We start from the raw sequence: 115,343 nt of genomic DNA, 5'->3' as shown, positions 1-115,343 counted from the left end.
GGGGCTTGAAATTCCTGAGCTTGAAGACCTTTTTCACGTCGTAGCCGCTTCGTTTCACGAAATAAAGGGCCGGGACGAGAAGGAGGAGGACCTGCGACGCCACAAGGCCCGCCTGCATGTGCTTCTGCTGAAGGTTGTTCCCGATAAAGAAATACACTGCCAGCGCTCCCAGGAAGAAAAGGATCACCTCGCCTGCCGTAGGCCTGGTCCTGTCTATTTTCTGGAAGATTATATCGCTGAGGCCTCCGAAGGCAATATCCTCCTTCTGGAAAAGGCGGCTCATGAAAATAATGACAAGGACAGCGTACAGGGAATTGGAGAGGAAGGTGAGGGCAAATTCAAGCATGGTATAGGTTCCCAGGAAGATTGCCTTCACCATGAGGGCTGTGTTCGCAATGGGGATAAGGCTCATCCACGTATCATACTTGAGTCCGGGAATCGAGGGGAGCCCCGCGGGAAGAAGGCCCACGAAAAGGATGGGAAGGACGTAGATATTGGCCTCAAGCTGGTTTTTGGCCATGATGCCCACCATGAGGAAAAGGGCGCTCATGAGCACCACGAGGGGCACGGCAAGCACCAGGGAGAGCATGATGGCCGGAAAGGAGATAGTGAGCTCCTTGGCTTTCTGCGTGAAATTGTAAACAAAATAGATCGTGAGCCCCACGGAGAGAAAGTTCACCGCCGTGGTGAAGAGCGTCGTGGTGAGCACTACGAGGAGCTTGGAGGTGATGATCTCCAGCCTCGAAAGCGGAGAAAGGATGAGGGTCTGCATGGTTTTCCGCTCTTTCTCGCCTGCCGTGAGATCGACGGCCACCTGGATGGTGCCCAGCATGATAAAGGTGATGAGGATAAGAGGGAGGACCTCCCCGAGGTGGGCTCCGGCTATCTTGTTTTTTGTCGCCACGTTATCGAACTTGAGGCGGATAGGCTCCATGAAGTCCGTGGAGAGGTTCTTCGCTTCGAGCCTGCGATAGATAAGCTCTTTCTTATAGTCCAGCAGGACCTCCTCCATGCGGAGCCTGGAGAGCTTTGACTCCTCGTCGGTGGAGTCAAAGTAGAGATCCATCGCGATGTTCTTCACTTTCTCATCGATAAGGTCACCCCTCAAGCAGATGCTCAGGATGGACTTGTATTTTGAGGGGATGGCGCTCACCTTGGCATCATCGGTGAACTCAAGGATAAGCCCCTCCTTTTCCTCAAGCAGCGGGATGAGCTCCGGCGCAAGCTCCCTGCCTTTGACGGCCACCCTGGTTTTCTGGCTCTCCAGCTTTTTCATCTGCGAGACGCCGAACTCGGCCATGAAAATAAGGGTTGATGGATAGACAATAAGAGGAAAGAAGATAAGGAGGATTATGAGCCCCCAGTTTCTCAGGATCTCCTTAATCTCCTTGGCGTAGAGGGTTTTTACCCGCCGCATGTTCATGACGTGCCGTCCTTCACGAGGCTCAGGAAACACTCGGTGAGGCTGCCGGCGCCATGGCGCTTCACCACCTCAGGGATAGTGCCTTCTTCGAGCTTCTTTCCCTGGTGGATGAGTATGATCCTGTCGCAGAGGTTCTCAACCTCCTCCATGTTGTGGGCCGAGTAAAGTATGGCTTTCCCCTCATTCCTTGCCTGTCTTACAAGCCAGAGGATGTCGCGGCTGGTGAGCACGTCGAGGGAGGTGGTGGGCTCATCGAGAATAAGAATGGGAGGGTCATGAATGAGGGTTCTCGCGATTGAGACCTTCTGTTTCTCACCTGCCGAGAGGTTTTTGCAGAGCCTCTTGAGGATATGGGTCATGCCCAGAGATTCGTAGAGCTTCTGGGACCTGGCTTTTATGGTCTCGTCGGAGAGATCAAAGAGTTTTCCGAAATAGGAGACCATCTCTTCCGAGGTGAGGCGCTCGTAAAGGTTCGTGTCATTTGAGATAAAGCCTATATGGGTTCTGATCTTCTGGGGATCCCTGACGGTGCTGAGCCCCATTACTTCTATTGTGCCTGATGTGGGTGTGAGAATTGCGGATATGAGGCGGAGCATGGTGGTTTTGCCCGCCCCGTTGGGTCCCAGGATGCCCACGATCTCCCCGGGAGAGCAGAAGAATGAGATATTGTCCAGCACGGTGATCTCCCCACGCCTGAAATCGTAGAACTTTTTAGTGACGCTCTCTACGGTGACGGCTTTTTCCAATTCTCCTCCCTTAATGCTTTGTCATACATATATACCATCAGGAGGGCTGAAATCCTTCCGCGCCATGCAGAGAGGCACGGCGCCTGAAGGAATATTAGGGCTTCTGTATAAGCCATGTCAGGGGCCATTTACAGGATCTCCCGTGGAGGATAAGAACAGGGGAGAGGGGAATCAGCACCTCATGCGGCTCTACCAGGAAAAGTAATTCAATCAGGGAGGAATGCAGTGAAATCGTCTCGGGAAGAGAGTGCTGACGGGCAGGATATCACCAGGCAGGTAATTGCCCAGACCACTTCCAAGGTATGCCGTTACCTGGACGAGGTGATTGAAGGATATAATCATTCCACTGAGCCGGAATCGCAGTCGGCTAAGGATCTCCTTCTGCGCATCAAGTCCGAAGTTGGTACAGTGCTCTCCCGGGAGCTCACCGAAGATCTGCAGGGACTGGCCTCCCACGACAGGGAAGATGACGAGGAGATAGAGCGTCTCAGGGACAAGCTGGAGGAGTTCAAGAAGCTTGTTGATGTGAGCCTTTATATCAACGAGACCCTTGATCACGTGACCGTCCTCTCCCGTATCATGGAGACGGTGAAGTCGGTGATGAACGCCGAGGCCTGCTCTCTTTTCCTCATCGACGAGGATAATCCCGGGCTGTTGCGCTTTACCGTGGCACTCGGTGATAAAGGTGAAGTCTTCAAGACGCTCAGGATAAAGGTAGGGGAGGGGATCGCCGGCACAGTCGCCAAAACAGGCGAGATCATCCAGGTTGATGATGCGCAGCATGATGAAAGGTTCGCCAGAAAGTTCGACAGGATGAGCGGCTTTGTCACCCGGGCAATTCTCTGTGTGCCCATAAGAGTCAAGGAGAAGGGGGAGCTCAGGATCTCCGGCGCCCTCGAGGTGATAAACAAGCGAGGGCAGGCCTCCTGCTTTGACAGCGATGACAAGGAGCTTCTGCTGGCCCTCTCAAGCCTCGCGGCGGTCTCGATAGAGAACGCCAGGGTTTATCACCACGCTATCACCGACAGGCTCACCAAGCTTTACAACTTTGGATATTTCCAGGACCAGCTTTTCAAGGAGGTGAGCAGGTCAGTCCGGTATGGCAACACCTTTTCCCTGATGATCATCGACCTCGATAATTTCAAGAAGTTCAACGACACTTACGGCCATCCCGCCGGCAATGAAGCCCTCAAGAAAATTGCAGCCCTTCTCTGGGCATCCGCAAGGGATTCCGATATCGTGTCCCGTTACGGCGGAGAGGAGTTTGCCATAATCCTCACTGAGACGAGGAAAGAGGAGGCTGCCCACCTTGCAGAGCGTATAAGGAGGGGGCTTGAGGAGTTGGAATTTGACGAGATAAGCGGCTCGACGGAAGTCCGCCTCACGATGAGCATAGGGATCTCGTCGTTTCCACAGGACGGGCGGACCGCGGAGATAATCACCAGCGGAGCCGATAATGCCCTCTACCGTGCAAAGAGCCTCGGAAGAAACAGGGTGATCCTCTGCGAGGAATAAAAAACCGGGGAGAAAAAAAATGGGGGATGATGGTATATGGTCCTTCTCCGGCCCTGATAAACTGCCAATACCCAGGTAGGGAGACTGGCCTCCCAGAGAAAAAAAATGGGGGATGATGTTATATGGTCCTAATGTGTCCTACAACATCATCCCCATCTCTAAATGTGGAGGAAAGAATGAAAGAAGGTATGAAATGGGGAGAAACCAATATGAACTGAAATTCCTTCAGATAAACTCTTGCTCTTGACACCTCTCTTTTTGCTGATACCTCATAGTTCCCGATCCGCCTTTTCCTATATTCCCAGGGCGATTATCTGTGCCGCCAGGTCTTCCGCCACGGCCAGCTCTCCCTGGTAGTTCGTCCGCGATGCCTTTGCCCAGTTTTCGTCGCTCCATACTTCCACCTTGTTGAAGACCCCCACGAGGACCACTTTCTTGTCGAGCCCGGCGTGGTCCCGCCAGGGCGGCGGTATGATGATGCGGCAGTGGCTGTCCGGTTCACAGAGCCTCACGCCCGATCCGAAGAACCTTACGAGGGATCGCGCGTAGGGATTCGAGATGGGGAGCTCTTCCATTTTGGCCACCAGTTTGGCCCATTCTCCGGGGGGGAAGAGTGATATGCACCTTTCAAGTCCCCTCACCATGTAGAAGCTCTCTCCCAGTCCTTCCCTCAGCTCTGCCGGTATTATCAACCTCCCTTTTGAGTCCAGCGAGTACTTGTGCTCACCAGTAAACTGTGTTTTCAGGTCAGGCATCTTCACTTTTTCCCACTTATTCCCACCTTTAACCACAATTTCTCCACATCTGGGGATAACTCCTTCTCCTTTTTTAAAAAAAATAAAAAATTTTTCGATAGTGGTGCGATTCCACATATAGTTGATGAAAAAAATTCATCTACTAGCCCTTGGGATATCGGACTTGCCCCGCCCATTGCATTGAATAAAAATCAACAAAAAGGGATGGAGGGGGAAAATAAGGGGCTAGAGGAACTCTCGGGCGTATCACGAAATTTCTCATGAGAACAGCCTTGCGTGGCATGATCGCAAGGGAAAGTCCAGGACCGTGATCGTCACAAGGAAGCGAAAGGGGCTCCCATGGGCGAAGATTACATTGAAGCATTGCTTGCGAGCAGGAAAAAGCCTGTTGAGCAGGTGCAGAAGCCGCCGGCAGTTCCCGAGGATCTGTCAAAGCTTGAGCAGCAGAAGAAGTTCCTGGAAGCCAGATTTGACTGCCTCATAAGGGTAATCAGCCTTTTTGGCCAGTCTGCCTCACTTGAGGATCTTCTCAGGATCCTGGTGAGCCAGGGGCAGATTCTTGTGCCCTTCGAGGCTCTGGAACTGATGAAGATGGATGAATCGGAAGAGCACCTCGTGGCCTACTCCGTCTGTTATGAGGGGATTATCCAGTGGGGTCTCCGCCTCAATTACAGGGGCACCGAGATGGAAGACATCGTGAAGGAGAGAAGGATATCCCGCATAGGCAATATCCACGAAGAGCCCGAGTTCCCCGTGAGCGATATCGTCCATATTTACAAGATTGTCTCTATTCTCCAGATACCTGTTGCTTCGCCCGGCAGGTTCTGGGGGTTTCTGAACCTCTATCACCGCAAGCCCAGCGTCTTCACCCAGGCCCACCTTGAAGTGACGCAGCTCTTCTGCGCCCTCCTTGCCTCCTTCTTTGAGAATGAGCTCCTCAACGAAAAGGTGAGCCTCTTCAAGCAGTCCGCCCAGGTGGTGAGCGAGCCCGATTATGCCATGTCCCTCTATTTAAAGAGCGAAGTGAGGGCTCTCCAGGAGAGGATCGTCGAAAAATGCCAGAGCATGGGTGAAAAGGGCATGGGGAAGCTCACCACCAAGCAGGAAGATGCCATAAAGGATGTTCGTGAGGCGGCGGAACTCGCCCAGAGGAGGATTGATCACCTCAACGAGTATGTGCTGCTCACGGGGGGACAGGTGTACCTCGAGCGGCGGAAGGTAGATCTCGCAAGGTCTCTGGCCGATGCCCAGGAGCGCATCAAGGCGAAAATCGACGACAAGAGCCTCCGCATCTTTGTGGAGATTGACAAGAAATTTCCCCAGGTGGTGGCCGATTACAAGAAGCTCCAGCGGATATTGGTGGCCCTTCTGGAGAATGCCGTCGAGGCAAGCAAGGCAGGGAGTCTGCTGAGAGTCAATGTATCCCGCGAGGGCGACATGGCTGCCATTTCCGTGTGTGATTACGGCGACGAGATCAATCCCCTGGATTTCGAGGCAATACTGGCTCCCTACGGAAAGATTGAGCATACGGCCTCGACAAAGCATGGCAAGATAATCCTGAATGTCCCGGTAACGAAAATCCTTGTAGAGCTCCATGGGGGGAAGATGTGGATCGAGTCCTCCAAAGAAGAGGGCACGGCCTTCTGTTTTACCCTTCCCCTGGCACCGGCATAGGAAGGGCCTCGCCGAATACCTGCTCATACCGCGCTTTAAGCTCCTGAAAAGTGAAATGATGCTCTGTCGTGCCGCATACTTCCACCACGTACGTGGCGACAAGGCTCGCAAGTTTTCCCATGGCCATGAAGTCAAGGCCACAGAGGATGCCCATGATGATGGCCGACCGGTAGGCGTCGCCTGCACCGGTGGGATCAGCCACTATCCGCGGCGTGACGGGAGGTATCGAATAGGTCTGTTCTTTCGTCTTGATGAAGGAGCCCTGGGATCCCTTGGTCACGATCAGGCCCCCTGTGATTTCCAGGAGCTCCTGCTCTGATTTTCCTGTCTTGTGAAGGATCATGTCCAGCTCGTAGTCGTTCTGGATGGTGAATCTGGACCCCCTGATGTTTTCCAGTATCTGTTCCGGCTCAAGACGCGGGATCTGGTGGCCAGGGTCAAAGATGAAGGGTATGGAGGCTTCCCTGCACTCTCTGCAGTATTTCACCATGGCCCCGGGATCGTTGGGAGAGATGATGGCTATCTCGACTTTTTCATTCTTGAGCTCATGAAATGAGAGCGTGTGGGCCGATGCCATCGCCCCCGCGTAGAAGCCCGTTATCTGGTTGCTGCTCCTGTCGGTGGTGATGAAGCAGGAGGCGGTGTACTCGCCGGGGATTACCTTGATGAGGGAGGTTTCAATGCCCTGTGCCTCCATCCACGTGCGGAACTCGCCGAAGTCCTCTCCCACTGTCCCCATGACATGAGGTCTTTTCCCCAGCAGCGCCAGGGAATAGGCGATATTAGCGGCGCAGCCTCCGCGGAGCTTTTTCATTGAGTCAACGAGAAAGCTCACGTTGAGCTTTTCTATCTTGTCGGGAAGGATGTGTTCCTTGAAAAAGCCCGGGAACTTCAGGATATTGTCGTAAGCCAGCGAGCCGGTGATAATGATCGCCATACCCACCTCCGCGATGGTGCATAATAGTAAAGCCTTCTCCATTCTCCACGAAAGGTCTTTTTCCTCCAACGGCAAAGAGCCTCTCCCCCTTTACCATCGAAGCGATATGGTGTATAATTTCTCTGTCTGAAAGGAGAAGATGAAATGCCGGAAGATGCAGTAAAAGTCATATTCGCAGACGGAAGAGAGCATGAAGTGACCAGGGGGATCACGGTGCTCGATGCGGCGAGGCTCTCGGGGCATTTCACTCCCTATCACCTTATGGGAGCCCTGGTGAACAATGAGCTTAAGTCTCTCTCGGAGCCCCTCCTGGAAGATTCCCGTGTGGAGCTTCTTGACGGCCGCCTCGAGGAGGGCCGCAAGATCTACCGAAGAAGCCTCAGCCTTGTCATGATCAGAGCCTTCAGGGAGCTCTTCCCCGACGGGAAGGTAGTGATAAGGCACTCCCTGAGCGGCGGCTATTTCTGCAAGCCGTCGATTGACAGGCCTTTTACTCCCAAGGATCTCAAGGCCCTCAAGGCGAGGATGGACGAGATCATTGCACGCGACGAGCCTTTCAAACCCCATGTCTTCACCAGGGAAGAGGCGGTGAAGTTTTTCGGAAGCGACGGCCAGGATGACAAGGCGCGGCTCTTTCCCTACATGGGGGATCCTTCCATAGAAGTCCATTCCTGTGGAGAGATAAGAGCCTGCATCTTCGGCAAGATGGTGCAGAGCACCGGCTACCTGAAGGTCTATGATCTTCTCTATTACCCGCCGGGCTTCATCCTGCGCTTTCCCCGCTCCAACAACCCCCTTCAGCTTTCGCCCTACACAGAGCAGAAGAAGCTCTTCAGAGTTTACTATGAGTACAAGCAGTGGGTGAACCTCCTGGGAGTCGGCGACGTGCCGGCTCTCAACACCGTCATAGAGTCGGGCGAGATAAACGACCTCATAAGGGTTGCCGAGGCTCTTCATGAGAAAAAGATCGCTGCCATTGCCGACATTATAGCAAAAAACAAGGAGCAGCTCAGGGTTGTTCTCATAGCGGGGCCATCGGCGTCGGGGAAGACCACCTTTGCCCAGAGGCTTGCCGTGCAGCTCAGGGTGAACGGGATCAAGCCTGTAGGTATCTCCGTCGATGATTATTTCCTTGACAGGGAAAAGACGCCCCGCGATGAAAAGGGCGACTACAATTTCGAGATTCTTGAGGCCCTCGATCTTGAGCTTTTCAACAATCACCTCACCACGCTTCTCATGGGCGGTGAAGTGGAGATACCCCACTTCGACTTCACTGTCGGCGCCCGCATGAAGTCGGGGAGAAAGCTCAGGATCAAGCCGGATCAGCCCCTCGTGATAGAGGGGATTCACTGTCTCAACGACAGGCTTACCGAGTCAATCGCCAGGGAGAACAAGTTCAAGATATACGTAAGCGCCCTTACGCAGCTCAACCTGGATGACCATAACAGGATCAACACCACCGATACGAGGATTCTCAGGAGAATAGTGCGTGACAAGCAGTTCAGGGGGCGCGACGCGCTGGGAACACTGAAAAGATGGGATTCCGTAAGGATGGGCGAGCGTGACCACATCTTTCCCTTCCAGGAAGAGGCTGACATCATGTTCAACTCCTCGCTGGTCTACGAGTTTTCCGTTCTCAAGACCTTTGTGGAGGAGCCCTTGAAGGCCATCGGCAGGACCGAGCCCGAGTATTCGGAAGCGCAGCGCCTCCTGTCGATACTGCAGTTCTTCCTGAAAGTGGGAACCGATGAGATTCCTCCCAACTCCATCATGCGCGAGTTCATCGGTGCCACCTACTTCATAAGCGCCGACGTGCCCCATTGAAGGAACCATGGTATTGCGTCGCTTTTGTTAATATTTAGTTAACAAATTATTTCCAAAATTTTAACAATTCCATGGTATAATATGTACGGTGCGATCTATATGACAAGTCCAGCTCCCCGGGCCCGTGATGAAGGGTTCCGCGGGGCAATAAGAGATGACAAGGACAAGGAGGAGCGATTATGAACGAGATTCAGCAGCCAGGATTCAATCCCAGCATATCGCAGCTCGAGCAGGCAGGTCCTGTCGGCGCGCCTCAGGCGGTCCAGGAGAGCCAGCGTCTTGGCATGTACATTGATAATGTCCTCGGCTCAGAAGGAGGCACGGTGCAGCAAGGCTTCCGCCTTGATGCCGTGATGTCAGGATGCCTCAACGGGTACCTCGGCCTTGGCGACAGGGCAATGGAAGCCCTTGAAAATCCTCTTGCGAGCGCAGAGATCCTCAATATGGGGAAAAATACGGCCGGTGCCCCCCAGGCCCTGAAGCCCATGGCAGGTATCCAGGAGGGCAGGGCCTTTGAGACCCTTACAAGCTATGAAGCCCCCGAAGTAAGCGAAGTGGCCCTGGGTCTTGTCCCGGGAGTGGGAGCCCAGGTGGCCTCCACGGGGAATCCAGCCTCAGTGAGCCAGATCCTGGAGAAGAGCCCGGGAGAGGAAGTGGCGATGAAGGACCAGGAGAAGGCGGCCAACGTGGGCTTTGAAACCCTCGGCAAGTGGGAGCTTGATTCAGGGAGCGAGATGGCATATCTGGAGAGCGGCGCACCCCAGGGCCTTGCCCTCGGAAACTCCGCGCCCGCGATGACGGCTCTGGCAACCCCTCCCGGTGAAGCTTTTGATGTGAGGCCCATGGTATCGAGGCCCGTGATTGAAGGAAACCGTGCTGAGTATAGCGGCGGATGGTCACAGATACATGAAACCCTTTCCCGCTTTGATGGTACTGGCAACAATGGCATGATCGGCATGACCGATTGGCTCAACGGGCAGGCAGCTCCTTCTCCCGCCATAGGGCTTGACGCACCGGCGCCTGCAGCGCCGACGGTGGGTATGATCCAGTCCCCGGGCTCCACGGAGCTTATGGGCCACCATGCCATCATGACCAGGGAGCTCTTCGGATTCCTGGATCTCTCCTCCTATTCGCAGTCCGTCGCCATGGGTGTGAACCCCACGACGGCGTCAACAGCCCTCAGCCCGGGCAAATACATATCGAATCTCGTTGACGGCTATTACACCTAAGAGGCCGCTTTTCCAAGGCATACCGAAAGGTGAGCACCATGCTCACCTTTTTTATTGCACCTGCCGCAGCCCTTCAGGGGTTTTGGGCGGCGATCCGGGAAGGGGAAAAAGGTCGCCCGGAGTATTTATACTCAGGAGCATATCTTGAAAACCTGTCTTGAAAGGCTGACCATATGAGAACAATTCTGACGCCCGCCTTGGCGAAACTCATCAATATCGGCAAAGAGGCCGCCCTTGGAAGCGAGAACAGCGAGGCCCTCCTCGCGGCCACGGGGGAGGCCGCTCAATTTCTCTCCACCTACCGGGCCCTTTACCGTCTCATGGCCACGACATTTTACAGGGACAAGGACACCAGGACCCTGCTTGACTACATAGAGACCAACTTTAATGAGCTCGAGAAGGATATCGCCGATCTTGATCGGGTGGTCCGGGAGAAAAGGACCTTTGAGCTGAACCCTGTCATGCACTATATCGAGGAGTCCTCGGGGCGTCTCATATCGGCCATCAGGGAGCTCAAGGACCTCGATGCGAGGGAGAAGGTCGAGTCACCCATGCCCGTCGTGAATGCCATTATCAAGGCCTCATTCAACGTGGCGAGCGGCAACGATGACACCAGGGTCCTCGGACAGTGGTTCCCAAGCCTCGTGGTCCTGGTAAGCTCCCTTGACGGCGAGGTGGCGAGGTTCAGCACCCTCCATCCCGGCGAGGAAGATCTCGCAAGAACAGCCAGGAAGCTTGTAGGCGACCTGAAGGAGGGAACGGGCGCCCTCTTCTTCTATCTCAAGGACAAAAAGCCCGTGTGCCTTGCCGACGGCCTCCGCCTCCTCAAGTATGCCTCGCGGAACCTCTACAGGATTCTGCGCGAGATGGACCGCATAGCGGCAAGCACCTCGCAGTATTCGAAGATCCCCGCTGTGGAGGAGTTCTGCCAGGCCTATGCTGCCTGGAAGGAAGGGAAAATGCCCTGGGAGCCTGTGGAAGGGAGCTTCAAGACCCTCACCTTCCTTAAGAGCCTCTATGATGAGACTCACGATGCCATCAAGGATTTTCCTCTCTTCTTCACTCTGGGGAATGCCTGGGCAGCGGCACAGATCTGCAGGATTCACTGTGGAGGTCTCCACGCCACCCTATCAAAAAGTATTGCATCGCAGCAGAAAGACATCCCGCCGGGCGAGGTGACCGCAGCCTTTGAAAGCTATTCTTCAGCGATTTCAAGGCTTGTCACCCTGATGGAAGAGGAGATAATGAAGGTGGCCTCGGCGCCCCACATCGAGGAGATGAAGGAGCTTGTGGGGAGGGCCCTGAAAGATGGCGTCGTGCTTGAATATTTTGCCCAGAGGCTCCAGTTCTTCGAGCAGTCCCACCTGGACATTCTCGGGGAGTTCAGCAAGGCCAAGGATACCCCCGGGAGCGCCCCCGAGGTGGGCGAGGTCTTTGGGCTTCTCACCGAGCAGGGAAGGGGCATCGAGAGGATGCTCAGGTTCCTTGACGACGGCGGGAGGGACCACCTCGTGGAAGGGCTTGCCATGATTGAAAAGACTCTGCCCCGTCTTCTTGAGATCCAGAGAGGCGTGAAATCGGAGATTTCTGAACGCCTTGGGAGCACCAGGCCCCAGAAGCTCTTCTGCCTCAAGTGCGGCACCGAGAACGCTCCTGGGACAAAGCGCTGCAGGAAGTGCTCGACGCCTCTGCCGCTCGTCGTGGCCGAATCATATTCCACCGATGATACCCTCGGCATGGAAGAGGGCTCGCCCTTCAATATCGCCCGCATCGAAGAGGCCGTCACGCAGTTTGAGAGCGGCTCCCTCTCTGCGGGCGAGCTCTCGGGGGAGATCAAGAGCTATATCAACAAGCTCGAAGGGATAAGAAGCGACTTCGAGTCGAGGTCTCACCAGGCCCTCGCCGCCTCGCCAAGCGCCGAGATAAGGGAATACACGGCATCGTTTCACAGCAACCTCAACCAGCTCAGGCAGTCCCTGGAGACCATGCTCCTCTTTACCCAGAGCCCCGATTTTCTCTACCAGGGCATGCAGGCCTTCCAGGCGGCGGCGGCAGAGCTCTCAGACATCCGCAGGGCCGTGAGGGCCCGCGTGTAGAGCCGGAGCACAGAGAAAAGGATTTTTTCTGCCGGGAGAGAATATATCCACGCTTTTTCCTCGGAATCAGGACTATGACAGGTGTCATACCCTCCCGCCTGTCTTTCAGCCTTATCTTATTATTCTGTCGGTGAGGTGTTGCATGAAAGACGGTAGCAAAATCAATGGCCTTTTTCTCTTCCTCTTTGTGATGATTGGCGTGCTTCTGGGAGGAGTTCTCGCTGAAATGCTCCGCTCAGTCATTCCCAGCATGGCGAAATCGGTAAGCCTCGGCCTCACGCCGCCGGCCACGCTCAATCTTTACATCATGGACATTACCTTCGGCTTTGACTTCAGGTTCAACCTGGGGAGCGCCCTTGGGGCAACCGCAGGATTCATCCTTGGCAGGAAGGTCCTCTGAAGAGCGCAGCGGCCGGCTCTTAGCGTATTGTTGAAGACATGATGAGCCCTTCCACCTCGGGAAGGAGGGCGCTGTCCTTGGCTTCCACCATGAAGACATAGGCCTTTTTGTTCTTCACGGCGATATACATATACCGCGATTTTCCCTCGCTGTCGGCGAATTGTATCTTGTATCCGTCAAGGCCGCCCACCCTGGCCTTTTCCTCGTTCTGCTTCTTGAGGCCTTTCTTCTCAGCCTCCTTGATGGAATAGGGCTTGATGGTGTCAACGTTGTTCACGGGCACCCCCTGGGGCTTGTATACCGTGAGGACCAGTCCCATATCGGGCCTCGAGAAGATCCACAGGAACTTGTCTGAGCCCTCGCCCTGGAGGGGAATCTCCTGCCACTGGGGGGTGATGGAGAGGGTGAGGTCACCGTCGGGGCTCTCGGCCTGTATTGCGGCCACTGAAGGCGGCGCCCCTGTAGCTGTCGGCAGCGGTGTCGCGCCTCCCCCCATTTCCGCCAGCTTCTGGGCGGCCATCTGGCTGTACTTGTGCGAGGAATCGATGGCCATGCAGCGCTGGAAGGCCTCGATGGCCTTGGCTTTATACTCGTCACCCTTGAGGGAACGGTAAATGAGCCCCAGGGCGTAAGAGGCGTCAACGCTCTTTGGATTGATGGAGAGGGCTGTCTCAAATTCCCTTATGGCATCAGCGTGCTTGTTCTGCCTCGCCAGGGTGAAGGCAAGAGAAGAGTGGAGGTCAGGCGAGAGGGGCTGGATCCTCAGTGCCCTGCTGTAGCAGGACTCGGCGTCAAAGAACCTCCCTGTGGTGAAGTAGATTTTTCCCATTGCCATGAGGCCTTTCACCGAGTAAGGGTTCTTTATGGTGGCGGCCTTGTAGTTCTTGAGAGCCTCTTCCTGCTGGCCCTCCTTCTCCGCCAGGTAGGCCAGGTTCAGGTAGGGCTCCACATAATTGGGTTTGTAACGCAAGGCCTGCCCGAACTCGGTTTTGGCCTCGGCGAGCTTTCCCATCTGGACGTAGAGGATGCCGAGCATGTTGTGGGCATAAGCGTTCTGGGGCATCACCTTTATCGCGGCGTTAAGATCGGCGATGGCTCCCGGCACGTTCTGAGCCATGAGCTTTTCAATCGCCTTCACGTAGAAGGCGGTGCTTGACTCGGGCTTGATCTGTGCCGCCTTTTTCCAGTACTGCAGAGCGTCCTGAAAGCGATCCTGGGCCTGGTATGCGACGCCGAGAAAGTAATAGAGCTCGCCTGCGGCGGGGAATCTTGCGATGGCGCCCTTCAGGAGCTCGACGGCCGTCGAGTACTGGCCATGGTCGATAAGATCCTGGCTCCACTGGCTTGCCCCGGCGAGGAGGTTCTGCTGTGCCTCCTTGTAGTCAGGCTTTATCTTGAGGGCAATCTCGTACTCCTGGAAAGCCTCCTTGAAGAATCCCTTTTCGGCGTACACATATCCAAGGTTGTTGTGGGCCATGGGGTTCTGGGGGTTGAGGGCGATGGCGCGCTGGAAGGCCTCTATGGCCTTGTCCCACATCTGTTTCTGGGCGAACTGGAGGCCCTGGTTGACGAGGGACTGAGCATCCTGGCCCAGCAGAGGCGCCATAAGCGCCATGGAGATAAGTATGACAAGGCCGGCGTGGTAAATGGCTTTTTTCACGGTGACCATCCTTTCCTGTGCAGAGAGATCCATTGCATCACAGTCTGCTTCATATCGCTGAATTGAATAATTAAATATTCGGGAGGAGATGCCTCTGTGCCTTCTCCCGTCCTCACCCTATGATACATGGATAATAAGAATAAATTCCCGAGAGAAGCAGAGGAAAGACTCTTTTCCCGCAGATATCAGGACTGCGCTGGAAACTGGGCTGGAAAGCCTCCTGGAGCTCTGATCAGTACTGGGGCCTCTGGTGCGTGAGGCTTCCGCTTCCGCCGCCTGATGTTCCGCCGCCTCCGCCGGAGGTGCCACCGCCGCCGCCGGAAGTGCCCCCGCCGCCGCTGTAGCCGCCACCTCCGCCGCCGGAAGTGCCCCCGCCTCCGCCGCTGTAGCCGCCGCCACCGCCTCCGCCGCTGTAGCCGCCTCCACCGCCGCCTCTGTAGCCGCCTCCGCCGCCAGTTCCTGGAAGAGGCTCATGCGCCGGGGCGCTTTTCGTGATGGTGAGAGTGACGATATTCCATGGGGGCTTTCCCTTTCCGTCACCGGGAATCTTGTATTCCGCCGTGATCTCGGCGCCCACCTTGGCCTTCTTGGGAAGCTCGGAGCGCTTCATCCTGAGTGTCAGGGGACCGTCAGAGGTTTTCACCTGGAGCTTCACCGTGTCTTCGCTTTTTTCCAGCTTCGCGAGCGTTCCCTTCACTTCCTTGATCTTCTCCACGATCTTCACCACCGTGGGCGATGGCGACGGAGTGGGGGAGGGCGTGGGCGAGGCTTTCGCCACCGGCCCGGTAAACTTCATTATGAGGGGGATGGAGAATATTACAAGGAAGAAGACGATGAACCCCACGATGACCCCTGCGATGATGAAAGCGGGGACCGAGGAGCGGTGCTCTTTCTCCTTCTTTTCACCGCCCTCCTTGCCTGACTTGAGCAGTGCTTCCGAGACAAAATGATAATCCCTCTCTCTCGTGGAGGGCGCCACGGGCTGAGGAGCCACTGCCGGCGGGGGAGCCTCCTTTGATTTGGTGAGGGAGACCTGGGACTGCTTTCTTTTCCAGTCCTCGACGACGCCCTGGTTCTCCAGGCGGAGCTGCGTTTTGGGAAGAGTTGAGGCAGACGACCGCCCCCCGTCGGCAGCCTGGGGGCGCCTCAGATTCTGGCTGATCATGTATTCCCTGATGGCCACCACGCTCTGGAACCTTTCGTCAGGCTTCAGCTCTATCATTTTCAGTATGAGGGCATCGACCTGCGCCGACACCAGGGGATTGTAGTGAGAAGGTGCATTGACGGTGCCGCCCTGGAGGATCCTGTCCACGGAGTCGGCGATGATGATCTTGGTGAGGAGGTAATAGAGGCTCACTCCAAGCGCATAGATGTCTGACCTCGGGTCGGTGCCGCCGCTCCCGTACTGCTCCGGCGGTGCAAAGCCTGCGGAGCCGCTCCCCTTGATGGCCGTCATGGTCCTGTCGCGGGGATCAAATATCTTGGCGATACCGAAGTCGATGATCTTGATCCTTCCCTCGCTGGTGAGCATGATGTTCGCAGGCTTGAGATCCCTTATGATGACGGGGTCCGGCCTGGTGTGGAGGTAGTCCAGGATATCGAGGATCTGGTCGCTCCACTCCAGCACCTGGCTCTCCATGATATACTGGGGGTTCTCCATCACCACCTGTTCCAGGGTTCTGCCGTCTACGAACTCCATCACGAGGTAATGGCGATCGTTCTCCTCGAAGGTGTCCAGGATCCTGGGGATCCCGGGGTGATCGAGCTTGGCCATGGTCTCGGCTTCGTTCTGGAACTGAGCCGCCACCCGCTCGCGGTCGTCGGCTTCAACGAAATGATCATACATCTCCTTGAGGGCGCACTCCTTGTTGAGCCTCAGGGCATGCACCTTGAAGACGTACCCCATTCCTCCCCTGCCGATCTGCGAGAGGATCTTATACCTTCCCTGGAGCGTCATCCCGGGCTTCAGAGACGTTTTCATATGCAAGGCCTCCAGTGCAGCGTACAGTATCTCCGGACATAGGCCCTGAGCAGCGGCCTATGCCTTTCAAGAGCATTGTCGCGTCGCGTGAAATAATATTCCCTGCTATAATTATAATATATATCCGGGAAATGTAAAGTATATTCCGCTCGTGAGGTTGCCGGGGCTGCGGTTCCTGCACTCAGGGGCGCTCTGCCGGTCATAATATTCTCCGGGAGAGAGGATCTTCATTGCATATCGACGCTCTATTTGATAAAATGGGAATATGAAAGCGGAAAAAGGAACAACCATGAGAAGCCGTTATTTCTGCGCCTGTGTGGCTTACATTCTTGCCGCATTGCTGTGTGCCTCTGTAACCATCTCTGAGGTGCAGGCCGTGGCGCCCAAAAAGTCGCAGGCATGGGCCGTCGTCGTGGGAATTGACAAGTATCTTAAGGAGGTCACTCCTCTCCAGTTCTCCGCAGCTGATGCAAGAGAATTCAAAAAGGCCCTTGTGGAGGCGGCAGGCTTCAATGAAGACCAGGTATTTCTGCTGACGAGCGACCAGACGGGAAACCGCTTCCCTGATAAAACCGGCATCATAAGGTGGGTCTCATACATCAAGAACAAGGCTCAGCCTGATGATATTTTCGTGTTTTTTTTCTCAGGCCATGGCATTGACATAGAGAAGGAGAGCTATCTGCTCACCGCAGAGGCCGATCCTTTCAGCAGGGAGACTCTTGAGACAAGCTCCCTCAAACTGGCCGATCTCAGGAAGATAATCGAGAATATGAGAGCCGGGAGAAAGCTTCTTTTCATAGACGCATGCCGCAACGATCCACGGGGAGGCAAGGGAGACAGTGATAACAGGCTCTCAAGCCTCATGGCGAAGAATATCACCATCGCCCCCCCGAAGGAGAAAGAATCCTCCTCTTCGCCGCGGTTCAGTGCAATCTACTTTTCCTGCAACGTGGGGGAGCGATCCTATGAGTGGTCAGAGAAGGCAATGGGCTTCTTTACCTATTTCCTTGTCAAGGGTGTCCGCGGTGAAGCCGTGAACAGGAAAGGCTTTGTGACGCTCGAGTCACTTCGGCGGTATATCACGAAAAACGTCCCGCCAGCAGTGGAAAGGGAGCGCGGCTGCTCTCAAAATCCCTGGGTGATAAGAGAAGAGGGTCCCGGTGAAGAAATATGGACATTGGCAAAGCCCGCCGCAGTGGTAAATATGCCATCATCACCTGCAAACCTTGTAAGCAACGGCGGTTTTGAGGATGGCCTCGCCCCTCCATGGGGAACGGGCCGTTACAGTGATCTGGGAAAGGCTTGGTGGAACAGCCTTACATGCACCTCGCGCGCCGAGATCGATAAAAGCTCCATGAAAAACGGTTCAGCATCCCTGCACATCATCAACCTGTCGCCGCGGGCGCCTCATGTGTTCGGCTCAACAGCTCAGAGGATTCCCATAGAAAAGGGAAAGACCTACGAGATCACCTTGTGGGCAAAGGGAGAAAATCTCAGGTCCCGCGGGGCAGTGAACATCGCCGTTGACGAGGGATGGGGGGTCAGGCCGGTCGTGCTGCCACAGGGCTCATCGCCCTGGACCCTGTACCGGGGCACCTTCTCCCTCGAGCAGGATTACGCCGATGTGAGGATTCTCTCGGAGGACTGCGGCGAGGCCTGGATAGATGACATCACTGTCACCAGGGTGGGGGAATAAGGGGAGAGCCCTGTGGTGTATCGAGAGGCCAGGGGAATTCTCCCGGCCTCATGGCACCTCAGTTTCATCTAAATAAACTCTCAACCGGTGAGCCTTAAAACCGCTTTTGAAAGGCTTTAAGAAAGTCTGGAGCCCTCATAATCTTAATGCCGTGAAACTCCGACAGGTGCAGAAGATGCTCATCGCCTGAAATGATATACTCCGTCTGGCCTTCACAGGCACACTCGAGGATCCTGTTGTCCGGAGGGTGGGCACTGATCGCGTCAAAGCTTTCTTTCGGCTCAACAATGACTGAAAGCTCTAGAACAAGTGAGAGGAACTCTCTTTGCTCTTCTTTCTGAAACTTCAGCTTTTTGTAATGGAGCACCCGCTCCAGTTCCTTCAGAAGCGGAAGAGAGATAACCAATTGAAAAACGCCCTTCCTGCACTGCATGAGGAGGGCTCTCTCCGCGCCGCTCCATCCCAGGGCGGAGATAAGCACGTTGGTGTCTATGACGATTCTCTTGCCCATTTTATGGCTTCTTCAATGTCCTTTTTCGATATCTTTTCCTTTTTGAAGCGCTCTTCTATGGTGCCTGCAAGGGCATTGAAGCGCTCTTCCCAGGAGAGGTCCACCTTTTCGAGCTCTATGATTTTGCCCCTCACCCGGAACAAGATGTAGTCGCCCGTGCCGGCATTGATTTTTTTCCTGATGCGGGCCGGCAGAGTGATCTGCCCCTTGCTTGTCATTCTCGCCATGCATTCGTCTTTCATGCTCTCAGCTCCTAAAGTAAGGAATTCTTACATTTATAGTATACCGTAAAAAGACGCTTTTCGCAATAGGCCGCGTACTCGACATTTTCAGAATCACCTTGTGGGCAAAGGGAGAAAATCTCAGCTCCCGCGGGGCAGTGAACATCGCCGTTGACGAGGGATGGGGGGTCAGGCCCGTGGTATTGCCGCAGGGCTCATCTCCCTGGACTCTTTACCGCGGCACCTTCTCGCTTCAGCAGGACTACGCCGATGTGAGGATTCTCTCGGAGGACTGCGGCGAGGCCTGGATAGATGACATCACTGTCACCAGGGTGGGGGAATAAGGGGAGAGCCCTGTGGTGTATCGAGAGGCCAGGGGAATTCTCCCGGCCGGCAGGATTTGTCTGCGGTGCGAATGCCAGTGTAGTGACAAATCCAAATGCCGGCTGAGGAGGAGAATGTCCCCTGGCCTCATGGCACCTCAGTTTCATCGGAATTTCAGGTGCTAAAGGATTCTCCTGCCGCGGGGGAAGATGACAGTGATGCGGTGGGGCGCAGTGCCCCTGATGATAAGATAGTTCTCGTGGAGACACCAGAGGTTCCAGTCCAGGACCTCCCCGGTGAGATCGCGGAATATGTGGCGGCAGTCTGACCGCGAGAGCACCTTGTCGGCGCCGTACGTGACCAGCGGGAGGCCGGGTCCTGCATTGAAGACCTGCCCGCCCTCCATGACGGCCTCGTAGCCGGGATACTCGCGGATCGCGCCAGTATTCACAATATCGCTATGTGCATCACTGGAGCTATGCCACTCTGAGTTCTGATTCCCCTATGAAAGGGAGAAATACGCATGGTATCGAAGATATTCTGGTAACTCTGAAAAAATAAGCGAACTCCAAGTCTATTATGATGCTGAAATGAATATATGCTTTGATGAAGAAAACGAAATATATGAAAATAATATAACTGAAAGTGATCCTGTCAGCGCACAAAGCGAAGAGACTGTGAAGGCAGAACAGTTAACATCGTGGAAGGAAGATTAAATCACCGCTCTTTATAAAGAACTCAAGGAGGTCTGCGGCATGTTCACCACCCCTGAAGAGCTTCTCGCCAGGATACGGCTTGGCGAGGACAGCTTCCTGGAGCTGAAGACTGTTCACTTCAGGGGGAAGAAAGTCTCTTCTCCCGCGAGGAATACCCTGGCAGATGAGCTTGCCGCTTTTGCCAACACCCATGATGGCGTGCTTTTGCTTGGAATTGACGACAGCTCCAGGGAAATTGTGGGAATTCCTCTTGATAAGCTTGATGCTGTCGAGAGTTATATCCGCGAGGTATGCAGTGACTCCATAAAGCCTCCTCTCATTGCTGCCATACTCAAGATGGAGCTCCCTGACCGGGAAGGCGCCATGAAACCCGTAGTAAAAGTCGAGGTCCCCAGGAGCCTTTTTGTGCACAAGAGCCCTGGAGGGTATTTCAACCGCGTGGGAAGCTCAAAACGGGAAATGTCCACGGAGCAGCTTGCCCGCCTGCTGCAGCAGCGGAGCCAGGCGAGGATCATCAGGTTTGACGAGGAGCCTGTCCCCGGCACAGGAATCCACGACATTGAAGAAAGCCTCTGGAAGCGCTTTCTGCCTCACACTATGCTCCATGAGCCTTTGGTGGCTCTGAGTAAAATGAGGATTCTCTGTATGGACAGCAGCGGCAAAGAGAGGGTGTCTGTAGGCGGGCTGCTCCTTTGCAGCGCCCACCCGGAAGCCTGTCTACCCCAGGCATACATTGAGGCCGTGAGGTACCGCGGTGTGAAGAGAGACAGCAACTTCCAGGTCAATGCCAGACAGATCGTGGGGCCGCTTGACCAGCAGATAGAGCAGGCTCTTCTTTTTACCCGCCTTTCCATGACCGTGGCGGCCCGCAAAGTACCCTACCGTGTTGAGTATCCTCAGTTCTCGATGCGCGCCCTCTTTGAAGCCGTGGTCAACGCCGTGGCGCACCGGGATTATTCCATTTATGCCTCCAAGATAAGGCTTTACATGTTCGATGACCGCCTTGAGCTTTACTCTCCGGGAGCCCTCGCCAATACCCTCACTGTCGAGAGCCTTTCACTGCGGCAGGCTACGCGGAATGAGCTGATCACCAGCCTCCTTTCACGGTGCCCTGTAAGAGATGATGATGCCTATTCCTTGAGAAGCATGCTCATGGACCGCCGCGGAGAGGGAGTGCCGATCATAATCGATGAGAGCGAAAAGCTCTCAGGCAGGGCTCCTGAATACCGGCTCATCGATGACGCCGAACTCCTTCTCACCATATATGCAGCCGGCCCCCCTGAAGAACCCTAAAAACCAGGGACAGTTCCCGGGCTATCTGCCGAAGGCGCTCAACCTTCTACCGAACCCTGGAATAGTCCTTGAGGCGCTGGAAGAGGCAGGCAAGGAGCACAAACATCACGAGGTACCCCAGCAGGATTGTCCAGTGCGTTGAGGGGATTATGTCAAAAATCCCCTCGGTGGAGCGCTTGAGCACCGGCGTCGTCATCAGGGGAAGCTTCTTCGCGTCGGTGATGTAGCCCAGGAGCTCGAAGCCCCAGCGGCTCAGAGTGAAGTATGACACTATCTCGGCGGCGCCCTTGAGGGGGATGATGGCGCCGGAGAACACGATCTGCGGGATGAGGAGGATGGGCACGATGCTCGCCGCCTTGTCCGGGTTGTTCACTATGGCCGAGATCATGAGGCCCATGGCCATGGCATCGATGGAAGTGAGGGCCATGGTGAGGAATATGTCCTTGTACATAGTGAATCCCAGGTCCGGCATCTTCACCTTCAGGCAGATAATTGCCATCAGGATTGATGTCTGGATGACGCAGAGAAAAGAGAGGACCGCCACCTTTGAAAGAATATAAGGGACAATCCCGATATTGATGAAGCGCTCCCGTCGGTATATGGCGATCTCCTTGGCGATCTCCCGCGCCGCGTTGCTCGTCCCGAACCAGATGCAGATGCATATGAGGAAGAAGAGGAGGCTTTTTACGTCATTGTAATTTCCCGTGGTCTTGTCGAAGATGTCCCTGCCGTAGACCAGCGAGAGGAGGAGCCCTATGAGGGGGGCCTGCAGGAGCAGGATGGCGAAGTTTCTCGTGTCGCGGACTATGATCTCCAGGTATCTCGCGGCGAGGATGCTGAACTGCCTGAAGGCGCTGCTTCTCTTCTTCTTGGTTTTCTTCTTCTGCTTTTCCCGGGCAGGGACAGCCGTCTCTTCGGCCATCTTCTGCTGGGGCTCTATCTCCTTGAGCCGGTCCTCGACGTAGGTCCTGTATTCCGCCGAGTTCTTGAACTGGCGGCCCCAGAGGTCGGCCCGCTTCTCCCTCTCGAGGCGGACGTAAATGTCGGTGAAGTCCTCGGCCTCGAAATACCCGATGGCTTCCCGCGGCGGCCCGAAATAGGCCAGGTGCCCCCCGCGGGCAAGGAAGACCACCTGGTCGCAGATATCCAGGTTCTTCGTGGCATGGGTGATGAGGACCGTCGTGTGGCCCTGGTTGGCCAGCACACGGAAGATATTCATCATGTCGGCCTCGAGGCCGGGGTCGAGACCCGAAGTGGGCTCGTCCAGGAAAAAGAGCCGCGGCCTCGTGAGAAGCTCCACGCCTATGCTCACCCTTTTGCGCTCGCCGCCGGAGAGCCTCGTGATGACCGTGTCGCGCCTGTGGGAGAGCTGGAGATCCTTCAGGATCTGCTCGATGCGGGATTCCCGCTCCTCCTTTTTCGTGTCCTCGGGCATCCTGAGGCACGCGGCGTAGTGGAGGGCGCGGAATACCGTGAGTTCCTTGTGGATAATGTCATCCTGGGGCACATACCCCAGCGATGACTGGAAGGCGTCAAAGAACTTGTAGAAATTTATCCCGTTCACGAAGACTGTCCCTGAATCGGCGGGGCTGAAGCCTCCCAGGGCGTTCATGAGGGTAGACTTGCCGGCGCCGCTCCCTCCCACGATGGCCACAAGCTCCCGCGGATAGATTGAGAGGCTTATGTCATTGAGGATCACCAGGTCCTTCGTGATGGTCCTCTTCAGGTTGACGGCGTCGATACGGGCCTCGCCCTCCCGGGAAGCCTGCCTGAGCATCTTGCCGTCGAAGAGGAACTCAAAATCTCCTATCTGGATGAGGTCGCCCCTGTTGAGCACCGAATCCTCGGTCATCATGCCGTTCACAAAGGTGCCGTTGGTGCTGTGCAGGTCCATGAGGTGATAGGTCTTGTTCCGGAACTCTATCTTGCTGTGAAATCTCGATATCGTCTCGTGGTTGAGCACGATGACGTTCGAGGGGTCCCTCCCGATGCTTACCGTCTCCTCCTTGAGCTCGTGCTCGGGGACAGTGGGCTGAGGCGCGGCGGCAAGCCTTGACTTGGTGGCTGTCGCGGGAGGATGGTCACGGAGCTTCATCTCCGTTACCCCCCGGGGACCCTTGGCCAGGGGATCGATGAACTCAAGCGTGACTTCTCCAAGAGTTACGATATCGCCGTTCTGAAGGGCCTGGTGTTGCTTCACGGGCGTGTCGTTGATGGTGATGATGGCGGGATCATAGAGCTTCCTGATCACCCGCGAGTCCGACGCCCATTCCACCACGGCGTGGCGGGGGAATATCTTCTTCCCGAAGGGGAGGATTACGTCGCATTCCTTGTCGGTGCCTATGACGAGGACCTTTCCCGGCGTGAGGGTGAAGGTCTGGGGCGACGCCCCTTTGCGCACCTTGAAGTGGGGGATCGTGAGGGGCTCTTCCCCGTCATCTCCGAATCCCCCGGCCTCATCTCCCGGGCCTGCGGGAGAGCGCAGGTCACTCTCGGGATCCTGGTAGGTCATGGTGACGGAGCCCAGGGCAATGATGTCACCGGGCGAGAGCTTCTGGAAGGTGACGGGCCGCTGGTTTATCGAGACGCCCGTGGCCGAGCGGAGGTCTATTATCTCGCACCCGCGGCTGTCGCAGACAATCTTGCAATGTACGGGCGCCACGCCCGGCGCGCTGAGCACCAGGTCGCTGGTTCTGTCGGAGCCTATGCTGAGAGAGCCCTCGGTGAGATTGTACTCGGCAAGCGGCCTCCCGGGGACGTTTATGAGGAGCTTACCCCAGAGCGTGTGGGCCAAGAGAGTGATCCTTCCTTAAAAGAATTCAATTTCACGTTCTATTTTTTTGCGACTTCTCCTCCTTATGCCACGGTCACGGCAAATGCAGGCAATAGATTTAATGGCTGCAGGTATCCGCAGCAGAGAGTGCCCCTGTTTGACGGCCTATGGAAGAACCCTTGCGATGCCTCAATCCACTCCCTCAGGGCCGGGAATATTTTTCATGCCGGAGGGGTATTTTTTCCCGGGAGGGAGGAGTGGCTGAGAAAGTGTCGAAAATATGGACTGAATTTTGGCAATTGGCTGAAGACAGGTATTTTTTGCGGTACAATCATCAATGGAGCGCGAAGAACGTGCCCGAGGAGGGACAGATGAGGAAAATAATAGTTGCATGCCTTCTCATAGGCTCTCTTCTTGCCGCCGGCACGGCGTGGGCCCAGGACCCGGCAAAAGACGCCTCGGCAACCACGCAGGGCGCGAAAGAATTCGCGACCTCCAGGGATGTCGTCACTGCAATGGCGGCAAAGGCATCCACGATAAAGGATTTCTGCGTGTCCCTCTTTTACAGGGGGATGATGAAGAACAAGCTCTGCTCTTACATCATTGATTACCGCTGCGTGCAGCCAAGCGACATCAGGACAAGGATAGTGGCCGGCAATTATGCAAGGACAACCCTTGTGTACAAGCCTTCTGACAAGCCCGATTCGATCCACTGCAAGAAGGGCATGTTCATCGTATGGAAAACCATTGAGTCGCTGGGTCTTCAGAACAGCCCCCTGGTGCAGTCGCTCCTGGATCAGGTGCTGAAGGAGATCCAGGAATACCCTGAAGGCACAATCAAGGGGACTGACAAGCTCACCCTCTCCATAGGGAAAAATGTCTCCGTCGTCTCGCAGAACGGGCTTGTCGCCATGGACTCGTCGGCGCCGGTCGTCACTGCCGATGCCCCGACAATCAGTGATGCCTCCCCTTCTCCGGAGGCATCATCAGGCGCTTCCCCTTCACCGGAAACATCACCGGCGGCATCACCTTCCGCGACACCTGAACCTTCGCCTTCAGCAGCGCCGGAACCTTCGCCGTCGCCTGCCGTGGCTCCCACTCCCGAGGCGTCACCGCAGGCCGTGAAGGATGACAAGGATGCCAGGAAGATTGAAAAGGAATGCATTATCATAGAATTCAAGAAGGATGGCGTGCAGGACCTCCTCGCAATCGACAAGGAAACACTCTGGGTCGTGTACAGGAAGAAGTTGGTCAACGGGAATATAGACCAGGAAGCAGTGGTATGGGACATACAGGAAAATACCAGCCCGAAAATCGACTTCTAAAGTAGTGATAGTGATCATCCGGAAATGTCTGACTATCGGTTGCGCGGTCCTGATAGCAGGGCTCGTCACAGGGACCTGCCTCTCAGGGAGCGGTCACTGCAAGCCACCCGGTCCCCCCGCCCCCCCAGCGGGGGGACCGCTTTATTCTTTCACTTTCTCCGAGTTCTCCCTCAGGAAATACACGCCCCTTCAGATCCAGGCCCTCATGGGATTCAAGCCTGCGCCCCTCCTCACCGGCGAGGAAAAGAAAAGGTTCCAGGCGGTATATGAGAGCCGCTCTCTCTCACTGAAAGAAATGGAGTCGGCGGTGGAAAAGGGGAAGCCCCGCCAGTATTATGACGCCATGAAGTCCATACTGATGCAGGCTCCTTCACTGGAAAGCGCTGTGAAAAAGGCGAAAAGCCGCCTCGGTGACGCAAGGGAGAAACTTGCCGAGGATTTTGAGCCCTTCGGAGAAAAGCCTGACAAATGGCCTGCCCCGGCAAAGGCCGAGGATGCCAAGCTGAAAAAGGGGAGAGAGCTCGTGGGGAAGTTCCTCAAGGTTGACGATTACCTCACACGCTATATCCAGGGCCGCGCAAGGGCCACTTACGAGATCTGTGTGATTGATCCTGATACTTTCACCCTCAACAGGCCTTTCCTGGAGACGGGCTTCAGAGCGGTCCGTGATTTCAACGGCAATTACCGGAAGCTCCTTGACGCCCTTGAAGAGGCTGACAGAAAAGCCCGCAAAGCCATAGAGGGGAGATGATCAGCCCGGCGGCGGGAGGGTCGAGTTCACGTGCTTCTCGCAGTTTGAATTGCAGGTGCCGCACTTTTTTGTGCCTGATTCGATGGCGCCTGTGCATTTGGGGCAGCGCCAGCGCCCCCCCATTGTCTCAAGCCATTTTTCCACACCAAAGCGCTTGAGCTCCCCGAGCTGGGTGAAGGGAATGCCCTGATAGGTCTCAGAGAGAGTGATATACTGGTCACAGGGGAATTCGGGGCACTCATGGCAGTAAGTGATGCCCTTTTTCTCCGCGCAGGGGCGTATGGTGCACCTCTTTCCCCAGGAGTCCCTGTCAAGCGAGCGGCACCCGCGGCACTGAATCTCCGTGACTGCCACGGGCTTCCCCATATGCGTTGAAAGGGCAGAGGCCAGCTTCCTCTGGTACTCTATCCCTTTCTTGTAGGAGATATGCACGGCGCATGATCCGCAGTAGAATCCGCATGTGCCCACAAGGTCGCGCCGGGTCTCGTCCATGGCGGTGCCCCCTTTCTCGCTATTCCGTAGCCAGGGCTCCCTTGTCTTTCACGGCGCTCCAAGTCCCGTCAGGGTTGTACTCCTTCATTGAGCCCGCCACGCGGCCTGTGTCCTTTCCCAGGTCTTTTTCGAAGACCCTGCCCCACTGGTTCACCACGAAGGTCATCACTCCCGAGGTGCCGTAGTCAGCGGGGTACGCCACGAGGGCAAATCCCGCCAGCATATGGCCGTTGATGACATAATTGAAGGCTCCGCCGAGCGCCTTGGGCCCCTGGGCCTTGAGGATCCTGAAATAATAACCGTAATAGGGATCGCCCTGCTTGCGCGCCGCCTGGTACTCCGATGAGGACACGATGAAGGGGCCGAAGGGGGAGAGCTCCTGGTTCTCTTTTGCCGGCCAGTAGAGGCCGTCTTTCCTGCCAGGGGAGCTCGCCACTTTCTGGGCATACTCGAGTATCCCCTTGCCCATGCGGTCCTTGCTGGCATAATGCCTCTGGGCATCGACATAGGCGCAGCAGACGGCAATGGCATTGAGCTCGTTCTTCCCAATGCGGCGGTTAACAATCTCCTCTCTTCCCGCTTTCGAGTCAAAGCTCCATCCCTCCTTGCCCTTGACGAGGGGGATGGGGAAAGGCCATTTGTTTTTCCCGATGACCATCGTCACTTTGGCTGCTCCAGCCTTTTCCAGGTGCATGTGCTCAGCTGCCGCAGCCTGGAATTTTTTGCGCCCCATCTCATCGGCCGCCCTGTCGGAAGTGACAAGCACCGCCTTCGCCGCGGGGCCCAGTATCTCGAAAAGGGCCTTCATGTCATTGACCTGGCAAGCGTCAATGAGGGCCTTTGCGGCCTCATCGGGCGAGGCGAATATTTTTGCGCCGTCCTGAGCCCGGAGAGGAGCGGTGCCCGCAAGAATAATAAGAAGCGCCGCTGCCGCGACAGTGAGAGCTTTTCCGTGAAATATCCTCATTATATTATTCATTATGGTATCTCCTTTCCTAGCGCCTTCTTCCGCCGCCAAAGCCTCCGCCGCCGCGGTTGAATGAGCCGCCGCCAAAGCCGCTCGACTGGAAGGAGGACCTGCTTGATGCTCCTCTTGCGCTCTCATAGCGCGCCGAGGACCCGCTGCTCATGCCTCCGAAGGCGCCGCCCGGGCTCTGCTGGAAGCCCTGCCTGAGCTGCGCATTGATATTGGAAGTCGAGAGCGACGACTGGTTGACCCTTGTGGTATTCAGGCTGTTCGCCGTGTTCCTGTCAAAATTGGCGGTGTTGCCGCCAGTATTTATATTATAAGTGTTCCCGGCGCGGACCGTGTTTCCTGTGCGGACCTCATTTCCTGCGTTATAAGCGTTCCCTGCCCTGTAGGCATTCCCGGTGCCGTAAGGTGTGGCCACGGGGCGCCAGGTGTTTGCGGCGGTGTAGCCGGGACGGGGGTAGAGATTGTTGTAATAATTGCCGCCAGGCCGGTAATTATAATGGTTTATATAGGCGGGATTGACGTTGATGGTGCCATTGGCCCAGTTCATGTTCCTGTAGTTCCACCAGTTCGCCACTGCCACGCCTGAGGCAAAGGCGGCCACCGGGTGTCCCGCATAAACCACCTGCGAGGGTTCATACTGGGGGACATAGTACACATCGGGTGTTGAAGGCTCGATCATTATCGTGTTCTGGTCCTGCACGACCTTCTGCTGATCGTTGGTCTGGAGGTTCCCTGCCTGCATCGCCTTGTTGCGGAAAGACTGCACTGCCGCTATGACGTCGTTCATCTGGTTGATGACGGCATTCCCCAGGCTCTGAGTCCAGCCTGGATCGCTATTCATTTTATTGAGCACGTCGGGAAAGGAGAGAAGGGCCTTCACGCTGGGGTCCCAGTCGTTGTCGGGCATCGAGGAGACCTTCCCGCCGCTTGCCTGCAGCAGCTGGACTGCCTGAGTCACCTCGGCGGGAACTGTTGCCGCCGTAAGGACATTGGTGAGCAGGTCGTCGGGGTAGAGGGCCACCGGCGCCACAATGTCTTCCAGCTGGCTTGAGGTAAGAATTGTGTCCTGGCCCTGCACCACCCCTGGGCCGCAGAAGCCTGTCAGCAGCAGAAAAAGGGCAATGACCGCGGGCTTGAAATGCCTGCCAGGGGAACGATATTGTTTTTTCAAAAGAGCCACCTCCTGTAACATATTTTTGGGAGTAAGGCGCCATCGGATGGAGCCGCCAATTTCACTGCTTCTTATTATAGATGAAAAACTTGAAAAAGTATAGAGGACTTTGGGCCCGGTATGATGATTCAAATGGCAGGAACGGTATGACAGGTGGGATTAAAACTGCCAATGGCACCTGAAAGGAAGGATGTTTCATGGCGCCGGCCACATCACCCCTGGCTTTCTGCATAACGGAGTGCTTTTCATGGCTTCGGAGAAAGTCCTGAAAGAAAAAGGAGGTAGCATGTCCCATGGAGAAAGACTCATTGGAAGTTCCTGAGGACAGGTAAGAAAACCTCACGCTTTCGGGAATCGGTGAGGCTTTTTCCCCCACAAGGCAGAGAAGCCATATTCAACAGTAAGTAAGGTAATTCATGGCACCGCGAGAAGGAGGTACGTTTATGCATTTGAAGACTACCACTGAGCCCCTGGAGGATATCAAGGCCGAAATGCTCCTTGTCACCATCTTCGAAGGGGAGAAGGAGTTGAAGGGCCGCCTGGCCTGGCTTGACAGGATTCTTGCGGGGCATATCACGAAGCTCCTCAAGACTAACGAGGTCCAGGGGAAATACAAGGAGTTTGCCCTTCTCCATACCACGGGAATAGGAGCAGACAGGATCCTGATCATCGGCATGGGAAAAAAAGAGGACTTCAGCATTGACAGGATCAGGTCCGTCGTGGCTATCGCAGCCCGCAACACCAGGAGGATCCACGCGAAGTCCCTTGCCGTTGACAGCTTCGCCCCTTGCGGGATAAGCGCCCATGAGAGCGCCAGGGCCATAGTTGAGGGAATTGTGCTGGGCCTTTACAAGTTCACCAAGTACATGGGTGAAGGGGCAAAGAAATACGAGGACACCATAGGAGAGGTGATTATCGCCGACCAGGACGAGGCAAACCTCCCCCTCCTTGAGGCAGGCTTCAAGGAAGGCGAGGCCCTCTCTAAGAATGCCAATTTCGTGAGGGACCTTGTCAATGAGCCGGCAAACACCCTCACGCCCGCATATTTTGCTGAGGTCTCAGAGAGGGTGGCAAAGGAAGCAGGCATAGCCGTCACCATTCTCGACGAGAAGGCCATACAGGATATGGGCATGGGAGCCTTCTGGGCCGTGGCAAAGGCAAGCGAGAACCCTCCGCGCCTTGTGGACCTCCGCTACGAGGGAAATCCCGGGGGAAAGTGGATCGGTCTCGTCGGCAAGGGCATCACCTTTGATAGCGGCGGTCTCAATATAAAGACAGGCGACAATATGAGCAGGATGCACTGCGATATGGCTGGAGCCGGCGCGGTACTGGGGGCCATTGCAACCGCCGCCGAGATGAAGCTGCCTGTCAACTGTCATGCCGTGATGCCCCTCTGCGAGAACATGCCGGGAAGCCGCGCCTATAAGGAAGGGGATATCCTGAAATCCCTGGAAGGTAAAACTATTGAGATCCTTAACACTGATGCCGAGGGCAGGCTTATCCTTGCAGATGCCCTTACTTACACCTACAAGAAGGGCGTGGAATACCTCGTGGACATCGCCACCCTTACAGGAGGAATCGTCATAGCGCTGGGCCATCACCTTTCAGGGATTATGGGCAATGACCAGGAGCTTGTCGATATTCTCTTCAAATCAGGGGAAACAACGGGGGAGCGCCTCTGGCAGCTTCCCCTCTATAAGGAGTTCGCCACGCAGCTTCGCAGCGACGTGGCCGACATAGAGAACAGCGGGGGAAGACCCGCGAGCTCCATTACCGCCGCAGCGTTCCTGAAGGCCTTCGTGGGGGACACGAAGTGGGCCCACATCGATATTGCCGGCACGGCCACCATCGACGCCGCCATCACCCTCTATGTGAGAAACCCCTATGTGCCCAAGGAGGGCGCCACCGCCGTAGGAGTAAGGCTTCTTTACCAGTTTCTCAAGGATGGGGCGGAGGTCCTCAAAAAGAAAGCTGAACAAGGCGATGAGCCTTCAAAGGAAAAGGGAGAATAAGAAAGGAGCTATCAATGAAAAGTCTGAAAATCTTTGCAGCAGTGGTCTTCTGTGCCCTCACCCTCGCGTCGGGCGCCTATGGGGAAGAAGTGACGATAATGAGGGACCAGTTAGGCGTGCCTCACATTTACGCCGACACTGACGCCGCCCTTTTCTTCGGCCAGGGGTATGCCATGGCGCAGGACAGGCTCTTCCAGATGGAGATGATCCGCCTTGTGGCGTCAGGGAAGCTTTCAAAGGTGATGGGGGAAAAGTGCCTTCCCCTTGACAAGCTCCAGAGAAGGGATCTTTACAGCGACACCGACATCCAGAAGATTTCTCTCAATCTCCCCGCGGAACAGAAGAAAATATTCCAGGCCTTTGCCTCGGGAGTGAACGCCTATATCAAGGAGGCCCTGGAGGCACCCGACAAGAAGCTCCCCCTTGAGTTCAGGAAATTCGGCCTGAAGCCCCTCGACTGGAAGGCTGAAGACGTGATAAAGATTATCATCACCGAATTCTCAATGTACTACGAGTGCGATCAGGAGCTCAAAAATGCCGCCCTTTACAAACATCTCATCGACAAGTTCGGCGACGTCGAAGGGAAAAACATCTTTGATGACGTCATCTGGAAGGATGATCCCGGCACCCCCGTGACGGCGCCGGGCTGGGCAGCCCCCAGGAAGGCTTCGGGAGGGGAGAGGATCTATTCACCCTCTGTAGGTGCCCTTGCCGCCCGTTACGAGAAGGAGATGAAAGCTGCGCAAGAGCTGAAGGCGGCCCTTGGCGTTCCCACGAGACCGGGAAGCTACGCCGTGGCCATCTCGGGCAGGAGAACCCAGACCGGCAATCCGATGCTCCTTGCAGGGCCCAAGATAGGCTTCGGGATACCGAGCTATTACTACGAGTGCGGTCTTCATGGAAAGGAGATTGACATCAGCGGCGTCTCCCACATAGGATTCCCGGGAATGCTGATCGGGCAGAACCGCGATATCTGCTGGACCATCACGAGCGGCCTTGATAACCAGATAGATTTCTTCAGGGAAAAGCTGAACCCCAAGAACATGAACCAATACTGGTACAAGGGCAAGTGGGTTGACATGACCAAGGAGACCTATCTCATCGAGGTGAAAGATGCGAAGGACGTGGCTTATGATGTCATGAAAACAGTCCACGGCCCTGTCGTCGGCTATGATGACAAGGATCCCCTCAACCCCGTGGCCTATGCCAGAGCAGTTTCCGTCAAGGCGGAAGATATCATTGATACATGGAATACCGGCCAGGCATTGAGAAAAGCCCGCAATTCCGACGAGTTTTTCAATGCCGTGAGGACCAGTGTGCTCGCGATAAACTATATAAGCATTGACAGGAAGGGCGATCTCTCTTTCATGCACTCGGGGAAATACCCCCTCCGTCCCGAAAATGTGGACCGCCGCCTTCCCGCTGACGGTACCGGAAACAGCGACTGGCAGGGCTTCATGGACCCGAGCATGCTCCCCCAGGCAAAGAATCCCTCTTCGGGATATTTCATGACGCGCAATTCGAAGCCGGCACCCCTCTGGGACAACGGCGAGAGAACCATGCTCTGGGGCGTGCAGAACAAGGCCAACGTCGTCGAGAGCCTTATGGCTTCACCGGACTACCGCGAGGTGAGCTTTCTCGATCTGAAGGAGCTGGACAAGGCCATCAGCATCACAAGCTTCACGGCCCTGGACTTCAAGCCGATCCTGCTTGCAGCGCTTGAATCCAACACGGAGCCCGGCATAAGGGAGGCTCTTACGCAGCTCCGCTACTGGAACAACCGCTTTGAAGACATTGACGGCGACGGATGCTATGATTCGCCGGGGCTCCTCATTTTCAAGACCTGGTGGGACACCCTGGTCAAGGACATCTTCCATGACGAGCTTGGCGACTATTACATCTTCGCCTCCAACGATTTCGGCGCCCCCCTTGTCTACCGCGTCCTCAAGGGAGGCTCGTCGCCCGGCATGACCCTCCATCACGATTATCTCAACGGCAAGGATGCCGCCACGGTGATGACGGAAAGCCTCAAGAAGGCCCTTGAAGAGATCAGGGGAAAATACGGGAAAGAGCCCTCCAAGTGGCTTTACAAGGTGGTCATGGAGGGTCTTGAGCCGAAATTGAGAGTGAAGGTCGATCTCCCGATGAGCCAGTGTGATGCCATACAGATGCCTGCCTCCTACAGGGGATCGGCAGTGATCCTTTTTGAGTCTTCAAAGAACTGGCAGAAGGCGGTGAGCATTGTTCCCCCGGGCAACAGCGGCTTCGTCTCCTGCGACGGCTGCGCCTGCGAGCACTGCAGGAACCAGCTCGAGATGTTCCTGAAGAGAAAATACAAGGATCTCTGGTTCTATCCTGAAGATGTGCAGCATCACACCGAGTCGGTGAAAGTGCTGGAGTTTAAATAGGGAGTGGGAGAAATAACTCTCAAGCCTGGATTGCTTTTGTGTGTGGCGGCGCTCCTCGTGGCCCTCCTGTCGGGGGCCGCCCGGGGCGCCGTTTCTTTTGACGAGTACGTCATAGACGGGGTATGGGTCAAGGCGGTCACTGTTGATCTAGGCGACAGCACTATCAAGGTAAGCCCCCAGGTGTGCTATGGGCTCCCTTTTTCTGAGGAGCCCTTTGACAGCATCATTTACCGCACCCGGCCCCTGGCGGCAGTAAACGGCACCTATTTCAACATGGAAACGAGCACCCCCGTGGGGGAGATTACCATTGATGGCGTGAAGCTCAATTCGTCAGCCACAGGCACGGTCCTCGCCGTCACCAGGAAGCGCCGCGCCTTCTTTTTTTCAGCGCGGAACCACCGTAAGATAAAGAGAAGCGATCTTGAATTCACCCTGGGAGGAGGGCCCAGGCTCCTGGTGAAGGGGAAAATACCCTCTTCCTTTGGCGGTGAGGGCTTCAGGGATAAGCATATATTCGGGAGTGCCGTGAGAACTGCCGTGGGACTCGACAATGCATCAGCGAGGCTCACCATGGCAGTATCCCTTACTTCTGTGACCCTGGGCAGATGGGCGGCGACGCTCAGATCCCTCGGGGTGAGCGACGCCATCAATCTTGACGGCGGGGGCTCGACGGCGCTTTTTTACCGCGGAGTGTTTCACGTCAAGCCCACGAGACCCCTTTCCAACATCCTTGTGGTCTATGACAGGCCTGGCGGCGGCGGGGGAAGCCACCGGGGAGATTAGATCGCAAAGGCACCCTTTCTCCTGAGATCTTTGAGACTCTCAACCATATCAGGCGAGAGAGGCCGGAGCTTGATACCTCCCTGGCCTGCAAAGACACAGAGCCTGCAGGTGAATTCGAGGGTGATGGTCTTTTCTATCACTTCCTTGAGAGTCTTCCCTGCCACGAGCGCTCCGTAGCTTCGGAGGAGCAGCACGTCGCTGTTGATGCTTTTCACGTTGATTGAGGAAATAAGCTCTTCGCTCCCGGGCAGGTTGTAGGGAATATCTATCACTGTGCCAAGGCTTGCCATTGTGAGAGGGGTCAGGGCTGTCTCAAGCGCGATGTCGGAGCAGGCAACAAGGGTGGTGAAGGGAGCCTGGCTCTGAAAAATCGCCTGGATCTGTCCCCTCGTGCGGTAGATTTCCCCGTGGATGGTGAGATCGGCCGGGGGAAGGCCCGGTCCCCTCCACCTCTTTTTAGTGCTGTCATAAACGCCGATTGAGTGCTCGGTGGGATCTTCATATGATGCGCCGCGGGGGGCCACCAGGAACTGGGAGCCCCTGGCCCTGGCAGTAAGAATGCCTGACTGGCCCCACACAAGCCCTTCCTGATAACAGAAGCGCAGGGCTTTAAGCATTTCCTCCCTGATTTTTGCCATATTACACCTCTTTTCTGGCTGCTGAGCCACGTTACCATGTGTTCTCTCTTTATGAAGCCTTTCCTCCCTGCAACACTCTTCGTCACCGCCATCACTCCATCACCAGTAACAGAGGCAATTATACAGAACACATGCAGGATTTCAAAGAGGCCATGGGCATTTCTCCCGTCCAAAAAAATTTGTCTTTGTCACGTAAACAAGATATGGACAAATCCAAATGTTGGTTGAAGAGGAGAAAAGCCTCTGGCCTTTATGGAGTTATTTTTTCCTTCTACGGAGGGAATTCACAAACATTAACATGAGATTTACCATTTTCAGATTTTTTTAAAGGCCTCTTCAGAATAATTTTACCCTCTGAGGTGATAGAGAAGTAGAAAAAGCGGGAGGCGATGAAAATGATAGAGAACAGAAATCCGATGGAAAGCTACACAGTGTATAAGAACGCTGTATACAATAAAGTGTCGGCAGAGAACCTTCCTCCGAACTACCACCTCAAGAAGGCCAGGAACTCAAGCGAGAGGACTTCCTTCACCAAGGCAGCCGAGAGAGCCACCGAGAGATACTTCGCCCCCGCCGACTTCTACCGCGGCGAGAGCAACGAGAGCAAGAAGACCAGCGAGTTCGACGGCATACTGAACCTCTTCAAAGAGCTCAACAACAAGCTCTTCAACAGGACCAGCGATTCACAGGTAAGCTACACCGAGAACAGGGTCGCCGTGAGACCCGAGCTCCAGAGCGCCGTAGCCCCCAGAGAGGCCCAGAGACAGAGCACCACGAACAGGGCGAGCGAGCTTCCCGCCCATCTCCAGAACACCTGGTGGAACGTCATCAATGCCGAGAAGAAAGCAGAGAAGATGAACCCCACCTCTATCGCAAAGAACCTCCAGGACTGGGTGCAGACCGAGTATGACCAGAGCGACGATTACGAAGGAATCTACAGCCGCCAGGAGCTCAGGGACAGGCTCGAGGTCCTTGACGACATCAACCAGGAAGTGCTGAAGGCAGGCCAGAAGTCAGCTCCCAAGAAGAGCAGGACCGAGTGGGATGAGAACGCGGGCGGCTGGGACCTTGCAAAGCCCCTCCCCCTCTCACCGAAGGCCGTGGGGACTTACGAAGCAATGGATGACGAGGAAGATTACAGGAACGTTTACAATTTCGCCACTTTCGAGCTCGTGGCATAAGAGGCGCCTGAAAAAAAACTGAAAAATAAATTATTACCAGAAATGCCCCCCAAAAGGACCCTTTTCGGGGAGGAAACTTTGTCGCAGCGGGCTTTTTAACCCCTCACAATTTGGTTACATTTTGTTTATTATTTTCAGCCTTTTTTAAGCCCCCTTTCATCTTATTTTCACCTGTCCTTTTTCTTTCAATAACCGGCAGGAGGCCACGAAGCATAGGAATAGGGCGTCCTGAAGAAGAATAGTAACCCTTCGAGTATATACTGACACCCAAAATAAACACCATCCAAAAATGGGGTTTATTTTGATAACAGAGCCATATACGCATGGTGTCAGTTATGCTGGTGAGTATAAGGAGGGAGATGACCATCCCCTTGGTTCCCAGGAAGCTGCTTGCCGTTCTTCTATACCTTCTCTGCGGTGTGGCCATAGTGCTCTCTTTCCGCTTCGCCCCCCTTCCGTCACCTCCCCGGCTGGTGTTCTGCACATTCCTCGTTTTCATCGCGAGCCTTGCCTCCCTGCGACTCCCCGGCGGGCGGTGGGAATACATTCCTGTCTATCCCCCCCTTCTTGTCTCGGTATTGATGCTGGGCCCCTTTGCGTGGATTCCCGCGGTGCTTCCCGTTCTTGCATTCCGCCTGACAGCCGGTATCCTTCGGAAGGCCGTGGTGCCCCGCGGCTATCCCCATCCCCTTCACCTGGCCCTGGTCTCACTGGTGTCGGGCTTTTTCTTCCGTGCCGCCGGGGGAATACTCTCTTTCGGCAGCATTGATCGGTTGGTCATATTCCCTCTCCTTGCATCGATTGTGCTGTTCTTTGCCCTCTCCTTATGGGAGCTTCCCTATTCCTCCCTCGCGCGGGGGAAAGGCACACTGGCATTCAGGCATTATGACAGGAGAGGGAGGCTTGTGGACCTCTCCCTGGCCCCCCTCGGCATCCTCGCCGTGGTGCTTGAGGCCCGCTGGGGCCCCCTTTATGTCCTTTTCATCGTCATCCCCCTTGTTCTTGTTTACTTCTTCCTGAAAAAGGCCTTCGCCGATGCCGAGAAAAAAGATGATCTCAATGTCTTTTACCGTTACACCACTCTTATCAGCTCGAGCCTTACGAGGGGCGACGTGCTGAAATCATTGGCCGATGAGATTACCGAGGTGGCTCAGCTGGATGGGGTCATTGTGCTGCTGCACAGGGAAGGCGCCGGTGATGCCTCTTTTCACGCAGGGAAGGGAGCTCTTGCTGATCTGCCCCTCTCTTCGGCGCTGGCGCAGTTTGCCAGGCGGGGAAATTCCCCTGTCATGGCGACAGAAGTAATCGCCCGCGGGGATCTTGTTCCCGATTTGGCGCACCATGTGAGCGAAGGGAAGGAGCTCACCCTCACGGCAGTTGGCGAGGGCGACAACCTCAGGGGGGCACTATTCGCCCTGAAGGATCACTTCAGCGACAAGGACCGCCAGTATCTTGGCATAGGGGCGTCGCAGGCCTCGTCTGCCATTATCAATGCTGAGCTTTATAAAGAGGCTGTCATCGCCAATGAAAGGCTGAAGGAAGCCCAGGCACGGCTCATCCAGTCAAGCAGGATTGCCGCCGTGGGCCAGCTTGCCGCCGGAGTTGCCCATGAGCTGAACAACCCCCTCGGCGCAGTCCTTACGAATATCCAGACCCTTGCTCCCTTCCTGGAGGGGAGGGATGATCTGAAGGAGAACCTCGGTGAGGCCGAGGGCGCTGTCCTTCAATGCAAGCTCATCATTGAAAAGCTCCTGCGCTACTCGAGGCAGGCCGACGCGCCTCCGGGGCCCGTTGACCTGAGGGCTGTCGTGAAGGACAGCCTTGAGCTCGTGGAGGATCATTTCTCCCTTTCAAATATAATCATAAGGGAGAACCTGGGCGAGACGCCTGCCGTGACGGCAAATCCCAACCATATCACGCAGATGGTGACCAATGTGCTTATGAACGCCTATGATGCCATCGTCGAGAAGGGCTCCGGCTCGGGCACCCTGGAGGTAAGGTGCGGTCTGGAGGAGAGCGGGGTCTTTTTCTCCGTGGGAGATGACGGCGCGGGGATGAGCGAAGAGGTGATGAAATCGGCTTTCCAGCCCTTTTTCACCACCAAGGGGATGGGAAAGGCTGCCGGCCTGGGCCTCTCGATATCTCAGGACATCGTAAGGAAATATGGAGGAACAATAGAGGCAGCTTCGAAATTACATGAAGGCTCCCTTTTTACCGTGAGGATTCCCGTCAGGCAGGAAGAGAGCAGGAGAAATGTGGAGGAGGATTGCACATGATGAAGATTCATTATTTCGGTCACGATGCCTTTCTTCTGGAGGAGAAAGGCCAGAGTGTTCTCATTGACCCCTTCCTGAGCGGCAACCCCAATGCAAAGGTGAAGCCGTCGGAGCTTTCGCCGAAGGTCATACTGGTGACCCATGGCCATGGCGACCACCTGGGCGATGCCATTGATATCTCCAAGCACTCTGGAGCTCCCATACTGGGCGTCTTTGAGCTTGCCAACTATTGCGCGGGCAAAGGCGCCAAAACCATAGGGGCCCACATGGGTGGCACCATAAAGTTTGATTTCGGGTGGGTGAAGCTGGTGCCTGCCTGGCACAGCAGCTCGTCTCCCGAGGGGAACTATCTGGGCAATCCCTGCGGCTTTGTGGTCCACATGGGCGACACGACGGTCTATCACACCGGTGATACCTGCCTTTTCGGCGATATGGCCCTTATTGCCGAGATGACACCCATTGATGTGCTCCTCTGCCCCATCGGCGACCATTTCACGATGGGGATAAGGGACGCCGCAAAGGCCGTGGAGCTGGTGAAGCCCTCGCTTGTGATTCCCATGCACTACAACACTTTCGAGCCCATAAGGCAGGACCCCAAGGTTTTCAGGGAAACGGTGGGAAAGCGCCATCCCGCGGCCCAGGTTCTGATCCTTGAGCCCGGAGCGGTCCACGAGATGGTGCAGGTGGCAAAGGTGAGCTGAAGAAGCTACCCGGACGACGGCTTTCCCGGAAGGATGCCGCCTATCACGACGGTGTGGCCGATGGAGGAGATTTCCTGTTCAATCTGGAGCGCGAGAGCCATTATAGCCTCCAGGTGTTCCTCATCGAGGGAGATGACCTCTATTCTCTCTGCGTCGGCCTTCTTGTCGAAGTATCTGAAGGAAAAATCGTACTTTCCGAAGGCTTTTCTCAGGTCAATCTCCTTTATCTGCAGAAAGTCAGCGGATATGACCTTGGCATTTCCCCAGGCTTCCTGCTTGACAAGGATGAGGCGCTTTTCCGTGAGGCCCAGCCCTTGAGTCTCCGATTTCTTGAGGGTGAATAGCACAGTCTCCTCCTCGTCGAGGGCCCCTGAAAGCACCTCCTGGAAGCGGCTTTTCGGGAGAGGGGCTGCCTCGGGCTTTTCAGGCTCGAGGCCTGAGAGCACGCGAGCCGTTTCCCGCGCAGGGAAGAGTGTGGCGATATCCTTCGCCGGGGTGGGCTGCCTTAAAGCGACGGCGGCAAGCTCGGCGCTCTCTTCGGGTTTGATGCGGGGCGGCAGGAACTGCACCTTGTTGGGATCCACCGAGGGGAACTGGGCTTCCTGCTTTATGGGCCTCTTGAAGAAAAAGGTGAGGCTCGGCCCCCCTTTTTCGCCTGCTGTGACCTGCTGGATGGAGCAGAGCTCCCAACCGAGCTTTCCCAGTTCCTGGAGGTTCTTCTCAAAGGATGACTTCTCGATCTCCTTCGCCTTGTAGACCCTTATCATATAGTCCCATTGGTATTCCAAAACAATTTCCTCCCGTTTCACCGGTCGCCCCTCAGTAATTTCTACGCCGGCTTTGACTTCCCTCCCATGAGGCTTTCCTGCGCTGCGGCGCTCTTCATGGGGCTTTCCTGATGTTCTGCGTGAGAAAATATTTTTCTATGCCCTTGGCGATGGCCTCGGCGATTCTCTGGCGACACGAGGGGTCGGCCAGGATGAGGGCCTCGTCGGCGTGGCTTATGTGGGCCGTCTCTATGAGGAGGGCCGGCATTGACGAGTGGCGCAGCACGTAAAAGTTGTTCTGTATGAGGCCCCGCTGGGGGATGCCGAGCTGTGACTCGAAGAGGGCCGTGGCTTCCGTCATCGCCGTTGCCAGGGGATAGTCGTCATCTTTGCACCAGTGGAGCGACGACCCTCTCATCTCGCTTGAAGTGGATGCGTTGCAGTGGATGCTGATGAAAATGGTGGCACCGTTAATTGCGGCCACGTCAGCGCGGGCCTGGAGCTCCACCCTGTCGGGCGAGTAGGCCCATGAGACATCCCTGTCACTGGTGCGGGTGAGGACTACCTTCCACCCGCTCTTCTGGAGTATCCTCATAAGGCGCATCGCAAGGTCCAGGTTCACTTCCTTTTCCAGGACGCCGTAGGCGCTGTTCACTGCGCCGGGATCGCCGCCGCCATGGCCGGGATCCAGCACGATGGTCCCCCAGTTTTCCGCGTCGCCGGTGACGCCGCGGCCCGCCGTGGCCCCGGGAGTCCCCTGGCGGAATTCTATGGCCATGCCGTGAGGATTTTTCTTCCTGTCCGTGACGAGGGAGAAGTCGCCTCGGTCCGCCAGGGTGAAGGAAAACCTCACGTCGCCGTAAAGCTTGGAGAAAGAATAGACCCTGCTCGCGGTGACAAAGCTGTTCGCAGGCGAAGGAACCTTTGTCTCTTTCGGGAGCTCCACGAGAGGCATGTCGATGACAAGAAGCTTCTGCGCCGGGTAATAGTTCCAGTCATACTGAAAGGGCCCCGTGGCTTCGATGAAGAAGCCCGGAGCACGCCCCGGAGGGTTGGGCTCAAGCTTCGTGACGCTCTCGAACTTGTAGCCTGGCGTGAGGGAGAAGGCGGGGAGCATTTCGGCCACCATGTCGCCGGAGATGCGGCGCTCGGTGAACCGTCCCTCCCACGAGGGCGGAAAAAAGAGCGTCACTTTCAATGCAAGGGGCTCGCCGGGCACGGCCTCAATGGAAATTTTACTGTCGGCCACCTGGAGCTCCCCGGTGCTGAGGGAGCAGTCGGCATAGGGAAAGTGGTAGGCAAGGCAGCCTTTCCTGGTATCGTCAACTTTGTACTTCAGCGGGATTGAGGTGTGCACGAGAAGCTCTCTTGTGCCCATGTCCTCTTTCCAGTAAATGTCGTCTATCACCGGCAGCAGGTGAAATGACGAAGGCTTTTCAGCGTCCCTCAGAGAGGTGTGCATAAGGGCCACCAGGTGGGCAAAGTTGACGTACGTCGCTCCATCCTGTTTGATATAACCCCCGGGGCGCTTCTCGGAGCGGCCTTTGTAATCTGACCAGGACGAATTCCTGTCAAAGTATACATTTCTTCCCGACGAGAAGATGAAGAGGGTGTCGCCGCTCGAGGACCACGTGAAAAAGGCTCCCATGGCGAGGAAAAGAGCCTTCACATCAGGATCGTCCAGGGAAAGGTAAAGGTCACTGAAGGTCTCCTCGTACTCTTTCCCTGTGCGGGCAGGCACTTTTTCGGCGGGAGCGGCCACGACCCTGTCCCCCTGCACCATGAAAAAGTTCCTGAGGAGGTGAGGCTTATCCATAAGAAAGAGCGTCGCTCTCTCGCCCTCCCGGCACCATGCCCCTTCGGCGCAGAGGAGCATGAGAAGGAAGAAAAGGAGTCCATACCGTATTACTCTTCTTTGCATTTCAGTCACCCATATCTGCCCCGCGCTCCCATGCGCGTGACGGTGTTACTAGTCTCTGATTTCTGAACGCGGTGGAAATATCCTCTTATGTGACCTTTCATCGGAGAACCCATGGAAACGCAGAACTCGATGCAGCAGCAGATTTTAAAGGGGAGCCTTACCAGGGTCATCATGCTGCTTGTCATCCCCATCCTGGGCTCTCATTTTCTCGAGACGGCATGGCATTTCCTGAATGGTTTCTGGGTGGGGCGCCTCGGCCCTGTCTCCTTTGCTGCAGTGAATGTGAGCTCATTCTTCATATGGATGTCCTATGCCTTCATGGGCATCATGAATACCGGCACCACGGCTCTTGTGGCCCAGTATGACGGTGCGGGCCAGAGTGACAGGGCAGGGAAGGTTGCGCACCAGGGGCTTATAGGCGCCAGCATCATTTCGCTTGCCTATTCTCTGGTGCTGATCTTTATGGGAAAGACGTTTTTTACCCTCATGGGCGCTGCCCCCGAGGTAGTGAGCGAGGCATACCGCTATACCTTCCTGGTGGCCCTTTTTGGAGTGCCCTTCGGCATAATGGAGTCGCTCTGCTCCATTCTGAGAGGCTATGGCGATACGAGGACGCCCCTTTCAGCCCTTACGTGGGGCTTTCTTATCACCTTTGTGCTCGATCCCTTTCTGATATTAGGGATCAAGCCTTTCCCTCATCTTGGCATTGCAGGGGGAGCCATTGCCGCCAATACGGGCTTCATGGTGACGCTCATTATTTTCTTTGTGCTTGTGCGGCGCCGCGTCCTGCGGTTCAGGTTCGAGGGGCGCTCTCTTGTTCCCGATCTCCACCTGCTGAAGAACATTGTCTCCGTGGGCCTTCCCCCCTCCATGACGTCCATCGTGTTCTCCGTCGTTTACATATTGCTCACCACGATTATCGCGAAGTTCGGCACCGAGGCCATGGCCGCCATCGGTATCGGCCACAGGATCGAGAGCTTCTCCTTCATGATCTGCCTCGGCTTCTCGCTCACGGCGGTGACGATGATAGGCCAGAACCTGGGCGCCGGCAACGTGAAGCGGGCCGAGAAGGCGTCCTGGATCATAGTGGGCATCATATCGGTAATCACCACAGCCATAGGGGTTCTTTTTTACGTTTTCTGCGATCCTCTTGCAGCACTTTTTATAAACGATATGGCCACGCAGCGGATTGCCGCAAGCTATCTCAGGATAGTGAGCCTCTGCCAGGTTTTCATGGGGATCGCCATCGTGATGGACGGCGCCTTTTCAGGATCAGGCAATACCATAGTTCCCATGCTCATCACCATCCCAGTGACGTTTCTCAGGATTCCCCTGGCCTGGTATCTTGCCTTTCCCATGGCTATGGGCGTTGACGGCGTCTGGTGGGCCATCACCATTCTCGTGGCCGTGAGAGCCCTTTTCTCTTCGGTGTGGTTTGTCCTGGGCAGGTGGAAAAAGTCACGTTTTATCCACGAGGGGGAAGGGCATTTGGGAGAGCGCGGGGAACTCTTAAAGGAGTACCGCTAAATCGGAATGAGGAAAGATATGAAAAAAACCTCATTATTCCTTGCAGGACTTGCAGCCTGTCTTCTCCTGCTCTCCCCTGCTGCCGCCTTGGCGAGGTATGATCAATCCCTTGTCCCCGAGAGGACCCTGCGGCTTGTTCCCTTCGAGGCCCTCAGTGCCTATGCCCGGCTCTACATGCCGGCAGCCTGGAAGCCCTGCGACGGGGGAGAAACATCCTGGACCTTCCAGGAAGATGCCCGCCAGGGAAGAGGGCCTGTCACGGTGCGCCTCTCGGCCGCGCAATCCTTCAGAACCTTCGATGATTTCCTCCTCTCTCTCCTTGCTTATGATGAAAAGGCAAGAGTGACAGGCCCCATAGGCTTCCCCGACAAGTTCGAGGATCACCGCGAGCGCTATTTCGTCCACTTTATAAGGGACACCGCCATGTGCTCCGCCATTTACGGCAGCGCCTGTGACATGAGAGGGGGGAGGAAGGTCAGCTTTGAGCTGGTGTTTCCCACCGATGACTTTGATTTTTACGACGCTCTCAGTTATACCATTCTCTCCAGGGTCAGCCCTGCAGGCGGGGAAGGGCCGGCGGAGCTCGTATCGTTCCGCCGGTGGGTGAAGGTGGCTTCGTGCCGGGCCATTGATGTCCCCCCTGAAAAGAACAGTCCCGAGGAGGCCGTGTCAGCCTACTATGGCCACCTTATCACCAACCGCTGGGAGAAGGCAAGACAATATCTCGATCCGGATGTGGATCGCTGGTCTTTCTGCGAGGTTCCTCAATACAAGGAGAGAATCTGGTGGACCGTAGCGTGGTATAAGCTTCTCTATCTCTCAGTTTACAGCGATGACGAAGTGGAATGCGCCGTGATGAAGGGGGTCCATCAGTACGGCGATGAGGGCGACGGCGTGGATTACCTGACGGTAAAAAGAATCAAGGGGAAATGGTATATAGCCACTTTTCCGTAGGAGAGCCTATGAGATGTGAGCGCAGGGAGATACCTATTCTCGCCCCGAGGGTAGGCGAAGAAGAGGCAAGGGCTGTCAGTGAGGTCATCATGTCGGGGCGCCTGGTCGAGGGGCCGAAGGTGCAGGCCTTTGAAGAGGCCTTTGCCGCCATGGCCGGCGTGCGCCACGCAGTGGTGTGCTTCAACGGCACCGTGGCTCTCCACCTTCTCTGGAAGGCCCTGGGCATAGGGCCCGGCGACGAGGTGATAGTGCCCTCGATGACCTTCATCTCGACGGCCGTGTCCCTTCTCTTTGTGGGCGCCACGCCTGTCTTTGCCGAGGTGGACCGCCATACCTTCAACCTGGATCCCGATGACGTGGCAAAGAGAATAACGGCCAGGACAAAAGCCATCATGCCGGTCCATTACGGGGGGCAGGTGGCGATGATGGATGAGCTCGGTGAAATAGCTGCTTCCCGAGGTATCATGCTCTGTGAGGACGCTGCAGAGGCTGCCGGGGCCTATTATAAAGGACGTCATGCCGGATCATTCGGCTCCGGGTCCATATTCAGCTTCACTCCTTCCAAGAACATGACCACCGGCGAGGGGGGAATGGTGACTACCGATGATCCCGCCCTCGCGGCGAAGGTGCGCCTGCTGAAAAACCATGGCCAGGACAGAGAATATCACCATGTAGAGATGGGTTACAATTACAGGATGACGGAGATGCAGGCTGCCATGGGGCTCGTGCAGCTTGAAAGGCTCAAGGGCACTCTTGAGATCAAGAGCAGGAACGCACGATTTTACGACAGGGCACTCTCGCAGATTGAGGGCGTGACGCCTCCCTTCGTGGCAGAGGAGAGAAACCATACCTATATGCTTTACACCCTCCTCGTTGACGAGGAGAAAGCAGGGATAAGCCGCGATGAGCTTGCAGGAAGGCTCCGTGAAAAGGGGATACAGGCAAAGATCTATTTCCCCCCCGCTCACTTGCAGCCTGTTTTCCGGGAGCTCGGCCACCGCGAAGGCGGGCTCCCCGTCACCGAGGGGCTTGCCGGACAGATACTGTCGCTCCCTGTGCACAGCCTTCTCACTGAAGAGGACCTGCAGTATGTCGTCGGCTCTTTCACTGCCATTGTAAGGGAGCACAGAGCTTCCCGAACGAAATGAGGTGCAAGGTGGGGCCCCTGAGATTTCATAGAAAAATTCTGCCGGCTCTGCTGTTTTTCGCCGTGCTGGCAGGTGCCCTCTCTTTCAGGGCCGGAGCAGAGTCACCAGGCGATCCGGCAGTAATGCTCCTCTACACGCCTTCGCAGTACAAAAAGCTCAAGGCCGGCGATGATCCACTCAAGAATTATTCCAGGGCTCTCACTAATGCTTCTCTCAGGCCTCTGGCGGCAAGCCCGGAGAGCCCGGTGTCTCCCGATGAGGTTCAGGGGCTCCTTATCCCCGGGGGAGGCGACGTGGACCCCAGCTTCTACCACGAGCCCTCTTCGGGCCGCCATACTGAAGCCGATCTTGACTTTGACCGCTATGAGCTCCAGGTTCTCGGTGAGGCGTGGAAAAGGGACATGCCGGTCCTGGCCATCTGCCGCGGCGAGCAGCTCCTGAACGTGTACTGCAGGGGCACCCTGGTCCAGGACCTTCCCAGGGAGCGGGGAGTAATCGGCGGAGTTGACCACAGGGATCCCAGGACAAAATGGGAGAAGCACCATACGGTAGCCATCAAGGAAGGCACCCTCCTCAGGCAGATACTGGGCTCTTCGGTGAAGATAGTGAATACGGCCCACCATCAGGCAGTGAAAAGCCTCGGAGAAGGCCTGAAGGTCAACGCGGAAGCACAGGATGGCGTCATTGAAGGGATTGAGTGCCCCGGCAGAACCTTTGTCCTTGGCGTGCAGTTTCATCCTGAGCGCCTTGTTGATGTGGACAGGCTCTTCCGCAGGATATTCGAGCGTTTTCATGACGAAGCGCAGAAATACGGGGAGATCAGGGCACGGGGGCACCGCCAATGAAAAACTACCGAGGCTCCCCTCTCCTCCAGGGAATGCTCCTGCTCCTGATTGTCATTTCCTGTGCCGCTTTCCTTTGCCCCGGATGCGTAAAGAAGCAGGGGGCGCCTCCTCTCGTGGGCATTGTGCTGAAGGACAATACGAATCCCAAGTTCACTGAGATGGAAAAGGGAGCCCGCAAGGGAGCCCAGGAAGAGAGGTGCGACATCCTTGTCCTGGCGCCTGAGAAGCGGGACCCCGAGAAGCAGGCCCTCCTCGTGAACGACCTGATAGACATGAAGGTGAATGCCCTCTGCATCGCGCCCGAGAATGCCGTGAACTGCATCGAGGCCATTGCAAAAGCGACGTCCAGGAAAATCCCTGTGGTGCTGCTTGACTCGGGAATCGACATCGACGAGGCAAAGAGGCTCAAGGCCGAGGTTTCAGGCATGATTCAGGGAGACGACTTCCATGGCGGCGAGATGGCCGGCCAGTATTTTGTTAAGAAGCTTGGCGGGAAAGGCATGGTTGCCGTCATGGAAGGTACGCCGAAAAGCATGACGGGGAAGAACAAAAGGGAAGGCTTCCTGAATGCTCTCAAAGGCTCGCCGGAGATCAGGGTGATCTACACCAGGCCCGGTTATTACAAGCGAAGCACCGGCTTTGAGGTTTCCCTCAACCTCTTCAGAGACTATCCGGAGCTGAAAGGGGTCTTCGCCTTTAACGATATGATGGCCATAGGGATTTCTGATTCAATTGTCGTGTCGGGAAGGGAAGGAAGCCTCATAATAGTGGGCTATGATGCCACCGAGGAGGGGAGGAGGGCAATCAAGGAAGGAAGAATCGACGCATCTGTCTTTGTGAACCCCTTTTATATGGGGAGGATAGCCGTAAAGCAGGCAATAATGGCTCACCGCGGAGAGAAGATACCGCCCCTCACTCTGATCAAGGCCGAGTTTATCCTCAAGGACAGCATGCTCCTCCCCTTTGAATAAGGGAAAAGGTTTCAGGGAGGCAGGCGGCTCCGGAGTGGCGGGAAAAGGAATTTGCATGCCTCTATGGAAGACTAATAGCCATATACCGATTTCCTGAGGCGTGAAGGAGAGTGATTCCAGTGATCGTAGGAAAATCGATACCGCGCAAGGATGCTGAGGACAAGGTGACAGGAAAAGCCCTGTACATCGATGACATCAAGTTCCCGGGAGAGCTTGCGGGGAAGGTGATCCGAAGCCCTCATCCCTGCGCAAGGATAAAGGCCATCGTGAAGGACCCCGCCTTTGACTGGAGTGATATAGTCACTTTCACGGCCGAGGAGATTCCCGGCGAGAATGTCTTCAACAATTTCAACATGGATGTGCCCTTTCTCCCCAGGAACGGCATGGTGAACTACGTGGGAGAGCCGGTCATGCTGCTGGCGGCGCCAGGGCGGAGCAGGCTTGAAGAGGCCTCTTCTCACCTCGCCATCGAATACGAGGTCATAGATCCGGTCCTCACCATTGAGGAGGGCCTCGATAAGAAAAATCTCATCTACGGTGAAGACAACATCCTGAAAAAGTACGAGGTGCTCAAGGGCGATATCCAGGCAGGCTTTGCCGCGGCAGAAAAGGTCCTGGAGGGCACCTACAGGACCTGGCACCAGGAGCATGGCTACATAGAGACGCAGGGCATTGTTGCCGTCCCTGACAGTGACAGGGGCGGCGTCACCATTCACGGGTCCCTCCAATGCCCCTATTATATCCGCCTCGAGGCACAGCGCCTTTTTACCTTTCCGCCCGAAAAGATCAGGGTAGTGCAGTGCACCACGGGCGGAGCCTTCGGCGGCAAGGAGCACTTCCCCTCGATTGTGGCGGGCCATGCGGCTCTCCTGGCCCTCAAGGCGGGGAAACCGGTGAAGATTATTTATGACAGGGTTGAAGATATCGAGAGCACTTCGAAGCGCCATCCTTCGCTTGTGAAAGTGAGAACAGGCACGGACCGCACGGGGAGACTGGTCGCCATGGATGTGGACATCACCTTTGACGGGGGAGCATACTCAATGGCGACGCCGGTAGTGCTTGCCCGCGCCACCATTGGTGGATGCGGCGCTTATAACTGCCCCAATATTCGCATCAGGTCCAGGGCAGTGGCGACAAACAAGGTTCCCACCTCGGCATTCAGGGGATTTGGCGCCCCCCAGTCATTCTACGCCATTGAGCTCCATATGACCAAGGTTGCCGAGGAGCTTGGGCAGGACCCCTATACCTTCAGGAAGGAAAACCTGCTGAAGGAAGGTGATTACACGGCCACGGGCCAGCTTCTGCGCTACAGCGTGGGCCTGGGGCGCTGCATGGAAGCGGTAAAGGATCGCTCAGGCTTTCAGGAGCTTTACAGGAAGTACCGTGATCAGCCGGCGGGGCAGAAGAAGCGCAGGGGAATAGGTATAGCAGCGGTGTTTCACGGTGCCGGCTTCACCGGCAAGGGCGAGGACAAGATAAAGGCGAAGGCGGGGATCACCATCGATCCGGGGGGCCAGGTGAAAATTCTCTGCAGCACCACCGAAATGGGCCAGGGAATGCGCACCATACTGCCGCAGATCGTTGCCGAGGTGCTCCAGGTGCCTGTTGCGTCCGTTGAGGTGGAGAGGACCGACACGGACCTTGTGCCTGACAGCGGGCCTACCGTCGCGTCGAGGACCACCATGATCATAGGAAAGGTGCTCAATGATACGGCAGCAATGCTTATTGAGGAGCTGAAGGCCTCCCTGGCAAAGGAAAAAGGCTATGACACGCTGGAGCTTGACTACCGGCAGGGTGAGTTTCACCACCGGCAGGTCTCCGTGGCCGATTTTTTCAAAGCGGCGGCCATTCACCAGAAGAGGGGAGAGAGCCTCACCTTTTACCGCCAGTACAGCCACCCTCCCTTCATCAAGTGGGATGAGGAGAAATTCCAGGGAGATGCGTACGCGGGGTACGGGTGGGCTGCCACGGTGGCCGAGGTGGAAGTGGACCTGGAGACCTGCGAGGTGGAGGTCGTGAAGATAATTGCTGCCCACGATATGGGCCGCGCCATTAATCCTCGCCTGGTCGAGGGGCAGATCGAGGGAGGCACGGTGCAGTCCCTGGGCTATGCTCTCATGGAAGAGATGAAATACCGGGAGGGGCGCATCCAGAACAGGAACCTCACTACGTACATAATCCCCACCTCAATGGATATTCCCGAATTGGAGACCATCATCGTGGAGGATGAATATCCTTACGGCCCCTTCGGCGCCAAGGGTATAGGGGAGATGCCCCACGTGGTCGTGGCCCCGGCCATTGCATCGGCAATAAGGCAAGCCGCCGGCGTTGATATTGACGAGATACCGGTGACGCCGGAAAAGCTCTTCACCGCCCTGTACGGAGGATCCGTATCATAGAAAAGCCTCGGGTGGGGAACTTCAACGGGAAGGAAGTGAAGCGATGGAGATAACATTCACCGTGAACGGCAGGGAGGTGAAGGTGCACTCTGAGCCTGAGCGCCGCCTTGTGGATATTCTCCGCTACGATCTTGCCCTTACGGGCACAAAGATAGGGTGCGGTGAGGGGGAATGCGGCGCCTGCACGGTTATAATGGATGGCCTTACTGTCAACTCATGCCTTATCGCCGCCTGCCAGTTGCAGGGAAGCGAGGTTGTCACGATAGAAGGCCTCGAGTCATCGGGGAAAATAGGCCCCGTCAAGGAGGCCTTCATCGAGGAAGGAGCCGTGCAGTGCGGTTTCTGCATACCGGGCATGGTGATATCGGCGTGGCATCTTCTCGATAAGAACCCTTCACCAACCCTCGATGAGATTCGTCTGGGCCTCTCGGGGAACCTCTGCCGCTGCACCGGCTACAAGAAGATTATTGAGGCGGTAAAAAAGGCGTCGCAGAAAAGAAAAGGTGGTGAGCTTGGAAAATGAGCGTTCTTGAAGCCTTCTCTCCAGGGAGCATTGAAGATGCTCTTGAGCTGCTGGCCCGCTATGGAAGCCAGTCCATCAGGATTCTTGCCGGCGGCACCGATCTCATGGTCTTTCTGAAGGAAAAGAAGCTTGCCCCCCGCTATCTGCTCAATATCTGCACCGTAAAGAGCCTTGCCGGAGTGAGGGAAGAGGGTGAAAGGCTTGTCATAGGACCCCTCCTCACCCATGGGGAGGCCCACTCCCACCCCCTTCTTTTAAAGCATGCTCCCTTACTTGCCGACTGCTCAAGCCGCGTGGGATCGCCTCAGATCCGCCACAAAGCAACCCTGGGCGGCAATGTCTGCACGGGAAGCCCTGCCGGTGACTCCCTTCCCGCCCTCGCAGTCCTTGGAGCCCGTTTCACCCTCAGCAGGAAGGGGGGCACCCGTGTCGTCGATTTCAAAGAATTTTTCACGGGCCCCCAGAGAACGGTCTGCGCTCCCGACGAGCTGCTGACGGAGATCAGCATTGAGAAGATGCCCGAAGGGCAGCCCTGGACCTTCCACAGGCTTGGCATGAGAAAGGCCCTTTCGGTGACGAAAGTATCTCTTGCAGCGCGGGCCGCCCTGAAGGAGGGCTTTCTCGAAGACGTGAGGATAGCCCTGGGAAGCGTGGCCCCCACCGTGGTGAGGGCGTCGGGGGCCGAGCAGTACCTCTCGGGGAAAGCGCCCTCCCTGCAGGTCAGGGAAGAGGCAGGCCGCCTGATACGGAAGGATTGCAGACCCATTGATGACGTGCGCTCAAGCGGCGTTTACCGGAACCACGTGGTGGGAATTCTTCTCATGCGCTTCCTTGAGGCGATGGATTCCGGCCGGTAAGGCTGGCTATCTCGAAGAGCCTTCTTGTCGGTGAATGGTGGGAGAGAAGGAGGGTGTACTTTTTCCTTGCACCGTAGGGGAGCACCATCAAGAGGTACTGCGTGCAGAGCGAATAGACTGAGCTGTCCCTGTGGAAACGCGAAAGAAGAAGGATGGCTTTTTCTATGTACTCGTTATGGTAGACCTTGGTCCCTGCCGGTGCTATGAGTATGAGCTCCTTGTCGATGAGCGAGAGGGGATCGAGGGTAAGGCTCTTCTCAGGGGCCTTCTCGATGAGGATCTGCAGAAGCTTTTTCATTGCTGTTTCCTCGTTGAAGGCAGTCTTTTCCGAGAGCACCGCGAGATCTTCAAGGGGGAGCGCCAGGGAGCCTCTCATCGCCTCGGGCGTGCTCCCTTTTCCCTGCTTCTCTGAGGCAAGCTGTTTGCGGTGGATACGGAGGAACTCCTGCTCGATGATGGAGATATCAGCTTTCCAGAGAGGCTCTCCAGGCTCCATGAGCTCGATGTGCTCGTCGTATAGCTTCTTGATTTTCGCTTCGATGCTCTTAATATACACAAGCCTGAGCCGGTAGATAACCCACATGGTGAAGAAGAGCGTCACTATGATGATAACATTGAACTGTCGTATCGAGAGCAGCACCAGGCTTGTGAAAATAATCATCACCAGGGCCGAGAATATCTTCACCAGCCTGTAGAACAGGATGTCGATGACGGCCTTGGCCCTGTATTTCTCCTCCTTGGTGCAGGGGATGTAGAGCATCTCCCTGGTGACCTGCGTGATGCCGTACTTGAGGCTCCCGTCCAGGATCTTGGTGATGGTGATGAAGCCTATGACGGGATATACCGTAAAGCCCGAGATGGTGATAAGGTTTATCACCGGCGCCAGGCCCAGGGTGCCGAATACTCCAAGCAGGCGGTAGAAGAAGGGAGCCAGTATCAGGAAGACCAGCGAGAACGTGTTAGCCCAGAAATAGATCGAGGCCATGTAGGCCGTCTTGCTCTCCTTGCCGATAATGGCGTTTTCCATGACTCTCCCGATCTGGTAGTTCACCAGGTTTGAGCACATGAGCATCATGCAGAGCAGGAGGGCAAAATAAAGAAGATAAGGAGAGCGCAGCACAAGGAGGAAGTTGCTGTAGAGCTCCGAGAAGGTCTTCTTTGAGGAGAGATCGAGAGAATCCTTGAGCTCCCTGTGACGGGAAGCCTCTGTCTCCTCGACAAGGCCGTCGATATGGAAGATAAAGAGGATTATCACCACGATAAAGAGGGCTGAGACAGGGAGGAGGTTTTCAGTTTCGGTGAATGATGCCGCCTTCCGGGTGATTAGGCTCCCCAGGGACCCGCCCAGCTGGGAGCCTATCCCCAGGAACCCGTACACGCGCCTTGCGCCGTCGGAGGTGTATATGTCGTTGGTGATGGACCAGAAGAGGGTGACGGTGGCCACGGAAAAAATATCGGACCAGACATAGAGAGTGTAGGCAGCCTGGCTCTTGAGGCCCGCCCTGAACATGAGCCATATGGTGATAAGGTTGGTGATGAAGAAGATCAGCAGTATGGCGGCAAAGTTTCTCCTCCTGAGCTTCCTTACCAGGTAGTCATAGAGGAAGAGAAAGACGAGCGTCACGAGGGGAATGATGATGAAGGCCAGAGGCATTGACTCGGCGCCCATGTACTGGATGAAGAGCGAGTCCTTCGAGGGCTTGATGAGGTAATAGGCGAAGATCACAAAAAAATACAGAAAAAAGACCAGGATGGTTTTCCTGAGCTCCGTTCTCTCTATTTTCAGCGCCCTGCAGAGAAAGTCTTTCACCGCGGACCCCCCTGTCTTCTATTCCCACAAGGGAAGTGTAGCGCTCTTTTGCCCTCTGTTCAATGGAGAGGACTTTAAATTAATGTAAACATTTGACTTACAGGCTGTTTTTCAGGCCGTCACGGAAAATTAACAAAAAACGAGATATGGCAATAACGGTGACACATTCTGGCAATCTCTCTGGGGTATACTCTAGGTGGAAGAAAGATTTGGCGCTGAATCCCGGGAAAGCTGCGCGTCAGTCACCAAGATGAAAGGAGAAAGCTGATGGAAAACGAGATCACCAATCTTTTCGTGAAGCCAATCACCGGCTTCGGAAACCTCAAGGCAATAGCGTCACTCAATTATCAAGGGGTGGTCCTCAGGGGAATCCGCCTGCTGGGAAACGACGGGAATCTGTGGATATCAATGCCTGCCCGCAAGAAGGGGGAGTCATGGGAGGATATCTATTTCTTCACCGACACGGAGCTTCGCAGGCGGGTGCTTGACATGATTACGGCCCGTTACACAGCCGACCTTGTCCCCGTGAGCCACTGAGATCGGGAAAGATGAAGGCGCTATCGTAGAAAAAGGTGCTCCCGGGCTTTCACCTGGAAGCCCGGGACTCCTCCCGCTCAAAGGAAAGCGTGGTGGAGAACTCTCTCGTGAAAGCGCACTTGACCTCGATGAGGCCGTCCTCGCGGTCAAGGGTCTCCGCCGTGCCTGTGATCTCCTTCAGGCGGAACCGGGATGGAAGGTGGAAGATCAGTGAGCATTCCCTGCGTCCCGGGGCTTTGATCTCCACCGTGAGCTCCCTTGTCCGTGGGCTGTAATGGTAGTGCGAGACTTCACAGCCGCCGGAGGTGAGGTGGAGGTCCGTGGCCACAAGCTGGGGGTGAGCAAGAGCCGTTTTTACCACGATGAGCTTTGTGCCATGGGGAGGCACTGAGCGGAAGCTCACCTTTCCCCTGAGCACTCCCAGGAACAGGTCATTCCAGATGTCATAGACCAGGTACTCTTTCTGGCGCATCCCCGTAAAGGCAAGATCAAAGGTGAGGTCCCTGGGAGCATCATCGTGGTTGACAAGGGCCACGACGTGCCAGGCTCCGAAGGGACGCTCGATGCGCAGGTCAAAAACCCCGAGGGGTCTCTGGGAAAAGAGGCGAGTCGGCCTGGCGCTCACGCCGAAGGGGGGGAGCACCTTTGAGAGGAGCAGCCTTCGGTCCGGTGAGAGGGCTTTGAGACTGTCGCTGAGAGATACTATACCGCCCGAGAGTGCCACAATGCTTACCTGTGTTTTCACCTCCTCTTCAGTGAGGCCTGTTTCGGTGTTGCGGACTATCAGGCAGTCAGGATCGTTAATCCACAGGTGCCTGTGGAACAGAGAGCGGGAAAAGGTGTTTTTGAGGGCCCTCGAAAGGGAAAACTCTCCGTACCATGAGGCTCCCACATCGCTGCTGATGCGCATGGCATCAACCAGGCCCATCGAGGGCCCCAGGGGGGCGCCGCAGCCTGTGATAAACCTCTCTCCCACGGCATCCCTTATCAGCTCCAGGCCTTTTCTCAGGCATTGGATGCCCGTCCAGTTTTTTCTGTGCCTTTTTCCTGCCATGGCTGCAATATACAGGAAGTCCACCTTGAAGAACTCGACGCCCCACTCTCCGCTCATCACCCTGAATAGGCGGTCAAGCCACTGCTGGGCTCCCGGGTGCGTGATATCAAGACCGTACATGGTGCCTGTTCTCCATTCAATAAGGGGGAGAGGGTTGTCCTTGTCATCTTTGATCAGCCATGCAGAGTGCTTTTTAAAGAGGGTGGAATTGCTCCCTACCATGAAGGGCGCCACCCAGATACCGGGAGAGAGGCCCTTCTCCCGTATTCTTTCCATCAGGAAGGGCATGCCACTGGGAAACTTTTCTCCGGCTTCAAGCCAGTCTCCCTCGCTTTTCTGGTAGCCGTCATCTATCTGGAAGTAGGTGAGGCCCTCCATTTCCCCGGCCTTTTCAATATTTTCCAGGATCAGTGCCTCGTCGATATGCTCATAAGCCTCATACCATGAGCACCATCCCGCAGGGGTGATCTCCCGGGGACGGCACTTCATCTCGAGGGCGGCGCATTCTGCCCAGAGCGCCAGGGCCTCAAGCCCCGAGGGGGCAATGGAGAGTATGAATTTTTCTCCCGTCATCTTCTTCCCCGGTGCCAGGGGAATGCCTTCCCAGAGGGTGAGGGCTTCAAAAGCTTCAAAGGAGCGCCGGTAGGTGACCCTTATCTTCGAGAGCGCGCTTCGGAACGAGGTGAATCCCGCCATAAGTCCGAAGCTCGGGGCGGACCGGCTTTCCAGCACCGCCATCCAGTGGCCCTCAATGTGCGGTTCCTTTGCAGGGAGGCTGATTACCTGCGTTCCATCCCATGACTGGTAGCCCTGCTGGTAGAATGCGGCATTTCCCATGAGGAGCTCGCCGTCGAGATCGTGCCTTATGGTGAGGGGGGAGAGGCTTTCGACAGGAATGGCATCATTTCCCATGTTGGTGAGGTGAACCTCCAGGACGAAAACCTTTTTCTGCTGGTGGAGCTGCACGGAAAGCTCCATGAGCACCTTTTCTTCAGGGAATTGGGCGGAAAAAAGGTAACCACCCCTGATTTTTGACGCCGTGACAGGCCTTCCTTTCATAAAGAGGCTGTTCACCGATGCCGTGGCCTGGCTGATTATTGTCCAGCCGGTGCTGGTGTCAAAGAGGTCAAAGGTCCCGTTCTCGCAATCAAAACGGAAGCTCTCACCAGTGGTCTCCATGGTGATGAACCGTTCAGGCTCTCTTGCCACTTTAAAGTTCCTGTTCTTTCCTCGCGATTATGAGGGTCCTGGCGGCGCCATCTTTAGAAGGCGCTCCCTTCCAGTCTCTCACTGTCTTTATCGGCACAAGGCCATGCCCCTCCATGAGCCTCAGCAGGTCTGAGAGGCCCTGGGGCTTTCCCTCCATGGTTTTGCCAGAGGGGGCCCCGATCCCTTTTCCAGGCATGCCTTTGACGGGGATATTCTTTGAAGTCGCTTCGCTCTCAATGAGAGTGGCTGCCATGAGCCCATGGCTTCGAAGGGAGGCGGCAAGCCCTGCCATGGCTTTCTGTTTTCCCTCGTCATCAAAAAGACTCACGAGGGTGCCCATGAGCAGGATAAGGTCAAAAGTCCCGCCGTATTCCATCTCCCTGATGTCTCCCTTCATGAACTTCACCTCTACGCCCCTTTTCCCGGCCTCTTCCCAGGCCGCCGAGAGAAATCCCTCGCAGAGGTCCACTCCCACCACCTCGTGCCCCTCAAGGGCAAGGAAAATGGCGTGAGCTCCGCATCCGCAGCCCGCGTCAAGTATTCTCAGGGGGGCCGTGACGCCGAGTTCCCTCATCAGGGCCCCGGCTTCCCTCGCGGCCTTGGCAGTCTTTTTCTCCATAGGGCGTTTCCTTTTCGGAGGAAATAGGTGAGGCTTCATGGAATTGTTATCAGGAACAATTCCGCAGAAAGAAACAAAGACCTTCGTGATAACCCGGCTGCTCTTGGATTCTCCAGAAACTGCGGAACTGTTGCGAAATACTTCATCTTGAAAGGAGCATGCCCATGGATGTTCAGGTTCGCAGCGCCGTCGTATCAGGCTCGTTTTACCCTTATGATGAGAAGTCCTGCGGTGAGATGATTGACACCATCATGAAGGACTTAAAAAGGATTCCCGGCCTGGGAAAAGTGGTGGCAGGAATCGTGCCCCATGCGGGGTGGATATTCTCCGGCCCCACGGCGGGGAAGGTCTTTGCCCAGATTGACAGGGACGTGCCGCACCGCACTTTTATTCTTCTGGGAGCAGTGCACCGCTGGGCGGGAGATGCCGCCTCGGTTTACTCGAAAGGCGCGTGGGAGACTCCTCTCGGCCCGCTTCACGTCAACGAGGAGCTTGCCTGCAGAATGATGGAGTCTCTTGGCGACCTCTTTACGGACAACAGGGGAGCCCATCAGGGGGAGCACTCCATCGAGGTGCAGCTTCCCTTCATTGCCCGCCTTTTTCCCGGTGCCGCCATTCTTCCCATTGCCCTCCCGCCGGGGAAGGCGGCCTTTGATATCGGAAAAAGGCTCGGTGCATTTCTTAAGAAGGAGAGTCCCAATGCAGTAGTGATAGGGACAACCGATCTCACCCATTACGGCCCGTCTTATGGCTTTGCGCCCAAGGGGGTAGGTGATGAGGCGGTAAAATGGTCAAAAGAGGTCAATGATGCTTCAATCATCAAGCTTGCCCTCGAGATGAAGGGCGACGATATATACCCTGAAGCCAGGGCCAATCATAATGCCTGCGGCGCGGGGGCAATGGCAGGCACTGCCGGTGCCGCGCTCTCCCTGGGCGCCACGAAAGGGGTCCTGGTGGAATACACGACAAGCCTTGACATGATGCCGGGAAGAAAAGCCCACGACTTTGTGGGCTATGCCGGAATAGTATATTATTAGGGACAGACTCTTTTATTTGCCTTTGTCAGCAATTGTCTTTATTCTTACGCGTATTGCGATCTCCGGGATTGCTGCAATAAGAAATTCTTAATTGAGGAGGTTTCTTGTGAAAAAAATATCCACCCTCTCTCTTTTGATCCTGCTCTTCAGTCTCTCTCTCCAGGCCATTGCCTGTGCCGAACCCTTCGTGAAGAACGAGGTGCTGCTGCAGAAAGGCGCTGATTCTTATGTGGAGGCGCGCCATATCGTCATCAGGGGTAACAACGAGGAGATAGGAAAGGCTCTCGCTGACATAGCGCAGAAGGACTATGGCGTCAAGGCGCTGGCGAAATACCCCGATGAGGTGTACCGGAAAGCAATCGACATCTACCTTCAGAACCATTACCCGGCCCTCAGGGAGAGGGCCATGGGCGTCGCAAGGTCCTACCATGCAAAGTATGATCAATCATTGTCAATTTTCAGCCAGCTTGCCTACGATGCGGGGCCATGGAACGGATGCTCCAGCGTCTATTATCCTCCTTCATACACCCCCGGAGGCGCCGGGATGCTGGCCCACAACATGGACTATCCCCTGTGCTCCATCAAAAAGCTTCTTAAAATACACGGGGAGGACAGCCCTCCCATGTTCACCAGGAATTACGTAGTGGAGCTTTACCCCGACAAGGGCTATGCCTCCATCGGCGTGGGAACGGGCGACCTGCTGAGCGTGGTGTCGGGTATGAACGAGAAAGGCCTTATAGCAGCTCTCCATACCGATAACTATACGATGATCAACACCGATCCGAAGCCCGACATTTCGGGTCTTATCTTCCCGACACAGGTCGTGAGGTATATACTCGACAATTGCAGAACAGTGGAAGAGGCGAAGATTGCCGTCCTGAATCACAAGCTTTCTCTCACCTTTGAGCCGGCCCATCTCCTGATCGCTGACAGGGAAGGGAAATCCCTCGTCGTGGAGATAAATCCGAAGAATATGAGGGTAGAGCTCACTGAAAACAGCGGGAAGCCTCAGCCCTTCACCAATCATCCCCTCTACCGCTTCAGCGACCCCCAGGAATTCCCCTCGTACGGGCCACTGGAGCTGGACAACACCTTTATGCGCTACAACCAGCTTTCAGATCTCCTGAAAGGGAAAAAGCAGTTCAGCCCTGATGACGCCCTCGCCAACCAGGTGGCGGTCCTTGCACGCTGGAACAATCCAAAGAGAGGGATGGCAAACCCGACGATTCCCAACAGGACCATATGGACTGATATTTTCGACCAGAAGGATCTCACGATGAAGGTCAGGTTCTACATGAAAGACAGCGCCGCCCAGGATGATCTGGGTGACCCGCAGTCCCTGGTCTTCTCGGACTTCTTCAGGTTCGCCCTCAAGAGGTGAGGCTCCCCGCTTCGCTCCGAGACATTGAGCTTTTCAGCTTTTCGCACGACCAGGACAGGATGCTGCTGCAGGGAGTGATTCATATGCTGCCTATACCCAAGATTCTTCTGAGATCTTCGGAAAGAAGAATCGTTTATCAAAGACGCTTACGCAAATAATGGCTGGCATGAGTGCATGAGGATTTGGTGACCGATGAAGATACTGCTTATTCAGCCCGCTAAGCCCGAAAAGGCGCTGGGAGGAGAGGATTTCTCTATTTTTGAGCCCCTGGCGCTTGAATACCTTGCAGCAGGTGTTCCAGATGGTAATGAGACCCGCATTCTCGATATGCGGATCGAGCGAGATCTCGATTCGGTCCTTCGCGATTATCGTCCTGATGTTGCTGGCATCACTTCCTATACTGTGCACGTGAACACGGTGAAGAGGCTTTTCAGGCAGATCAAGACATTCAATCCCGATATTGTGACAATAGTTGGAGGACACCACGCGACGGTCATGCCCGGGGATTTTTGTCTCCCTGATATAGATATAGTGGTGGTTGGCGAAGGCGTATTTCCTTTCAGGGAGATTATTCTGCGGCTGGAAAAAAAGATTGCTTTATCGGGAATCCCAGGGGCAGTCCCCGCGGGAGAGCATGCCATAGTCATACACCCTGTGGATCAGGCCATCGATCTGGACGACCTCCCTTTCCCAAGAAGAGATCTCACCGCAGGTTACAGGAAAACCTATTTCAGCGAATGGATGAAGCCTCTGGCTTCAATCCGGACATCGAAGGGCTGTCTCTTCAGATGCAGATTCTGCGCCCTCTGGAAATTGACCGGCGGTCGCTATCTTACCAGGAAGCCGGAACATATCGTGGAAGAACTGGGCACTATAGAAGAGAAATGCGTATTCTTTGCTGATGATGAGTCACTCATTGATGTAAAACGCATGGGGATACTTGCCGATCTCATCGAGAAAGCCGGGATAAAAAAACGCTATTTTCTGTATGGGCGAAGTGACACGATTGCGAAGCATCCCGAGCTTGTCGAGCGGTGGAAGAAGATAGGGTTGGAGCGCGTCTTCGTGGGGCTGGAATTCTCCAGCGACGATGACATGAAATCCATCTCCAAGGGTTCGACGGTGGAAAACAACAGAAAGGCCGTCAAGATACTCAAAAGACTGGGCATTGATATATTCCCCACGTTTATCCTGAAGCCCGAATTCGACCGGAGTGATTTCACGAATCTACGGGATTACTGCCTTGAGCTGGAACTTGATTTTATCGGCTTTTCAGTGCTGACTCCCCTGCCGGGAACCGACCTTTATACCGAAGTCAGGGAAAGCCTTATCACCTCCGATTACGACTTTTTTGATTTCTTCCATTCGCTCCTGCCTACAAGATTGCCGATAAAGGACTTTTATAGAGAGGTGGTTACGCTTTTCAAGCGCTCAAGGTCGGTGAAGAGCCAGTTCAGGCTCCTGAGTAAATATCCTCTCCGGGAAATGCCGTCACTTTTCAGAGCCTATGGAGATTTGTTGAAGCGGCTGGGCACGCTGGAGCGGGATTATCAGGCATGTTCCGGGCGCCATCCTGATTAACTCGGAGTCCAGGCTCATGGCCGAGGCGACATGATGAATCTTCTCCGCGATTTTTTCGGTGTTGCCGGTCATTGAATTATAAAGCACGAGAATCTCACGACGGCCTCTCAGTTGTCCGAGGGGATGGGAGTTCCCTCCTGGATGCGCTTCACGTCGGTGATGGGCGTTTCTTCGTCTTCCTTGGAGTTCTTCAGAGAGAAGGTGACGGATTTTTCGAACTCCTTGATCCCCACCTTGACCACGATGCGGATCTTGTAAAGCCCGCTGTCAAGCGCGTCGGGGAGAAAGCAGAGCCATGTGTCGTTGATATAGGGGCCCCAGATGTAGCGCTCAACCTTGGAAGCCTTTAATATCTCCCTGTTTTCCGTATTGTAGAAATGGAGCAGGAGGTCCCTGTCCTGCCCGCGGAGCCCTGCGCCGAAAGCCTGGAGCACGTTTATCCTTATGTTCTTCCCTGTCCTGAAGAAGCTGTGGGGCTTGCAGAGTGGGTCATCGGGCTCTGAGAGCACGATCTTGGTGATGGCAAAGTCGGTGCCCTGGGGATTCACCTCCCCTGCGAAGGCTGCGCTCCCTGAAAGGGAGAGGATCAGGAAGAGCGCTCCGATGAACAGAAGACAACAGTATGTTTTCATGGTACCTCTCCTCTCAAGTGAATCATCGTTCTATTCAATGGCGTGGCCTGTCATTCCTTCGTGGCGGCGCCGGCCATTCTCTTCTCTCTCCATGCCTTCTCAAGGTCGTCAATGTCCTTTTCATCTCCTACCATGGCCTTTCCTTCAAAGAACTTGGTGCCCTCTAGGATGATCTGTGAGTTCCTGGCCATCTCGTGCTTGATGCCCCTGATGCCGAAGATGAGCACAGGCTCGTCACCGATGGAGGTGTAGCGCTTATAAATAGTGCCGTCAAGGGGATCACGGTAGCGCTCGTAAAGAAGGACGGCTTTTTCGCTCAGCCCCACCATTACGCCGTTTTTCTGGCGCAGGGCGAAGAATGAAAGGGCGTCAGGGTGAGCTTCCCTGATATAGGCATAGTCTTCGGCGTGGGGGGTGACCCAGAGCCCTTCCACGAGTCCCATCCCCCTGTCGGCGGCCCTCAGATAGCCGCCGGGAGTGAAGCGCTCGAGGTTCAGGTAGAACCTGTCCATCTGGCAGATGGTACCGGCGCTGATGCCGTAAAGGTTGGTACCCAGGGAAAGGGCCTCCTTGAAAAACTCGCTCAGCCGGTAGAAGCGCAGCCTGTTCACGAGGACATAAGTCCTGCCGCCGAATATGAATATGGTGGCGCTCGAGAGCAGTCGCTCCTTGAGGTCATTGCGCTGCTCCTGGTAGAGCTGCGAGCGCTGGATGCCGCTCTCCTCAAGGAAATACTCCTCGATGAACTGGCAGATGGAAAAAATCTCCTGGTCCTTGAAGACCAGGTGATCTACCAGGGCCCTGATCTCCTTGCAGAGATCCCTGTCAAATGGACTTCCCGAAAGGCCTCTGAGGTCCATGAGCTTTCTTGTGGCCGCCTCTTTGTCCACATTGGTCACAAACATGTCGGGATCATCGGAGAAGCTGCCGATATGGTAGAAGTCAAATATGGTGAGGTTGGGATAGGTCCTTCCCAGGTCTTTCGCCATCTGGTGGACGCTTTCGACGTAATGGCTGTTCTTTACCAGGTAATCCTGCTTGATGGCCTTGATCTGGTCCTGTTTTTCCGTGTATTTCCTGTAAAGCCAGTGCTCCCGCTCCTTGAAGGTATTGAACATGGTCCACACCGACAGGTTCTGGATGTTCCTGGGAAAGTCTTTATCCCATCTCGCATCGATGGAGACGTGCTCGAACATCTCGATGAGGTGCCGGTCCTGGTGCTCGTGGCCTTTCTGGAATGCCGCCGTCACAAGGAGCACCTTCTTGCTCTCGTTGATGGCAGGCTCGAAATGGCGGGGATTCTGGATCTGCTCGCGGCACATCTTCACGAGGTCTTCTTCCTTTGAGACATTGCCGTTCAGGAATATCCACCCGAGGACCTTATCCTGGAAGAGCCTCGGGTAGGGCGGCTTTTCTTCTGCCGCCGGCGGTGCCTCAACGTTTCCGGCGGGGTGGGCAGGTGGGGCTGCGGGAGCTTTTTCTTCGGCCATCGGGCTTTCCTCTCCTTGGTAGGGGATTGTATGGACTCCTCTTCTCCTTTTTCATGGCTTCTCCTCCCCGGGGGGAGGGAAAGAAAAGCGGGGGCGGAAGGAACAGATGGAGGCTTCACAGAAACGAGGACAAAGAGGTGCCTATGAAAAGGAACGCTTTGACTGTCATCGCGGTAATCATTGCAGCAGCGCTGTGCTCATTCTTCCCTTCAGCAGCGGGGGACGAAGCCTCCCCCCTCGTTACCCTGAGGGGGGACTGGATGGCCATGGGGATGAGCTACGGGAGGCAAACGGCCCCCCTCATAAGGGAAAACTATGACGCTCTTTTTGAGAAATGGTCCAGTAAGCCTTTCGGCAGCGAATACCTCAGGGCCTGCCTTGGGAGATTCCGGCTTCACATAGAGGCTTTTTTTCCTCAGGAGGCGCGCTTTATAGACGGGATAGCCATGGGCGCGGGAAGCGTGCTGGCAGAATCACCCTTTTATGCTGAGCTCCCCGACAGGGAGAAGATTCTCTTTCTCACCTGCTCCCGCGAGCTCTTCACCTATGACGGGTGGCATGGCTCTGCTTCAGGAAGGGCGTGGGGTGCCCCTCCCCGGGCAGATGATCCCTCCCGGGGCCTTCTATGGACTCTTGATGCCTCCCGCACCTTTTCTCAAGATACCCTGGCAGGATTTTCCCGCGATCTCTCCTGGTGCCCGTCACTGAAGGAAGTTACCCTTCGGGTGGTTCCCGCCGAGGCCTGCTCCCGCCGCTTCATCACCACAGTCCCTGCAGGGTGGGCAGGGAGTGATTTCATTATGAATGAGCATGAGTTTATCTGCGGCTACCTCCCCCTTGGGGGCTCCATACCGGCAGGGAAAAGAAAAGAGATGGACTGCGGCGTTCCCCCTGCCGTGGCGAATCTTTACTGCGCCCTTTTCTGTGACGGCCCGTCGGAATCTGCAAAGGTTATCTCTGAAGGCACGGCTCTTTACAGGAAAAAGACGGGACGCCGGACCCTTCTGCACGCGGGAAGGGGCTCTTATCTTCTGGTGGACCCGCGGGAGTCCGTTCTTGTCGAGAGAACAGCCCGCCATTATTACTACGGTGCGCCGGTCAGCACAAGGGGCTTTTCGGCAGCGCGCAGTTCCTTCTCCTTTCCCGACAGCTTCAACGAAGAGGGGATGAGAACCCTCCTGCCGATGGGCACCTACGGCTCATCCTCCGGGGCGGCAGGTGCCGATAAGGCGGGCCATGCACTTCGTCTTTTGAGCCAGACGCTTCTTGCATACCCGCAGGGCCCTTCCGTCGCTGAAGCCCGCCGCGACTTCGCGGCAGCCATCGGGGAAAGCCGTGTCTTTTCCGCCAGTTACGTGGTGCTCAAGGCCCTCTCCTTTGAGCAGCTCTCATCTTCGCCCCCGGGCGGAACCTGGAGGAAGTTCACTTTCAGCCAGTGAAGAGGAGTTTGCAGTATCGAGGAAGAAGGAGCATAAAAAGACTATATTTCCAGCAGGTACATTGCCATGAGCATGATTGACACTTTAAGGATAAAATCCGCCATTCTGGATAATGAAAGGGACATCTTTGTACTCCTTCCCCCGGGCTACCACGAAGAGAAAGCCTCATACCCCGTCTTTTACATGCATGACGGGCAGAACATATTTTCCACCCATGGAAACTGGTTTAAAAAGTGGAATATCGACCATGAGATGGAGAAGCTTTACCGTGACGGGGCCGCCAATAAGATGATTATTGTCGGCGTCACCCATCTCAACAAAAGGGAGTACGAGTTCACCCCCACCTTTGACGCCCTGGTGAACTCAGGGGGCGGCTCCCTTCACTACCTCCGGTTTCTGGCAGAGGAGCTGAAGCCTCTCATTGAGGATCGCTACCGTGTCAAGGGAGACAGGGAGCACACTGCCATCGGCGGCTCATCGCTGGGCGGCATCATTACGCTCCAGGCTGCCATAAGCAGCAGCGACGTCTTCAGCAGGTTCGCCGTGGTATCACCTTCAATGTGGTGGGATTTCGGCGTGATGCTCGAGAAGGTAAGGGCCTGGACTCCCCGTCCCGGCACTATCAAGCTCTGGGTGGACATAGGCATGAAGGAAGGTCCAGGCTCCCTGCTTCTTGATGATATTCTCAAGGAGATTTACAATCCCGTCAATTTCTGCAGGGTTCTCTGCAACCTCCTTTTATCGAAAGGCTTCAAGCTGAAGAAGACCCTGATGTACACCGAGGATCCTGAAGGCCTCCACGATGAGCATGCCTGGGGAAGACGGTTCCCGGATATGGTGAAGTTCTTTTTTCCCCTGGCCCATGAAAGCGCAGCACAGGGCGCCATGAAAAAGGCGAGGGAAGTGGTGGCTGACAAGTGATGCCCTTGTGTCCCGGGGGGGCTTTTATGCTATAATAGGGAGGCAGGCAAGAGAAGCTTCCCGCGCAGTGAACACCAATCAAGCGCTTCCAAAGGAATGGAAAAATGGACAGCACCGATCAGGCACCGGATAGCCCGGAGCCGACACCAGATACCCCGGAACTGACACCAGATACCCCGGAACCGACATCAGATACCCCGGAACCGACATCAGGCCCGCAGGATCCGAAAAAATACAAGAAGGTCTTCACCTTCACAAGAAATGTATCACAGGACTCCGTAGGTATAGTAGCAACCTTCAAGGTAAACAAGCCATTGAAATCCTTTCTGACTGCCTCTGCGTCTGCCGAGCAGGGAGCGCCACCCCAGGCACAGGGATCTCCGCCTCCGCCCCCCCCCGGCGTGGTGCCCTCATCAGGCGCGTCTTCAGGTCCTGCTCCCCAGGGCTCCCCGCCGTCACAGGGGGGCGCTGCCGCTCCAGGCGTGGGATTACCCGGTCAGTCGGTTCCCGTTCCGCCCTCAATGACGAGCAACCCGCTCCCCGAGGCTTCGGATTCGGCGACGGGGGGGACTGCCCATCCCAAGGTACTTATCACGGCTCTTAAGGAAAAGCTTTCCTACATGATGGAGTTTCAGACCAAGGTGAACAATCTCTCGCAGCATCTCAGGAAGCTCATGGAAGCGAAGGCCCGGGCCGGCGGAGGCGCACCGCCGCAGGACCCGCCGCCCGGGAAGTAATCTGGCCGGGGAAGAGCCTCAAGGTTATTCTTCGCTTTTTTCAGGTTTTTCCTCAGGCTGAGAGGGGGAGGCTTTCTCCCGGGAATCGCCCTTCCAGAGGTCCATGAGGGCCTTGAAAAATGATTCTCCCCCATTGAAGGGTGCTATCTCGATCTTGAGGCGCTCGCCGCTATCCGCCGTTACCTCGATAATGTCCCCCGTGAGGGTCTCCTTGCGGTGCTCCACATTCCTGATATCCTTGATGGCGAGCGCCGTCGTCGCGCCCTGCTTGTGGTAGAGGACCCTCTCAGTGGTGAGTATCGCTGCCTCTGATCCGTCCATTTTTGTCGTCTCGTCATAGTATGCCACCAGTTTCTCGGTGCCGTTCAATACCTTGTGGCTCTCGAGGTAGTCAATGGCATATTTATCCATCTCATTGGCCATCTTGACGCCGCTTTCAGGTCCCGAAAAGAGCCATACAAGGGCGTAGGCTACCACTCCGGCGGCGAGGAGCAGCACTATTCCGCAGCCTATGGCTATCGGCTTCCAGTTAAAGGGCTTTTTCTCTTCCTTCTCCTGCTTCTCTTCCAATCAGCTCCCCTCCTTTACCATCCGCACGCTACTCTGTAAGCATGCTCATACTGCTCTGCGCTCATGTCCCAGGTGAACCGCCTGGACATGGCATTCCTGATAAGACTCTCCATGTGATGTTTCCTGTCAAAATAGGTGGCCACTGCCCACTCGACGGTATGATAAAGGGCATGGGCGGAGAAGTCGTAGAACTTGAAGCCTGTGCCGCCCCCGGTGTTCTGGTCATAGTTCTCCACGGTGTCGTTGAGGCCGCCGGTGGCCCTCACGATGGGGAGGGTGCCGTAGCGGAGCGAGTACATCTGGTTGAGGCCGCATGGCTCAAAGAGGCTCGGCATGATGAAGAAGTCGCTTCCCGCCTCAATGAGGTGAGCAAGATCTTCGGAGAATCCGATGTGGGCCCCCACCATGTCGCCGTATTTATGGGCCATGTGGTTGTAAAAGACCTCAAGGTCCTTTTCGCCGGTGCCCAGGATCACGAACTGCATATACATATTGTTGAGCATCGGCTCCAGCACGCTCGCGAGAAGGCCGTAACCCTTCTGGGCCGCAAAGCGGCCCACCACGCCGAATATGGGCACGTTGTCATCCTGGTGAAGGCCGAAGTGCTGCTGGAGCAGGCGCCGGTTCAGCCATTTCCCATGGCGGTTGTCAATATCGTAGTGGTGGGGCAGATAGTGGTCATGCTCGGGTGACCACACGTCATAATCGGCGCCGTTCAGTATCCCTCCGAAATGGTCCCCTTTCATGCGGAGATTCCCGTCGAGGCCGTAGCCCCTCTGCGGCGAGGTGATCTCATGGGCGTAAGTGGGGCTTACCGTATTCACGACGTCGGCGAAATAGATGCCTCCCTTGAGGAGATTGATGGCGTCATCATGCTCAAACTTGTTGAAGGTGAAATGATCCCAGCCTATGCCGAAGTAGGGGTAGTTACTCTTGTGATAGAGGCCCTGGTAGGCGAGGTTGTGAATAGTGAGGAGGGAGCGCACATTGTCAAGCACCGAGTTGTGCCAGTTCCATGTGCGCAGGTAAGCGGGCGCGAGGGCAGTCTGCCAGTCATGGGCATGGACCACGTCAGGCCTGAAGCCCTTGTCAAGGCAGAGCTGAAGGGCCGCCCTCGCGAGGAAGGAGAACCGGAGTGGATTATCCTTGTAATCCCTCATTGCGCGGTCATTGTAAAGGCCATGGCGGCCGAAGAACTCGTTATGTTCTATGAAATACACGGGGACGCCATCCTTGAAGGATCGGTGCACGGCACACCATTCCTGGCCTCCTCCCATCCATACTCCCATGGGGCCATGGAAAAACTCCATGGGAAAACGGCCTGTATCAATATCACCGTACAAGGGAAGCACGACGGCCACCTGGTTGCCTCTCCGCTGGAGCGCCACGGGGAGCGCCCCCACCACGTCGGCAAGTCCTCCCGTCTTGATGTAGGGGGTCATTTCTGAAGAGATCATTAAGACGTTCATTGTCTACCTCTTTTCTATGGAGAATGTCCTTGTCAATAATTACTACGGTCCCCGGTGACTATCCTGTATGGCTCCCTTTTCCCTTATATTTCTGATGAGAGGGATGAGGGCTTCTGCTATGATGCGGTGTCCCTCAGGACTGGGATGGCCGTCAACTCCGCCTGCCATGAGAGGTTTCTTCCCCTTTTCCCTGATATATTTTTCAAAATCTCCCGTAGTGTCAGCAAAGTAAAGTGAACGGGCCTCCCTGTGCTTTTTGATGGCCGACAGGAAGGCCTTGTCGGGGCCGTCCACACCCGGTACGGAGGGATCGTCGCCCATATAGGGAACATAGCACACCACAAGGCGGGCATGCATGTCCCTGCATCGCGCGACCATCCTGTCCATAAGGAATTCCATGGCCCTTCTCCTGCAGGTTTCGTCGCCGGCTTTCTCCATGTATTTTTTCTCAAGAGTTGCCCTGTCTTTTTTTGCGAGGAACAGCATATCTCTTTTCACCGCCCAGTAAATATCCTTGAGCCCGAAGGAATGGTCGAGCATCACCTCCTCCATGTAGCGGAAATAATCGTCCGACGCAGAGAGGGGCTTTGCGATGAAGGGATTGCCGTCACTGTCAAAGTCAACAAAGGCAACAGGCCTGCAGTAAGGCGAGAGGCAAGGCGCACCGGGGAGCATCGAGCGCTGCACCTGGTCATTGATGAAGGTATAGAGCACAATCCCCGGCTTCAGGTCGCTGAACCTGTCTATTGAAAGCAGGGCGGCAGTGGTCCCGTAGCTTGCGAGGCCCACGTTATAGACCGAGAGGCCTGTCTTTTTCTCGATCTGCCTGCAGAAAGTGTCGCAGTCATCGACTCCATGGCCCCATGTGAAGGAGCATCCCGTGGCAAGTATATCAACGTGTCCCGGAGCAGCGCTCCCTTTCCGGCTTTCACTTACCCGGGCGCCCCTTGAGTCGGTATAGACCCTGTAAGCCGGCGCCGTGATATGCTCCATGAAGATGCCGCCCTTCTGTGAGAAGCCGATAAGGGCGTCTTCCCTGATGAATGAGTCTCCGTGGTAATCCTGCCTGTTCCTGCGGTAGAAATCGTAGGCCTTCACGGTGTAATAAAGCGAGAACACCATAAGGAAAAAGCAGGCCAGCACAATGAAGGTGAGGGCCTTAAAGAGCGCCGCGCGGTTGTTTTTCATAGAGTGAGCCTCGGGAGTGCCTGGTGCTTTCCAGACTTTTCTCGGTGCCAGGGCTGATCCCCTGCGATGAAAAAATGGCCACATCAAATAAGGCGATGAAATTATACTCAGAATGGCAGTTGCTTATATATAAGAGGAATAATTACTCATAAGCATATTTGTGCCGGGAAATTTCTTTTCATTGCTCTCGCAGGCTATAGTAAATTAAAGTCCGTTGTGAAGAGGATATTTTTTAAGAATGTGTAATTTTACCATGAAATATGGTATCATGAGAGAGTAAATAATACTCTTATGTGAGAAGTAATCTGCAGAACAGGGAGTATTTTCTCGGTTTGGCCTGATAGCCTGTCAGGTGAGAATTAACCGCTGAGGGGGGCATGCACCATGGGAGCTCTCAGAACCAATGGCCGGCTGGCGAAGGGGAAGCTCTACCGCCGCCCTTCAAGAGGGTTCACTCTGTTGGAGCTTCTTACAGTGCTCTTCATAATCGCCACCCTTGCCGCCATCATGGTCCCCAATGTGAGGCGAGCCCTATGGAAGACGCAGGCAGTCTCATGCAAGGCAAACCTCAAGAACCTTGCCACGGCTGTAACTCTTTATGGTAATGACTACGATCAGAATTACCCGGCGACGCTCAGCAAGGTGACGCCCACTTACATAAAGATTATTCCCTCGTGCAACGCCACGAGCACCGATACCTACACGGCCGGCTACGAGATCTCCGACGATTTCCGCGCTTTCACCATAAGCTGCAAGGGGACTAACCATGCCTCCTATGGGTACGGCGCCGATGAGCCCTATTACAACAATTCGATAGGCATCATGCCTTCCGAGTGACAGGCGCCCTCACCCCGCGCAAGAGGCATTCTGATCCCCGGGCACTGCCTGCTTGTCGCCATCTGATTTTTAATTCAGATCCAGGCCATTGACAAATAATGGAAAATGCTTTATAATTTAGATAGAAAGTGTAATAATAACACTAAATTATACGCAGGGAGGGACGCCATATGTTTGGAATCAAGTATCTCAAATCTGCACCCACGACTTATATCTTTCATTATGGGGGGGGGCGCCTCAGGCGCCAGGGCCCCGGCCTCTCCTTTTTCTATTACGCCCCTGCTTCCGTCATAGTCTCGGTGCCCCTGGCAAGCCATGACCTCCCTTTTGTCTTCCAGGAAGTGACGCGGGATTTCCAGGCCCTCACTGTCCAGGGGCAGATCTCATACAGAGTGCTCGATGCAGGCCGACTTTCGGCCCTGCTGGATTACAGCATATACCCCGACGGGACCTACCTCTCTGACGATCCCACCCTGCTGGAGAAACGGCTCGTCGATTACACCCAGATAGCGGCCCGGTCGTTGATCCAGGGAATGATGCTCAGGGAGGCCCTGGTAAGTGTCGAGAAGATCTCGGCAGAGGTGATAAAAACCCTCAAGGAGTCTGAGCAGGTGGCCCTCCTTGGCACGGAGATAATGAGCTTTTCAATCACCTCGGCAAGGCCTTCGCCGGAGATGGCAAGAGCCCTGGAGGCTGAAGCGAGGGAAGCCCTCCAGGGGAAAGCCGATGAGGCCATTTATGAAAGAAGGAATGCCGCCGTGCTCCAGGAGAGGCGCATCAAGGAAAGTGAGCTTGCCACCGAGCTTGCTGTCGAGGAAAAGCGCCGCCAGATCCGCGAGTCGCAGATGGCAGCAGACATTGCCGTTGAGGAGCAGCGCTCCCAGCTCATTTCCAGGCGTGTGGAAAATGACCGTTCTGAGGCCGATGCCCGTGCCTATGCCCTGGAGGCGACCCTCAAGCCGGTAAAGGATGTTGACTGGAGGACTCTCATGGCTTTCGGGGCAGGCAGCAGCGACCCGGGTGTCATGATTGCCATGGCCTTCAGGGAGCTTGCCGAGAATGCCGGCAAGATAGGAGAGCTGAACGTGAGCCCCGATCTTCTCAAGACTCTTCTGGGAAAGGGGAAGTGACCTGTGGAAGGATTTGACAAGATTGTCGTCGTGACGAGGAAAACGAGGCTCGAGGGGCTCATGGAGCGCTTTGTCACCGCGGCCCAGGCCAAGTTTTACATAGAGCACGCGGGGGGCGATTTCTCTGAATACAGGGAGGAGCATGACACCTATATGAGGTCCAGGGAGCAGGTCCTCCGCGCCCTTGACATGGTCCTCAAGCTCCAGGTCATTGACCGCGGGCTTGTACCCACCTATCTTTTCGCCAGCAGGGACATAGTGGTGACCATCGGGCAGGACGGCCTCGTGGCAAACACGGCCAAGTACGTGGCGGGGCAGCCCATCGTGGCGGTGAATCCTGATCCCGGGCGCATTGACGGCGTGCTCCTGCCCTTCAGGCCTCAGGATGCCCGCGGTGAAATCGAGCGAATCCTCAAAGGCAGGGCGCACCTCAGGAAAGTGACGCTTGCCGAGGCTCAGCTCAACGACGGCCAGAGGCTTCTCGCCTTCAATGACCTCTTTATAGGGGCGTCAAGCCATGTCTCCGCCAGATACCATATCAGGTGGCGGGGGAAGAAGGAGCCCCATTCCTCGAGCGGGGTCATAGTCTCGACCGGTGCCGGCTCGACGGGGTGGCTCTCGTCACTCTTTACGATGACCAGGGGCATCGCCGCATTTCTTGGGGGGGAAAGCCCCGGCGGGATTACCATGACCTGGGATGAGGAAAGGCTCATTTTCGTGGTGAGGGAGCCCTTTGTGAGCAGGCATTCAAAGGCTGATACTGTGGCAGGTATACTGGAGCGCGCAGAGGTGCTCGAGCTTGAATCCCTGATGCCTTCGGGGGGAGTGATTTTCAGTGACGGAATAGAGGCTGACTACCTGGCCTTCAATGCCGGGGCCCTCGTGAGAGTGAAGGCGGCGGAGCAGAGCGCCTGCCTCGCAGCAAGGGAGGCAGGCCGCTGATCTAGAGGGAATCCTCTTTCAGCCTCCTGGCCGCCTTTTCCCCCGTCTTCTCCTTGTCGCGGGAAAAGAGGTGCCATATCCCGTAAGCTGCAGCGGCGGTCCCTGCGCCTACAAGGAGCGACGTTCCGTATTTTTCCGAGAACTTCCTGAGGGAGCGCTTTATCTCCACGCTCTTTATGGCGGTATTCACCACGCCGTCGCCCGTGAGAGTCTCCATCAGCTTCTTATTGGAAGTGACCTTCTCCTTGAGCGACTCTCCGGCTTTTTTCCCCGGCGCTGCCGGCGGCTCACGGTAGGCAAGGGCAAGGGACCTGTACACCGAGTAAACAGGCTCTTTGCCAAGCTTCCCCTCGCGCTCCAGGTCTTTTGCCACCGCTGTAAGCCCCGCCTCCTTCAGCCGTTCCCCGAGCAGGAGGCCTTCCTGGGAGCATCCCCGGTAATGGTAGTATTCATCAAGCATTCCCGGGTGGTCCAGGTTGGCGCTGCTGCCCCACGAGCCGGCTTCCTGGCGGGCCTTCATGCAGTCCCGGGACCTGTCCACGCCAAGGCGGGCATTGATGGCTTTCTCCACGAGGTAGGCTCTCTCTCCCGCGAGGAAAAGATCCCGGCCTCCCTTCTGATACCCCGTGGCGGCGCGATAAGCCTCCGCGCACTGCGCCGCTGTGAGGTTCCCCGCCGGCAGCAGCACCGTGGCAAGAAAGAAGCATATGCCGAGAGAGTCAATCATGGTCTTGTAGTTCTCATGCCACCAGATGGCGCGGCCTTTGTCCCCGTTGGAGTACAGGTCCATTGTCTCCTTGGTGGCGCCAAAAAGCGTGGCCGCAAGCTCCCGGTTTTCGCCATCCAGCAGCAGGATGGGCATGCCCTTCAGATGATCGCCACCTCTTGTTGCCACCGAGAAACTGAGGAGAAATGGCGGCGAGTCGTGGGCCGGCTCGCTCAGTCCCTTGAAATGGATGGCAAACTTGTGCGCATCCCCGCCAAGCGTCTCGGCCATCTTCCGCACGCCCCCCGCGAGGAGATCGCCGATGCCTTCGCGTTTGGCCACCTTCCTTGCGAGGGCTTCCACGGCCGCAGGCCTGTTCCAGTCAAGCTCGATGCCGTCGGTATCGGCGTGCTTCAGGATACCCTCCCTGAAGAGCTCAATGGCCGTTGCCGCTGAAGAGCTGAATTCCACCATGTCAAGCCCGAGGGTGTTGCATACGTCGGCGAGGTGGAGCACCTCGTTGACGTTGTTTATTCCCACGTTGAATCCCAGCGAGCAGGCATAGCCGAGCTCATATTTGTGGCCTTCTTCCCCTTTATGAGGATTGTTCTTGAGAGTATAGCGCTTTTCGCATTTGAGGGGGCACCGGTAGCAGCCCTGGACCGTAAAATCAGTTTCCCTGGAAAAGGGGGTGATGCCGATCCTGCCGGCCTCTTTGAGGGAGAGGCGGTGGCTGAGGTTGTTCCCGTAAAGGAGGCCCATTGCCGCGAAAAGGCTGATCTGCATCACGGTGCCCCACCGCGAAAAGACCATGGACCGCGTATCGGTCTGGGAGAGGTGCTTGATTTTTTCAGAAAGGCTCTTGAAGCCTTCCTCGTCGTGGAGCATGATTTTTTCACGGCCGTTGGCCACAATTGCCTTCAGTCTCTTTGAGCCCATGACGGCGCCCATCCCTGTCCTGGACCAGGAGTTTCCGCCGCCTCTCGTGAGAATGTTTGCATAGCTCACCAGCTTTTCACCGGCCGTTCCTATTGACGCCGCCATGCTTCCCTTGTGTCTCTCTCCAAGCACCCTGTCAGTTTCAGGCACGTCCATTCCCCAGAGATCCCCGGCCTCTTCAATGGTGCACTCCCCTTTTCTTCCTATGAGAATATAGCAGGGCCTGTCGCTTGCTCCCCGCACGATAAGGTGGTCATAGCCGGCCTGCCGCACCATCGTGGCAAAATAGCCCCCGCCGTTGGCGTCACCGAAGATTCCCGTGAGGGGCGAGAGGGCTGTGAACGTCGAGCGCGACGAGGCAGGGTAGGAGGTGGCCGTGAGGGGGCCCGCACCGAAAATAAGGGGATTTTCAGGCGAGAGGGGCGTTATATCAGGCCTGAAGGACTTGTAGAGGAGCCAGGCATTGAGGCCTGCTCCTCCGATGAAGTTCTGCGCCTCTATGGCATCAAGCTCAAGGGCCTTCGCGGTCCTTGACGAAAGATCGATGTCCAGTATTTTTCCCCGGTATCCATACCAGGCCATCATTGCTCAGCTCCCTTCTCAGTCATACCCCTGCAGGCGCCTTAACCTATCCGTAAATCCAGGGATCATCGGCAGGCTCGCACTTGCATTTTGCCATTACCTCCTCGGTGGTTTCAGTGAGCATAATGGCCGTCACGAGAGGGATGAGGTATTTCTTTTTCCCCCCGGGCTTCTTGTCCTTGCTGTCCTGAGGCTTTTCACCCTTTTTCTTCTCTTTCATGGTCTTTCCTTCTCTCCATGGGGCCTGTCATGGCATTGATGAGCCCTTCCCTCACCGGGTCGGGGAGCTCAATGAAGAGCCTGAGCATTGCAGAGAATGACTGCTTCAGGTAAGAGCAGAACTCATGCACCGGCTTTTCCAGGCTCCCGTTGAGATCGTAGCGATCGCCGGGACACCCTCCCCCGCAGTAGTAGCGAGCCCAGCAGACCCTGCAGCGGGGAAGGTCATTGACGGTCTTCCCATATTCTTTCTCAGCGCCCCTTGAGAATCCCTTCCAGAGGTCGCCCATGGTGAAGTGATGCATGCCGCTGAAGCGATAACAGGGTATGATGGCGCCCGAGGGCTCCACGGTCACGGTGGACCGCCCGTACCCGCAGGCATAAAGCCTTTTTTTTCTCAGCAGCACCCTCCTGAAAAAATCAGAGGTGCCTCCCTGATAGGCCCCTTCCTTTATCTCTTCCCTTTTGAGCGCGACCATCCCCTTCACATAGGTCCTCAGGTGAGCTTTTTCCCTCAGGGCGAGGTCTTTGTCTGGCGAGAAAAGGCAGGGGCCGAGGTCCACTCTCGGGAAGCCCAGGGCCTTGAGGGAGCGGTACACTTCCCAGGGGTTGTTGTTTTCCGTGGTGCAGGTGGCCCTGGCGGAAAGGCTGTCACCAAGGGTGCTGATCAGGAGGGGAAGATGCCTGGTGACCATCGGGAAGGCCTTTTCACCGCAAGCCCCTGGCCTGATTGAATCCTCCACGTCCCGGGGCCCGTCAATGCCGATTCTTGTCTCAATGGCATGCTCTTTCAGGAATGCTATTATCGAGGGTGTGAGAAGGGTGCCGTTGGTGACCAGCGAGAGGGTGAGGGAAAGGTCCTTTCCCTTTTCGCGGGCATATGACGCCGTCTCCCTGATGCAGGAAAAGTTGAGAAGAGGCTCGCCGCCGAAAAAGCAGATGGTGCCGCCGGGCGTATTGTCTCTCCTGAGCCTGCCGACAAGGAGATCGACGGCCTTTTTTGCCGTCGCAGGCGCCATGTCCGGCGGCTCCCCGCGGCGCTCCCTGGTGAAGCAGTAACGGCAGGCAAGGTTACAGCGGGAGGTGACAAGGAGCACGAGATACTGGAGGCGGCTCCCCTCGCCTGACGGGCCGAGCCGCTTTACTTCGCCGCGCTCTAGCAGAAATCCCCGGGCTCTGAGCTCCGCCATCTGTTCCAGGCTCTCCCGGATCTGGCGGCGGCCGAAGCGGGGCTCCAGAACTCTCATCAGGGCTTTCTTTTCCATGGTCCTGCCCAGCCTGAGGAGCGAGAGGGCCGGCTCCTCGGCAAAGAAAAGGCCGGCGCCCTCGACGTCGTAGATGAGGCTGCGGCGCCCTGCCCTGAAGATCTTGAATTCCACGCCGTGGGGAAAAGTGAGCCTGCTATCCATGCCCTCTCCTCCCGGCCCGTGAATGGGCCCAGTCAAGGTGAAGAAGGAGGAGCCGAAAGAAGCCGATGCCCAGGCAGGCGGCGCTCCTGGTGCTCAGATGGTGCGAGCTCATTCCCTCTCCGAAGGACATTATCTCCAGCAGATAGGGAGTCCCGTCCCTGCCAAGGAGCATGTCAAGGCGGACCATGCCGTGGCACTCAAAAGCCCTGTAAGCCCTCATGGCAAGCTCTGAGAGCCTGCCGCGCTCTCTTTTTGTGAGCGCGGCAGGAATGCTTATGGTAAAGCCCTGCAGTTTCGCCTCCCTGGAGAAGAGGCGCCCTCCATGAAATATCTCCACGGGGGGAAGAAGGAGGGCCTCGTCCTCTCCCATGAGGCACAGGGCCAGCTCCCTTGCCTCGATGAAATGCTCCATTATGAGGACATCGCTGTCACTGAGGAGATCCGGCACCCTGCTTTCCATTTCTTCCGATGTGGCGAGTAATGTAACGCCCCTGCTCCCGTGAGCTGCAGGGTTCTTGATGATGTAGGGCGGCTTCATTTCAAGGGTGCGCACCGTCAAGAGAAATGAATCCTTTTCATGGCGCCGGATGACTACCGAGGGAGGGGTGGAGAGCCCGAGAGCCTTTGTTTTCTCCTTCTGCCTGATTTTATCAAGGGAAGCGGAAGGCCTGAGAAAACCTGCCCCCACAAGGTGCGCCCCCCTGGCTTCCAGGGATTCGCAGAAGGGGATCTCCCCCGGGTGGGAGAGGAGGAAATAATCGAAAGCGCGCTCCTTTATGAAGCCTGGAAGGGCGTCTTCATGGTGATACAGGGAAATCTGATACCCCCTGGAAGCATAAAAATCAAGAGCTTCCTGGAGTCGCCCGTCCCTGGCGAGAATCCTTCTCCCTGGTGCCATAAGCTCCCTGCCGGTCTTGTAGTCCCTTTTCTATTCAAGATGGCTGCCGTATTTCACCTGCAGCTCCATGATTGCCTCCATCACCCTGGGAAACTCACTAAGAAACCCTTCAATCCTCTCCCGGTGGGGCGCGGACAGCACCTCGTCAGGGGCCGCCCCTTTCCCTGAAGCGCACCGTGAGAGCGCCTCCTCGAAGAACCTGAAAGCGATTCGGTTCTGAATGTCGCATTCAATGAGGCATTTCCCGATGAATCTCCTGGAAGGCCTTTCAAGCAGCCCGGGATTCCCGGCAATCAGGGCCTCGAGGGGAAAAAGAGCCTTTCTTAACAGTGCGGCGCGCTCCCTGGCCCTGAAATAGTAACGGTCCATGAATTCCCTGATACCTTGATAAAGGGCTTCAATGCGCCCGTCGCCGAAGTGATAGCGCGGCAGTGAATGGGGGTCGGAAGGCCCGTTGAGGCGCTCCCATTCCCCGCGGAGCGCCGTGCCGGGGTAAAGCTCCACGCGCTTGGCGAGGGTCTCAAAGGGCTCGGTGCCGTAAAGACCGTTTCTTCTTATGAAGGCAAAGCTCTCGCAGAGCTCATCGAAGGTAAGGGTGGGCATAAACATCAGAAAGTCGAATCCCAGCCTTATTCCATGCTCCCTCAGCACCGCGATGGCCCTCTCATTCTGCGCCACTTTCGTTCCCTTGCGGTACCGGTCAAGCACTGCCTGGCTGCCGCTCTCTATGCCTACTTCAATCATGGAGCAGCCCAGCTCCCTGAGCTTCCCCATGAGCTTCCCATTTTCGGCCACCTGGTCGGCTCTCGCGGCGAAGGAGAAGGTACAGCAGAGCCCCTTGAAGGCCCTCCCTATGGCAAGAGCCCTCAGGGGATCCACCAGGAAGTTGGCGTCCAGCGCGTAAAAATGGGTGGCTCCTGTAAGGGCCTTTACCTTCCGGGCCTCTTCTTCCACAGACCGGGAGCTTCTTGCTGACCAGTGGTTTTTCCCTCCTGCCGTGATGGCGCAGAAGGCGCACAGGAAGGGGCACCCCCTGCTCGTGATGATGACGGCCCCTCTTTCGGTCCTGAAAGTGCTCCTGTTGAAGCGCTCCTGCCAGGAGCGCGAGGCTCCGGTAAAAGTGCGCCTGGGAAAGGGAAGGGAGTCCAGCTCATCGAGGGGAGGGCCTGGCGCCTCGGCACGGACCGCGCCATTATCTCGGAATGTGACGCCGGAAATTCCGTGGAAGGATTCTCCCGCCTTGATTGCCTGCAAGAGCTCAAGAAAGCTCTTTTCCCCCTCGTGGCGGCATACGGCGCTTATTTCCTCATGGTTTCTTATGAGGTCCTCATGGGTCCAAGTCGCATGGGGCCCACCCAGGATGATCTTAAGGCCGGGCTTCCTTATTTTCAGTGCCTTGGCGAGGGCAATAGTGGGCCGGTAGTTCTGGGTATAGAGGGAAAATCCCAGCACATCGAAGCTCTCAAGGGCAAAATCACCTATGGCTTTTTCGTTTTCACCGCCGCTGAGCCTGAAGCTTATTAATTCGCAGGGGAAGCCTTGACCTTCAATGTATGACGCAATGGAGCCCAGGCCCAGGTGGGGGACCTGCAGGAGCTCTCCCTGCCTTTCATATTCGTCAGATTCATAAGTAATATACACGAGGCCGGTCTTCATGGAGCTCTTCTGGAGCCTCCGCCCTGCTGCAGGCTGCCATCTCGGCTTATCAGGAACCGGCGCTTCTCGCCGATCCTGTTGTGGAGCTCCACTTCAAGGGGGGCGTCGCCTTGACGGGGAATGGTGATGCCCTCTTTTTCGGTGTAAGAGCATCTCACGGTGCCGTCCTCGTTGAGGTTCACATGAAGCCTCCTTGTGAAGCGCGTCCCATAGAGCTTCACCGGTTTCACGATGTCGTTCCATGCCCTGGTGGTGTCATTGCGGTTCCCGGGGCAGTTGGCATGAATAGTGGCGGGAAGGGTATTGGCGAAGTAAAAGGTCCCCGTGGTATGGTGCTCCCTGAGGTATGCCCTCGTGAGATCATATTCCATGGGTATCTTCCGGCAGGCGTCCTCTATCTGCCAGTGGGCCCTCTCGGCGAAGAGGAGGGCGCAGGCGATGAGAAGGGCCAGGACGGTGATGATAAGCCTGCCGTGGCGTTTCATGGATTTACTATAGCAGAGAGGGGGGAAGGCGTCAAGGCGCGGGCTGGCCTAGTCGGTGAATGATTTGAAAAAGACACTCTTCCTGGCCTCCATTTCGGTGGAGTTAAAGCTCTTCTCCACGGCCCCGAAGGAGAGCACGGCGATATTCCCGGTGCGGAGGGCGCTCCTGACGATCTCCTCCACCCGCATGGAATCGCCGTCGGGCCGATTTATAAGGTAATCGGCTATCACCATCCCGCCGGGCTCCTCGACGATGCCGAGGATTTTCAAGCGTGGATAACAATTCTGCAATGCCTTGTGATGGTATTTTTTCAGCTCACCTACCTTGATGCCCTGGGGAAGAGGATAGAAATCGGCCTTGCAGAAAAAGCTGCGGTTCCCGCGGGCGATCCCCTTATCGGTGAAGGTGGGCATATCAGGAATCTCGATGGTTTCAGGTGGGAAGATGATGGAAAAGCCGCCCTCTTTTGAAAATGCCGCAGTGCTTCCGTCATCCCTCGTTTTCAGTGCCCATACACCTTCGGTCCGATGGCCCTGTGAAGCACCGGTGAGCTGAGGATCTCTCCCCGGGCTGTCGCCTGTGGTGCCGGGAAGGGGGGGAGGAGTGCGCCTTGTCCTGGGAGCGTAAATGCCGGGATTGGCCACAGGATAGCTGCCGGGATCCGAGAGAGGGGGCGGTGCTGCCGTCTGGGGATCCTTTGCAGGCAGGGCCTGACGGAGCTTCTCTGCGAGGGGGCCTTTTTTGCCTTGAGCTTTTATGACATTCACCGCCTTGGTCCTGAGGGAGGAAGGTTTTATCACGATATTCTGCTTTCTGGCCGATTCCTGCGGTGAAGGCTCAGGCAGGGGAGTGGTCGCTTCCATGGCTACCGTGGCAGGCGGCGCCTGGATATCGGCAGGCTTCTTGGGAAAAAGATTCTGTGCTATCATCAGTGCCCCCGCGATCAGGGCAAAGCAGGCTGCTGTCACTGCAAAAATGGTGAGATTGGCACTGCTTGTTTTTTCCGGTGGCCTGGCAAGAGGCTCTCCCCATGGCTTCCCTTTTCCGCGCTCCTCATCCGGTGCCTTTTCCTTTCCGAAAGGCTCTATCACGGGGAGGGGCGCCTCCCTGGTGTTCAGGTGGGCCTGGCGCATCTCGCCGATGGACTGGTACCGCTTCTCAGGCTCTAATTCAGTAGCTTTCCTTATCACCTGCTCCAGGTTCTCCGACACCTTGGGGTTGATTGTCCTCAGGGGGGGGAACTCGAAGAGCGTTCCCGTGTGCTTCCCGTTCGTGAGCAGGAAATGGAGCGTGGCGCCGATGGTGAAGATGTCGGAGCGCGCGTCGGTCTGCCTGCCGCCGTAGTGCTCCGGCGAAGCCGTGATGGCCGTTCCCATCGGGGAGGTGTCGGAGGTCTTGGCGTCCTTGAGCACGCGGGCGATGCCGAAGTCGGCGAGGTGGACCTTCCCCTGGCGGTCCTTGATGATGTTCTGGGGCTTGAGGTCCCGGTAGATGATGGGCGGCTTCTGCCTGTGGAGGTACTCGAAGATGTCATAAAGCTGCATCGCCCATTCAAGGACCACCTTTTCCTGGAGAAACACGTCCCTGATGGGCGAGACAAGCTTGTCGAGGCTTTCGCCGTCAATGTACTCGACGACAAGGTAGTAGAAGCCCTCCTCGCCGAAGAAGTCAAAGACCTTGACGATTCCCGGGTGGTCCAGGCGCTCGAGGGTGCTCTTTTCCTGGGAGAGGGAGATGACGCCCTGTGAGTCGGAGGCTTCCACCTCCTTGATAAGATAGGTCATCGTGCCTTTCACTGCCTTGTACACGACAGACATGCCCCCCATGGTGAGGTAGCTAATCTTGTAGCAGCCCTTGAGGAGCGTGCCCTCGGGAAGAACGAGCACCGGGAGATTCTCCCTCTTCCTCCCGTCAGGCGCAGGCACCCTGAATCCCATGCAAAGCCCCCCCTTTTTCAGATATACCTAATTATAGCAGAAATTGGGACAGACTCCAATATTTAAAACCAGGGACAGCTATTGAGTTTTTCCGGTGGTAGCCGCAGCGGGTCAGGTCCCTTTGTTGAACTGCCCCTCTGCCCATGGTATAATAATATGAAGCGTATAGAGAACTTCACCGGATAGTGCGCAATGAAAAGGAGCCTCACCTATGATGAAAATCCTGACCAGGTCCCTTAAAAAGCCCTTCGCCGCAGGCCCCATCCCGGTGTTCCTGCTCATACTCCTCCTGATACTCTGCCAGGCCGTCCCCGCCGGCTCCCCCGGCAAGAACGAGAAGACCGGGACCTTCTGCCAGATGGATCCCGGCGCCGGCTTTGAAAATGAGGGCAGCAATTACTGCGCTCCCACTTCCATCGCAAACGGGCTCATTTACCTGGCCACCGCCAGGGGCTTGAAAGACCTGGTGGACGGCACCGATCACAAGGCCCAGATAGCCCTTATCAAGAAGCTTGCCGACGAGATGGATACGGACCCCGACATCGGTACCAATCCCAGCAAGATAATAGACGGCCTTGAGAGCTACCTGGATTCGAAAGGCTACTCCTTTGCCCGCCTGGAGGTGGCCGGCTGGCGGAATCTCAACGATGACCACGAGAAGTACCTTGTCTCAAAGAAGCCCGACATGAAGTGGATACGCAGCGCCGTAGAGGATCCCGATACCGTGGTGATCCTGAATAACGGGTGGTACCGCGATGCCGGGGGCGGCGGCTATACGAGGAAAGGCGGCCATTTCGTCATTGCCGTCGGCGCAGGCCCCAAAGACTCGGAGCTCCAGGTCCACAACCCGGCTCTTGAATCTGATGAGCAGAAGACCGAGACCTCGGTGACCATGGCCCTTATCGACGACAACACCGTGGCCGAGGCAAAAGCAAACGGCGTGGAAGAGCTGGAGCTCGACGGGTATTATAAAATGGAGGGCCCGGGACTTCCTTACACCAGCGAGAAAGCGGCCTTCGCCGCCCTCGACTTTGTCATCATCTTCAAGCTGAAGAAGGAGTGAGTGCATGCAGGAGCCGGAAGCCACCAGACATGAGCGGGCATTGAAAGATGTCAAGGTGATTGGCTTTGATGCCGACGACACCCTCTGGGTGAACGAGCCCTTCTACCGCGAGAGGGAGCGCCAGTTCTGCGCCCTTCTCTCGGAGTTTCTCCCCGAAGAAAATGCTCAGGCCGAGCTCTTTGCCACCGAGATGGCAAACCTCTCCCTTTACGGATACGGTGTGAAAGGCTTTACCCTCTCCATGATAGAGACGGCCCTCAGGGTGACGGCGATGAAAGTGCCTCTTCCCGTCGTGGAGCGGATAATCCAGATGGGCAAAAGCCTTATCGATCAGCCCATTGAGCTTATCGAGGGGGTGGAGGCCGTGCTGAAGGCGCTTCAGGGCCGCTTCAGGCTCATCATTGCCACGAAAGGGGACCTGCTGGACCAGGAGCGGAAGCTCACCCGCTCGGGGCTCTCTCCTTACTTTCACCACATCGAGATAATGAGCGACAAGAAGGAAGGCAACTACAGGAGCCTCCTTGGGCACCTGGACATTGAGCCTTGCCACTTCGCCATGGTGGGGAATTCAATGAAGAGTGACATAGAGCCCGTGTTGAGGCTGGGTGGCTTTGGCATCCATGTCCCTTTCCACACCACATGGCAGCACGAGGAAAGCAGCGATGCCATGCCTGAGAGCGACAGGTTTTACAGGATAAACGGGCTTGACGAGCTCACCGGGCTTTTTGAAAGCGGTGTGAAGGCGGCGCGCCTCTGAAAGCGAGGGGTTCACAGAGCGAAGCGCTCATAGTGAATGGCGCTCTTCCGGATTCCTTCCGATTCAAGAAGCTTCACCAGGCCTTTCATCATGGGGGGCGGACCACATACGTAAGCGTCATGCTCCGGGGGATCCTTCACAAGCCTCTTTATCTTCTCGCTGTCAATTCTCCCTTTTTCCCCTTCCCATGAAGGATCGTCACTTACTATGTAGTGGAGTGAGAAGGTCCTGTGGGCTTTTGCGAGCTCATCGAGCTCCTCTTTGAAGACAATCCCGTTTTTTGCCCTCGTGCTGTAGAGGAGCGTCACTTCCTTCCCCTCTCTGAGGAAGGCTTCGGCAAGCCCCCTGAGGGGAGTGATCCCTATTCCCCCCGCCACAAGAAGGACCTTTGAGGTAATCAGGGTGTCGGCGGTAAAGACGCCGTGGGGGCCGTCTATGCAGACTTTCATGCCGGGGGGAAGAGAGGGGACCCGCGCGGTAAAATCGCCGGAGCTCTTTATGCTGAACCTGATGAAAGGGCTCCCCGGGGTGCTTGAAAGCGAGAAAGGATGGGCCTCAAGGATGAATGAGCCGCCGAGAAAGCGCACGATGGCGAACTGCCCGGCGGAATAATGGAATTTATCGAGGTTTTTTCCCTTGATATAAACGGAAGCCACATCGCTGCTCTCATGCTCGATCCTGTCCACGGTGAAGCCGAAGCGCGCCATTGAGAAAACAGGCTTTATGAAGCGGAAGAGCACGAGATTCCCCAGGCAGAAGCCATAGAGGCCGTACCAGAAAGCGAGGAGGGCGGTGCTGTCAATGAGGTCATTGCCCGTTCTCACCTGGTGGAGAAAGGCCAGGGCAAGGGCCACGTAGGCGAGCAGGTGAAAGGCGAGCCAGGTTTCATATTTCAGCTTTTTTCTCAGCACGCCGAGTGAAAAAAACACTGAAAGGAAGAGAAGCCCGAGGCCTATCCCCGCGGGGATGACCGAATCCCATGTGAGAAAATCCTTGTACTGGTCTATGAAGCCTCTCCCGTCCCTCGTGGCGTAGCCGAAGGCCAGCAGCAGCGGGTGGGCGCAGAGGAGGGGGATAATGAGGAGCCCGTTGAGGTGATGGACCTGGGCCAGGTGGTCAAGCCCGAAGACCCGCTCAATCCACCAGACCCTGCCGATGAGGAGAAGCTGCACCATCAGAAGGTAAACGCCCATGAGAGCTGCAAGCCTTCCCAGCTCCATGAGCGCGTTGGTCTGATCATTCTCAATCCTTGGCGCAAGGTTGCCATGCCAGAGGAAGATCATGATGAGGGGAGCCGCGATGAAGACTATGAGAAGAAAAATAGCGGCCGGCGCTCTCCACGATTTCATGGCGTTTCCTTTCTGCTGCAATGATGCCGCCACCTGCCGGTGAAGCAGGCGGCGGCAGAGGGCCTAGTTCACTGTTTCTATCTTGTTTCTCGGCACAGAGCACACGGGGCATTTCTTGATGGTCATGTCCGGTGTGGTGTAACCGCAGACTGAGCAGACCAGGAAGTTCTTCTTGCCGCCCTTCCATGCCTTCATATTTTTGAGTGCTTCGCTGAAAAGTCTTGCGTGCTCCGTCTCGGCCCTTATGGTGACTTCGAAGGCCCTGGCGGAGTAGATCCTGTTTTCCTCCCTGGCCTGCCTGGTGAAGTCGGGGTAAATAGTGTCGCGCTCGGATGACTCCCCCTTGAGGGCTGCCTCGAGGTTCTCCCTCGTGGACTTCACGTCAGGCTTCCTGATATCGGCCTGAGGCTCGAAATTCGGGTTTTCCATGATGCCCCTTATGAGCTCGGTGAAGTTTCTTGCATGGCGCTCTTCGGAGCGGGCGGCGGCCCTGAAAAGGCTTGCCACCTGGGTGTAGCCTTCCTGATCGGCCTTCCGGGCGAAGGCGAGATAGCTGGCACGCTCATTGAGCTCCTTGTGATAAGCTTCCTGGATGTTTGCCAGGGTCTTTGAATCGATGTCGGCACAGAAAAGGGGTGATATCGCGAGTGTTGCGGCAAAGAGAATCGATATGACTGCTATGACGGAAAATTTTCCTTCCATGGGGGTCTCCTCTCTGTTCAGGATCTTTTCTTCTTTCATAGTGGTAAAATCCTGTATTAAAAAACATGGTGCCTGGAGCGGTTCCTCCTTATCTTTCCAGGACAGGAAGCACAAGGCGCGAGGGATACTTCGATGAGTGGCAGACAGTCTGCCGTGCCTTTTTCCACCCGGTGTCGGTAGCCACGGGGTTGCCCGTGTTCTGGTTGGGATTGCAGAAAGGAGAGGCGCTGCTCGTGACATCGACACGGAGCCGGTGGCCCTTCAGAAACGTGTGGCCGAAGTGGTGGAGGTTGATGGTGTATTTCTCGACGGCACCGGGCGTAAGGGGCACTTCCCTGTCAAAACCTTTCCTGTAGCGGGCCCTTATTTACCCCCGGGAGGCCGCTTGAGGGTTACCCGTGGTTCACCCAGTAAACCTCAAGCTCCTCTTCGCTCGTTATCTTCCAGCTCCCGTCGATTTTCCTGAATATGAGGCGCTGCTTCTCCTTGCCCGAGAAGGCCTTGCCGTTCCTGCAGTCCCACTCCTTGTCGAAAAGGGCCTTGGCAGTGGTGTCATTGACCCTGTGGATCGTGAGGTTTGAAATCGTTATCTTTATGGAGTGGTAGTGCTGAATGGCCCTCTCCTTGTCGCTTCTTACAAAATCCCAGGAGCAGTCCTTCCTGCTGAAATAGGTATCAAGCCTGTCAGCATAGAAGCTCATATGTCCCTCGAGGTCTCTCTTTTCCATTGAATCCATGGCGCCCGTGACGGTATCCTTCACTTCCTTTTCCCATCGTGGCATGCTGACCGAGATCCCCGGCGGCGATGAGGGAGGCAGCTTCAGTTTGAGAAGCACTGCCAGTTTCGGTCCCGCCTGTTTCACAAAGGCGAAGCCGAAGGCAACGATGGCGCAAAGGAGAATCACTGCTGCAATACTCATTAAGAGCCCTTTTCCCAGAGATGGCCTTGTTCCCTGGCTCCCTGGCTTCTGCGGGGAGGGAGGGCTTTTCAGAGAGGCGGAAGGTGCCTGGAGGGGAGGCGCCTGGGCTTGAGGAGGCGCCTGGGCCGGTGGGAGCGCCTGGATCTGGCGAGGCGCCTGGACTGGCGGGGGAGCACCGTTGACTCCCTTGGAAGCTCCCACCTGGAGGAGGGCCTTTTTCATTTCCGCTGCTGAGCTGTAACGGTCAGGGGCGTTCCTGGAAAGGACCCTGTCAAGCAGGGCCTGGAGGTCTGCCGGTATGCCCGGAACAGGGGCAAACTGGAAGGGCACCAGGGGATACTGCCCCGTAAGGAGGTGGTGCATTGTGGCGCCCAGGGCATAAAGGTCCGAGCGGGGATCGCATTTTCCCTCATATTGCTCGGGCGGAGCGTAACCTTCTGTGCCGATGGCCGTCCCGGTTCTTTTCTCCTGAGCCTGGATGGTTTTTGCAATGCCGAAGTCCACGAGGAAGAGAGTCCCGTCCGAGGCCTGGCGCATGATGTTTGAGGGCTTGAGGTCCCGGTAAAGGACCGGAGGGGCCTGGCGGTGCAGATAGTCAAGGACATCCAGAATCACCAGGGCGACATCAATGACTTCCGCGGCAGGAAGCCCCGGTTTACCCGGCTTTTCCGCCCAGGTCTCCAGGTCCTCACCTTCCACGAGATCCATCACGAGGTAATGATTTCCCCCCTCGGAGAAATAGTCCACGACAGTGGGAAGATTGTGATGGTCGAGCTTCGAGAGAATCTTGGCCTCACGCTTGAAGCGCGAGAGTATCTCATCTTTTTCCTCCGGCGTGCCGGAAGTGATGGTGACCTCCTTGAGAGCCCAGAATTTTTCCAGCCTTATGTCCCATGCCCTGTAGACGGCTCCCATGGAGCCCCCTCCCAGACGGGATTCTATCCGGTAGCGCCCCAGGAGCGTCTTTCCTGCCTGGGCGGCAGCCTGGAGGGATCCTGCCGCTCCTGATGAGAGAGCAGCGCCGCACTTCTCGCAGAAGCGGGCGTCACTGAGGTTTTCCATTCCGCAGCGGGTGCATCGCATCAGGCAATCTCTCCGGGACCGGGAATATGGGGCACAAGGCCGTGCCCTGTATCGCCGGTGCCTGGAAGGGAAGAGTGGTCTTCCGGCGATTCCGGCAGCAGGCGCGAGAGGGGGAGCACTGCCTTGAAGGTGGTGCCCTTCTGGGGAGCGCTTTCCACGATAATCTTTCCGCCATGGGCTTCAATTATCTTGCTGGATATGACAAGCCCTAGGCCCACGCTCTTCTCGCCGGCGGTCTTTTTGCTCAGGCCGCCCTGGAAGGGCCTGAACAGCTTGTTCTGCTCTTCCCTGCTCATTCCCATGCCCTCATCCCTGATGGAGACAAAGGCATTGTCGCTGTCGCGGCCTATGGAAACCTGCACTGCTGAGCCGGGCGGTGAATGCTCTATGGCATTTTTCATGAAGTTCATCAAAGCCTGCTGCATCTTTGAGGAGTCAAGAAGCACCGGGGGAAGGTCTGATTCATCATTCAGCAAGAGGGGGATGTTTTTTTTCCCTGCCGCGAATTTCATATCATTGACAGCCTTCGTCGTCGTCTCGTGGAGCGAAGAGGCCGTGAGATTGAGGCTCAGCTGTCCCGATTCCATTACGGCAAGATTGAGGAAATCGTCTACTATCTGTTTCATGAACTGTGATTGCGATTTGATGGCGGTAAGGAGTTCCTGATCATTGCTGCTCAGAAGCTTGAAGGCATCTTCCATGAGGAAGTCGCTGCACATGATGATATTCCCAATGGGATTCCTGAGATCATGGGCTGCCATTCCCAGGAACAGGTTCTTGAGCCTGTTGAGCTTCTCGAGCTCGGCGTTGCTTTTCTGAAGCTCCCTTGCAAGGCTGGAAAGCTCGGTGTTGAGGGATATAATCTCATGAGAGAGGATTTCCTGGCTCTCGGTATCCTCTCTGCCGATTGCCATGAACTCATCGCCGCATCTGAAAAAGCGCGTGAGGAAGGTCCGGGGCATCCTCCGGGCAGTCGAGACCTCCATCATGGTGGTCGTGGAGGGATCATCTGCAAGTGATTCCAGGGAAAACCTCTTCTGGAAATCAACAAATACGTCGCGGAAGGACCGCTGTTCCGGCTCTTCGCCAAGCAGCGCCCGGGTAAAGGCGTTCACGGCTGTCACGGTACCGCGATCATCGAAAAAGAGCAAGAGAAGAGATGCATCATTGAGAATATACTTATAGGCAATCTCTGCATGCAGTGCCTGTCTGTCTTTCATGAGTACCTTCTTATCAGGGTTTCCAGGTCATGGAGCGAGGCAATATAGGAGACCCGCTCGTAGCGAGTGACCACCTCGATGCCTCCCCACCGGAAGGCCTGCCCTCCCACCATCAGTGAGAGGGCGGGGAAGCTTTCGCGGATCTTTTTTATGACTTCCAGAAGAGAAGGCATGTTGAAATGGACGGCCAGGGAGAGGCCCACGATATCAGGCTTTTTCTCTCCAATCATTGAGAGAAGGGCCGTTATAGGGGTATTGGAGCCCAGGAAGTAACCATGCCAGCCGTTCAGCTCAAAGATGTCGGCCACCATCCTGCCGCCAATCTGGTGAAATTCGTTCGCCACACACGAGATGAGGGCTGATTTGCCGGTGTGCTCGAGGGAGAAAATACGGGGATAGACCAGCGTGAGGAGGCTCTCGGTGATGGCTGTCGCAAGGTGCTCGGTGGCTACCGATATTTTGTGCCTCTCCCAGAGATCGCCGACCTCGTAGAGCGAGTGCTGGAAGAGATCCGTGTAGATGGTCTTCACCTCCACATCCTTTTCCAGAAGATCGGTCACTATCGACCTGCATGTCGGGCGGTCGCCCTTGATGAGGGCTGCAAGATACCTGCGGTAAAGGGCTTCATCCATCGCGGCATCACCTTTCATATAGTTCTCTCTCCTATTCTACGCCGTGGGAATATATTCCCCTTTAAGGAAAAGGGAGAACCTCCATTGACGGTGAAGGCATGATCCTGCCTGCACAGGGCCAGGTGATGCGCCGACAAAAGAGCTGTAGAGGGCGCACTGTGCCTGAGTTCAATGAGGAAGTGACGAGGAGGTTTCATGGACAGGAACATGCTGCTTGAATCGGCCCGGGCTCTCACACAGCCGCCTCTCGCGGCGGCGGAAGAATTCGCAGCACAGAGGGACTCTTTTGCCGAAGAGATTACGGGGGTTATGAAGGCGCGCCCCGACCTTGCAATGCTTATCGGCGAGGGGAACACTGCCATGATGGAGGACAATCACCGCAACCACGTCCGCTTCATGGAGTCGGTGTTCAGGAGCTATCACGCCCAGGTGCTCGTTGAAACGGTCCTCTGGGTCTTCCGCGCCTACCGCTCCCATGGATTCCGCCTTGCCTACTGGCCAGCTCTTCTCGACAACTGCGTGGAAATCCTGAAGAAGCGTCTCACTTCGGGCGCCTTTGAGGCACTGTATCCTTTCTATCACTGGCTCATTGTAAACCAGGCGGCTTTCGCCGCTCTTTCTGACCAGTTTGTCACCTCAAAGGAACAATGAGAGCGGGGAACCCCGCCTTACCAGGGTTTACTGCCGTATAAGAAGGAAGAAAGCCCCCTGTGGAGAGCTTTCATGAGAAGTTTCCTGTCCTGATATAAACCGGGGAGGTGGGGAAGTGGCGGGAAATATGAATCGGAAGAAAATACTCTTTGTTGACGATGAGCGTGTCTTCGCAATTCTTTTCAAAAGTGTCCTGGAGGAGCATGGCTTCGACGTGGTGCATGCCGGCACAGGCGAAGAGGCTCTTGACATCGTAAAGTCTGATCCACAGGTAAACCTTGCGCTCCTTGATATCAATCTCGGCATGGGAATGGACGGCTATGAGACTGCGAGGGCGATCCTGGACTTCAAGGCCCTTCCTGTCGTGTTTCTTACTTCCCACTCGGAGGAGGAGATCCTCAGAGGGGGAAGGGATATTCCCCATTACGGCTACGTGATAAAGACTTCTGGAAAGCATGTCATAGTCTCCTCCGTGGAAAAAGCCTTTGAGCTCTATGAGGCCCACCGCAGGATGAAAGAAAGCGAAGAAAAATACCGTCTCCTTTTTGAGAAAATGTCAGGAGGAGTGATCTTTTATGATTCACGAGGCCTGATTGTCTCAGCGAATCCTGCTGCCGGCCTTATCCTTGGCATACCCCGTCAAGAGATGCCCGGCACTGCCCTTCAGGACCATGGGTGGGTATTCATCACTGAAGAGGGAGGCACCCTGGCTCCAGAGCACATGCCGGTCAATGCGGCTCTGCGCACAGGCAGGGCATTGACGGAGCAGCTCATCGGCCTGGTGAATCCTGAAAAAGAGAGAGCCCTCTGGCTCATCTTGAGCGCAGTACCGCAGTTCCTTAAAGGTGAGAGCTCGCCCTATCAGATCTATTCAATATTCACCGATATCACAGAGATAATAGAAGCAAAGAGTGCTCTGAGGAATAAGGAGAGGCAGCTCAGTGACATTCTGGACAATATCCAGGATGCCTATTTCCGCACCGACAGGAATGGAAAAATTATCATGGCGAGCCCTTCCGCTGTTCATTTATTCGGTTACGGCTCAATCGAAGAATTGATAGGCATGCCGGCCTGTAATGTTTACGGGAGCCCCGCGGAAAGAGATCGGCTGGTAGAAATACTCCGTGCCCAGGGCAGCTTTCAGGACTGTATCGTCGAGATGAGGAAAAAGGATGGCACAAGCCTCTGGGTTTCCATGAACGCCCAGTTCTACCATGACGGAAAGGGCGGGGTCCAGGGCACCGAGGGATTCCTCCGCGATATCACAAGGCGCGTGCAGGCGGAAGAGATTTTGCAGAAGAGCCGGAAGTCGCTTGAGGCGCAGCTTGAGCTCCACCGGATGATGGATGCCCCGCAGGAAAAGATTTTTGACTTTGTCATCGAAGCTTCCCTCGATCTCACGGCGAGCGAGTTCTCCTTTTTCGGGTTCATGAACAGAAACGAGTCAACAATGACCATCCACCGGTGGTCACAGGGGGCAATGGCCCGGTGCGCCATCGAGAACAGCCCCCTCTGCTTCTCTATGGCCGGGGCGGGACTATGGGGCGACTGCGTGCGCCGCCGGGAGCCCTGCATTATCAACAGCTACGGAAAAGACATCCCGGGCGCGAGAGGCTGTCCTGAAGGGCACGTGCCCATTCGCCGCTTTCTGGCCGTCCCTGTCTTCGACGGCGATGCCATAGTCGCCGTCGCAGCCGTGGCGAACAAGCGCGATGACTACGGCAAGGCCGACTGCGATATGCTCAGTAACCTTATAGCGAGGACCTGGGAGATCGTCCGGAGGAAAAAGGCGGAGAGGGAGCTGGAGGAGCAGAAGGCTCTCCTTGAGGACATGGTTGAGATGCGCACGACGGCTTTATACACCGCCAATATGAGCCTCAATACCGAGGTCGCTTTCAGAAAGCAGGTGGAAGAGGAGCTTCAGAAGCACAGGGAGCACCTTGAGGACCTTGTGAGGGAGCGCACGGAAGAGCTTGAGAAAGCAAACACCAAGTTTCTCCACGCCCAGAAAATCGATGGAATCGGCCGCATGGCGGGGGGAGTGGCCCACGACTTCAATAACCTGCTCACGGCAATCATAGGATTTACCTCTCTTGTACGGGATTCCCTCGCCATGGAAGACGGCAGGAGAGAGGACCTTGACCTGGTGCTCAGCACCGCAGGGAGCGCAGCTGAGCTTACCAGGCAGCTTCTCGCTTTTTCGCGGCTTCAGAAAGCATCTCCCATAATAGTCGATATCAGCGCCATAACTCTTGCCATGCACAGAATGCTCCGCCGTCTTGTAAGGGAGGAGATTGACATTGATATCATTCCTGCGGAAGGCAGGGCCCTGGTATCAATTGACCCCGGGATGTATGAGCAGCTCATCGTCAACCTTGTGGTGAACGCCCAGGACGCCATTGAGCGGGAAGGGGTGATCACGATAAGGCTGGCCATAAGTGATTGGCAGAGCTATGAAATGCCAGGGTCCCGGGCCGTGATTCTTGAAGTTGCCGATACGGGCGCAGGAATGACGGATAAAGTCAAGGAGCACCTTTTTGAGCCCTTTTTTACCACGAAGGAGACAGGCAAAGGCACCGGCCTTGGGCTGGCCACCGTCTACGGCATTGTAAAGCAGCACCGGGGGGAGATATCGGTGGCAAGCGCTGCCGGCAGTGGAACCGCTTTCACTCTGACCTTTCCGCTTGTTACCCAGGAAGAGTCAGAGCAGAGGACAGAAGAGAAAGCTCCGCCGGAACCTCAAGGAACGGGGACTGTAATGGTCGTGGAGGATGCGAAGGAAGTCCGCTCCTTTATTGCGAGGGCCCTCACATCGATGGGCTATTCAGTGCTTGAGGCGGAAAACGGCGTGAACGCCCTGGAGATGAGCAAGGGCTGCGAAGGGGAGATTGACGCGGTGGTCACCGATATGATAATGCCCCTTATGAACGGGAAAGTGCTCGTGGAAAAAATGAGGGCGGCGAGGCCCGGCATCAGGGCGCTTTTCGTGTCAGGGTATATGGGCGAGATCACCCTCGATATAGAAGAAGATAAGGGGAGATCCTCTTTCCTGCAGAAACCCTTCAGTGTAGAGGCCCTGGCTGCCAAGATGCGGGAGCTGCTGGACAGAAGTCCATAGCGGCCCGCCCTGGCATCCTCATCTTCCGGCGTAATAATCGTAAAAGCTCCGGAACACTTCCCTGATGTTTCCCCCTTGAAGGGCATAGAGCTCATCGGCGCGGCGTCGCTCCCTCTCGGCCTCGCCGCCCAGAAGCCTGTCGATTAAGCCGTGGAGCACCTTGCTTGAAGGCCGGCAGCAGTAGATGAAGGGGAGGAGGCACTCGGTGTGGGTCGTGACCACAAGCCGCGGGCAGAGAATCCTGACGGGATGCCACAGTGCCCGCGGGAGCTGCTCGGCACCGTCAATAAGCACGATCCCGCCTGAAGCCCCCGTTCTCAATGCGCATATGAGATCACCGGTTGAAATGAGCTTTCTTGAGGCGGAAAGGAAAATGAAGTGCACGGGGAAGCCTTCTTCGGCGAGGCGCTTCCTCACCTCCCTCAGAAGGGTGCTCTTTCCGCTCCCGTGGGGCCCCCCGATTCCCGCCCTGAATCCCCGAGCTTTGATGGCCTCAATGACGGCTTCGAGGGACCCTTCCTGGAATATGAAAGGAATCGCGCCGGTCCTGTGGCTTGCGAAGGGGTTGTCACGGGCTCTCACGGGGCTCCTCCTCATCCCATACCTCCACGATCTCCTCATAGGCATCTTCATGGGCCTCTCCGGCAAGAGTGAGTTCCTTCCCCGCGGGTGAGAGCACGAAATAGTGGAGGCCGGTTTTTGCGTCATCCACGCGGGGTGCCAGGAACTCCAGGAACCACCGGAGGCTCACGAGCTTTCCCGAGAAGCTGTAAGGCATAAGGGGCAGCGGAAAGGAGAAGCTGCGCGACCCTTTCGGGCTGTTTTCCTTCCATTCGAAGGTATCCACTCTCCTGGTGTCAACGGTGCCCTTCCCCGCCGTGTGCCAGCAGAGCCTCAGCTCCAGGGTTCCCGGCGTCCCGGGGAGATCCCACTGGAGTGTCCCTTCGATTTTCTCTCCGGGCCTGCAGTTTTTTTTGTCGTGGGAAAGCACTATGGTCAGCATTTCCTGGAAACCGCCCCTTTCTCCGGCAGCACGAGAATTTCAAACTCCTCGGTGAAGAGCGGTTTTTCAGCGCCTTCTGCCTCGGCCTTCAGGATCCAGCGGACGCGGTTATGATCACTCCTGAACGTGTGCATCGAGAGGTGGGGGAAGGTGTGGACAACCTCCCCCCCTGCGAAGTCCTCCCTCTTGTCAATCCCCGCGAGAAAAAAGGTCCTGAAGGTCTCCCTGTCGGTGAGACTCGTGGTGCCCTGCACATAATCGGCTTCTTCTCTCCCTTCAATGAAGAGAGAGAGCTTTCCAATTTTTTCCGTGGCGCCGCAGGTTCGCCACTTTACCATGGCAGGCTTCCCGGGGTGAAAAGGGTAAGGCGCGATCTCAAGGGTCACATGGGGGGCTCTCAGTGCTGCAAAGGCCCGGAAGCCCAAGGCTGCGATGAAGATGCCTGTCGCGAAGTGATAGAAAAAGGTAAAGAACAGGGAGGGAAATTCAACGGTGCGGAGCGTTGCTGCTTTGAAGAAGGCCTGGAAGAGGAACCAGGCAAGGGGGTAGTTCCAGAGCAGGCACAGAAGGGCCCATCCCGCGATTTGAATGGCAGGAAATGAGGTCCCGGTGAGGAGCGCCCGCGGGGAGGGCCTCTCATCCATCAGGTGATAAATCCTTGCTCGGTTTTTCAGCTCGTTGGTCAGGGCGAAGATCATACCCCCGCAGAAGGCGGCTATTACCAGAGAAAGGAGCCACAGTGGCGAGCCGTCGGTAAGGAGGGCGGCCTGCCAGGGCTTTGCAGGGTTTACATGGCAGGTGGCCTCGCTCCCCATGGGGTGGGCTTCGATAAAGGCCCTTTTTCCCCGGTATTTTCGAGGCCCGGCACCCTCGAGAGCCACGCGTTTTGACAGGTACTCCATGCCCCTGTACCGGTAGCAATAGAGCATCTCGAGTGAATAGGTGGTGCTGCCCTCGCTGTCCTCATGGGCCACCACTTCGCTCTCCAGGATGGTGCAGGGCACCTTTTCCCAACGCCATGCGTCCATTATCTCGAAAAAAGGCTTCGTGTAAGCGTACCAGAGGGCTGTGACTCCACCGGCGAAAAGGACCAGGTAGAGTGCGAGCTTCAAGGATGAGAGACTGGAAAGCGAGTGACCGGTAGCGTTCCATGCAGGACGGGAAGCCCCTTTCCTGCTGAAGGAGCTGTCAAGGTCCGAGAGGGCTTTTGGCCCGGAACGCTTCCCCCAGCCCCATGATGAAAGAAGCCCTTTGGCGCCGAGAACGGCAAAGAAGAGGGGGATGAGGACATAGAATATCTGGAAGGGGAAGGAGCGGCGGAGCCTGGAATCGGCAGGGCTGCCGGGATTTATGAAACAGGTGCTCACGGCGCCAGATTCGCAGCGCTCCCGGAATTTTTTCAACTTCTGGTAATCAAAGGTGGGATGATATGGATATTCCCTTGAGCGGTATTCTTTGCTGCCGCAGCGGTAGGTATATTCCACCAGAAGCCGGTAGCCTTTCGGATCAGGCGTGATGGACGAGAAGGTGACGCGGCAGGGGGTCTTTTGCCAGTAAAGGGCTCTTATGGCCGGAGCGCTGTCTTTGATGATCATAGCCGTGAAGGCGGTGCCCAGCAAAAGAAGGGCGCCAAGGAAGAGGGAGACCAGGACTCTGCCGATGAAGCGCATCACTTCTCCTTGTGTCTCAGCGGCCGCCTTTCTTTTTTGTGCCGGCGGGCGGCGAGAGAGGCGACTCAAGGACGCCGGCCTTGTTTCGAAGGGTATTGACTTCCGCCCTGAGAGCGATGACCTCTTTTTCAAGAGCTTCATTCTCCTTTATCACCTTGTCTATTAGGGGAAGCTGCACCTTCAGTGACATGATGTCCATCTCCACCTTCGTGATGCGGTCCCTCAGGTCATCCGCTCTCTTTGACCCGAAGAGGTCGCATCCCCCTGCCGAGATGGCAAGAAGGCAGAGGGTCAGAGCGATGGCGATAAGAAAATGGCTTGTGCCGCCGGGGCTCCTCATGGCTGCCCTCCTTTCCGCTCCGCGAGCTTTTTCAGGAGAAGGGCTTTCTCTTTCTCCAGGGCCTCCCTCTCATCGGTGAGCTTTTTCTTCTTCATCACGACGCCTGGCAGCAGCTTCACCTTGTCTTTCATCTTCTCGTACTCAATCTTTTTCTCCGCCAGGGTTATTTCGAGCTGCCTTATTTCGTTCTGGTGCAGCATGTCGCCGCACCCCCCCAGAAAAAGCGGAAAGATCACGAGGCAGAGGAGCACCAGCGTGTTTCTTATCATCGAAACCACCACCTTTCATCGTGAAAGAGCACAGGGCCGCTCCTTTAAATCATTCTGCCGGAGGCGGTATTACTCCTCCACAGGCATATCCGTCGGGCCATGGCGGGGGCACTTGCCATGGCCCTGCCCTTCTGGTAGGGGGTGCCTCCTTATTTCCCGCCCCCCTCGATGACGTTCACGATGGAGCGGAACACCTCGTCAATGGTGCCCTTTTCCTCTATTGCGACATACCATCCCTTTTCCTTGTAATATTTCACGACAGGCAGCGTCTCCTCCTGGTACACCTCAAAGCGGTTCCTTATGATTTCCGGCGTGTCGTCGCTTCTCGCCTCGAGGGCCAGACCGTCTATGTCGCAGACGCCCTCTCTCTTCGGGGGCTTGTTCACGATATCGTATTCATGCCCCTTGCTGCAGACTCTCCTGTTCTTCATTCTCTCGATGAGGGTCTCGGGGCTCACCTCAAGGCCGATCATCCTGAATCCGGTGAGTTTCAATTCCTTCTGGATGGCTTCAAAGCCCTCGGTGTCGGACATCTTCCGGGGGAACCCGTCAAGGACGAAGCCCTTTTTGCAGTCATCCTGGGCGAGGCGGCTTTTCACGACGGCCATGATGAGCTCTGACGGGGCGAGCTCGCCTTTTTCCACGTAGGGCGCCACTTTGAGACCCAGGGGCGTCCTGTCCGCGATCTCTTTTCTCAGGATTTTGCCCACGGAGATATGGGGGATGCCGTAGCGCTCGGCGATCATCTTGCCGTAGGTGGTCTTGCCGGCGCCGGGAGGCCCCGAGAGCGAAAGGTAGAGGTGCTTTACTGCTGTTGAGGGTCTGGCCTGTGTTTCTGCAGAGAATGCCCCGCCATGAGCCACGAAGAGCGCCAGGGCGGCGGCGACAAGGAAAACAAGATGCGGTAACGGGCAGCGTTTCATAGGATCCTCCTGTTCAGGAATCTTGACGGTTTTCAGGTGCCTCAGGCTTATTGCTCCCGGCCTCCCCTTGAGGGGCCGGCGTCTCCTGAGGCTCATGGCTGTCAAGCACCTTGTCCTTGTCGTCACGGAGCCACACGGAACGCTGCGGGAAGGGGATCTCGATGCCCTCCATGTCAAAGCGGGACTTGATGCGCTTCAGCAGCTCCCTTCTGACCTTCCACTGGCTCAACGGCTTTGTTTTCATTACCATCCTCAGCTTCACCCCGGATTCATCAATGCCTTCGACGCCAAGCATCTCCGGATCGGCGATGATGATCTCCTTCCAATCGGCGCGAAGCTCCCTGGCTGTTTCAATGAGGAGGGCCATGGCCTTCGCCAGGTTGTTGCGGTATGCCACATGGACGGTGAAGTCCACCTGGCTCCAGCCGCTTGACTGGTTCTCGACGGTCCTTATGACGGAGTTGGGTATCGAGATCAGGCGCCCTTCCATGTCGCGCAGGCGCGTGATGCGGAGCGTGAAGTCCTCAACGGTTCCCTCGTAGGCCCCCGCCCTTATATTGTCTCCCACGGCGAACTGGTCCTCGAAGACAAAGAAAAATCCCGCCATGTAGTCCTTCAGGAGATCCTGGGAGGCGATACCGAGGCCCACGCCGATTATCCCCGCCCCAGCAAGGGCGGCGGTGAGATCGACATGGAGAGAGTTCAGATAAAGGAGGCCCGCTATCAGGATAAGGACCGTTTTTGCAATGACCTTGCCCACGACGCGGAGCATGGCGAGGCGGTGCAGGCCCCGGCCTCTCTGATCAAGATCACTGTCCCTGATCTTTTCAAAGATATCGAAAAAGCGCATGACGAAAGCGTCAGTGGGCTTGAAGAGAAGCATCACGACGATGAAGGTGATGAGAAACGTCAGTATCGGGATGAGCACGCCCTGCACCAGGTTTCTGCTCCATGGGCGGCTGTCGGGAAAGAGCCACAGCACTGCCGAGATGACCGAGAGCCAGATGATCAGGATAAAAAGAAATCCCGGCAGTTTGAGAAAACGCTGGAATACAAAAATCCCTATGATGGTGAGCGCAATCCCTATGAGAATTATATACAGTGAGCGGATGAGAGCTTCCTCGGTGTACCCCTCGCTCCGCTCGTGCCAGGTTCTCCTGATGCCCTTTTCCAGTTCGTCCCGCCACGATGCGGCCAAGTCGCTCACCGAGATTCCAAGAGGCGCGGCGTCGCTGTTTGTGACCGAGATCAGGTAGAGGCCGCCGCTCTTGATGACAGGCGTCTCATCGACAGTGTCGATATCAATGGAAGGCGCCGATTTCGCTCTTTTAAGGACCTCCTCGATTCTTCTCTCTATGATTCCTGCCCTTTCAGCGGCGCGGTGCCCCGAGTCACCTCTCACCGTGATGAGCGCCCTGTTATTGAGCATCACGGGGGCCTCGTCGGGAGGCGCCTCCAGGGTGCTCGCGGGAGAAGGCGGTGCAGGTGAAGGGGGCGTTGTGGCGGAAGAAGAAGCCGAGCCTGCCGCCTGTGCCTGGGAAGGCTCAGGCGGCACGGCGGGAGGCTGATGGTGAGGTGACGGCAGCCCCGGGAGGGCCTCTGAGTGAGGCGGTATGAGCGCACAAGCAAGGAAGAGCAGGCAGAGAAAAAGGAAGAGAATCTTTAAAAGCGCTCCCGGATTTCGAGTTTTTGTCATTGTCCTCTCCTTAATGAGCCCCGGCCATTCAATGAGGAAGTCTTAAAGCGGCAAGTGCTCCTCGAGCGCCCCCCTGCTCACCGCCTCTTCGAGATGGGCAAAGACCGCCTCGGTATCGAAAAACTCAATCCATATCTTGTAGGTTTTCTCAAGATAGTCAAGCGGGCACAGGGGGACAAGCTCCCTCTGGAAGATCACCCTTGCTCTTGTCGTGATGGGCTTTCCCTTTTCAAAAAGGGCAAAAGTGAGGGAGAAATCCCGGTCTTCAGGGAGAGGCTTTCTGAAGATCAGCTCCATCCCCCCGGGGCTTATGATCAGCAGATGGGCATAAAATTTCGTGACCTGCTCTTCAGTGTGAAGCTCAAAATGCTTCGTGGCGCGGGGGCGGAATGAGCGCTTCACCTCCATGGGCGAAGCCCAGTCAAAGAGGAAATCGACGTTTTCCCTGTAATCATCGCGGTCTTGTGAGAGTTCAAGTCCCATGGTGTAATTGCCGCTTCCGAACTCCTTTGCCCATACCACTTTCCCCTCGAGCGCCACCTGCTTTTCGAGGGTGATAAGAAGCTTTATCACGGTGTTTTCAGGGATGAAGACGTCGCATGTGATTCTGAGCCCTCCTTCACTTACGTCATTGATATAGATATAGCATTTTTTCCTTTCTTCATCCTGAGCCTGGAAGATTTCCGCAAGCACGGTCTTTCTTACCTTGATGAGCTTTCGGCGGATCTGCCGCCTTTCGTGCTGCTGCTCCCCGGGGTCACTCTGATGTCCAACGGGCTTTTCCATAACCGGTACCCTCAAAAGTAATCTTCAGGAAATTTTCAAGAGCGGGAGGGAAAGTCCTTTATGGCACGCCCTGCCCCGTGGTGGCGGAAGGCGGTTTTCCCCGGGAAGAGGAACTTTGCTCTTCTGATTGAATTTCTATGGAGAACCGTATAAATATCGCTACCCATTCTTTGCCTGATACAATTCTCTTCGCAGAATTTTTGGAAGCACATCTCCATAAGACGGATCCATGATAAACAAAAGTGCCTTCAGGAGGGTAACACCAGGAACTCTTTCTCTCGTATATTGAGTGTCATAAAGCGGTTCAGCAAGAGGAGAGATCTCCCGGAGGGGGAACAGTGAAAGAGCAGGGATTTACCCTTGTTGAGATCCTTGTGGCTCTGGGACTCGTGACCATTACGGTGGTCTTTGCTGCAGTCGCCATCTCTCAGAGCCATAAAGCCCTTGTCCATGCAAGACAGATACAGGCGGCAACGCTCTATGGTCAGGGCCTGGTGGAGGAGACCGAGGCCTCGCCGCCTTCACCTTCGGGCCTTCCCACTACCGACATTGACCAGTCGCTTGTCATCGGGGCGAAAGAATGCAAGCTCACAAGGACAGTCTCCCTTGTGGAGACAAGGGGCTTCATCAGGGCGGAGGATAAGCACGAGGCTCTGAAGCTCCTTGAGGGACGAGGCATGAGAGTGAGAATGCTTATAGAGGAGGAGGCTTCTCCCGCTCCAGCTCCCGTTAAAGCGCCGCCCATGCGTATCGCCTTGAAGCCTGATGCCCCCGCCGAAGCACCTCCTCTGCGCATGGCGATAAAGCATGATCCCCATGCCGAAGCACCTCCTCTGCGCATGGCGATAAAGCATGATCCCCATGCCGAAGCACCTCCTCTGCGCATTGAAACAAAGCCCGGCACTCCCGGAAAAGCGCCGCCGGCCCCGGAGGCAGGGCCTGTTCAGCAGAAGACTTTACCCAGGAGTTCCCCGGGCGAGGTCATAGGCCCGGTTACGCTGCGGCCTGCGGCACATCAGGCTCACCGGAAAGAAAGGGCCGCAGTCACCGAGGCGCGTCCTCCGTCAAAAGAGGGCGGAGCTTTTTCCCTTTCCAGGCTCTTTCCCATTCCCTCCCAGGAATTCCTCACCTTTTTCACCCAGATGGCCTTTCTTTACAAGACAGGGATCCCTCTCGCGCGGGGCCTCACCCTCATGGCCCAGCAGATCGGCCACGACTATTTCAGGGAGATAATAGAGGCTGTACAAAGGAAGGTTGAGCAGGGGAGCTCCTTCACGGCAGCCCTGTGCGGCTATCAGGAAATATTCTCAAAGACGTGCATCACGCTGCTCCACTCCGGAGAGGCATCGGGCCAGCTTGAGAACATGCTCTTCAAAGCGGCGGCCCTCAAGGAAAAGGAGATAAAGCTCGCGCGTCAGCTCAGCCAGGCGGCGACGTATCCTCTTGTGGTCTTTGCCGCCATAGTGATTTTTGTCGCGATTATGGGAAAAGTGCTCATGGTCAACGTGCTTCCCATACTCACCACCGGGAAAGTGAAGCTCCCCTGGTTTACCGGGCTTCTCATCGGGGGCTATAAGATTGCCAGCTCACCGCTGTTCCTTCTTGCCCTTGCCGTGCGGCCATCCTTGCCAGGGAGGCGTTATAGGTGCTCTGGGCCACATTGAGCTGAAATACCGAGACGCTCGCCGCCGAAAGACATATGATGAGCACAATGCCCACGATAATGAGCACCGAGGCAAGGGCAAAGCCGGAACGATTCTTTTTATGCAGTTTTAGTGGGGAAGAGGCGCATCTCATGGGGTCCCCACCTCCTGAGTAAGATTATAACATGGTGAGGGGAGTTTTTCAACGACAGGCTCCAGGAGATCGAAGTCATTATCATTTGTGAGGATTGCAGATGAATGCCTCTCTGCCAGGCGCCTCGCCCTTGACGCCCTTTTCATAGACCAGGAAAGCCTCGCTGTCTGAGACGGAGCCGAAGATGAAGGTGAGGCCGTAGGGTGCCTTACCTCTTACAGTGAGGGTTCTCAGGCCGTGCAGAAGGTGAAGATGGCAGGCCTCGCAGAGCACAATGAGGTTCCAGGGGTCATCGGTGCCTCCCTGGGAGCGCCTGATGATATGGTGCACATGGAGGTTACGGCGGCAGCTGCAGCCGGGGGCCTGGCAGCGGAACCGGTCGCGCTTCAGGATTTTGTGGTGATGGGCCGCCTTGTGGAATTTTCCTTCTGTCGTGAGGTAGTCTGCCAGCAGCGCGGCAAGGAATCTCTCTTCCGGGGGCACAGGGTTTTCGGCGCCTTCCGCCTGAGCGATATGACTGAGAAAAGCCCGGGCCGCCACGTTCCAGACCTGATAAAGCTCCCGGGGGAGAAAGAATTTTATCATCATGGAGCTCCCTGCCATCTGCGAGGAGTTTCCTGCCGAGAGGATGTCCACCAGGAAGGTCTCTTCGGGGCTCTCGCCCCGGGGGATGGTGCAGATCTGCCTGGCTTCTTGCACCGCACACAGGGTTGAGTTTTTCTCAATTTTAATAGAGGCCTCGGCGGCGCGCAGCTCATCGACATCGCTGAAATACCTCCAGGGCGCATCAAAGCGCCTGTCGCGGCTCGATATGAGCTCCTCGTCATCTGAAGCGAGAGGCCACGAAGTGGTGAGAGAGGGCCCCTTGTACCACGAGCCATCGCGTATGCAGTCCTGCACCTCCGAAGGGAGCTCGTGGAACCTCTCGTCGGTGACGTAGCGGAAGCCGGGAAGGAGCGTGTAAGTGTGGGGGACCAGGCAGTCATACTCCAGGATCCGGGCGACACGCCCCGCCTCTTCCCGAAGGTCCGCCGTGGGCACGCTCGCGGCGTAGGCAATCCACTGTGACTCATTTTTAGGGTCCACGAAGGGGAGGATGAGGCGCGCCTGCTCCCTGGTGATGACGCCCTTCCTGAAGGCGTCTTCGGTGAGGGAGTGGCGCCGGAATCCCTCGGCGAGCCTTATGAACTGGCGGGTCTGCGCCATTGAGAAGCCGCAGCGCTCCCCTGCGTAATCCTCGATGAACTCAAAGCCGAGAAGGCGGTGAAGCTGCCTCTCATCCATCGCCCGAAGGAGCATTCCCGCGGCCACGTCGAGCCTCTGGCGGAGAGAAGCGGCCCTGATGAGGCGGCCCGCGAGCGCTCTGGCGGAGAGGGCGCCGGCTTCTCCGGCCGGCCGGCACTCTTCCAGCCACGACGGGAAGAAGATGCTCCAGATTGATGACCACGGAGTCTCACCGGCCTCTCTCTCGCCGCCCTGCCCGGTGACCTCATCGGGATCGCTTATGCGCAGGTTTCTCATCCGCCTCCGGAGGTGAGGTAGCCGGGAGAATATGGGGCGGTTTCCCTCGGCATCAAGGGCCGGAAGCTGCGGATCAGAGTTTCCAGAGGCCAGGAAGTTGGCAAGGAGGGCCTCGACAAATCTGGCGAGGGGCCCGTCATAGTGCTCCCTGTCCCGGAAGAGGGAGAGGGCGAAGTCCCAGGTGAGGGCAAGTGAGGGGGGCACGCTGAAATATAGCATCGTGCCCTCGTCTCCGGCTTCGGGAGCACCTGCGGAAACGGGAGCCGATCCGGCATTTTCTCCCGCGAGGGCCCTTTTCACTTCCCCCTCGAGGTCGCAGAGGGAGCGCTCCTCTGCAACGGCGAGCCACCAGGACTCGTTCTCAGGCGTGATGACCCTCGAGAGAAATCTCAGAGCGCTTTTTGCGATCCTGCCCTGCAGATAGGCCTCCCGGGTGAGGGGGAGCGCCTTGAGGAGCTCATAGTTGTGCATCAGCTCCGACGCGGTGCGCCCCGAGAACGAGAGATGCTCCGTGGCGAAGACTCCCATGGAGCGGTATCCTAACTGATCAACCCCTTTCGTTTTAAGAGTGACAAGAAGGCCCCCAAGCACAATGTCCAGCGCCTGGCGGCCGCGGACTGCCTCACAGAGGGTGAAATCGATCCGTGATGCCCGCTCATCCCTGTCGATTGAGCCGAAGGTGATGTCCTCGGTGAGCCTTTCCGCTTCGGGGATGAGGCCCTCCCTGGTGATCTTGACAAGGTGCTCCGGCCTGCAGGGGGTCTCCGAAGGAAGTTCATAAGGCTCCGGGAGAAGGAGCATATCCTCGTAATCCCGGGAAGAAAAAGGATCACCGAGGTGAAGAAGCTCTTCTTCATCGGGGAGATGCACAGAATGATTAAAACAGAGTCCTAATGTATCCATAGTTATAGTATAGCATATTGGATGGCGAGCAGCAAATGACATACCCCAAAAAAATCCTATTGCAGCAGGCTTTGAAGGCCATCGCCAAATGATATCCCATGGCCATGAAAGAGGTAAAAAGGTCAAAAATGACCCCAAAGGCCATTGTAGAGCAATCATAGAGTCTTCTAGGCCCCTCACGGCCATTTTAGAGGCAGGGTCGGCGAACGATGGCACTAATTTCATTTATAAGAATAATTTTCCGGAAGAAGTTACATTTGCTCTGCTTTAGGCTGGCCGAGAAGCGGAGCTGAGGATCGCTCCGGCATTTCAGCGTGAGGGGCCTGTATGGAGCGCTAAGGCACCTCGCCCTGGAAGGTGATGCGCGTGGGGAGGATCCTGGTGAGGGCCTTTGACGGTCACGTCCCCCCCGGGAAAGCCGTAAGGATCATAGAGTCACTGAGGTACTTTGCAGAATAAGAGAGGGAAAATACCGCGACCGATCCCTGTTTATGCGACGGCAGTTGCTGAGCCTGTGAAGTCTAAAGGATTTTGCGGCTTTCTCAAGAACAAGATTCATGAGCATAATTGTCAGGACAGGCATTGAAAAATCCCGGGCTCCAGGGATTCATGGTTTCTCCAGGGCCCTCAAAGGCTGTGGACACCCAATATCTTCAAGAGCAGCACAGTAAAGATCAAAGAGTAAAGGAGCGATCCCCCCATGGCGGAAAATAGTGCACCACCAGGGAACACCCATGAAAAAAGGATGGCTGCCATTACCGATATCAGCAGGACCATCAACTCCCTGCTTGACATCGACAGGATCCTCGAGATTACCATGGACAGCGTCATCAGCCTTTTCAATGCCGAGCGGGGATTCATCATGCTCTTCGAGGAGGACACGGGCGACCTGGTCTTTAGAATCGCACGGGGTATGGATCAGCAGAACCTGAACAGCCCCGAGTTCGAGATCAGCAGGAGCGTCGTGCTGGAGGTGGCCAGGACGAAGACGCCGCTCTTATGCTACAACGCTGCCGACGACGTGAGGTTCAAGGACTCCCCGAGCATCCAGAAATTCAGCCTCAGGGCCATAATATGCGTTCCCATGATGATCAAGGAGAGACTTGTGGGCGTCATTTACATTGACAACAGGCTCAGGTTCGGCGCTTTTGCCAAGGAGGACCTGGACTTCGCCGTGATTTTCTCGCACCAGGCGGCAACGGCCATCGAGAACGCCATACTGGCCTCAGACACCAAGAGGCTCCGGAGGCTTTTCGAGAGCCGCGTGAGCCCCCGCGTCGTCGAGGAGCTCCTCTCCCGCTCCGGCGATGCCGGCCTCCTTGGCGAGAAGAGAATCGTTTCGGTGATGTTCCTGGACATCAGGGGCTTCACGAGCCTCTCCGAATCCTTTGACCCCCAGCACCTCGTGGCCCATCTCAATGATTTCTGGGAGGAGATCGGCGAGATCATCTTCCGAGAGGAAGGCACGCTCATCACGTACCTCGGCGATGCCATGATGTCGGTTTTCGGCGCCCCCATATCGCGGCCTGATGATGCGCTGAGAGCCGTGAGGGCATCGCTGACTATTCATGGAAGGATGGCGGAACTCAGGCAGAAATGGGCGGCCGAAGGGAAGCCAGTCTTTGACATAGGCATTGGCGTCAACACGGGGGAGGCCCTCGTGGGGGACGTGGGCTTTTCAAAGCACAGGGAGTACTCCGTCATCGGCGATACGACCAACACGGCGGCGAGGCTTGAGAAGCTGAACAAAGACTACTCCACGAAGCTGATCATCAGCGAGTCAACGTACCAGAAGGTCGCAGTCCACGTGGTGGCCAGGTATCTCGGCGAGGCCCTGCTCAAGGGAAAGTCGCAGCCCGTGAAAGTCTATGAGGTGGCAGGCATGAAAAGGTAGCCCTGCGGACCTGTTAGAGCAGCTTTCCCGCGGCGCTGCAGAAGGCGCCGTAGTACTTTACCGCATCGAGAAGGGCTCCGATTTCCTGGTGATCATCGATCACCCTTCGCTCGCCCGGCCCATAGCCTACCGTGGGAATCCCGTGGCGCCCCATGCTCCCCACGCCGTCTGTCGAGACCGTCCATTTTCCCACACTGAGGGGCCTTCCCAGGGATGACGAGCCGGCCTCAATGGCCGCTTTCACGGCGGGATGCTCCTCGGGGAGGACCCATGAAGGGAAATATTTTTCCAGCTCTATGCTTTTTCCAGTCCATGCCTTGTTCTGGTAAAGATGACAGCTCACCTTGACACCGGGGAAAGGCATGGCGCCCCTTATCCCTTCAAGCGCGGAATCGATGGTCTCGCCGGCCGTGAGCCTCCTGTCCACGCAGATCATCACCTCATCAGGGACCATGTTGAATTTTCCAGGGCTCACCTCGAGGACTGTGGCGGCAAGGGAGGCTTTCCCCAGGAAGGGGTCATCAGGAAGCTTTCCTGCCAGATCTTCAAGCGCCGCAAGAACACGGGCAGCAGTGTAGAGCGCATTATCCCCCTTCTCGGGCGTGCTCGCATGGCAGCCTTTTCCCCTGATGTCAATCCGGACCTCCATCCTGCCTCTGTGGCCCCTGAATAATGACCCGTTTGTCGGCTTCCCTACCATCACAAGAGCAGGCTTGCGCGGCAGCTCGTCAAGGAGGGCCTGCATGCCATAGCCGTCAGCATCCTCTTCAAGCACCGTGGCTCCCACCAGGACCCTGTGTCCCGGCATGCCATGGATCTCGCTCCAGAGTTTTGCCCCGTAAACCATTGCCGCCAGGGCTCCCTTGTTGTCGCCGGCCCCGCGGCCATAAATCCTGCCCCCGTCAATTTTCCCCTCGTAGGGAGGATGGCTCCACTGCGAGGGATCTGCCACACCGGCCGTATCCATGTGGGCTGAGAGGAGCATGGAGCCCTCTCCCTGGCCCAGCTCGCCGATGACGTTCCCGGTGCCGTCAATACGCACATGCTGGTAACCAAGCTTTTTCATCTCCGCAAAGACGCACTCTGCCATCTCTTTCTCCTGGGCTGAAGGGCTTTTTATCGCAATCATGCGCCTGAGAAAATCCAGCATTGAGGTCTCGTTGTTCCTGAGAAAGTGCTCCACCGTTTCTGCCATTGTCATTGCGCCGATCTCCTTCCTTTTTAAGCGGTGCTGCCACCTGCCCTGATCTTCTCTCTCGCCGGGGGAAAACCTTTCGGAGCCGTCACCGGGGATGGGCTGAAAGCGTCCTGGCATGGAGGGATAAAGAGGCACCAGGTGGAATAACGGTCAACAAAGGCGTAGATAAGAGAATTGCTTTCCAGGGAAGAGATGGGCAAGGAGGCGCTCACTATGAAGCATAGGATCCTGTTCATCCTTGTGCTGCTCGCATGCACGGGCTTTTGCCCGGCATCATCGGGAGGGGACCTTATCACGATCCTTAAAGAGGGAGGGGAACCGGCAAGGCGCATGAGAGAGAAAGCCATCACCTATCAGAAGGACGGGAGAAAGAACGTGATGGTTCTTTACCAGGCCCAGGCGGACCTCGTGAAGGCCCATGGATGGATACTTGAAGAGATCTACCGTGAGAGCTATGCTCCCGGGGGAGATGAGCCTCTCGTCCTTCCCATGAACTGCCTTAAGACCAGGAAGAAGGGGCCTGCCCTCTGGATACTCTCGGGCATTCATGGCGAGGAGCCTGCGGGACCCAACGCCATTGCAGAGAATGTCAGGACCATTGCCGCCCTGGGCGATAAGGGTATCCCCGTGGTGCTCATGCCTCTCCTGAACCCCCTGGGATACTGCAGAAACTGGCGCTATCCCGACGCGGAAAAATATTCCGACGAGAACCCCGGCAGAAGCGTGGGCGACAGCGATCACCTGCTGCTTGACGAGAAGGGAAAGCCCCGCCGCAGCGGTCCCCTCTCCCCGCAGTGCGCCGCCCTGACGGCAAAAGTCCTGGAGCTCGCCCGCGACTATCCCCCGGTGCTCACCATGGATTATCACGAGGACAATGAGCTTGAAAAGGGCTATCTCTATTCCCAGGGGAAGAAAGGTGCCGATGACCCCGTGGCAAGGGAGATTGTGAGAATATTCCAGGTCAATCACTTCCCCCTCAAGATGAAAGATGAGACAAGGTTCGGCGAGGTGATAAGGGAAGGCATTATCGCCGATGTGAAGGACGGCTCGATTGACGAGCTCCTCGGCGCCGGGAGAATTTTTCTCAAAGGCGCCAGTGCCCCCGGCCCCTCGGCGAAAAGCGTGATCGTCCTTGAGACAAGCTCGATGAACACGCCCCTGGAGGCGAGGAAAAAGGTTCACGCCACGGTGCTGAAAGCGTCGGAGAGGCTGTGGCGGATTGCCGTGAAGTGAATACTTCCGTCGGAGGTCGCTCCGGCTGATGCACCAGGTTTCATCAAGGAAGAGGCAGGAGGGCCCTGCGCCATCTTTCAAGCTTTTCTTCAAAGGTGTACCGCGCACAGGCAGGGCTCGTGGAAGGCATCACCACGGAGCAATAGTCCTCGCTGCAGAGGATATCGTTAAAATGCCTCCGGAAGAGCCTCTGGGCAGGGCCGCCGTTAAAGAGGATCTTCTTTATCAAGGGGCGTTCAGCCAGGAAATCCCTGATCCCGTTGGGCTGCTCATCTTTGATGGCCGAATCGAGGCTCCCTTCGCGTCTGCATTCAGCCACCACGTCCCAGAGTGCCAGATGCTCCCTCACCAGGGCCTTGAGCCTCTCCTCGTAAGGGATGCGGTAATCGAAGCCCGCGATGGAGCCGATGATCTGCCAGAACTGATTCCGGGGGTGCCCGTAGTATTCTCTGATTCTCAGCGATGCCTCGCCCGGCATGGTGCCGAGGATAAGAGTCCTTGCACGAGGTCCGCAGACGGGGGGAAAGCTGACTATGCGTGTCATGCAGGGGAGCTCCTCATTTCCATGAATAGGGTACTTTTCGGGGTAAACTTTTCTTTTCAAGAGCGCTTTTCCTTCCCCGGTAAAAGGCCGGTCCAGGGGATAGCCGCCTTCTCCGAAAAGGTGAGAGAGCAGTCTTTTAAGAATATCTTATCAAGGCAGCTATGAAGGCCTGCCTGGAAACTGAGGGCTGCTTCGGCGGCAGAATCACCGGAAATTCCCTTTAAGGAGGCCCACGATGAAAAGAATCCTGTTATCCTTTCTTTTTTCCCTGTTATTGCCAGGTGCCGCTTCGGCCCAGTTCGGGTACGACAACTTTGATGCCCAGCTCGATTACCGCCAGAGAGGCTCCTATATTGTCAACGGCCAGCGCCAGACAGTGCTCATGGACCAGTTCTGGGGCTCCGTGGTTTTCATGCCGGAGCGGATGGGCGCAGCCAAAGTCAAGACAGGCTTTGATGAAGCCCTCGTGGAGTCAGGCGCGGGGACAGTGAAGGTGTACCGTCCTTCCCTGAATGTGCTGGCCGTGACCTACCCGGGAGGGGAGATGAGAATAGAAGAACAGGCCGACGGGGGGACAGTCACCTGCGGCGGGCAGCGGTACTCGGTAAAAATTGAGGGCCCCCAGAAAATGACCGTCGAGGTGCCCGGTGATGTGATTACCTATTCCACTTCCATCGATGAGGTGACCGTTTCGGGGAAGAGGGGATCCGTCACTTACAGGAAGCTGCCCGAAGGCTATTCGGTGAAGAGCGCCGCCGGCACCACCACTTACAAGGCGCAGCTGAACGGCGGCTTCACTCTCGAGGGCGTTCCTCTCCAGCAGCATCCTTACGGGTACTGGGGATGCGAGTTTTACCTGACCCGCTACCAGGTGGGCGTCATCGTGGAATTCAACCGCCTCATCTCTTTTCCTGCCCTGCCCAGGCAGATTACCTTTGATGAGGCGATTGTGGTGAATTTCTGACGTTCGCGGCCTTACTGCCTGACGATGCCTTTAAGAATGAGGGCAAGGCTGTCATATTCATCCATAAGGCTCCTGTAGAGCTTTTTGATCTTTTCCCCGTCACCTTCTGCGGCGTGATGCTCCATGGACTCTGCCGCTGCTCCCATGGCGCGGGCCCCGATATTTAAGGCGGCACCTTTCAATGAGTGGGCGATCTTGCTCAGGGCAGCGAAATTCTCTTCATTGAAGGCCTGTGCCATTTTTTCAAGCTCCGGCGGCGTGGTGTCAAGAAAGGTGTCTAAAATCTCTTTCAGCAGCGACCTGTCGCCGTCAAGGAGCTTCAGCAGGATCCCTTCGTTGAATTTTTCCGTATCAATGCTCTTTTCAGAGTCATCCTTGCCGGCGGCCTGTGCAAGATATTTTTCCACCAGGGCAAGCATTTCGCCGCGATGAACGGGCTTGGAGAGGTAATCATCCATGCCTGCCTCTATGCAGCGCTCCTTGTCACCTTTCATTGCATAGGCAGTCATTGCCACTATGGGGACATGGCCTCCCTTCTTCTCCTCTTCCTGCCTGATGGCTGAAGTGGCGTCAAAACCGTCCATTTCCGGCATCTGCACATCCATGAACACGAGGTCATAGGGAGCCATGGTGAAGGCCTTGATGGCTTCAATGCCGTTACTGGCAGTATCGGCCCGGTAGCCCGCCTTTTCCAGGACATTCAGGATGACTTTCTGGTTGATGATGTTGTCCTCCACGACCAGCACTCTTCCCTTTTTGAGCCTTTCGGCGCCGGAGGATTCCAGCCTGCTCGCCGGCACGGCAGGCGACCTCAGCTCCCCGCCGAGGGTAAAGAGGCACTCGTAGAGCCTGGCCCTTTTCAGAGGCTTGGTGAGGAAATAGGAGAACCCGATCTCCTGGAAATGGGAGATTCTCCCTCTCGTGCCTGCCGAGGTGAGGAGCACCATTTTGGTGCCTTTTATCATCCTGTCGCTTTTTATCACCCTCCCCAGGGCTTCGCCGTCCATCTCGGGCATCATGTGGTCTATGATGGCGATATGGAAGGGCTTTCCCAGTGCCGCGGCTTCGTTGAGCTTGCGGAGGGCGGCCCTTGCGTCAGGCGCCTCGTCGAAAGTGCACTGCCATTTGCCCAGCAGCTCCCTCAGCACCCTCCGGTTCATTTCGTTGTCATCGACGATGAGCATCGGCCGGCTCCTGATGGAGTCGGGAAGCGTCTGCGAATACTCCACCATGTGCTGCTGCCTGATGAAAGTGAGCTTGAAAGAGAATTCCGAGCCTTTTCCCTCGGTGCTTTTTACGGCGATCTCGCCACCCATCATGTCACAGAGCCTCTTGGATATGGCAAGCCCCAGGCCGGTGCCTCCGAAGCGCCGCGTCGTAGAGGCGTCAACCTGGGAAAAGGACTTGAAGAGCCTGTCAATTCTGTCAGGCGGGATGCCTATCCCCGTGTCGGAGACGGTGAACTTTATGGTGGCCTCGGAGGGCGATTCACGCTCCAGCGTCACATGTATCGTCACTTCACCGCGATTGGTGAATTTCACGGCATTGCCCCCGAGGTTGAGAAGGATCTGCCGGAGCCTCACGGGATCTCCCCTCAGCAGGGAGGGGACCTCGTGGTCCACAATGCTGGAAAACTCCAGATCCTTCTCGCCTGCTTTGATGGCGAGGAGCTCGTTGGTGTCCTCCAGGGTGTCGCGCAGGTTGAAATCCACGATCTCCAGCTCGAGCTTGCCGGCCTCGATTTTCGAGAAGTCCAGGATCTCGTTGATGATTGAGAGGAGCTGATCACCGCTCTTGCGGATCAGTTCGACGTACTCCTTCTGCTGCGGTGAAAGCTCCGTGTCAATGAGGAGCCCTGTCATGCCAAGGAGGCCATTCATGGGGGTACGGATCTCATGGCTCATGGTTGCCAGGAACTCGCTTTTGGCGATATTGGCAGCATCGGCGGCTTCCTTGGCAAGGCGGAGCTGCCTTTCCACGTTCTTGCGATCCGTGATGTCCCTCACAATTCCTATTGCATGCCACCTGCTGCCTGTCTTCGCCGAAGAGAGGGAGAGCTCTATGGGGAAAATGGTGCCATTCTTGTGGCGGGCCTCAAGCTCAACAATCCTCCCAATGGCGGCGCCTTCACCGGTCTTCTTCCAGTGCTCAAAGGCCGTGTTATAGGCTTCAAAATAGTGGGCGGGCGCCAGGGTGTAATGGAGATGCTGACCCAGTATCTCCTCCTTGGAGTAGCCGAATATCTTCTCGGCGGCAGGGTTCCAGTAGGTGACCCGCCCCTCGGGATCCATCATGATTATGGCATCGTAGGCTGCCCTCGTGATGAGCTGGAATTTCTCCTCGCTCTCGCGGAGGCTCATCTCCGCCTTCTTCTGCTCGGTGACCACCTGGAAATAGACGGTGATGCCTTTCTTGTGGGGATAGACCCGCACGTTGTACCAGTTTTCGAGGGGGCTCACGCCGAAATCTACCTCGAAGGCAAGGGCGGTCTTCTCCTTGAGGGCGAGACGGTATTTCTCTTCAAAAATTGAGCCCCTCGCCTCGGGAAAGGCGTCAAAGAGAGGCCTGTTGAGGACCTCCTCCCTCTTTCTTCCCAGCAGCCTCTCCGCGGCGCTGTTGTACTGCAGCAGCACAAGGTTCTCGTCAAGGGTGAAGAGGCCGTCGCTTATGCTCTCATGAATGTCGGCCACCTGCCTGCCCGACTCCCTCAGGGCTTCTTCCATGCGTTTTCTTTTCAGGAATTCCGGCATTTCGTACGAGGTGACCCTGCCTTGCTGTCCCTCGAACTTCTCGAGGTACTTCCCGGCGCATTTTTCCACGCAGGAGGGCTGGGCCATCACGAAACGGCAGGTGGAATCGCCCCTGGCGGTGCAGAGAATCTCGACGGCCACGAGGGGGATGCCGAAGCTCTCTTCGCACCATCCCGATGAATAGCCGGAGTTCATGATGCACACGGGAAAAAGGCTCGTGCGGGAAGTCTTTTTCCATGAATCTGACTCAAAGGAGAAGGGGTGATCATAGATGAGGCAGAAGTGCTCGTCGGGCGTCGCGACGGAATCGCCATGGATGTCCACAAAGGCCCATCCTGTGTAGGCAAAGTGCACAGGCCCTGCCGAGAGCTTTTCCACGGGATTCGAGAGGTTCATCTTGCTGTGGAAGTTCCTGGCGTCGGACTTGCCGATGGCGTGGGCAATGTCATAAAGGAGGCTCTGGGCCACCATGATGGCCTGCTCTTCGCCTACATCCCTGTAAAGGGTTTTCACGGTGTCAAAAAACTCCACGGAAAGCGAGGCGGCTCTCACGAGAATATAGCGCTCGCCGGAAAATTCAATGGTCCCTTCCTGTGGTTTTTGCTGCATGGCGGCAAAATAGGTCTTCACATACTCCTGGGCCTTGGAGAAAACGGGCTCGAACTCTGCGGGCACGCGAACCGATTCAAGCATGGATATCCCCCCGGGTTTCAGTTTAGTGCCTGAAGCAAGTATTATTCTTCGGTAACCATGGAAATTGCCCTCTTTTGGGAGATAAGTGTCGCAAGAGAAAGGGTGCTCCCAGGGAATCCAGAAATATCAATTTTGATTTCCCTGAGAGATGAAGGGAATATTCGATTCCCGGCAAAGGATCAACAAAATGAAAGACTGTGGACCGCGAGCATATTGAGGATCTCTAGATATCCCGCATGAAAACCGTGATTTCAATCCGGAGATAGCTTTCATTCCACCATGCAACGCTCTCAAGCCTTCCGAAGAGGTGCTTCCCTGCATCCATCAGGCGGGCAGGCACCTCGTTCTTTTCCCGGGGAATATAGCCCAGCTTGTTTCCTTTCCTGTCCATCACAAGGATGGCCAGGCTGTCGTGGCAGTTCCGGGGCTCTCTCATGAGGATGAGCCCTTCGGAGGGCATGAGCTCCCCTTCAAGGTCAAGGATGTTCTCCACGAAGGACGTGCCTGCGACATGGCATTCCAGCAGCTTGATGTCTCTCATGAAGGGAAGAGGGACCACGCCTCCCTCAAAGGATCTCCTGGCGAGCATCCAGGCACTGGCAGCAAAGGGGGCAATGTCGTTACTCATGGCATTCCGCCTCGCACCATTGCGAGAGGAGCCTGTCGAGGGTCCTCCCATATTCCTTTTCTTTTCTTATCTGCTCCCTGAGGGCGGCATTTTTTTCCCGTACCCACTTTTCGCTGAAAAGCTCTTTTTCTATGGTGCAGGGCCATGAGCTTCTCTGGCGCCTGATCTCGCCGGAAGCCCGGGCGCACTGTGCCGCAAGCCTCTCCCTCATGGCTTTCCAGGTGTCAAGCCCTGACTTCTCGGGGAGGAGGCAGATCGGTGAGTCCCTGTCCAGCAGGACCTCCACAAGCCTCATCTCTTCAAGATCGCCCCTTTCATAGGCTGTCTGCATCCTGTGCCAGAGCAGTTTCTCCTTTTCACCCTGGCCGGGGTTCACGTCGGGGTGGAGGAGCCTCACGAGCTTCCGATAAAGGGCCTTGAAGTCTCTCGCTTCTTTTTCGCTCCAGAGGCTTTTCATATGCTCCCGTGCCTTTTCGATCTCCTCGAGCTTCTGTTCAAGGCGCTCTTCCCATTCTGAAAACTCTTTTTCAAGTGATGCCTCAAGGGTCTTCAGTTCAGGCTCTTCCCCCCTGTTGAGGCATGCCTGGATAAGGGAAAGCTTTCTCCTTCGCCAGGCATTCCGGCACTGCAGGGAAAAGAGCTCGTACTCGGCGCTTCCGATTTTCAGCTCATAGAGTGCCCTGAGATTCGGTATGACTCCGTGAACAAGCTCGTTGATCTCCACTATCAGCTCCTCGAGGCGGGACCGCAGTGTGTCGCATTCCTCCCTGAGAATCACCACATCGGGATGGATATCCATGGCCTTTGAGGAGCTGCTTCCCTGCTCCCGGCGATCTTCTGAGGGCGGGACCAGGTTCCTGGTCCACTGGTAAAACTCCTCGAGGGAGAAGAACTCCCCGGTGATAAGGCTCTCAGCCTTTTTGCAGTCTCTCATGGCGGCGAGCCCGTCTTTGAACTCCTTAAATGAAGTGCATGCAAGGGCTGTCTTGATGAGTTTTCCGATGAGGTTTCCTTTCATGGGTCACCATCCTTCCCCGGTACCTGGCCTCTGGGCCTCTTCATTTTTATTTTACCAGGGAGCAGTGACACATGGATGTCAGTGGTTACAATTCATCTCCAGGCACCCGGCCTCCGGGCATTTTCATATTCATTTTACCAGGGAGCAGTGTCCCAAGGATGTCAGTGGTTACTCATCAGAAGTGAGCCATTTTGTCACGTCGCTCAGGATTTCGGACGGCTGGGTCACCGGCACGCTATGGCAGCTCTGCGAATAAGGGGGGAACCTTATGGTCCGCGTGGTGAGATCGGGAAACTCGGCGAAAACGCCCGCCCTGTAAGTGAGGATAATCCACCCCGGCCTTTCTACGCCGGTCTTCGGGGTGTTGTCATAGACTGAGCTCGTGATGATCTCGGGGTACATCCCCAGTGCCTTAGGGGTGGCGTCGCTGTATATTATCACGTCGAGGGCGGCATCGGTGACAAAGGATTTCACCACTGCCGCGTTCTTGAGGAACATCCTTCCCCAGCGCGGCTCTTCGGGATCTATATCGAAGCCTGCCGCCGTTGCCTGGTTCTGGTAAAATGCGCTGTTGATCTGGTTGTTGAGGCTTATGAAATAGCGGTCCCAGGCGGTGAGGCTCCCGAAGACGCTTTCCATGTCACCCGCTGCCCGTGAGGTCCACCTCGCATTTATCCGGGAAAGGGTATTCTGCCTGAGCCTTGTCTTCTCGGGAAGATAGTCCGCCGTGAGGAGTCCCCCGTCAAGGGAAGATTTCTGCTGGTCCTGGACAGAGATGACCTTGAAGGCCTGTGCCCTGTCGGAGGCGTAGAGGCCCGTTATCGACCTTGCATCAATGCCTGTCAGCGTGGAGAGGACATCGACATAAAGGAACCTGTCCTCCGCGCTTAACTGCCTGTTTCTGAGCCAGTCCCTTTCCTTGGTGTAGATGTACATATCGCGCTGCGCCGTCCCGTCAATAAAGCTGATCCCGTTGTTGAAGGCATCACCGGGATTCTGCGAGGAAACGGGCACAAAGGTGGTGCCGGTCCAGGTGGCGAGCTGGTACATGATGGAATCGGGCATCTGGAAGTATTCGCCGGACACATCGAACTGGTAGGACGTGATGAGGGGCTCTATCAGCACCTGGCGGCCGAACTGCTGGGCTATCGTCGAGGGGGGCACCTGCTGGCCGCTCAAAGAGGGGAATACCTTGTTGTAATGAGCCTGGATCTCATCGACAAGCCCCGGATCCTGGTAAATCTCCTTGCCGTTCCCGTAATCCCTGTAATTGAGAAGGATATGAAGCACCACGCAGGTACGGACTCCCCCGTAGCTCTCCCCCACGAGGACCACGGGGTTCTTCTGGATCTCAGGATGCGATGAGAGGAACCGCAGGATGACCCTTATGAAGTCGGCGCCGTCGAAATAGCAGTTGAAGTTCTGCGCGTCAAACTCGCTCTGGCGCGCTGCTTCGCTAGAGGGATCGGCAATCAGGTCGTAGGAGAATCCTGTCATCCGCGCATCTATGTGGAGGAGGTTCCCGAGGCGCGTCCAGCTCGTGGGGCACGCCGCTATGCCTGCACTGCCCGTCACTGCGGAGTCCAGTGTCATGGGGGCAGTGTTGTACGAGAGGAGATCTGACGCCGTGGCGCTGCCGGGCCCCCCGTTGTAGAAGACAAAGAGGGGCTTGCCTTCAGGGGCTTCATCGGCAGGATGAAAATCATAGAACATCCGCGCCCTTGACGAGGTAAAATCCAGCTTTGTCCCCGTCTTCTGGAAGGAGAAGGAGACCGGTGCAAGCTCAATGAACCCCGCATCGGCGGTGTAGCGGGTAGTGCTTCCCTGAGCCGGGGGGTTCACGGAGACGGCGCTTTCACCGCTGCCGCCGCAGCCCTGGAGTGCCAGCGAGACTGCCAGCAGCGCAAAGAAAATGTGTTTTGCCATTGTTCCTCCTCATGTGAGCCTGCTATAATGCCTTGCCGGGTCTATGGAGAATTCCTTTCCGCCTGACCATCTAATATTATTTTTTTCTTGCTGATTCCCTTCAGTGAAAAAAAGGGACAGACCAGATATTTACAGTCCTGTGCCGGGAGAGAGCTCCCTCTGCAACAGTCTTGGAAATTTCACATCAAAGCCATATATTCTGTATTATTACTAAACACGATAATTTAGATAAGATGAGAAGGCCAACCTCCCCGGCAGAGTTTCTATGACCGATATG

95 protein-coding genes (1 of these 95 running past the window's edge) are annotated in these 115,343 nt (G+C 56.1%); 43 read left to right on the top strand and 52 right to left on the bottom strand.

The genetic code is table 11. The annotated features are described in order from the left end of the window. Both RDV48_14890 and RDV48_14885 read right to left on the bottom strand, forming a co-directional pair. Positions 1-1,423, bottom strand: the 5' portion of a protein-coding gene (locus RDV48_14890; protein MDQ7824085.1) for an ABC transporter permease subunit/CPBP intramembrane protease. The gene continues 554 nt to the left of window position 1, outside the view; 1,423 of the gene's 1,977 nt are visible here — the first part of the coding sequence; its start codon is at positions 1,421-1,423; its stop codon lies off the left edge, out of view. Beyond that, positions 1,420-2,169, bottom strand: coding sequence for an ATP-binding cassette domain-containing protein (locus RDV48_14885; protein ID MDQ7824084.1), 750 nt, complete (start codon positions 2,167-2,169; stop codon positions 1,420-1,422). Before RDV48_14885 ends, RDV48_14890 begins: the two co-directional genes overlap by 4 nt. Positions 2,170-2,394: 225 nt before the next feature. Here RDV48_14885 and RDV48_14880 point away from each other — a divergent pair, with 225 nt between their 5' ends. After that, positions 2,395-3,684, top strand: a complete 1,290-nt coding sequence (locus tag RDV48_14880) for a sensor domain-containing diguanylate cyclase (GenBank protein ID MDQ7824083.1) — start codon at positions 2,395-2,397, stop codon at positions 3,682-3,684. A gap of 293 nt (positions 3,685-3,977) precedes the next feature. Here RDV48_14880 and mraZ read toward each other — a convergent pair whose 3' ends face one another. Next, positions 3,978-4,475 carry a division/cell wall cluster transcriptional repressor MraZ gene (mraZ, locus tag RDV48_14875; GenBank protein ID MDQ7824082.1) on the bottom strand — a complete coding sequence of 166 codons (498 nt, stop codon included), beginning with the start codon at positions 4,473-4,475 and terminating at the stop codon, positions 3,978-3,980. A 303-nt stretch (positions 4,476-4,778) separates the two neighbouring features. Between mraZ and RDV48_14870 the strand changes: the two genes are divergently transcribed. Then, positions 4,779-6,113 (top strand): GAF domain-containing sensor histidine kinase, encoded by a 1,335-nt coding sequence (locus RDV48_14870; GenBank protein MDQ7824081.1) that lies wholly within the window; start codon positions 4,779-4,781, stop codon positions 6,111-6,113. Here the strand turns inward: RDV48_14870 and RDV48_14865 are convergent. Beyond that, positions 6,088-7,119, bottom strand: a complete 1,032-nt coding sequence (locus RDV48_14865) for a carbohydrate kinase family protein (protein ID MDQ7824080.1) — start codon at positions 7,117-7,119, stop codon at positions 6,088-6,090. The genes RDV48_14870 and RDV48_14865 overlap by 26 nt on opposite strands. 75 nt (positions 7,120-7,194) lie before the next feature. Between RDV48_14865 and RDV48_14860 the strand changes: the two genes are divergently transcribed. The 4 genes from RDV48_14860 to RDV48_14845 all read left to right on the top strand — a co-directional run bounded on the left by RDV48_14860 (position 7,195) and on the right by RDV48_14845 (position 12,599). After that, positions 7,195-8,874: a nucleoside kinase gene (locus tag RDV48_14860; GenBank protein ID MDQ7824079.1), complete on the top strand. Its 1,680-nt coding sequence runs from the start codon at positions 7,195-7,197 to the stop codon at positions 8,872-8,874. A gap of 179 nt (positions 8,875-9,053) precedes the next feature. Beyond that, on the top strand, positions 9,054-10,103 hold the full coding sequence (locus RDV48_14855; GenBank protein ID MDQ7824078.1) for a hypothetical protein: 1,050 nt from the start codon (positions 9,054-9,056) through the stop codon (positions 10,101-10,103). Positions 10,104-10,276: 173 nt separating this feature from the next. Continuing rightward, entirely contained in the window at positions 10,277-12,199 is a 1,923-nt protein-coding gene (locus tag RDV48_14850; GenBank protein ID MDQ7824077.1) for a hypothetical protein, read from the top strand. Positions 12,200-12,341: 142 nt separating this feature from the next. Then, the gene (locus RDV48_14845) at positions 12,342-12,599 is read left to right on the top strand and encodes a DUF4321 domain-containing protein (GenBank protein ID MDQ7824076.1); all 258 of its coding nucleotides are present in this window, start codon (positions 12,342-12,344) and stop codon (positions 12,597-12,599) included. Positions 12,600-12,618: 19 nt separating this feature from the next. Here RDV48_14845 and RDV48_14840 read toward each other — a convergent pair whose 3' ends face one another. Further along, positions 12,619-14,292 carry a tetratricopeptide repeat protein gene (locus RDV48_14840; protein MDQ7824075.1) on the bottom strand — a complete coding sequence of 558 codons (1,674 nt, stop codon included), beginning with the start codon at positions 14,290-14,292 and terminating at the stop codon, positions 12,619-12,621. A 199-nt stretch (positions 14,293-14,491) separates the two neighbouring features. Next, complete coding sequence (locus RDV48_14835) at positions 14,492-16,240, bottom strand: serine/threonine-protein kinase (GenBank protein MDQ7824074.1); 1,749 nt, start codon at positions 16,238-16,240, stop codon at positions 14,492-14,494. A 289-nt stretch (positions 16,241-16,529) separates the two neighbouring features. Between RDV48_14835 and RDV48_14830 the strand changes: the two genes are divergently transcribed. Beyond that, complete coding sequence (locus tag RDV48_14830) at positions 16,530-17,936, top strand: caspase family protein (protein MDQ7824073.1); 1,407 nt, start codon at positions 16,530-16,532, stop codon at positions 17,934-17,936. 94 nt (positions 17,937-18,030) lie between these two features. Here RDV48_14830 and RDV48_14825 read toward each other — a convergent pair whose 3' ends face one another. Together RDV48_14825 and RDV48_14820 are read right to left on the bottom strand one after the other, a co-directional pair. Beyond that, positions 18,031-18,447, bottom strand: a complete 417-nt coding sequence (locus RDV48_14825) for a putative toxin-antitoxin system toxin component, PIN family (GenBank protein ID MDQ7824072.1) — start codon at positions 18,445-18,447, stop codon at positions 18,031-18,033. Further along, complete coding sequence (locus RDV48_14820) at positions 18,426-18,689, bottom strand: AbrB/MazE/SpoVT family DNA-binding domain-containing protein (protein ID MDQ7824071.1); 264 nt, start codon at positions 18,687-18,689, stop codon at positions 18,426-18,428. The genes RDV48_14825 and RDV48_14820 overlap by 22 nt, the downstream gene beginning before the upstream one ends. 98 nt (positions 18,690-18,787) lie before the next feature. Here RDV48_14820 and RDV48_14815 point away from each other — a divergent pair, with 98 nt between their 5' ends. Beyond that, positions 18,788-19,012 (top strand): hypothetical protein, encoded by a 225-nt coding sequence (locus RDV48_14815; GenBank protein MDQ7824070.1) that lies wholly within the window; start codon positions 18,788-18,790, stop codon positions 19,010-19,012. A 161-nt stretch (positions 19,013-19,173) separates the two neighbouring features. On the opposite strand, the gene RDV48_14810 is transcribed toward RDV48_14815, so the two are convergent. Next, a complete protein-coding gene (locus tag RDV48_14810) occupies positions 19,174-19,443 on the bottom strand; it encodes a hypothetical protein (protein ID MDQ7824069.1) in 270 nt (89 codons plus the stop codon). Positions 19,444-19,747: 304 nt separating this feature from the next. Here RDV48_14810 and RDV48_14805 point away from each other — a divergent pair, with 304 nt between their 5' ends. Further along, positions 19,748-21,001 carry an ATP-binding protein gene (locus RDV48_14805; protein ID MDQ7824068.1) on the top strand — a complete coding sequence of 418 codons (1,254 nt, stop codon included), beginning with the start codon at positions 19,748-19,750 and terminating at the stop codon, positions 20,999-21,001. A 46-nt stretch (positions 21,002-21,047) separates the two neighbouring features. Here RDV48_14805 and RDV48_14800 read toward each other — a convergent pair whose 3' ends face one another. Continuing rightward, on the bottom strand, positions 21,048-23,795 hold the full coding sequence (locus RDV48_14800) for an FHA domain-containing protein (GenBank protein MDQ7824067.1): 2,748 nt from the start codon (positions 23,793-23,795) through the stop codon (positions 21,048-21,050). Between the two features lie 350 nt (positions 23,796-24,145). Here RDV48_14800 and RDV48_14795 point away from each other — a divergent pair, with 350 nt between their 5' ends. Continuing rightward, the gene (locus tag RDV48_14795; GenBank protein MDQ7824066.1) at positions 24,146-25,099 is read left to right on the top strand and encodes a hypothetical protein; all 954 of its coding nucleotides are present in this window, start codon (positions 24,146-24,148) and stop codon (positions 25,097-25,099) included. A 10-nt stretch (positions 25,100-25,109) separates the two neighbouring features. Next, complete coding sequence (locus RDV48_14790) at positions 25,110-25,850, top strand: hypothetical protein (protein ID MDQ7824065.1); 741 nt, start codon at positions 25,110-25,112, stop codon at positions 25,848-25,850. Here RDV48_14790 and RDV48_14785 read toward each other — a convergent pair whose 3' ends face one another. The 3 genes from RDV48_14785 to RDV48_14775 are packed head-to-tail and all read right to left on the bottom strand — an operon-like array spanning position 25,851 to position 28,489. Beyond that, complete coding sequence (locus RDV48_14785) at positions 25,851-26,342, bottom strand: DUF3795 domain-containing protein (GenBank protein ID MDQ7824064.1); 492 nt, start codon at positions 26,340-26,342, stop codon at positions 25,851-25,853. It abuts the gene before it with no gap. Between the two features lie 19 nt (positions 26,343-26,361). Next, positions 26,362-27,321: a DUF2950 domain-containing protein gene (locus RDV48_14780; GenBank protein ID MDQ7824063.1), complete on the bottom strand. Its 960-nt coding sequence runs from the start codon at positions 27,319-27,321 to the stop codon at positions 26,362-26,364. 16 nt (positions 27,322-27,337) lie between these two features. After that, a complete protein-coding gene (locus tag RDV48_14775) occupies positions 27,338-28,489 on the bottom strand; it encodes a DUF3300 domain-containing protein (protein ID MDQ7824062.1) in 1,152 nt (383 codons plus the stop codon). 443 nt (positions 28,490-28,932) lie between these two features. On the opposite strand from RDV48_14775, the gene RDV48_14770 reads away from it, so the two are divergent. The 3 genes from RDV48_14770 to RDV48_14760 are packed head-to-tail and all read left to right on the top strand — an operon-like array spanning position 28,933 to position 33,692. Then, entirely contained in the window at positions 28,933-30,501 is a 1,569-nt protein-coding gene (locus RDV48_14770; protein ID MDQ7824061.1) for a leucyl aminopeptidase, read from the top strand. A gap of 14 nt (positions 30,502-30,515) precedes the next feature. Beyond that, positions 30,516-32,909 carry a penicillin acylase family protein gene (locus RDV48_14765; protein MDQ7824060.1) on the top strand — a complete coding sequence of 798 codons (2,394 nt, stop codon included), beginning with the start codon at positions 30,516-30,518 and terminating at the stop codon, positions 32,907-32,909. 3 nt (positions 32,910-32,912) lie between these two features. After that, a complete protein-coding gene (locus tag RDV48_14760) occupies positions 32,913-33,692 on the top strand; it encodes a phosphodiester glycosidase family protein (GenBank protein MDQ7824059.1) in 780 nt (259 codons plus the stop codon). Here RDV48_14760 and RDV48_14755 read toward each other — a convergent pair. Beyond that, positions 33,689-34,330: a class II aldolase/adducin family protein gene (locus RDV48_14755; protein ID MDQ7824058.1), complete on the bottom strand. Its 642-nt coding sequence runs from the start codon at positions 34,328-34,330 to the stop codon at positions 33,689-33,691. The two genes, RDV48_14760 and RDV48_14755, sit on opposite strands and share 4 nt — an antisense overlap. Before the next feature lie 395 nt (positions 34,331-34,725). On the opposite strand from RDV48_14755, the gene RDV48_14750 reads away from it, so the two are divergent. The 3 genes from RDV48_14750 to RDV48_14740 all read left to right on the top strand — a co-directional run bounded on the left by RDV48_14750 (position 34,726) and on the right by RDV48_14740 (position 38,488). Further along, complete coding sequence (locus RDV48_14750) at positions 34,726-35,511, top strand: hypothetical protein (GenBank protein ID MDQ7824057.1); 786 nt, start codon at positions 34,726-34,728, stop codon at positions 35,509-35,511. Positions 35,512-35,870: 359 nt separating this feature from the next. Next, complete coding sequence (locus RDV48_14745) at positions 35,871-37,787, top strand: ATP-binding protein (protein ID MDQ7824056.1); 1,917 nt, start codon at positions 35,871-35,873, stop codon at positions 37,785-37,787. Next, positions 37,784-38,488, top strand: coding sequence for a metal-dependent hydrolase (locus RDV48_14740; GenBank protein MDQ7824055.1), 705 nt, complete (start codon positions 37,784-37,786; stop codon positions 38,486-38,488). The genes RDV48_14745 and RDV48_14740 overlap by 4 nt, the downstream gene beginning before the upstream one ends. 5 nt (positions 38,489-38,493) lie before the next feature. Here the strand turns inward: RDV48_14740 and RDV48_14735 are convergent, their stop codons facing one another. Together RDV48_14735 and RDV48_14730 are read right to left on the bottom strand one after the other, a co-directional pair. Continuing rightward, positions 38,494-39,276, bottom strand: a complete 783-nt coding sequence (locus RDV48_14735) for a PH domain-containing protein (GenBank protein ID MDQ7824054.1) — start codon at positions 39,274-39,276, stop codon at positions 38,494-38,496. Positions 39,277-39,370: 94 nt separating this feature from the next. Further along, on the bottom strand, positions 39,371-41,176 hold the full coding sequence (locus RDV48_14730) for an N-acetylmuramoyl-L-alanine amidase (GenBank protein MDQ7824053.1): 1,806 nt from the start codon (positions 41,174-41,176) through the stop codon (positions 39,371-39,373). Positions 41,177-41,287: 111 nt separating this feature from the next. On the opposite strand from RDV48_14730, the gene RDV48_14725 reads away from it, so the two are divergent. The 8 genes from RDV48_14725 (at position 41,288) to RDV48_14690 (ending at position 50,400) form a co-directional block, all read left to right on the top strand. Beyond that, positions 41,288-42,703: an MATE family efflux transporter gene (locus RDV48_14725; protein ID MDQ7824052.1), complete on the top strand. Its 1,416-nt coding sequence runs from the start codon at positions 41,288-41,290 to the stop codon at positions 42,701-42,703. 18 nt (positions 42,704-42,721) lie between these two features. Continuing rightward, entirely contained in the window at positions 42,722-43,657 is a 936-nt protein-coding gene (locus RDV48_14720) for a hypothetical protein (protein MDQ7824051.1), read from the top strand. Positions 43,658-43,665: 8 nt separating this feature from the next. Continuing rightward, on the top strand, positions 43,666-44,805 hold the full coding sequence (locus RDV48_14715) for a DegT/DnrJ/EryC1/StrS family aminotransferase (GenBank protein MDQ7824050.1): 1,140 nt from the start codon (positions 43,666-43,668) through the stop codon (positions 44,803-44,805). A gap of 8 nt (positions 44,806-44,813) precedes the next feature. Continuing rightward, positions 44,814-45,650 (top strand): gamma-glutamyl-gamma-aminobutyrate hydrolase family protein, encoded by an 837-nt coding sequence (locus tag RDV48_14710; GenBank protein ID MDQ7824049.1) that lies wholly within the window; start codon positions 44,814-44,816, stop codon positions 45,648-45,650. Beyond that, positions 45,647-46,621 (top strand): sugar ABC transporter substrate-binding protein, encoded by a 975-nt coding sequence (locus RDV48_14705; GenBank protein MDQ7824048.1) that lies wholly within the window; start codon positions 45,647-45,649, stop codon positions 46,619-46,621. Before RDV48_14710 ends, RDV48_14705 begins: the two co-directional genes overlap by 4 nt. 119 nt (positions 46,622-46,740) lie before the next feature. Then, a complete protein-coding gene (locus RDV48_14700; protein ID MDQ7824047.1) occupies positions 46,741-49,020 on the top strand; it encodes a xanthine dehydrogenase family protein molybdopterin-binding subunit in 2,280 nt (759 codons plus the stop codon). 43 nt (positions 49,021-49,063) lie between these two features. Beyond that, the gene (locus tag RDV48_14695; protein ID MDQ7824046.1) at positions 49,064-49,543 is read left to right on the top strand and encodes a (2Fe-2S)-binding protein; all 480 of its coding nucleotides are present in this window, start codon (positions 49,064-49,066) and stop codon (positions 49,541-49,543) included. Continuing rightward, on the top strand, positions 49,540-50,400 hold the full coding sequence (locus RDV48_14690; GenBank protein ID MDQ7824045.1) for a xanthine dehydrogenase family protein subunit M: 861 nt from the start codon (positions 49,540-49,542) through the stop codon (positions 50,398-50,400). Before RDV48_14695 ends, RDV48_14690 begins: the two co-directional genes overlap by 4 nt. Here RDV48_14690 and RDV48_14685 read toward each other — a convergent pair. After that, on the bottom strand, positions 50,363-52,210 hold the full coding sequence (locus RDV48_14685) for an Npt1/Npt2 family nucleotide transporter (protein ID MDQ7824044.1): 1,848 nt from the start codon (positions 52,208-52,210) through the stop codon (positions 50,363-50,365). The genes RDV48_14690 and RDV48_14685 overlap by 38 nt on opposite strands. Positions 52,211-52,477: 267 nt before the next feature. Here RDV48_14685 and RDV48_14680 point away from each other — a divergent pair, with 267 nt between their 5' ends. Then, positions 52,478-52,747 carry a septation protein SpoVG family protein gene (locus RDV48_14680; protein ID MDQ7824043.1) on the top strand — a complete coding sequence of 90 codons (270 nt, stop codon included), beginning with the start codon at positions 52,478-52,480 and terminating at the stop codon, positions 52,745-52,747. Positions 52,748-52,796: 49 nt separating this feature from the next. On the opposite strand, the gene RDV48_14675 is transcribed toward RDV48_14680, so the two are convergent. Together RDV48_14675 and RDV48_14670 are read right to left on the bottom strand one after the other, a co-directional pair. Then, positions 52,797-55,010: an alpha-galactosidase gene (locus RDV48_14675; GenBank protein MDQ7824042.1), complete on the bottom strand. Its 2,214-nt coding sequence runs from the start codon at positions 55,008-55,010 to the stop codon at positions 52,797-52,799. Position 55,011: 1 nt separating this feature from the next. Continuing rightward, a complete protein-coding gene (locus RDV48_14670; protein ID MDQ7824041.1) occupies positions 55,012-55,629 on the bottom strand; it encodes a class I SAM-dependent methyltransferase in 618 nt (205 codons plus the stop codon). Positions 55,630-55,793: 164 nt separating this feature from the next. Between RDV48_14670 and amrB the strand changes: the two genes are divergently transcribed. The 3 genes from amrB (at position 55,794) to RDV48_14655 (ending at position 59,628) form a co-directional block, all read left to right on the top strand. After that, complete coding sequence (amrB, locus tag RDV48_14665; protein ID MDQ7824040.1) at positions 55,794-56,666, top strand: AmmeMemoRadiSam system protein B; 873 nt, start codon at positions 55,794-55,796, stop codon at positions 56,664-56,666. A gap of 106 nt (positions 56,667-56,772) precedes the next feature. Further along, positions 56,773-58,047 (top strand): C45 family peptidase, encoded by a 1,275-nt coding sequence (locus RDV48_14660; GenBank protein ID MDQ7824039.1) that lies wholly within the window; start codon positions 56,773-56,775, stop codon positions 58,045-58,047. Between the two features lie 192 nt (positions 58,048-58,239). Beyond that, the gene (locus RDV48_14655; protein ID MDQ7824038.1) at positions 58,240-59,628 is read left to right on the top strand and encodes a radical SAM protein; all 1,389 of its coding nucleotides are present in this window, start codon (positions 58,240-58,242) and stop codon (positions 59,626-59,628) included. A 107-nt stretch (positions 59,629-59,735) separates the two neighbouring features. On the opposite strand, the gene RDV48_14650 is transcribed toward RDV48_14655, so the two are convergent. Next, a complete protein-coding gene (locus tag RDV48_14650; protein ID MDQ7824037.1) occupies positions 59,736-60,260 on the bottom strand; it encodes a hypothetical protein in 525 nt (174 codons plus the stop codon). Positions 60,261-60,310: 50 nt separating this feature from the next. Then, the gene (locus RDV48_14645) at positions 60,311-61,750 is read right to left on the bottom strand and encodes a Type 1 glutamine amidotransferase-like domain-containing protein (protein ID MDQ7824036.1); all 1,440 of its coding nucleotides are present in this window, start codon (positions 61,748-61,750) and stop codon (positions 60,311-60,313) included. Between the two features lie 143 nt (positions 61,751-61,893). On the opposite strand from RDV48_14645, the gene RDV48_14640 reads away from it, so the two are divergent. The 3 genes from RDV48_14640 (at position 61,894) to RDV48_14630 (ending at position 64,847) form a co-directional block, all read left to right on the top strand. Continuing rightward, on the top strand, positions 61,894-63,189 hold the full coding sequence (locus tag RDV48_14640) for a hypothetical protein (protein ID MDQ7824035.1): 1,296 nt from the start codon (positions 61,894-61,896) through the stop codon (positions 63,187-63,189). A 66-nt stretch (positions 63,190-63,255) separates the two neighbouring features. Further along, positions 63,256-64,110 (top strand): alpha/beta hydrolase-fold protein, encoded by an 855-nt coding sequence (locus tag RDV48_14635; protein ID MDQ7824034.1) that lies wholly within the window; start codon positions 63,256-63,258, stop codon positions 64,108-64,110. A gap of 104 nt (positions 64,111-64,214) precedes the next feature. After that, positions 64,215-64,847 (top strand): hypothetical protein, encoded by a 633-nt coding sequence (locus RDV48_14630; protein MDQ7824033.1) that lies wholly within the window; start codon positions 64,215-64,217, stop codon positions 64,845-64,847. A gap of 24 nt (positions 64,848-64,871) precedes the next feature. Here the strand turns inward: RDV48_14630 and RDV48_14625 are convergent, their stop codons facing one another. The 3 genes from RDV48_14625 to RDV48_14615 are packed head-to-tail and all read right to left on the bottom strand — an operon-like array spanning position 64,872 to position 68,074. Then, positions 64,872-65,417 carry a hypothetical protein gene (locus RDV48_14625; protein ID MDQ7824032.1) on the bottom strand — a complete coding sequence of 182 codons (546 nt, stop codon included), beginning with the start codon at positions 65,415-65,417 and terminating at the stop codon, positions 64,872-64,874. A gap of 14 nt (positions 65,418-65,431) precedes the next feature. Next, positions 65,432-66,886, bottom strand: coding sequence for a glycogen synthase GlgA (gene glgA / locus RDV48_14620; protein MDQ7824031.1), 1,455 nt, complete (start codon positions 66,884-66,886; stop codon positions 65,432-65,434). Positions 66,887-66,928: 42 nt separating this feature from the next. Further along, positions 66,929-68,074 (bottom strand): SGNH/GDSL hydrolase family protein, encoded by a 1,146-nt coding sequence (locus RDV48_14615; protein MDQ7824030.1) that lies wholly within the window; start codon positions 68,072-68,074, stop codon positions 66,929-66,931. Between the two features lie 384 nt (positions 68,075-68,458). Here RDV48_14615 and RDV48_14610 point away from each other — a divergent pair, with 384 nt between their 5' ends. The 3 genes from RDV48_14610 to RDV48_14600 all read left to right on the top strand — a co-directional run bounded on the left by RDV48_14610 (position 68,459) and on the right by RDV48_14600 (position 70,983). Continuing rightward, positions 68,459-68,911 carry a prepilin-type N-terminal cleavage/methylation domain-containing protein gene (locus RDV48_14610; GenBank protein MDQ7824029.1) on the top strand — a complete coding sequence of 151 codons (453 nt, stop codon included), beginning with the start codon at positions 68,459-68,461 and terminating at the stop codon, positions 68,909-68,911. Positions 68,912-69,081: 170 nt separating this feature from the next. Next, the gene (locus RDV48_14605; protein MDQ7824028.1) at positions 69,082-70,041 is read left to right on the top strand and encodes an SPFH domain-containing protein; all 960 of its coding nucleotides are present in this window, start codon (positions 69,082-69,084) and stop codon (positions 70,039-70,041) included. A gap of 3 nt (positions 70,042-70,044) precedes the next feature. Beyond that, positions 70,045-70,983 carry an NAD+ kinase gene (locus RDV48_14600; protein ID MDQ7824027.1) on the top strand — a complete coding sequence of 313 codons (939 nt, stop codon included), beginning with the start codon at positions 70,045-70,047 and terminating at the stop codon, positions 70,981-70,983. A gap of 1 nt (position 70,984) precedes the next feature. Here RDV48_14600 and RDV48_14595 read toward each other — a convergent pair whose 3' ends face one another. Genes RDV48_14595 through RDV48_14565 form a run of 7 tightly spaced genes read right to left on the bottom strand, consistent with a single transcriptional unit; the run spans position 70,985 to position 79,815 of the window. Next, the gene (locus tag RDV48_14595; protein MDQ7824026.1) at positions 70,985-73,213 is read right to left on the bottom strand and encodes an aldehyde ferredoxin oxidoreductase C-terminal domain-containing protein; all 2,229 of its coding nucleotides are present in this window, start codon (positions 73,211-73,213) and stop codon (positions 70,985-70,987) included. Between the two features lie 43 nt (positions 73,214-73,256). Beyond that, complete coding sequence (locus tag RDV48_14590; protein ID MDQ7824025.1) at positions 73,257-73,430, bottom strand: hypothetical protein; 174 nt, start codon at positions 73,428-73,430, stop codon at positions 73,257-73,259. Then, a complete protein-coding gene (locus RDV48_14585; GenBank protein ID MDQ7824024.1) occupies positions 73,408-74,838 on the bottom strand; it encodes an SPASM domain-containing protein in 1,431 nt (476 codons plus the stop codon). The genes RDV48_14590 and RDV48_14585 overlap by 23 nt, the downstream gene beginning before the upstream one ends. Next, a complete protein-coding gene (locus RDV48_14580) occupies positions 74,831-75,736 on the bottom strand; it encodes an ATP-grasp domain-containing protein (GenBank protein ID MDQ7824023.1) in 906 nt (301 codons plus the stop codon). The genes RDV48_14585 and RDV48_14580 overlap by 8 nt, the downstream gene beginning before the upstream one ends. A gap of 30 nt (positions 75,737-75,766) precedes the next feature. Next, positions 75,767-77,392 carry a radical SAM protein gene (locus tag RDV48_14575; GenBank protein ID MDQ7824022.1) on the bottom strand — a complete coding sequence of 542 codons (1,626 nt, stop codon included), beginning with the start codon at positions 77,390-77,392 and terminating at the stop codon, positions 75,767-75,769. After that, the gene (locus RDV48_14570) at positions 77,389-77,877 is read right to left on the bottom strand and encodes a hypothetical protein (protein ID MDQ7824021.1); all 489 of its coding nucleotides are present in this window, start codon (positions 77,875-77,877) and stop codon (positions 77,389-77,391) included. Before RDV48_14570 ends, RDV48_14575 begins: the two co-directional genes overlap by 4 nt. Positions 77,878-77,925: 48 nt before the next feature. Further along, on the bottom strand, positions 77,926-79,815 hold the full coding sequence (locus RDV48_14565; GenBank protein MDQ7824020.1) for a protein kinase: 1,890 nt from the start codon (positions 79,813-79,815) through the stop codon (positions 77,926-77,928). A 211-nt stretch (positions 79,816-80,026) separates the two neighbouring features. Between RDV48_14565 and RDV48_14560 the strand changes: the two genes are divergently transcribed. Further along, the gene (locus RDV48_14560; GenBank protein ID MDQ7824019.1) at positions 80,027-80,878 is read left to right on the top strand and encodes a hypothetical protein; all 852 of its coding nucleotides are present in this window, start codon (positions 80,027-80,029) and stop codon (positions 80,876-80,878) included. Positions 80,879-80,882: 4 nt separating this feature from the next. Next, positions 80,883-81,635 (top strand): HAD family hydrolase, encoded by a 753-nt coding sequence (locus RDV48_14555; protein ID MDQ7824018.1) that lies wholly within the window; start codon positions 80,883-80,885, stop codon positions 81,633-81,635. A gap of 11 nt (positions 81,636-81,646) precedes the next feature. Here RDV48_14555 and RDV48_14550 read toward each other — a convergent pair whose 3' ends face one another. The 6 genes from RDV48_14550 to RDV48_14525 all read right to left on the bottom strand — a co-directional run bounded on the left by RDV48_14550 (position 81,647) and on the right by RDV48_14525 (position 87,559). Beyond that, positions 81,647-82,984 (bottom strand): ferric reductase-like transmembrane domain-containing protein, encoded by a 1,338-nt coding sequence (locus tag RDV48_14550; GenBank protein ID MDQ7824017.1) that lies wholly within the window; start codon positions 82,982-82,984, stop codon positions 81,647-81,649. Between the two features lie 63 nt (positions 82,985-83,047). Then, positions 83,048-83,686, bottom strand: a complete 639-nt coding sequence (locus RDV48_14545; protein ID MDQ7824016.1) for a ferritin family protein — start codon at positions 83,684-83,686, stop codon at positions 83,048-83,050. 88 nt (positions 83,687-83,774) lie between these two features. Further along, the gene (locus RDV48_14540; protein MDQ7824015.1) at positions 83,775-84,053 is read right to left on the bottom strand and encodes a CocE/NonD family hydrolase C-terminal non-catalytic domain-containing protein; all 279 of its coding nucleotides are present in this window, start codon (positions 84,051-84,053) and stop codon (positions 83,775-83,777) included. A 25-nt stretch (positions 84,054-84,078) separates the two neighbouring features. Next, on the bottom strand, positions 84,079-85,689 hold the full coding sequence (locus RDV48_14535) for a serine/threonine-protein kinase (GenBank protein MDQ7824014.1): 1,611 nt from the start codon (positions 85,687-85,689) through the stop codon (positions 84,079-84,081). Further along, positions 85,689-86,909: an ATP-binding protein gene (locus RDV48_14530; protein ID MDQ7824013.1), complete on the bottom strand. Its 1,221-nt coding sequence runs from the start codon at positions 86,907-86,909 to the stop codon at positions 85,689-85,691. The genes RDV48_14535 and RDV48_14530 overlap by 1 nt, the downstream gene beginning before the upstream one ends. Then, positions 86,906-87,559 carry a cobalamin-dependent protein gene (locus tag RDV48_14525; protein ID MDQ7824012.1) on the bottom strand — a complete coding sequence of 218 codons (654 nt, stop codon included), beginning with the start codon at positions 87,557-87,559 and terminating at the stop codon, positions 86,906-86,908. Before RDV48_14525 ends, RDV48_14530 begins: the two co-directional genes overlap by 4 nt. A 177-nt stretch (positions 87,560-87,736) precedes the next feature. On the opposite strand from RDV48_14525, the gene RDV48_14520 reads away from it, so the two are divergent. Then, complete coding sequence (locus RDV48_14520) at positions 87,737-88,192, top strand: hypothetical protein (protein ID MDQ7824011.1); 456 nt, start codon at positions 87,737-87,739, stop codon at positions 88,190-88,192. Positions 88,193-88,319: 127 nt separating this feature from the next. Beyond that, positions 88,320-91,310: a response regulator gene (locus RDV48_14515; GenBank protein ID MDQ7824010.1), complete on the top strand. Its 2,991-nt coding sequence runs from the start codon at positions 88,320-88,322 to the stop codon at positions 91,308-91,310. 18 nt (positions 91,311-91,328) lie between these two features. On the opposite strand, the gene RDV48_14510 is transcribed toward RDV48_14515, so the two are convergent. The 8 genes from RDV48_14510 to RDV48_14475 all read right to left on the bottom strand — a co-directional run bounded on the left by RDV48_14510 (position 91,329) and on the right by RDV48_14475 (position 97,997). Beyond that, positions 91,329-91,892: a hypothetical protein gene (locus RDV48_14510; GenBank protein ID MDQ7824009.1), complete on the bottom strand. Its 564-nt coding sequence runs from the start codon at positions 91,890-91,892 to the stop codon at positions 91,329-91,331. Continuing rightward, complete coding sequence (locus RDV48_14505) at positions 91,879-92,313, bottom strand: hypothetical protein (GenBank protein ID MDQ7824008.1); 435 nt, start codon at positions 92,311-92,313, stop codon at positions 91,879-91,881. The genes RDV48_14510 and RDV48_14505 overlap by 14 nt, the downstream gene beginning before the upstream one ends. Further along, positions 92,307-93,983, bottom strand: a complete 1,677-nt coding sequence (locus RDV48_14500) for a DUF3592 domain-containing protein (protein ID MDQ7824007.1) — start codon at positions 93,981-93,983, stop codon at positions 92,307-92,309. The genes RDV48_14505 and RDV48_14500 overlap by 7 nt, the downstream gene beginning before the upstream one ends. A 16-nt stretch (positions 93,984-93,999) precedes the next feature. Beyond that, complete coding sequence (locus tag RDV48_14495; GenBank protein ID MDQ7824006.1) at positions 94,000-94,323, bottom strand: hypothetical protein; 324 nt, start codon at positions 94,321-94,323, stop codon at positions 94,000-94,002. Then, positions 94,320-94,592: a hypothetical protein gene (locus tag RDV48_14490; GenBank protein ID MDQ7824005.1), complete on the bottom strand. Its 273-nt coding sequence runs from the start codon at positions 94,590-94,592 to the stop codon at positions 94,320-94,322. The genes RDV48_14495 and RDV48_14490 overlap by 4 nt, the downstream gene beginning before the upstream one ends. Positions 94,593-94,741: 149 nt before the next feature. Further along, positions 94,742-95,515, bottom strand: coding sequence for a nucleoside monophosphate kinase (locus RDV48_14485; GenBank protein ID MDQ7824004.1), 774 nt, complete (start codon positions 95,513-95,515; stop codon positions 94,742-94,744). A 13-nt stretch (positions 95,516-95,528) separates the two neighbouring features. Then, the gene (locus RDV48_14480; protein MDQ7824003.1) at positions 95,529-97,211 is read right to left on the bottom strand and encodes a mechanosensitive ion channel family protein; all 1,683 of its coding nucleotides are present in this window, start codon (positions 97,209-97,211) and stop codon (positions 95,529-95,531) included. A 42-nt stretch (positions 97,212-97,253) separates the two neighbouring features. Continuing rightward, entirely contained in the window at positions 97,254-97,997 is a 744-nt protein-coding gene (locus tag RDV48_14475) for a PilZ domain-containing protein (protein ID MDQ7824002.1), read from the bottom strand. A 338-nt stretch (positions 97,998-98,335) separates the two neighbouring features. Between RDV48_14475 and RDV48_14470 the strand changes: the two genes are divergently transcribed. Next, entirely contained in the window at positions 98,336-99,661 is a 1,326-nt protein-coding gene (locus RDV48_14470) for a type II secretion system F family protein (protein MDQ7824001.1), read from the top strand. A 214-nt stretch (positions 99,662-99,875) separates the two neighbouring features. Here RDV48_14470 and RDV48_14465 read toward each other — a convergent pair whose 3' ends face one another. Then, positions 99,876-102,218: an HNH endonuclease signature motif containing protein gene (locus tag RDV48_14465; GenBank protein MDQ7824000.1), complete on the bottom strand. Its 2,343-nt coding sequence runs from the start codon at positions 102,216-102,218 to the stop codon at positions 99,876-99,878. A 700-nt stretch (positions 102,219-102,918) separates the two neighbouring features. Between RDV48_14465 and RDV48_14460 the strand changes: the two genes are divergently transcribed. Continuing rightward, positions 102,919-104,112 carry an adenylate/guanylate cyclase domain-containing protein gene (locus tag RDV48_14460; protein MDQ7823999.1) on the top strand — a complete coding sequence of 398 codons (1,194 nt, stop codon included), beginning with the start codon at positions 102,919-102,921 and terminating at the stop codon, positions 104,110-104,112. Between the two features lie 13 nt (positions 104,113-104,125). Here RDV48_14460 and RDV48_14455 read toward each other — a convergent pair whose 3' ends face one another. Further along, positions 104,126-105,313 (bottom strand): YgeY family selenium metabolism-linked hydrolase, encoded by a 1,188-nt coding sequence (locus RDV48_14455; protein MDQ7823998.1) that lies wholly within the window; start codon positions 105,311-105,313, stop codon positions 104,126-104,128. 210 nt (positions 105,314-105,523) lie between these two features. On the opposite strand from RDV48_14455, the gene RDV48_14450 reads away from it, so the two are divergent. Then, positions 105,524-106,543 carry a hypothetical protein gene (locus tag RDV48_14450; protein ID MDQ7823997.1) on the top strand — a complete coding sequence of 340 codons (1,020 nt, stop codon included), beginning with the start codon at positions 105,524-105,526 and terminating at the stop codon, positions 106,541-106,543. Positions 106,544-106,586: 43 nt separating this feature from the next. Here the strand turns inward: RDV48_14450 and RDV48_14445 are convergent, their stop codons facing one another. Next, positions 106,587-107,087, bottom strand: a complete 501-nt coding sequence (locus RDV48_14445) for a DNA-deoxyinosine glycosylase (protein MDQ7823996.1) — start codon at positions 107,085-107,087, stop codon at positions 106,587-106,589. Positions 107,088-107,322: 235 nt separating this feature from the next. On the opposite strand from RDV48_14445, the gene RDV48_14440 reads away from it, so the two are divergent. Continuing rightward, positions 107,323-108,051: a hypothetical protein gene (locus RDV48_14440; GenBank protein ID MDQ7823995.1), complete on the top strand. Its 729-nt coding sequence runs from the start codon at positions 107,323-107,325 to the stop codon at positions 108,049-108,051. Between the two features lie 11 nt (positions 108,052-108,062). Here RDV48_14440 and RDV48_14435 read toward each other — a convergent pair whose 3' ends face one another. From RDV48_14435 to RDV48_14420, 4 genes are all read right to left on the bottom strand, one after another. Further along, positions 108,063-111,494, bottom strand: a complete 3,432-nt coding sequence (locus RDV48_14435) for a response regulator (GenBank protein MDQ7823994.1) — start codon at positions 111,492-111,494, stop codon at positions 108,063-108,065. 223 nt (positions 111,495-111,717) lie between these two features. Further along, positions 111,718-112,122 (bottom strand): HIRAN domain-containing protein, encoded by a 405-nt coding sequence (locus RDV48_14430; GenBank protein ID MDQ7823993.1) that lies wholly within the window; start codon positions 112,120-112,122, stop codon positions 111,718-111,720. After that, positions 112,115-113,140 (bottom strand): hypothetical protein, encoded by a 1,026-nt coding sequence (locus tag RDV48_14425; GenBank protein MDQ7823992.1) that lies wholly within the window; start codon positions 113,138-113,140, stop codon positions 112,115-112,117. Before RDV48_14425 ends, RDV48_14430 begins: the two co-directional genes overlap by 8 nt. 168 nt (positions 113,141-113,308) lie before the next feature. Next, positions 113,309-115,066, bottom strand: a complete 1,758-nt coding sequence (locus RDV48_14420) for a hypothetical protein (GenBank protein ID MDQ7823991.1) — start codon at positions 115,064-115,066, stop codon at positions 113,309-113,311. Between the last annotated feature and the right edge of the window lie 277 nt (positions 115,067-115,343).

Source organism: Candidatus Eremiobacterota bacterium (genome assembly GCA_031082125.1).
Classification (GTDB): Bacteria; Vulcanimicrobiota; CADAWZ01; order CADAWZ01; family Ess09-12; genus Ess09-12.
The sequence above is the reverse complement of the archived record's forward strand: the minus strand, read 5'-3'. Positions and strand labels throughout refer to the sequence as shown.

Excerpts from the sequence above, each read along its gene's own strand:
- RDV48_14690 (MDQ7824045.1), top strand. The coding sequence starts at position 49,540 with ATGAGCGTTCTTGAAGCCTTCTCTCCAGGGAGCATTGAAGATGCTCTT.
- RDV48_14575 (MDQ7824022.1), bottom strand. The coding sequence starts at position 77,392 with ATGAAGACCGGCCTCGTGTATATTACTTATGAATCTGACGAATATGAA.
- RDV48_14450 (MDQ7823997.1), top strand. The coding sequence starts at position 105,524 with ATGAAGCATAGGATCCTGTTCATCCTTGTGCTGCTCGCATGCACGGGC.
- RDV48_14460 (MDQ7823999.1), top strand. The coding sequence starts at position 102,919 with ATGGCGGAAAATAGTGCACCACCAGGGAACACCCATGAAAAAAGGATG.
- RDV48_14535 (MDQ7824014.1), bottom strand. The coding sequence starts at position 85,689 with ATGCGATGCACCCGCTGCGGAATGGAAAACCTCAGTGACGCCCGCTTC.
- RDV48_14520 (MDQ7824011.1), top strand. The coding sequence starts at position 87,737 with ATGGACAGGAACATGCTGCTTGAATCGGCCCGGGCTCTCACACAGCCG.
- RDV48_14440 (MDQ7823995.1), top strand. The coding sequence starts at position 107,323 with ATGAAAAGAATCCTGTTATCCTTTCTTTTTTCCCTGTTATTGCCAGGT.
- RDV48_14525 (MDQ7824012.1), bottom strand. The coding sequence starts at position 87,559 with ATGAAAGGTGATGCCGCGATGGATGAAGCCCTTTACCGCAGGTATCTT.
- RDV48_14830 (MDQ7824073.1), top strand. The coding sequence starts at position 16,530 with ATGAGAAGCCGTTATTTCTGCGCCTGTGTGGCTTACATTCTTGCCGCA.
- RDV48_14500 (MDQ7824007.1), bottom strand. The coding sequence starts at position 93,983 with ATGCGCTTCATCGGCAGAGTCCTGGTCTCCCTCTTCCTTGGCGCCCTT.
- RDV48_14640 (MDQ7824035.1), top strand. The coding sequence starts at position 61,894 with ATGAAAAGGAACGCTTTGACTGTCATCGCGGTAATCATTGCAGCAGCG.
- RDV48_14765 (MDQ7824060.1), top strand. The coding sequence starts at position 30,516 with ATGAAAAGTCTGAAAATCTTTGCAGCAGTGGTCTTCTGTGCCCTCACC.
- RDV48_14580 (MDQ7824023.1), bottom strand. The coding sequence starts at position 75,736 with ATGGCACCAGGGAGAAGGATTCTCGCCAGGGACGGGCGACTCCAGGAA.
- RDV48_14545 (MDQ7824016.1), bottom strand. The coding sequence starts at position 83,686 with ATGGAAGGAAAATTTTCCGTCATAGCAGTCATATCGATTCTCTTTGCC.
- RDV48_14605 (MDQ7824028.1), top strand. The coding sequence starts at position 69,082 with ATGTTTGGAATCAAGTATCTCAAATCTGCACCCACGACTTATATCTTT.
- RDV48_14530 (MDQ7824013.1), bottom strand. The coding sequence starts at position 86,909 with ATGAAAGACAGACAGGCACTGCATGCAGAGATTGCCTATAAGTATATT.
- RDV48_14615 (MDQ7824030.1), bottom strand. The coding sequence starts at position 68,074 with ATGAAAAACAACCGCGCGGCGCTCTTTAAGGCCCTCACCTTCATTGTG.
- RDV48_14425 (MDQ7823992.1), bottom strand. The coding sequence starts at position 113,140 with ATGAAAGGAAACCTCATCGGAAAACTCATCAAGACAGCCCTTGCATGC.
- RDV48_14770 (MDQ7824061.1), top strand. The coding sequence starts at position 28,933 with ATGCATTTGAAGACTACCACTGAGCCCCTGGAGGATATCAAGGCCGAA.
- RDV48_14560 (MDQ7824019.1), top strand. The coding sequence starts at position 80,027 with ATGATGAAAATCCTGACCAGGTCCCTTAAAAAGCCCTTCGCCGCAGGC.
- RDV48_14870 (MDQ7824081.1), top strand. The coding sequence starts at position 4,779 with ATGGGCGAAGATTACATTGAAGCATTGCTTGCGAGCAGGAAAAAGCCT.
- RDV48_14860 (MDQ7824079.1), top strand. The coding sequence starts at position 7,195 with ATGCCGGAAGATGCAGTAAAAGTCATATTCGCAGACGGAAGAGAGCAT.
- RDV48_14730 (MDQ7824053.1), bottom strand. The coding sequence starts at position 41,176 with ATGCAAAGAAGAGTAATACGGTATGGACTCCTTTTCTTCCTTCTCATG.
- RDV48_14780 (MDQ7824063.1), bottom strand. The coding sequence starts at position 27,321 with ATGAATAATATAATGAGGATATTTCACGGAAAAGCTCTCACTGTCGCG.
- RDV48_14635 (MDQ7824034.1), top strand. The coding sequence starts at position 63,256 with ATGAGCATGATTGACACTTTAAGGATAAAATCCGCCATTCTGGATAAT.
- RDV48_14715 (MDQ7824050.1), top strand. The coding sequence starts at position 43,666 with ATGAGATGTGAGCGCAGGGAGATACCTATTCTCGCCCCGAGGGTAGGC.
- RDV48_14505 (MDQ7824008.1), bottom strand. The coding sequence starts at position 92,313 with ATGCTGACCATAGTGCTTTCCCACGACAAAAAAAACTGCAGGCCCGGA.
- RDV48_14680 (MDQ7824043.1), top strand. The coding sequence starts at position 52,478 with ATGGAAAACGAGATCACCAATCTTTTCGTGAAGCCAATCACCGGCTTC.
- RDV48_14475 (MDQ7824002.1), bottom strand. The coding sequence starts at position 97,997 with ATGGAAAAGCCCGTTGGACATCAGAGTGACCCCGGGGAGCAGCAGCAC.
- RDV48_14585 (MDQ7824024.1), bottom strand. The coding sequence starts at position 74,838 with ATGGATAGCAGGCTCACTTTTCCCCACGGCGTGGAATTCAAGATCTTC.
- RDV48_14845 (MDQ7824076.1), top strand. The coding sequence starts at position 12,342 with ATGAAAGACGGTAGCAAAATCAATGGCCTTTTTCTCTTCCTCTTTGTG.
- RDV48_14595 (MDQ7824026.1), bottom strand. The coding sequence starts at position 73,213 with ATGATGGCCTGGTATGGATACCGGGGAAAAATACTGGACATCGATCTT.
- RDV48_14565 (MDQ7824020.1), bottom strand. The coding sequence starts at position 79,815 with ATGGGATTCAGGGTGCCTGCGCCTGACGGGAGGAAGAGGGAGAATCTC.
- RDV48_14455 (MDQ7823998.1), bottom strand. The coding sequence starts at position 105,313 with ATGACAATGGCAGAAACGGTGGAGCACTTTCTCAGGAACAACGAGACC.
- RDV48_14645 (MDQ7824036.1), bottom strand. The coding sequence starts at position 61,750 with ATGGCCGAAGAAAAAGCTCCCGCAGCCCCACCTGCCCACCCCGCCGGA.
- RDV48_14490 (MDQ7824005.1), bottom strand. The coding sequence starts at position 94,592 with ATGATAAGAAACACGCTGGTGCTCCTCTGCCTCGTGATCTTTCCGCTT.
- RDV48_14650 (MDQ7824037.1), bottom strand. The coding sequence starts at position 60,260 with ATGAAAACATACTGTTGTCTTCTGTTCATCGGAGCGCTCTTCCTGATC.
- RDV48_14750 (MDQ7824057.1), top strand. The coding sequence starts at position 34,726 with ATGATAGAGAACAGAAATCCGATGGAAAGCTACACAGTGTATAAGAAC.
- RDV48_14445 (MDQ7823996.1), bottom strand. The coding sequence starts at position 107,087 with ATGACACGCATAGTCAGCTTTCCCCCCGTCTGCGGACCTCGTGCAAGG.
- RDV48_14610 (MDQ7824029.1), top strand. The coding sequence starts at position 68,459 with ATGGGAGCTCTCAGAACCAATGGCCGGCTGGCGAAGGGGAAGCTCTAC.
- RDV48_14795 (MDQ7824066.1), top strand. The coding sequence starts at position 24,146 with ATGAGGAAAATAATAGTTGCATGCCTTCTCATAGGCTCTCTTCTTGCC.
- RDV48_14550 (MDQ7824017.1), bottom strand. The coding sequence starts at position 82,984 with ATGAAATCGTGGAGAGCGCCGGCCGCTATTTTTCTTCTCATAGTCTTC.
- RDV48_14840 (MDQ7824075.1), bottom strand. The coding sequence starts at position 14,292 with ATGGATCTCTCTGCACAGGAAAGGATGGTCACCGTGAAAAAAGCCATT.
- RDV48_14555 (MDQ7824018.1), top strand. The coding sequence starts at position 80,883 with ATGCAGGAGCCGGAAGCCACCAGACATGAGCGGGCATTGAAAGATGTC.
- RDV48_14430 (MDQ7823993.1), bottom strand. The coding sequence starts at position 112,122 with ATGAGTAACGACATTGCCCCCTTTGCTGCCAGTGCCTGGATGCTCGCC.
- RDV48_14745 (MDQ7824056.1), top strand. The coding sequence starts at position 35,871 with ATGACCATCCCCTTGGTTCCCAGGAAGCTGCTTGCCGTTCTTCTATAC.
- RDV48_14740 (MDQ7824055.1), top strand. The coding sequence starts at position 37,784 with ATGATGAAGATTCATTATTTCGGTCACGATGCCTTTCTTCTGGAGGAG.
- RDV48_14785 (MDQ7824064.1), bottom strand. The coding sequence starts at position 26,342 with ATGGACGAGACCCGGCGCGACCTTGTGGGCACATGCGGATTCTACTGC.
- RDV48_14835 (MDQ7824074.1), bottom strand. The coding sequence starts at position 16,240 with ATGAAAACGTCTCTGAAGCCCGGGATGACGCTCCAGGGAAGGTATAAG.
- RDV48_14670 (MDQ7824041.1), bottom strand. The coding sequence starts at position 55,629 with ATGGAGAAAAAGACTGCCAAGGCCGCGAGGGAAGCCGGGGCCCTGATG.
- RDV48_14705 (MDQ7824048.1), top strand. The coding sequence starts at position 45,647 with ATGAAAAACTACCGAGGCTCCCCTCTCCTCCAGGGAATGCTCCTGCTC.
- RDV48_14695 (MDQ7824046.1), top strand. The coding sequence starts at position 49,064 with ATGGAGATAACATTCACCGTGAACGGCAGGGAGGTGAAGGTGCACTCT.
- RDV48_14515 (MDQ7824010.1), top strand. The coding sequence starts at position 88,320 with ATGAATCGGAAGAAAATACTCTTTGTTGACGATGAGCGTGTCTTCGCA.
- RDV48_14850 (MDQ7824077.1), top strand. The coding sequence starts at position 10,277 with ATGAGAACAATTCTGACGCCCGCCTTGGCGAAACTCATCAATATCGGC.
- RDV48_14825 (MDQ7824072.1), bottom strand. The coding sequence starts at position 18,447 with ATGGGCAAGAGAATCGTCATAGACACCAACGTGCTTATCTCCGCCCTG.
- RDV48_14725 (MDQ7824052.1), top strand. The coding sequence starts at position 41,288 with ATGGAAACGCAGAACTCGATGCAGCAGCAGATTTTAAAGGGGAGCCTT.
- glgA (MDQ7824031.1), bottom strand. The coding sequence starts at position 66,886 with ATGAACGTCTTAATGATCTCTTCAGAAATGACCCCCTACATCAAGACG.
- RDV48_14855 (MDQ7824078.1), top strand. The coding sequence starts at position 9,054 with ATGAACGAGATTCAGCAGCCAGGATTCAATCCCAGCATATCGCAGCTC.
- RDV48_14720 (MDQ7824051.1), top strand. The coding sequence starts at position 42,722 with ATGAAAAAAACCTCATTATTCCTTGCAGGACTTGCAGCCTGTCTTCTC.
- RDV48_14590 (MDQ7824025.1), bottom strand. The coding sequence starts at position 73,430 with ATGAAAGAGAAGAAAAAGGGTGAAAAGCCTCAGGACAGCAAGGACAAG.
- RDV48_14820 (MDQ7824071.1), bottom strand. The coding sequence starts at position 18,689 with ATGAAAGACGAATGCATGGCGAGAATGACAAGCAAGGGGCAGATCACT.
- RDV48_14435 (MDQ7823994.1), bottom strand. The coding sequence starts at position 111,494 with ATGCTTGAATCGGTTCGCGTGCCCGCAGAGTTCGAGCCCGTTTTCTCC.
- RDV48_14420 (MDQ7823991.1), bottom strand. The coding sequence starts at position 115,066 with ATGGCAAAACACATTTTCTTTGCGCTGCTGGCAGTCTCGCTGGCACTC.
- RDV48_14480 (MDQ7824003.1), bottom strand. The coding sequence starts at position 97,211 with ATGACAAAAACTCGAAATCCGGGAGCGCTTTTAAAGATTCTCTTCCTT.
- RDV48_14465 (MDQ7824000.1), bottom strand. The coding sequence starts at position 102,218 with ATGGATACATTAGGACTCTGTTTTAATCATTCTGTGCATCTCCCCGAT.
- RDV48_14630 (MDQ7824033.1), top strand. The coding sequence starts at position 64,215 with ATGGACAGCACCGATCAGGCACCGGATAGCCCGGAGCCGACACCAGAT.
- RDV48_14655 (MDQ7824038.1), top strand. The coding sequence starts at position 58,240 with ATGAAGATACTGCTTATTCAGCCCGCTAAGCCCGAAAAGGCGCTGGGA.
- RDV48_14485 (MDQ7824004.1), bottom strand. The coding sequence starts at position 95,515 with ATGAAACGCTGCCCGTTACCGCATCTTGTTTTCCTTGTCGCCGCCGCC.
- RDV48_14805 (MDQ7824068.1), top strand. The coding sequence starts at position 19,748 with ATGTTCACCACCCCTGAAGAGCTTCTCGCCAGGATACGGCTTGGCGAG.
- RDV48_14570 (MDQ7824021.1), bottom strand. The coding sequence starts at position 77,877 with ATGAAACGCCACGGCAGGCTTATCATCACCGTCCTGGCCCTTCTCATC.
- amrB (MDQ7824040.1), top strand. The coding sequence starts at position 55,794 with ATGGATGTTCAGGTTCGCAGCGCCGTCGTATCAGGCTCGTTTTACCCT.
- RDV48_14495 (MDQ7824006.1), bottom strand. The coding sequence starts at position 94,323 with ATGAGGAGCCCCGGCGGCACAAGCCATTTTCTTATCGCCATCGCTCTG.
- RDV48_14755 (MDQ7824058.1), bottom strand. The coding sequence starts at position 34,330 with ATGGCAAAAATCAGGGAGGAAATGCTTAAAGCCCTGCGCTTCTGTTAT.